Origin of the sequence: Flexithrix dorotheae DSM 6795 (genome assembly GCF_000379765.1) — a bacterium.
GTDB classification, from domain to species: Bacteria; Bacteroidota; Bacteroidia; order Cytophagales; family Flammeovirgaceae; genus Flexithrix; species Flexithrix dorotheae.
Map to the genome: position 1 here is coordinate 1 of NZ_KB903465.1, position 115,343 is coordinate 115,343.

114 protein-coding genes and 2 pseudogenes (1 of these 116 running past the window's edge) are annotated in these 115,343 nt (G+C 36.9%); 36 read left to right on the forward strand and 80 right to left on the reverse strand.

The annotated features are described in order from the left end of the window. Nucleotides 1–264 (forward strand): annotated as a pseudogene (locus A3EM_RS43790) (hypothetical protein); the annotation flags it as partial. Nucleotides 265–284: 20 nt separating this feature from the next. Here A3EM_RS43790 and A3EM_RS43795 read toward each other — a convergent pair. From A3EM_RS43795 to A3EM_RS0126780, 4 genes are all read right to left on the reverse strand, one after another. Beyond that, the gene (locus A3EM_RS43795) at nt 285–2,048 is read right to left on the reverse strand and encodes a tetratricopeptide repeat protein (protein WP_020531321.1); all 1,764 of its coding nucleotides are present in this window, start codon (nt 2,046–2,048) and stop codon (nt 285–287) included. 34 nt (nt 2,049–2,082) lie between these two features. Beyond that, nucleotides 2,083–3,087, reverse strand: a complete 1,005-nt coding sequence (locus tag A3EM_RS0126770; RefSeq protein ID WP_020531322.1) for a sugar phosphate nucleotidyltransferase — start codon at nt 3,085–3,087, stop codon at nt 2,083–2,085. A gap of 200 nt (nt 3,088–3,287) precedes the next feature. Continuing rightward, nucleotides 3,288–4,781, reverse strand: coding sequence for a lipopolysaccharide biosynthesis protein (locus A3EM_RS0126775; RefSeq protein ID WP_020531323.1), 1,494 nt, complete (start codon nt 4,779–4,781; stop codon nt 3,288–3,290). Between the two features lie 178 nt (nt 4,782–4,959). Next, a complete protein-coding gene (locus A3EM_RS0126780) occupies nt 4,960–5,736 on the reverse strand; it encodes an enoyl-CoA hydratase/isomerase family protein (protein WP_020531324.1) in 777 nt (258 codons plus the stop codon). A gap of 258 nt (nt 5,737–5,994) precedes the next feature. Between A3EM_RS0126780 and A3EM_RS0126785 the strand changes: the two genes are divergently transcribed. The 3 genes from A3EM_RS0126785 to A3EM_RS46325 all read left to right on the forward strand — a co-directional run bounded on the left by A3EM_RS0126785 (nt 5,995) and on the right by A3EM_RS46325 (nt 10,071). Then, entirely contained in the window at nt 5,995–7,101 is a 1,107-nt protein-coding gene (locus A3EM_RS0126785) for a chorismate mutase (protein WP_020531325.1), read from the forward strand. Between the two features lie 127 nt (nt 7,102–7,228). Further along, nucleotides 7,229–8,278, forward strand: coding sequence for a 3-dehydroquinate synthase (aroB, locus tag A3EM_RS0126790; RefSeq protein ID WP_044240016.1), 1,050 nt, complete (start codon nt 7,229–7,231; stop codon nt 8,276–8,278). Nucleotides 8,279–8,622: 344 nt separating this feature from the next. After that, nucleotides 8,623–10,071, forward strand: coding sequence for a leucine-rich repeat domain-containing protein (locus A3EM_RS46325; protein ID WP_020531327.1), 1,449 nt, complete (start codon nt 8,623–8,625; stop codon nt 10,069–10,071). A 78-nt stretch (nt 10,072–10,149) separates the two neighbouring features. On the opposite strand, the gene A3EM_RS0126800 is transcribed toward A3EM_RS46325, so the two are convergent. Beyond that, nucleotides 10,150–14,685, reverse strand: coding sequence for a translocation/assembly module TamB domain-containing protein (locus tag A3EM_RS0126800; protein WP_083925312.1), 4,536 nt, complete (start codon nt 14,683–14,685; stop codon nt 10,150–10,152). Between the two features lie 159 nt (nt 14,686–14,844). Between A3EM_RS0126800 and tsaD the strand changes: the two genes are divergently transcribed. The 7 genes from tsaD (at nt 14,845) to A3EM_RS0126850 (ending at nt 19,998) form a co-directional block, all read left to right on the forward strand. Next, nucleotides 14,845–15,846, forward strand: a complete 1,002-nt coding sequence (tsaD, locus tag A3EM_RS0126805) for a tRNA (adenosine(37)-N6)-threonylcarbamoyltransferase complex transferase subunit TsaD (RefSeq protein ID WP_020531329.1) — start codon at nt 14,845–14,847, stop codon at nt 15,844–15,846. A gap of 36 nt (nt 15,847–15,882) precedes the next feature. After that, nucleotides 15,883–16,674 carry an adenosylcobinamide-GDP ribazoletransferase gene (locus A3EM_RS0126810; RefSeq protein WP_020531330.1) on the forward strand — a complete coding sequence of 264 codons (792 nt, stop codon included), beginning with the start codon at nt 15,883–15,885 and terminating at the stop codon, nt 16,672–16,674. After that, nucleotides 16,656–17,234 (forward strand): alpha-ribazole phosphatase, encoded by a 579-nt coding sequence (cobC, locus tag A3EM_RS0126815; RefSeq protein WP_020531331.1) that lies wholly within the window; start codon nt 16,656–16,658, stop codon nt 17,232–17,234. Before A3EM_RS0126810 ends, cobC begins: the two co-directional genes overlap by 19 nt. 364 nt (nt 17,235–17,598) lie before the next feature. Next, nucleotides 17,599–17,841, forward strand: a complete 243-nt coding sequence (gene moaD, locus A3EM_RS0126830; protein ID WP_026210625.1) for a molybdopterin converting factor subunit 1 — start codon at nt 17,599–17,601, stop codon at nt 17,839–17,841. 68 nt (nt 17,842–17,909) lie between these two features. Then, nucleotides 17,910–18,320: a molybdenum cofactor biosynthesis protein MoaE gene (locus A3EM_RS0126835; RefSeq protein WP_020531335.1), complete on the forward strand. Its 411-nt coding sequence runs from the start codon at nt 17,910–17,912 to the stop codon at nt 18,318–18,320. A 33-nt stretch (nt 18,321–18,353) separates the two neighbouring features. Beyond that, complete coding sequence (locus A3EM_RS0126840; RefSeq protein WP_020531336.1) at nt 18,354–18,905, forward strand: cob(I)yrinic acid a,c-diamide adenosyltransferase; 552 nt, start codon at nt 18,354–18,356, stop codon at nt 18,903–18,905. Nucleotides 18,906–19,563: 658 nt separating this feature from the next. Next, nucleotides 19,564–19,998: a hypothetical protein gene (locus A3EM_RS0126850; protein WP_020531338.1), complete on the forward strand. Its 435-nt coding sequence runs from the start codon at nt 19,564–19,566 to the stop codon at nt 19,996–19,998. A gap of 50 nt (nt 19,999–20,048) precedes the next feature. On the opposite strand, the gene ahcY is transcribed toward A3EM_RS0126850, so the two are convergent. Beyond that, on the reverse strand, nt 20,049–21,356 hold the full coding sequence (ahcY, locus tag A3EM_RS0126855) for an adenosylhomocysteinase (RefSeq protein WP_020531339.1): 1,308 nt from the start codon (nt 21,354–21,356) through the stop codon (nt 20,049–20,051). A 132-nt stretch (nt 21,357–21,488) separates the two neighbouring features. Between ahcY and A3EM_RS0126860 the strand changes: the two genes are divergently transcribed. From A3EM_RS0126860 to nqrE, 7 genes are all read left to right on the forward strand, one after another. After that, complete coding sequence (locus tag A3EM_RS0126860) at nt 21,489–21,890, forward strand: hypothetical protein (protein ID WP_020531340.1); 402 nt, start codon at nt 21,489–21,491, stop codon at nt 21,888–21,890. 8 nt (nt 21,891–21,898) lie between these two features. Beyond that, nucleotides 21,899–23,035, forward strand: a complete 1,137-nt coding sequence (locus tag A3EM_RS0126865; RefSeq protein ID WP_157638108.1) for an HTTM domain-containing protein — start codon at nt 21,899–21,901, stop codon at nt 23,033–23,035. 224 nt (nt 23,036–23,259) lie between these two features. Continuing rightward, nucleotides 23,260–24,636 carry a Na(+)-translocating NADH-quinone reductase subunit A gene (locus A3EM_RS0126870; protein WP_020531342.1) on the forward strand — a complete coding sequence of 459 codons (1,377 nt, stop codon included), beginning with the start codon at nt 23,260–23,262 and terminating at the stop codon, nt 24,634–24,636. Nucleotides 24,637–24,688: 52 nt separating this feature from the next. Continuing rightward, on the forward strand, nt 24,689–25,885 hold the full coding sequence (locus A3EM_RS0126875; RefSeq protein WP_020531343.1) for an NADH:ubiquinone reductase (Na(+)-transporting) subunit B: 1,197 nt from the start codon (nt 24,689–24,691) through the stop codon (nt 25,883–25,885). Then, nucleotides 25,872–26,621, forward strand: a complete 750-nt coding sequence (gene nqrC, locus A3EM_RS0126880) for an NADH:ubiquinone reductase (Na(+)-transporting) subunit C (RefSeq protein ID WP_020531344.1) — start codon at nt 25,872–25,874, stop codon at nt 26,619–26,621. The genes A3EM_RS0126875 and nqrC overlap by 14 nt, the downstream gene beginning before the upstream one ends. Before the next feature lie 38 nt (nt 26,622–26,659). Next, entirely contained in the window at nt 26,660–27,334 is a 675-nt protein-coding gene (locus A3EM_RS0126885) for an NADH:ubiquinone reductase (Na(+)-transporting) subunit D (protein WP_020531345.1), read from the forward strand. Nucleotides 27,335–27,418: 84 nt separating this feature from the next. Next, entirely contained in the window at nt 27,419–28,033 is a 615-nt protein-coding gene (gene nqrE / locus A3EM_RS0126890) for an NADH:ubiquinone reductase (Na(+)-transporting) subunit E (RefSeq protein ID WP_020531346.1), read from the forward strand. A 71-nt stretch (nt 28,034–28,104) separates the two neighbouring features. Here nqrE and A3EM_RS43805 read toward each other — a convergent pair whose 3' ends face one another. Together A3EM_RS43805 and A3EM_RS0126900 are read right to left on the reverse strand one after the other, a co-directional pair. Beyond that, entirely contained in the window at nt 28,105–29,142 is a 1,038-nt protein-coding gene (locus tag A3EM_RS43805) for a hypothetical protein (protein WP_020531347.1), read from the reverse strand. 58 nt (nt 29,143–29,200) lie between these two features. After that, complete coding sequence (locus tag A3EM_RS0126900; RefSeq protein WP_020531348.1) at nt 29,201–29,887, reverse strand: hypothetical protein; 687 nt, start codon at nt 29,885–29,887, stop codon at nt 29,201–29,203. Between the two features lie 139 nt (nt 29,888–30,026). Between A3EM_RS0126900 and A3EM_RS0126905 the strand changes: the two genes are divergently transcribed. After that, on the forward strand, nt 30,027–30,512 hold the full coding sequence (locus tag A3EM_RS0126905; RefSeq protein WP_020531349.1) for a hypothetical protein: 486 nt from the start codon (nt 30,027–30,029) through the stop codon (nt 30,510–30,512). Nucleotides 30,513–30,574: 62 nt separating this feature from the next. On the opposite strand, the gene A3EM_RS0126910 is transcribed toward A3EM_RS0126905, so the two are convergent. Next, on the reverse strand, nt 30,575–30,829 hold the full coding sequence (locus tag A3EM_RS0126910; protein ID WP_020531350.1) for a YtxH domain-containing protein: 255 nt from the start codon (nt 30,827–30,829) through the stop codon (nt 30,575–30,577). A 198-nt stretch (nt 30,830–31,027) separates the two neighbouring features. Between A3EM_RS0126910 and A3EM_RS0126915 the strand changes: the two genes are divergently transcribed. Continuing rightward, the gene (locus A3EM_RS0126915) at nt 31,028–32,281 is read left to right on the forward strand and encodes a competence/damage-inducible protein A (protein ID WP_020531351.1); all 1,254 of its coding nucleotides are present in this window, start codon (nt 31,028–31,030) and stop codon (nt 32,279–32,281) included. A 77-nt stretch (nt 32,282–32,358) separates the two neighbouring features. After that, entirely contained in the window at nt 32,359–33,348 is a 990-nt protein-coding gene (locus tag A3EM_RS0126920; RefSeq protein WP_020531352.1) for an SDR family oxidoreductase, read from the forward strand. 190 nt (nt 33,349–33,538) lie between these two features. Here A3EM_RS0126920 and A3EM_RS0126925 read toward each other — a convergent pair whose 3' ends face one another. The 3 genes from A3EM_RS0126925 to A3EM_RS0126940 all read right to left on the reverse strand — a co-directional run bounded on the left by A3EM_RS0126925 (nt 33,539) and on the right by A3EM_RS0126940 (nt 35,385). After that, nucleotides 33,539–33,919 (reverse strand): DoxX family membrane protein, encoded by a 381-nt coding sequence (locus A3EM_RS0126925; RefSeq protein ID WP_044240024.1) that lies wholly within the window; start codon nt 33,917–33,919, stop codon nt 33,539–33,541. 181 nt (nt 33,920–34,100) lie between these two features. Beyond that, nucleotides 34,101–34,550 (reverse strand): MarR family winged helix-turn-helix transcriptional regulator, encoded by a 450-nt coding sequence (locus A3EM_RS0126930; RefSeq protein ID WP_020531354.1) that lies wholly within the window; start codon nt 34,548–34,550, stop codon nt 34,101–34,103. Nucleotides 34,551–34,686: 136 nt separating this feature from the next. Continuing rightward, the gene (locus A3EM_RS0126940; protein ID WP_169513411.1) at nt 34,687–35,385 is read right to left on the reverse strand and encodes a head GIN domain-containing protein; all 699 of its coding nucleotides are present in this window, start codon (nt 35,383–35,385) and stop codon (nt 34,687–34,689) included. A gap of 224 nt (nt 35,386–35,609) precedes the next feature. On the opposite strand from A3EM_RS0126940, the gene A3EM_RS43810 reads away from it, so the two are divergent. After that, the gene (locus A3EM_RS43810) at nt 35,610–37,505 is read left to right on the forward strand and encodes a 3-keto-disaccharide hydrolase (protein ID WP_157638109.1); all 1,896 of its coding nucleotides are present in this window, start codon (nt 35,610–35,612) and stop codon (nt 37,503–37,505) included. 69 nt (nt 37,506–37,574) lie between these two features. Beyond that, the gene (locus A3EM_RS0126950; RefSeq protein WP_245576562.1) at nt 37,575–39,557 is read left to right on the forward strand and encodes a plastocyanin/azurin family copper-binding protein; all 1,983 of its coding nucleotides are present in this window, start codon (nt 37,575–37,577) and stop codon (nt 39,555–39,557) included. Nucleotides 39,558–39,626: 69 nt separating this feature from the next. Here A3EM_RS0126950 and A3EM_RS0126955 read toward each other — a convergent pair whose 3' ends face one another. The 10 genes from A3EM_RS0126955 to A3EM_RS43815 form a co-directional block, all read right to left on the reverse strand. Further along, entirely contained in the window at nt 39,627–40,463 is an 837-nt protein-coding gene (locus A3EM_RS0126955; protein WP_020531359.1) for a hypothetical protein, read from the reverse strand. A 98-nt stretch (nt 40,464–40,561) separates the two neighbouring features. Next, nucleotides 40,562–41,302 (reverse strand): hypothetical protein, encoded by a 741-nt coding sequence (locus tag A3EM_RS0126960; RefSeq protein ID WP_020531360.1) that lies wholly within the window; start codon nt 41,300–41,302, stop codon nt 40,562–40,564. A gap of 136 nt (nt 41,303–41,438) precedes the next feature. Further along, complete coding sequence (locus A3EM_RS47165; protein ID WP_044239966.1) at nt 41,439–42,077, reverse strand: hypothetical protein; 639 nt, start codon at nt 42,075–42,077, stop codon at nt 41,439–41,441. Between the two features lie 105 nt (nt 42,078–42,182). Beyond that, nucleotides 42,183–43,103 carry a nucleoside hydrolase gene (locus A3EM_RS0126970; protein ID WP_020531362.1) on the reverse strand — a complete coding sequence of 307 codons (921 nt, stop codon included), beginning with the start codon at nt 43,101–43,103 and terminating at the stop codon, nt 42,183–42,185. Nucleotides 43,104–43,265: 162 nt separating this feature from the next. Next, nucleotides 43,266–43,622 (reverse strand): TfoX/Sxy family protein, encoded by a 357-nt coding sequence (locus A3EM_RS0126975; RefSeq protein WP_211212020.1) that lies wholly within the window; start codon nt 43,620–43,622, stop codon nt 43,266–43,268. A 184-nt stretch (nt 43,623–43,806) separates the two neighbouring features. Further along, a complete protein-coding gene (locus A3EM_RS0126980; RefSeq protein ID WP_020531364.1) occupies nt 43,807–44,334 on the reverse strand; it encodes a DinB family protein in 528 nt (175 codons plus the stop codon). 75 nt (nt 44,335–44,409) lie between these two features. Then, nucleotides 44,410–44,982 (reverse strand): Crp/Fnr family transcriptional regulator, encoded by a 573-nt coding sequence (locus A3EM_RS0126985; RefSeq protein ID WP_020531365.1) that lies wholly within the window; start codon nt 44,980–44,982, stop codon nt 44,410–44,412. 18 nt (nt 44,983–45,000) lie between these two features. Next, nucleotides 45,001–45,645: a macro domain-containing protein gene (locus A3EM_RS0126990; RefSeq protein ID WP_044240033.1), complete on the reverse strand. Its 645-nt coding sequence runs from the start codon at nt 45,643–45,645 to the stop codon at nt 45,001–45,003. A gap of 63 nt (nt 45,646–45,708) precedes the next feature. Next, the gene (locus A3EM_RS0126995) at nt 45,709–46,449 is read right to left on the reverse strand and encodes a sulfotransferase family protein (protein WP_020531367.1); all 741 of its coding nucleotides are present in this window, start codon (nt 46,447–46,449) and stop codon (nt 45,709–45,711) included. A 15-nt stretch (nt 46,450–46,464) separates the two neighbouring features. Further along, nucleotides 46,465–48,621 (reverse strand): hypothetical protein, encoded by a 2,157-nt coding sequence (locus A3EM_RS43815; protein ID WP_020531368.1) that lies wholly within the window; start codon nt 48,619–48,621, stop codon nt 46,465–46,467. A gap of 213 nt (nt 48,622–48,834) precedes the next feature. On the opposite strand from A3EM_RS43815, the gene A3EM_RS0127005 reads away from it, so the two are divergent. Then, entirely contained in the window at nt 48,835–49,356 is a 522-nt protein-coding gene (locus A3EM_RS0127005) for an OmpH/Skp family outer membrane protein (protein WP_020531369.1), read from the forward strand. 191 nt (nt 49,357–49,547) lie between these two features. Here A3EM_RS0127005 and ftsZ read toward each other — a convergent pair whose 3' ends face one another. From ftsZ to mraZ, 13 genes and pseudogenes are all read right to left on the reverse strand, one after another. Next, nucleotides 49,548–50,978, reverse strand: coding sequence for a cell division protein FtsZ (ftsZ, locus tag A3EM_RS0127010; RefSeq protein ID WP_020531370.1), 1,431 nt, complete (start codon nt 50,976–50,978; stop codon nt 49,548–49,550). Nucleotides 50,979–51,052: 74 nt separating this feature from the next. Then, the gene (ftsA, locus tag A3EM_RS0127015; RefSeq protein ID WP_020531371.1) at nt 51,053–52,351 is read right to left on the reverse strand and encodes a cell division protein FtsA; all 1,299 of its coding nucleotides are present in this window, start codon (nt 52,349–52,351) and stop codon (nt 51,053–51,055) included. Nucleotides 52,352–52,442: 91 nt separating this feature from the next. Further along, entirely contained in the window at nt 52,443–53,204 is a 762-nt protein-coding gene (locus A3EM_RS0127020; RefSeq protein WP_020531372.1) for a cell division protein FtsQ/DivIB, read from the reverse strand. Continuing rightward, entirely contained in the window at nt 53,201–54,607 is a 1,407-nt protein-coding gene (gene murC / locus A3EM_RS0127025) for a UDP-N-acetylmuramate--L-alanine ligase (RefSeq protein WP_026210630.1), read from the reverse strand. Before murC ends, A3EM_RS0127020 begins: the two co-directional genes overlap by 4 nt. Before the next feature lie 105 nt (nt 54,608–54,712). After that, the gene (murG, locus tag A3EM_RS0127030; protein ID WP_020531374.1) at nt 54,713–55,825 is read right to left on the reverse strand and encodes an undecaprenyldiphospho-muramoylpentapeptide beta-N-acetylglucosaminyltransferase; all 1,113 of its coding nucleotides are present in this window, start codon (nt 55,823–55,825) and stop codon (nt 54,713–54,715) included. Between the two features lie 21 nt (nt 55,826–55,846). Further along, the gene (locus tag A3EM_RS0127035; RefSeq protein WP_020531375.1) at nt 55,847–57,052 is read right to left on the reverse strand and encodes an FtsW/RodA/SpoVE family cell cycle protein; all 1,206 of its coding nucleotides are present in this window, start codon (nt 57,050–57,052) and stop codon (nt 55,847–55,849) included. A 5-nt stretch (nt 57,053–57,057) separates the two neighbouring features. After that, nucleotides 57,058–58,443 carry a UDP-N-acetylmuramoyl-L-alanine--D-glutamate ligase gene (gene murD, locus A3EM_RS0127040; protein ID WP_020531376.1) on the reverse strand — a complete coding sequence of 462 codons (1,386 nt, stop codon included), beginning with the start codon at nt 58,441–58,443 and terminating at the stop codon, nt 57,058–57,060. A gap of 260 nt (nt 58,444–58,703) precedes the next feature. Further along, entirely contained in the window at nt 58,704–59,915 is a 1,212-nt protein-coding gene (gene mraY, locus A3EM_RS0127050; protein ID WP_020531378.1) for a phospho-N-acetylmuramoyl-pentapeptide-transferase, read from the reverse strand. Between the two features lie 133 nt (nt 59,916–60,048). Continuing rightward, nucleotides 60,049–61,506 (reverse strand): UDP-N-acetylmuramoyl-L-alanyl-D-glutamate--2,6-diaminopimelate ligase, encoded by a 1,458-nt coding sequence (locus tag A3EM_RS0127055; RefSeq protein WP_026210631.1) that lies wholly within the window; start codon nt 61,504–61,506, stop codon nt 60,049–60,051. 178 nt (nt 61,507–61,684) lie between these two features. Continuing rightward, complete coding sequence (locus tag A3EM_RS0127060) at nt 61,685–63,784, reverse strand: penicillin-binding protein (RefSeq protein ID WP_020531380.1); 2,100 nt, start codon at nt 63,782–63,784, stop codon at nt 61,685–61,687. Nucleotides 63,785–63,795: 11 nt separating this feature from the next. Beyond that, entirely contained in the window at nt 63,796–64,152 is a 357-nt protein-coding gene (locus A3EM_RS43820; RefSeq protein WP_020531381.1) for an FtsL-like putative cell division protein, read from the reverse strand. A gap of 28 nt (nt 64,153–64,180) precedes the next feature. Beyond that, nucleotides 64,181–65,095 (reverse strand): 16S rRNA (cytosine(1402)-N(4))-methyltransferase RsmH, encoded by a 915-nt coding sequence (rsmH, locus tag A3EM_RS0127070; RefSeq protein WP_020531382.1) that lies wholly within the window; start codon nt 65,093–65,095, stop codon nt 64,181–64,183. Between the two features lie 122 nt (nt 65,096–65,217). Further along, a pseudogene (gene mraZ, locus A3EM_RS0127075) lies at nt 65,218–65,652 on the reverse strand (division/cell wall cluster transcriptional repressor MraZ); the annotation flags it as partial. A 670-nt stretch (nt 65,653–66,322) separates the two neighbouring features. Here mraZ and A3EM_RS0127090 point away from each other — a divergent pair. The 5 genes from A3EM_RS0127090 to A3EM_RS0127115 all read left to right on the forward strand — a co-directional run bounded on the left by A3EM_RS0127090 (nt 66,323) and on the right by A3EM_RS0127115 (nt 71,999). Beyond that, nucleotides 66,323–67,024, forward strand: a complete 702-nt coding sequence (locus A3EM_RS0127090; RefSeq protein WP_020531386.1) for a hypothetical protein — start codon at nt 66,323–66,325, stop codon at nt 67,022–67,024. 368 nt (nt 67,025–67,392) lie between these two features. Then, a complete protein-coding gene (locus tag A3EM_RS0127100; RefSeq protein WP_020531388.1) occupies nt 67,393–68,211 on the forward strand; it encodes a glycogen/starch synthase in 819 nt (272 codons plus the stop codon). Nucleotides 68,212–68,225: 14 nt separating this feature from the next. Next, nucleotides 68,226–69,581 carry a DUF4270 family protein gene (locus tag A3EM_RS0127105; protein WP_020531389.1) on the forward strand — a complete coding sequence of 452 codons (1,356 nt, stop codon included), beginning with the start codon at nt 68,226–68,228 and terminating at the stop codon, nt 69,579–69,581. Nucleotides 69,582–69,672: 91 nt separating this feature from the next. Further along, nucleotides 69,673–71,517: a glutamine--fructose-6-phosphate transaminase (isomerizing) gene (glmS, locus tag A3EM_RS0127110; RefSeq protein WP_020531390.1), complete on the forward strand. Its 1,845-nt coding sequence runs from the start codon at nt 69,673–69,675 to the stop codon at nt 71,515–71,517. Between the two features lie 98 nt (nt 71,518–71,615). Continuing rightward, nucleotides 71,616–71,999, forward strand: a complete 384-nt coding sequence (locus A3EM_RS0127115; RefSeq protein WP_020531391.1) for a RidA family protein — start codon at nt 71,616–71,618, stop codon at nt 71,997–71,999. A gap of 414 nt (nt 72,000–72,413) precedes the next feature. On the opposite strand, the gene A3EM_RS0127125 is transcribed toward A3EM_RS0127115, so the two are convergent. Both A3EM_RS0127125 and A3EM_RS0127130 read right to left on the reverse strand, forming a co-directional pair. After that, nucleotides 72,414–72,995, reverse strand: coding sequence for a thiamine phosphate synthase (locus A3EM_RS0127125; RefSeq protein ID WP_020531393.1), 582 nt, complete (start codon nt 72,993–72,995; stop codon nt 72,414–72,416). Between the two features lie 18 nt (nt 72,996–73,013). Next, on the reverse strand, nt 73,014–73,511 hold the full coding sequence (locus tag A3EM_RS0127130; protein ID WP_020531394.1) for a hypothetical protein: 498 nt from the start codon (nt 73,509–73,511) through the stop codon (nt 73,014–73,016). A 340-nt stretch (nt 73,512–73,851) separates the two neighbouring features. Between A3EM_RS0127130 and A3EM_RS48065 the strand changes: the two genes are divergently transcribed. Both A3EM_RS48065 and A3EM_RS0127140 read left to right on the forward strand, forming a co-directional pair. After that, nucleotides 73,852–74,010, forward strand: coding sequence for a hypothetical protein (locus tag A3EM_RS48065; RefSeq protein ID WP_020531395.1), 159 nt, complete (start codon nt 73,852–73,854; stop codon nt 74,008–74,010). Nucleotides 74,011–74,239: 229 nt separating this feature from the next. Continuing rightward, on the forward strand, nt 74,240–75,376 hold the full coding sequence (locus tag A3EM_RS0127140; RefSeq protein WP_020531396.1) for a tyrosine-type recombinase/integrase: 1,137 nt from the start codon (nt 74,240–74,242) through the stop codon (nt 75,374–75,376). A gap of 1 nt (nt 75,377) precedes the next feature. Here A3EM_RS0127140 and A3EM_RS0127145 read toward each other — a convergent pair whose 3' ends face one another. The 13 genes from A3EM_RS0127145 to A3EM_RS0127205 all read right to left on the reverse strand — a co-directional run bounded on the left by A3EM_RS0127145 (nt 75,378) and on the right by A3EM_RS0127205 (nt 89,467). Further along, on the reverse strand, nt 75,378–75,671 hold the full coding sequence (locus A3EM_RS0127145; RefSeq protein ID WP_020531397.1) for a hypothetical protein: 294 nt from the start codon (nt 75,669–75,671) through the stop codon (nt 75,378–75,380). Beyond that, on the reverse strand, nt 75,649–78,282 hold the full coding sequence (locus tag A3EM_RS0127150) for a phage tail tape measure protein (RefSeq protein ID WP_020531398.1): 2,634 nt from the start codon (nt 78,280–78,282) through the stop codon (nt 75,649–75,651). The genes A3EM_RS0127145 and A3EM_RS0127150 overlap by 23 nt, the downstream gene beginning before the upstream one ends. 117 nt (nt 78,283–78,399) lie before the next feature. Next, complete coding sequence (locus A3EM_RS0127155; protein WP_020531399.1) at nt 78,400–78,609, reverse strand: hypothetical protein; 210 nt, start codon at nt 78,607–78,609, stop codon at nt 78,400–78,402. Nucleotides 78,610–78,696: 87 nt separating this feature from the next. Next, a complete protein-coding gene (locus A3EM_RS0127160; protein WP_169513412.1) occupies nt 78,697–80,925 on the reverse strand; it encodes a cadherin repeat domain-containing protein in 2,229 nt (742 codons plus the stop codon). Between the two features lie 180 nt (nt 80,926–81,105). Then, nucleotides 81,106–82,371: a hypothetical protein gene (locus A3EM_RS0127165; RefSeq protein WP_020531401.1), complete on the reverse strand. Its 1,266-nt coding sequence runs from the start codon at nt 82,369–82,371 to the stop codon at nt 81,106–81,108. Further along, nucleotides 82,368–82,715, reverse strand: coding sequence for a hypothetical protein (locus A3EM_RS0127170; RefSeq protein WP_020531402.1), 348 nt, complete (start codon nt 82,713–82,715; stop codon nt 82,368–82,370). The genes A3EM_RS0127165 and A3EM_RS0127170 overlap by 4 nt, the downstream gene beginning before the upstream one ends. Before the next feature lie 56 nt (nt 82,716–82,771). Further along, nucleotides 82,772–83,299: a hypothetical protein gene (locus tag A3EM_RS0127175; RefSeq protein ID WP_020531403.1), complete on the reverse strand. Its 528-nt coding sequence runs from the start codon at nt 83,297–83,299 to the stop codon at nt 82,772–82,774. Beyond that, the gene (locus A3EM_RS0127180) at nt 83,299–84,624 is read right to left on the reverse strand and encodes a phage portal family protein (protein ID WP_020531404.1); all 1,326 of its coding nucleotides are present in this window, start codon (nt 84,622–84,624) and stop codon (nt 83,299–83,301) included. The genes A3EM_RS0127175 and A3EM_RS0127180 overlap by 1 nt, the downstream gene beginning before the upstream one ends. After that, a complete protein-coding gene (locus tag A3EM_RS0127185) occupies nt 84,621–85,025 on the reverse strand; it encodes a hypothetical protein (RefSeq protein ID WP_020531405.1) in 405 nt (134 codons plus the stop codon). Before A3EM_RS0127185 ends, A3EM_RS0127180 begins: the two co-directional genes overlap by 4 nt. 165 nt (nt 85,026–85,190) lie before the next feature. Beyond that, a complete protein-coding gene (locus tag A3EM_RS0127190; RefSeq protein WP_020531406.1) occupies nt 85,191–86,627 on the reverse strand; it encodes a hypothetical protein in 1,437 nt (478 codons plus the stop codon). After that, nucleotides 86,620–87,231 (reverse strand): hypothetical protein, encoded by a 612-nt coding sequence (locus tag A3EM_RS0127195; protein WP_020531407.1) that lies wholly within the window; start codon nt 87,229–87,231, stop codon nt 86,620–86,622. The genes A3EM_RS0127190 and A3EM_RS0127195 overlap by 8 nt, the downstream gene beginning before the upstream one ends. Continuing rightward, entirely contained in the window at nt 87,228–88,469 is a 1,242-nt protein-coding gene (locus A3EM_RS0127200; protein WP_020531408.1) for a hypothetical protein, read from the reverse strand. Before A3EM_RS0127200 ends, A3EM_RS0127195 begins: the two co-directional genes overlap by 4 nt. Then, complete coding sequence (locus A3EM_RS0127205; RefSeq protein ID WP_020531409.1) at nt 88,466–89,467, reverse strand: DUF6712 family protein; 1,002 nt, start codon at nt 89,465–89,467, stop codon at nt 88,466–88,468. The genes A3EM_RS0127200 and A3EM_RS0127205 overlap by 4 nt, the downstream gene beginning before the upstream one ends. Before the next feature lie 103 nt (nt 89,468–89,570). Between A3EM_RS0127205 and A3EM_RS0127210 the strand changes: the two genes are divergently transcribed. Further along, nucleotides 89,571–89,825, forward strand: a complete 255-nt coding sequence (locus A3EM_RS0127210; protein ID WP_020531410.1) for a hypothetical protein — start codon at nt 89,571–89,573, stop codon at nt 89,823–89,825. A gap of 199 nt (nt 89,826–90,024) precedes the next feature. Here the strand turns inward: A3EM_RS0127210 and A3EM_RS0127220 are convergent, their stop codons facing one another. From A3EM_RS0127220 to A3EM_RS0127360, 29 genes are all read right to left on the reverse strand, one after another. Next, nucleotides 90,025–90,204, reverse strand: coding sequence for a hypothetical protein (locus A3EM_RS0127220; protein ID WP_157638112.1), 180 nt, complete (start codon nt 90,202–90,204; stop codon nt 90,025–90,027). 56 nt (nt 90,205–90,260) lie between these two features. Then, nucleotides 90,261–90,527: a DUF6943 family protein gene (locus A3EM_RS43825; RefSeq protein ID WP_020531413.1), complete on the reverse strand. Its 267-nt coding sequence runs from the start codon at nt 90,525–90,527 to the stop codon at nt 90,261–90,263. 103 nt (nt 90,528–90,630) lie between these two features. Further along, complete coding sequence (locus A3EM_RS0127230; protein ID WP_020531414.1) at nt 90,631–91,056, reverse strand: N-acetylmuramoyl-L-alanine amidase; 426 nt, start codon at nt 91,054–91,056, stop codon at nt 90,631–90,633. After that, nucleotides 91,053–92,846, reverse strand: a complete 1,794-nt coding sequence (locus tag A3EM_RS0127235; RefSeq protein WP_020531415.1) for a hypothetical protein — start codon at nt 92,844–92,846, stop codon at nt 91,053–91,055. Before A3EM_RS0127235 ends, A3EM_RS0127230 begins: the two co-directional genes overlap by 4 nt. Beyond that, a complete protein-coding gene (locus A3EM_RS0127240; protein ID WP_020531416.1) occupies nt 92,846–94,465 on the reverse strand; it encodes a hypothetical protein in 1,620 nt (539 codons plus the stop codon). The genes A3EM_RS0127235 and A3EM_RS0127240 overlap by 1 nt, the downstream gene beginning before the upstream one ends. A gap of 28 nt (nt 94,466–94,493) precedes the next feature. Beyond that, nucleotides 94,494–95,018: a hypothetical protein gene (locus tag A3EM_RS0127245; protein WP_020531417.1), complete on the reverse strand. Its 525-nt coding sequence runs from the start codon at nt 95,016–95,018 to the stop codon at nt 94,494–94,496. Next, the gene (locus A3EM_RS0127250) at nt 95,015–95,746 is read right to left on the reverse strand and encodes a hypothetical protein (protein ID WP_020531418.1); all 732 of its coding nucleotides are present in this window, start codon (nt 95,744–95,746) and stop codon (nt 95,015–95,017) included. The genes A3EM_RS0127245 and A3EM_RS0127250 overlap by 4 nt, the downstream gene beginning before the upstream one ends. A 4-nt stretch (nt 95,747–95,750) precedes the next feature. Further along, nucleotides 95,751–96,275, reverse strand: coding sequence for a hypothetical protein (locus A3EM_RS0127255; protein WP_020531419.1), 525 nt, complete (start codon nt 96,273–96,275; stop codon nt 95,751–95,753). Between the two features lie 34 nt (nt 96,276–96,309). Then, nucleotides 96,310–96,549, reverse strand: coding sequence for a hypothetical protein (locus tag A3EM_RS0127260; RefSeq protein ID WP_020531420.1), 240 nt, complete (start codon nt 96,547–96,549; stop codon nt 96,310–96,312). A gap of 33 nt (nt 96,550–96,582) precedes the next feature. Further along, nucleotides 96,583–96,843 (reverse strand): hypothetical protein, encoded by a 261-nt coding sequence (locus A3EM_RS0127265; protein WP_020531421.1) that lies wholly within the window; start codon nt 96,841–96,843, stop codon nt 96,583–96,585. A 38-nt stretch (nt 96,844–96,881) separates the two neighbouring features. Further along, nucleotides 96,882–97,853, reverse strand: coding sequence for a hypothetical protein (locus A3EM_RS0127270; protein WP_020531422.1), 972 nt, complete (start codon nt 97,851–97,853; stop codon nt 96,882–96,884). A gap of 26 nt (nt 97,854–97,879) precedes the next feature. Further along, nucleotides 97,880–99,241 carry a S49 family peptidase gene (locus A3EM_RS0127275; protein ID WP_083925314.1) on the reverse strand — a complete coding sequence of 454 codons (1,362 nt, stop codon included), beginning with the start codon at nt 99,239–99,241 and terminating at the stop codon, nt 97,880–97,882. Nucleotides 99,242–99,289: 48 nt separating this feature from the next. After that, on the reverse strand, nt 99,290–100,819 hold the full coding sequence (locus A3EM_RS0127280; protein WP_020531424.1) for a hypothetical protein: 1,530 nt from the start codon (nt 100,817–100,819) through the stop codon (nt 99,290–99,292). Beyond that, nucleotides 100,819–102,807 (reverse strand): hypothetical protein, encoded by a 1,989-nt coding sequence (locus tag A3EM_RS0127285; RefSeq protein WP_020531425.1) that lies wholly within the window; start codon nt 102,805–102,807, stop codon nt 100,819–100,821. The genes A3EM_RS0127280 and A3EM_RS0127285 overlap by 1 nt, the downstream gene beginning before the upstream one ends. 1 nt (nt 102,808) lies before the next feature. Then, the gene (locus A3EM_RS0127290; RefSeq protein WP_020531426.1) at nt 102,809–103,357 is read right to left on the reverse strand and encodes a hypothetical protein; all 549 of its coding nucleotides are present in this window, start codon (nt 103,355–103,357) and stop codon (nt 102,809–102,811) included. 38 nt (nt 103,358–103,395) lie between these two features. Continuing rightward, entirely contained in the window at nt 103,396–103,980 is a 585-nt protein-coding gene (locus tag A3EM_RS0127295; protein WP_020531427.1) for a transposase, read from the reverse strand. Between the two features lie 606 nt (nt 103,981–104,586). Beyond that, nucleotides 104,587–104,922 (reverse strand): hypothetical protein, encoded by a 336-nt coding sequence (locus A3EM_RS0127300; protein ID WP_020531428.1) that lies wholly within the window; start codon nt 104,920–104,922, stop codon nt 104,587–104,589. Nucleotides 104,923–105,040: 118 nt separating this feature from the next. Beyond that, nucleotides 105,041–105,355: a hypothetical protein gene (locus A3EM_RS0127305; RefSeq protein WP_020531429.1), complete on the reverse strand. Its 315-nt coding sequence runs from the start codon at nt 105,353–105,355 to the stop codon at nt 105,041–105,043. Between the two features lie 37 nt (nt 105,356–105,392). Beyond that, the gene (locus A3EM_RS0127310; RefSeq protein ID WP_020531430.1) at nt 105,393–105,716 is read right to left on the reverse strand and encodes a hypothetical protein; all 324 of its coding nucleotides are present in this window, start codon (nt 105,714–105,716) and stop codon (nt 105,393–105,395) included. Nucleotides 105,717–105,742: 26 nt separating this feature from the next. Next, complete coding sequence (locus A3EM_RS0127315) at nt 105,743–106,030, reverse strand: hypothetical protein (RefSeq protein WP_157638113.1); 288 nt, start codon at nt 106,028–106,030, stop codon at nt 105,743–105,745. A gap of 70 nt (nt 106,031–106,100) precedes the next feature. Continuing rightward, nucleotides 106,101–108,464, reverse strand: coding sequence for a primase-helicase family protein (locus tag A3EM_RS0127320; RefSeq protein WP_020531432.1), 2,364 nt, complete (start codon nt 108,462–108,464; stop codon nt 106,101–106,103). An 11-nt stretch (nt 108,465–108,475) separates the two neighbouring features. Continuing rightward, nucleotides 108,476–108,910, reverse strand: a complete 435-nt coding sequence (locus tag A3EM_RS0127325; protein ID WP_020531433.1) for a hypothetical protein — start codon at nt 108,908–108,910, stop codon at nt 108,476–108,478. Then, entirely contained in the window at nt 108,894–109,553 is a 660-nt protein-coding gene (locus A3EM_RS46335; protein ID WP_020531434.1) for an HNH endonuclease signature motif containing protein, read from the reverse strand. Before A3EM_RS46335 ends, A3EM_RS0127325 begins: the two co-directional genes overlap by 17 nt. 2 nt (nt 109,554–109,555) lie before the next feature. After that, on the reverse strand, nt 109,556–109,957 hold the full coding sequence (locus A3EM_RS0127335; RefSeq protein WP_020531435.1) for a hypothetical protein: 402 nt from the start codon (nt 109,955–109,957) through the stop codon (nt 109,556–109,558). 26 nt (nt 109,958–109,983) lie between these two features. Next, a complete protein-coding gene (locus A3EM_RS0127340) occupies nt 109,984–110,304 on the reverse strand; it encodes a hypothetical protein (RefSeq protein WP_169513413.1) in 321 nt (106 codons plus the stop codon). Nucleotides 110,305–110,525: 221 nt separating this feature from the next. Continuing rightward, the gene (locus A3EM_RS0127345) at nt 110,526–111,731 is read right to left on the reverse strand and encodes a hypothetical protein (protein WP_157638114.1); all 1,206 of its coding nucleotides are present in this window, start codon (nt 111,729–111,731) and stop codon (nt 110,526–110,528) included. A 67-nt stretch (nt 111,732–111,798) separates the two neighbouring features. Next, entirely contained in the window at nt 111,799–111,945 is a 147-nt protein-coding gene (locus tag A3EM_RS47750; protein WP_020531438.1) for a hypothetical protein, read from the reverse strand. A 140-nt stretch (nt 111,946–112,085) separates the two neighbouring features. Further along, complete coding sequence (locus A3EM_RS47760; protein ID WP_020531439.1) at nt 112,086–112,262, reverse strand: hypothetical protein; 177 nt, start codon at nt 112,260–112,262, stop codon at nt 112,086–112,088. Further along, nucleotides 112,262–112,465, reverse strand: coding sequence for a hypothetical protein (locus A3EM_RS0127360; RefSeq protein WP_020531440.1), 204 nt, complete (start codon nt 112,463–112,465; stop codon nt 112,262–112,264). Before A3EM_RS0127360 ends, A3EM_RS47760 begins: the two co-directional genes overlap by 1 nt. Before the next feature lie 95 nt (nt 112,466–112,560). Between A3EM_RS0127360 and A3EM_RS0127365 the strand changes: the two genes are divergently transcribed. The 4 genes from A3EM_RS0127365 to A3EM_RS0127385 all read left to right on the forward strand — a co-directional run bounded on the left by A3EM_RS0127365 (nt 112,561) and on the right by A3EM_RS0127385 (nt 114,722). After that, complete coding sequence (locus tag A3EM_RS0127365; RefSeq protein WP_020531441.1) at nt 112,561–113,037, forward strand: V-type ATP synthase subunit I domain-containing protein; 477 nt, start codon at nt 112,561–112,563, stop codon at nt 113,035–113,037. A 38-nt stretch (nt 113,038–113,075) separates the two neighbouring features. Beyond that, nucleotides 113,076–113,933, forward strand: a complete 858-nt coding sequence (locus A3EM_RS43835) for a hypothetical protein (protein WP_020531442.1) — start codon at nt 113,076–113,078, stop codon at nt 113,931–113,933. Then, nucleotides 113,920–114,111, forward strand: a complete 192-nt coding sequence (locus A3EM_RS0127375) for a hypothetical protein (protein ID WP_020531443.1) — start codon at nt 113,920–113,922, stop codon at nt 114,109–114,111. Before A3EM_RS43835 ends, A3EM_RS0127375 begins: the two co-directional genes overlap by 14 nt. Nucleotides 114,112–114,491: 380 nt before the next feature. Beyond that, nucleotides 114,492–114,722, forward strand: a complete 231-nt coding sequence (locus tag A3EM_RS0127385; RefSeq protein WP_020531445.1) for a hypothetical protein — start codon at nt 114,492–114,494, stop codon at nt 114,720–114,722. Here A3EM_RS0127385 and A3EM_RS0127390 read toward each other — a convergent pair. Further along, a protein-coding gene (locus A3EM_RS0127390; RefSeq protein ID WP_020531446.1) for a hypothetical protein crosses the window boundary here: on the reverse strand, nt 114,709–115,343 show its 3' portion. 40 nt of this gene lie beyond the right edge of the window; the window shows 635 of its 675 coding nt (coding positions 41–675); its start codon lies beyond the right edge, outside the window; the stop codon is at nt 114,709–114,711. The two genes, A3EM_RS0127385 and A3EM_RS0127390, sit on opposite strands and share 14 nt — an antisense overlap.

A 115,343-nucleotide genomic window follows, 5' to 3' on the forward strand; every position in this document is an offset into this window, starting at 1 on the left:
CGTTTTATCAAACAAGAACTCAATGTCAGCCACCTAGTATCACTCAATAAAAATGGTATTGAAGTCATCATTTATATGACCCTAATAGTTGCCATGCTCCTGCTTATTTATAAAAAAGCTAATAATATTGGTTATAAAACTGCTAAAAGAAGGTTTAAAACCGAAATAAGAGAACTTGCTATTGCCATTATGATTTATCTAGCTGGAGGTAACCCGGAACGAATCTTTAAAATTAAAAATGGTCGGAATTTCTTCCGACCATGACTGCCATTAAGGCCATTTTTTTATTCAACTAAGTCTTTCTGATTTATTTTCTTATCTAATAATTCCTCATTTTCAGACCCACCCAGCTCTTTTGCTTTTTTCCACTGAATCAGGGCTTCATCCTTCTTGTTTATTTTAAAAAGCGCATCACCGTAGTGTTCTACAATTGTTCCGTTATCGGAAGCATTTGCCGCTTTTTCCAGAATTTTAACTGCATTTTTATAGTCCCCACTTACATATAAAATCCACCCATAAGTATCCTGATAGGTAGGGCTATTTGGAGCAAGTTTCATCAGTTGTTCTCCTAATTCTTTTGCCCGTTTTAAATTTTCCTTTCTAACAGACAAAAAATAGCCATAATTATTTAAAACATGTTCATTGTTAGGATCCTGCTTTAATACATCTTCAAAGGCATCATCAGATCTATCGTATTCTTCCAAATTGTAATAAACATCACCCAACTGGGCATTAAACTGAATTTTCAAATCAGGATCGGTAGCCAGCATTTTCCCCTGCTCCAGGCTCTCCATGGATTCTTCATATTTCTGTAGCACATAGTTTCCAGTGCCATTATACAAATATAGCTGTGCCTGATTGGGGAAAAATTCCAGGGCAGATTCAGAATGTATCACTACACTATCAAATTCCTGGAATTCCCAGTCGATATTAATCACCTTTTGCCAAATTTCATAAGAATCGCCATTTGCCTTAAGGGATTTTAAATAATATCCTCTTGCTTCTTTTTTCTTACCTTCATATAATAAAAAATCACCATAAATTCCATTCGATAAATCAGACTCTGGATGCACCTTTACTACAATTTCAGCAAGTTTTTTTCCCTTTTCCGTCTTTACCCTGTCGTCTTCTTTCTGCAAGTAATTTCTCAACACTTCCAATTTATTCTCCACTTCAAGATCATTACTCAAAAAAGCGGTTTCCATCAGTTTATCAGCCTCTTCAGTTCTTCCCTGTTTCTGATAAATTTTAGCCAGCATCAATTGCGCTTCCGGGTCATTTGGCAACTTCTCAAATAGTTTTGACAACACATTTTCTGCTTCTTCAAATTTATCATTGCTAAACAACATTTGAGCCTGGGCTACTGCATACCCAGAATTACTGGGAAAGGCGTCTACAAGTTTCTGTCCTTCAGCCAATGCAGCATCTAAATCATTTATATTTAAATAAATCCGCTGTTTTTGCCTCACCACCGCTTCATTCAAACCAAATATACCTTCTGCTTTATTGTAAGCTTCAATTGCATTTTTATAATCAGAAAGGTGAAGGTATGCAGAAGCCAGATCAAAATAATATTCCTCACTCCCATCTACTATATCCAATAAATCCTTGTAAACTTTTACTACCTGCTCATACTCTTTTCTTGCTTTATGAATATCTGCCAGCAGCAGGTAATAATAAATATTGGAATTATCAATTTGTAGGGCTTTTACTGCATATGGAAGTGCTTCATTGTACTTTTCCATATCGTAATATACCTGGGCAATTTTGAATTTGGTGGTTGGGTTATCAGGATTTAGCCGTTCGCTCTCTTCAAGTAAAACCAATGCTTTTTTATAATCCTCAAGAATTACATGTTTGATTCCTTCGGCAAAAATATACTCGGCCTGGTCTACACTTCGCTCCGGACTTATATTTTTGGGAAACTCCTGGATGATTTTATTTTCTTCCTTCTTTTTTTTCTTTTTGGATTTTTGTGCAATTCCGTAATTCACACACCCTGAAGCTATTAGCAAACCAATAACTATCGCAATTCTTTTTATATTCATCTGATTTCCATCGAGTTTGTATCAAAAAAATACCCTATTCTTTAATAATGTCTTTATCGCTAAGGATTAAATTCCTTTTCTTTCCTGTAAAATCAACATCATTGCCAATTATAGAGTTTAAAAAATTTGTCTGCCTAATGGCAGTATTGTTCAATATAAGCGAATCCTGAATAACAGCACTTTGGATATTAGCATTTTTCCCTATTGAAACATTTGGCCCAATAACCGAATTTTCTATGTTTACATTTTCTCCTATGTAAACAGGACTATTGATAATAGAGCCCGTGATCTTAGCTGATGCAGGAATCTTTTGCGAATGCCTGTTATCCATTAGATAACTTTCCATTCCTTTTAAAAGACCTTCTTTTCCATTAAAGGGTTGCCATTGTGTGAGTATTTCAGCCTCAAACTTTTCTTGTTGCATTTTGCCCTTCTTTATTAAATCGAAAAGGTGAACATCATCCTTATCATTTAACTTTTTATCCTCTAAATATTGTAATAATTCCTGCAAATATTCCCCTTCCTTAAAGTACACAGGCCCACACACAGCCAAATCGGAAATATATTCCTTAGGCTTGTTCACCAGTTTTTGAATATTATTATTTACATCCAGTTTAATAATTTCATGTTTTGATGGTTCTTCCACCTTATGCACCCAGACAGCATTATTTTTGGCTCCATCAATAATAAAATCACCTTTAAACCATGCTATGAATGGAATAACCAGTATTCTTCCTAAAAATGAAGATTGAGCCGCCTTTAAGTTTCTTAAATAGCCCCTGTCTTTATCTGTAAAGTAAAAAACAACACTATTCCCATAGTTCTCAGCCACCTTTTTTATCTCGTCACAAATTCCTTTACTCTTCTCAGGTAGAATAAATGAAATTTCCTTTAGTTCATAGCCGGAGAGTTTTACCACCTCAGTCAACATGATCTCCAGAATAGGCTTTTCTCCTATCTTCAGAAGTGGTTTGGGATTAGTTTGTGTGATGGGATCCAGGTCTTTTTCTGCAACTCCCAGGTTCACGAGCAATCTCATTTTCAGTTATTTTAACTTTTAATTTTGTTTGTTCATTTGTTAATTTAAAAAAGTAGGGTTGGTAAGTTGATTAATTACTATATCAGGAAAATAACAATTCAAAACCATAACCCACTAAATCACCACTAAGATAATAACAATTAGAGTAAGTTAGGTTGATCTGGTCTGAAATGAACCCTTACCAGAGGTTTAATCCTGAATTATTTCATCAATTTTAATAACTTAGTTTTTTCCTTTAGGGCGACTAATAGCACTAACACAATCAGAATGCCATTTTTCAGTAAAATATTAAGGTAGGTCATTTCCAAATTTATCCATGTGATGGCAAAGCCAATTATCCCAAAAACTGAAATATATGCAAAAGCCGATCTCAAATGATAGGAAACAAAAAAATGCTTTTTACCAAAAAAATAGCAAAACAAGGTCATACTAAAATAACAACACAAAGTGGATACCGCACTCCCCGTATAACCAATTATTGGAATTAATACATAATTAAAAATAATTGTGATTAAAGCCCCTATTACACTAAAATACAATCCAAAATAAGTCTTGTCCGTCACTTTAAACCAAACCGATAAATTATAATAAATTCCTAAAAACACATTGGCCAATAATAAAATGGGCACTACATTTAATCCAGCCCAGTAAACTTCATTTGGGATAAAATACTTTAACCAATCCAGATTTGCACAAACCCCAGCCATTACAATCATGCAGACAATGATGAAATATTTCATTACCGTAGCATATACCTCCCTGGAATTCTTATCTTCAGCTCTGGAGAAAAAGAAAGGTTCTGCAGCATAATTAAAGGCCTGAATCCCAAGGGTGATAAAAATGGAAAGTTTATAGTTAGCTGCATAAACTCCCATTGCCTCCATGCTGTTAAAATTGAAATAGAAGTTTTCAGGCAACCAATATTTTAAGAAAATCTTATCTGCACTTTCATTAATGGCAAAAGCCAGCCCTGAAAATAAAATGGGAAGACCATAAATTAAAAGTTCCTTTTGCTTTGCGGAATTAATTTTAAATTTAAATACGGCAAAGGTTTTCCAGAAAACCAACAGCAATAAACCATTCCCAATTAAATTGGCCAAAAACACATACCCAGAGCCTAGTTTTGGATCGTAAAATGTAGCGATAATCCCCTGAAATCCTTTTAGAAAATTCCCCTCATAAACTTCCCTGCAAAACCAAATAAAAAACACATTCAAAAAGAAAACCATTAGGATATTGAAAATTTTAGTCAGGGCAAATTGCCTGGCTTTTCCCATGATTCTAAGCTGAGCGAATGGAATGGCCAAAAGCGCATCAATAGCAAATATCAAGGCGAACCAAATTACAAACTTCTGACCAGTGGGATGCCCCATGGCCACCGCTATATCTTTTGAAAAAAAGATAAAACTGCCACTGAAAACAAAACTGGTCACCAAAAGCATAGAAAAAATCAAATTGAAATTCTCCTGTTGATCGCCACCTTTTTTGGTGGTAAACCTGAAAAATGCAGTCTGCATTCCATATGAATAAAGTGCATTGGCCGCAATAGCATAAGCATAAAACTCGGCTATTAGCCCATATCCCTCTGGCTGAAATAATCCTGTATGAAGGGGAATTAAGGCTACATTAATCAACCTTACCAATATGGTAGTTCCCCCATAAATTGCGGTTTCTGAGGCTAGTTTTCTTAGCATTACAAACTTTAAAAAGTTTTGTCTCCAGATTTATCGGCTTCGTTTATTCAAAAAAAATATTAGCCTTAATAAATGATGAGTGTTATCGAAAAAAATATTTATTGATAATAGTCTAAAAAAGTAAAAACGGAGAATGGTGATTTCCATTCTCCGTTTCTAAAAAAATTAATTGTAAAATTTATTTTCCGGTAAAATTTGGTTTTCTTTTTTCTAAAAATGCTTTAGTTCCTTCTTTAAAATCTTCTGTTTTACAACAGTTCCCAAATGAATTGGCTTCAGTCTGGTAGCCATTTTCGTCTCTATAAACTGCATTTATACAATCTATCGCCTGGCCAATGGCTAATTCGGCTTTTGCCATTATTTTATTTATTATTTCTTCCGCTTTCACAATTACCTCTTCTTTGGGTACCACATGGTTTACCAGTCCTATTTTTTTAGCATTTTTCCCTGTGATCATCTCTCCGGTTAAAATTAATTCAAAGGCTTTACCCTTTCCCACTAGCATGGTTAACCTTTGAGTTCCCCCATATCCTGGAATAATTCCCAGCCCTACTTCTGGCAATCCAAATTTAGCATCTTCGGAGGCAATCCTCATGTGGCATGCCATCGCCAGTTCACAACCACCTCCCAAGGCAAATCCGTTCACCGCAGCAATTACTGGTTTGGGGCAGTTTTCAATTGAAGCAAATACTTCCTGTCCTTCTTCGGCAAACTTTCTTCCATTCATATAATTTACATCGGCCAACTCCTTGATATCTGCTCCTGCCACAAATGCTTTATCCCCTGCTCCTGTAATAATTACACCTTTTATTTCCGGTTCATCATAAACTTTTTGGAATGCCTTTTCTATTTCCTTGATGGTGGCAATATTTAAAGCATTAAGTTTATTTTCTCTGTTTATAGTAATTGTCAGAATTCCGGATTGAAGCTCTAATTTTAAATTTTCAAATTCCATTATATATTTTTTTCAATGAAAAATTGGATTAGTCAGGATTCATGAAAAACCTACCTCCAATGTAAATTGGCGGCAAAATTATAGGGTAATAAGGAAAGTTTACTAAAAAACTGGTGTTTTTTTACTTATGAATTTCCCTTTAAATTAATAATAAGAATTACAATTCAATATAGAAAACTTACAATTTTATAGGAAAATCTTAATATCTTTGTTGCTCAATTTAATAATTCTAAATTAAAATTTAAATTCTTTACGAAAATGATGGAAGACATTCAGCCAATCGAAAGTTGGAAAGTTGTTAAGGATGTTCCTTTTGCTATTGCAGGACCTTGTAGCGCTGAAAGTGAAGAACAATTATTTACAACCTGTAAAGGAATCAAAGACTTAGACTTAGGGATAAGTATGTTAAGAGCAGGGATCTGGAAACCCAGAACCAGGCCAAATACTTTTGAAGGGGTTGGAGAAATTGGACTGAAGTGGATGAAGGATGTAAAAACAGAGCTGGGAATGCCTGCTGCAGTTGAAGTAGCTAATGCAAACCATGTTGAACTTGCGCTTAAATATGGCATGGATGTGCTATGGGTTGGAGCCAGAAGTACAGTAAATCCATTTACCGTTCAGGAAATTGCAGATGCTTTAAAAGGTGTGGATATCCCGGTAATTATTAAAAACCCAATCAATCCTGACCTGGCCCTATGGAAAGGTGGAATTGAAAGGATTTATAATGCAGGTATTAGACAAATAGCTGCCCTTCACAGAGGATTTTCATCTTTTGAAAAGACAAAATACAGAAATGTACCTATGTGGCAAATCGCCATTGCCTTAAAGAGCGAATTACCAAACATTCCTTTAATCTGTGATCCAAGCCATATTGGTGGAACAAGAGATTTAATCTTACCTGTATCACAAAAGGCAATTGACCTGGATTACGATGGATTAATGATTGAAACTCATTGCGATCCTGATAATGCCCTTAGTGATGCTAAACAGCAGGTTACACCTCAAAGATTAGCTGAAATTCTAAATGCCATCAATATAAGAAAAGAGACTTCTGACAATGAGGAATTTAACAGTATTTTAGATACCATGAGAAGGCAGATTGACAATGTGGATAGAGAGATTTTGGAAAACATGGCTGCCAGAAAAACCCTGGTGAATAAACTTGGTGAATACAAAAAAGAAAACAATGTAACTGTTTTTCAACCAGACAGATGGCTGGAGGTATTCAAAACAAGGGCAGAGTGGGGCAAGCAATTGAATGTAAATGAAGAATTTGTGGGTAAACTATTCCAGTTAATTCACGATGAATCAATCAGAATACAAACAAAGAAAGTGAACACTGAATTTCAGGAAGTGAAAAAATAATTCCTTCGGATTTTAGGTTTTCATTTACTTAAAGCCATAAATCATAAATCTTTTCCAGATTATGGTTTATGGCTATTTTTTAGATATCTATTTAGGCAAACAATCTCGGGATCAATTATATTTCAGTATGGAAAGCAGGGAAATTACTTCAGGTGTTTTTATTGTTTCAAAATTCAGCAAAGATGTATTTTCTTTTTTAGAAAATTTCACCAAAATTGCTGTAATCTTTGATGAAAATTCGAAAAAATATTGCTATCCTCTCATTAAAGAATTTATTCCTGAAAACCATTTAACCATCCAAATTCAGTCAGGAGAAGAAAATAAAAACCTGGAAACCTGCAAAAGCGTTTGGGATAAACTTACTGAAAATAGTTTTGATAGAAAATCCATTGTACTCAACCTGGGTGGAGGAGTAATTGGAGATATGGGAGGTTTTTGTGCCGCCACTTATAAAAGAGGTATTTCCTTTGTACAAATTCCCACTACCCTACTCTCGCAGGTGGATGCCAGTGTTGGAGGAAAATTAGGAATAGATTTTAATGGATTCAAAAATCATATTGGCGTTTTTCAATTACCAGAGCGGGTATTAGTTCACCCTGGGTTTATAAAAACTTTGGTAAAGGAAGAATTAAGATCCGGTTATGCAGAAGTAATCAAGCATTTCCTTATTGCGGACAAAGAAAAATGGGATTTGTTAAAACAAAAACAACTAAGTGCCCAGAACTTTGACCAACTTATTCCTGAAAATATTTTAATTAAAAATCAGGTAGTTACATCCGACCCAAAAGAAAAGGGATTAAGAAAAATACTAAATTTTGGCCATACCATTGGACATGCTATCGAAACCCACCTGCTTTTTCAAAAACCCAGGAAATTATTACATGGGGAAGCCATCGCCATTGGGATGATTTGTGAAACTTATTTATCACAAAAATTACTGGGTTTAAGCGAATCTGATTTAAAAGAAGTTTCAGATTATATTCTACAGACCTATGGAAAAGTTGAGTTAAATTTTGATGATATTGATCAAATTTTGCCATTAATGCAGCAGGACAAAAAGAATGAAGGAAATAGATTAAACTTTTCCCTGCTGGAATACAATGGAAAGGCTGTTTTTGACCAGGAAATCTCTGAGGATATGGCAAGAGAAAGCCTCCTCTTTTATAATTCACTTTAAATTTATTACCGAGGTAATCCCACCAGTATTTAGTTCCTCAAGTTTAAGAAAAGTTAATACGTTTGCCTAATGGGGGCTGTAATACAATTTTTCAGTTTTAAGTCGTAATTAAGTTAGTCTACTTTATTACATGGGAAGGTGAAAACCTTTTTATGGTAATGTTTTTAACATAAACCAAAGCTAAGGGCTAATACCCATTTAGCAGTACTAACTTCAATTGTTACTTATTTAGTAAAGATGCAATACCTAGTTGACTCCCCATTTAATTAGTCAACCTCAATCTGTTTAAGTAATAATAATCTTTACTGAAAAATTTAATTATTACCTCTAATAAAATTAGCAAAATGAATACACGATACTTAAGGGTTAGTTTTTTAATCATTGGTATTTTAATAGCTGGTCCAATCCTAAAGCCTGGTTACGCTAAAACTTCACCTAACAAAAATATTTCAATTGACTGGTGGAATGGACTGACTCCTGAATGGAAAAACATTTTCCTAAAGCAAATAAATAAAGAAGACAGTACTTTAACTGATGAAGATTTAGTCTCAATATCCAACCTGAAGTCTTTAAATTGTGTAAAAGCAAAAATCACCGACCTCTCCCCTATTACCTATCTTGATAGCCTGGAAAAATTAAATTTAATGGGGACCCCGCTTACAAAGCTTTCTCAAATAAATGGGTTAAAGAATTTGAAAAAAGTGAATTGTACATATTCCAAAATTAGCAGAGAGGAAATAGAGAAATTCAGGAATGAAAACAGCCACCTTACGGTTTATCCGGTTTTATACCCAGAATGGTGGGAAACAATAGATAAAGAATGGCAAAAAATATTCAAAAAATCTATTAAAATAGAAAGAGAGCCTAATTTAATGGATTTGAATAAGATTTATGATATGGGCATCCTGATTTGTACGGGAAACGGAATTAATGAATTTGCCTTAACCAGCCTGGAACCAATTACCTATCTGAAAAATTTAAAGATATTATTTATTACCAATTCTAATATCACCAGTCTTGAACCCATAAAAAACCATACTTCTTTGAGGGTTTTACATTGTGCCAGCACAAAAATTACCAGCCTGGAACCTATAAAGAACCTTACTAATCTGGTGGAGCTTGACTGCTCATCTACTCTGGTTGACAACCTTGAGCCTATTAAGCACATGACCAAAATAAAAAAGCTTTCTCTATTAGAAACTAAAGTGACAAGCCTGGAGCCAATAAAAGAATTTCATGACCTTGAAGAATTATATTTTTCTGATACTGAAATCGATGATATTTCTCTATTGGCAGGAATGCCTAAAATAAGCAAATTACACTGTGGAAATACTAAAATAAACACCCTTGCCCCAATTGCAGAATTAACCGAATTAAGAGATCTGAAAGCTTATAATACGGGGGTTTCGGATCTAACTCCCTTAAAAAAATTGGTTAAGCTGTTTTCATTAAGTATTTCAGGAACCAAAATCAAAAGCATTGATAATATTGCTGGATTAGAAAGAATTAAGGACCTCAATATTGCAAGTACAGAAGTAAGCAATATTGCTCCGGTAGGTAGAATGAAATTATTAGAAACTATTGATTTATCTGGCACCCAGGTTACAGATTTAAGTCCTCTTAAAGAATCGTTCAGATTAAAAACCATCTGGTTTCCCTTTACAGAAATTGAATCCTTATCTAATTTCGAAAGACTTAGAAATTTGGAATATATTGATTGCTCAGAAACAAATGTGACTGAAGATGAAATTAATAGATTCAGAAGATTAAAACCAAATTGCTCAATAAATTGAGAAAAAAAATCACTAAAACCAAAGCCCCACAGAGAATTTAAATTCTCTGTGGGGCTTTGTAATTTTAGTTAAAATACTTTATTCAACTATATTTTTGGCTTCTTCAGGTTCCAGAAATTCTCCGGATGTTTTTTTATTTTCCGCCTCCGTTTGTTTTTTCTTCTTTTTCTTTTTCTTGCCAAAAAGCGAATCAAAACTGGCCGTATGCATCACACTCATTCCAGCCTTTGAATTATTCTCAAGTCCGGTATTAAATGAGTTTTCATTACTTTTATGGTACATTTTGGCGCGAAGTCTGCCATCAGGGGTTAATAGATATTCAACAGAAATATCACCAAATACACTAGTCAGGTTGGTCTCATTCCTTTGGTTGGTAAATCCACCATCTCTTGTAACCCTTAGCCTTCCATCCAGAAAATTATAAGACAACCTTAATTGAAATGCATTCCATGCCTCCGCATCAAGTCCGTTTAAGTCAAAGTCAATTTCCAGGTTTTCATCTACTTGCGACACCCAATAACTAAGCTGATTTCCCAATAATTCACTCACACTACTCCCTGCCACATTTTCGATACCACTAAATCGGTTTTCAGCAGATAATTGCCTTAGTACAATTAAACTAAAAACCTGTCGGTTAAGCTCTTGTTCATTATTTTTAACCTTCTGCTCGAAAGAAGCAACAAAACTTTCCACGGAAACCGGTCCTGAATTAGTGGCTACCATATGTGGGTAATTATCAATATCTATATCAAAACTTACTATTGGATTTAGTAATTTTCCTTTAAGGTTTAATAGCACATGGACGGGATATCTTTTTCGCAGTTCAGGAGAATTAAGGGCACTACTATCAGCATCAATTATAGGCAATAGAGAGGCAAACTGAGTGTAGGAAGCATTGACATCCAGGTTGGCTTCATAGGGATCTCCTGTCCAAATAATTTTGGACTTAGGCATTACATTAAATTTCTTGTCAACCACATTTAGCAGTGTAAAATTATATGCTCCCTTCACAATTTCCACATCTCCATACATATTAAACTCCCCTTTTGTATCGATCTCCATTTTTAATTCCCCTTTTCCGTTTCCCCGCATTATGTCTCCTGCTTTTTTATCGAAAATAATCTCACAATAGGCATCAGGGGTAATTTCAAGGTCAAGATTAAAGAGAATTCCATTCAGGTTCACCTCTTGTTTAAAATCCAAAGCTTTATCTTCCTTCACCAAATCACTGACATAGGTGATGTAACTCTGGTCTTTTACATCCTCACTTCCTTCCAGTGGAATAAATATCTTGGTATTTTTTTCAGTTTTTGCCTGTATTGAAATTTCAATTTCGGATGGATATCCAAATATTCTGAATCGTCCCGATCCATAGCCAGTTCCATAATAAATAGCCTCTGGTGTTTCGGGAATATTAATTACCTTGTAGTTTTCCATATTACCACCAATATCAAACATTAATCTGTCCGTATTGTCCCGATAAATCAAACCGGTAATCACGCCTTCCTGATCTGCCTCATCTTTAACTACAAAATCCTTAAACATGATCGTATCCTGATGGAATTGAAATTCATCTCCAAACTTATAGGAGGTATTTAGGTAATTGACTTTAAATCCGCCATTTTTAACCGCCACACTACCCTCAAACCTAGGGGAAAATAATGACCCGTTAATATTCAAATTTCCGTTCGCTTCTCCTTCTAATTCTGAAATGACTTCAGCCATAAATGGCTCAATAATATACAAGGGAGCCTTCTCAAACGAAGCATTCAGGTTGAGCTGATCCTTATTTTTGCCAAAAGGAATATAATCACCATCCAGTTCTATAGCATAAAGATCTTTCCTGTTTATGGAAGCATCAATATTGAGTTTGTTTTTATAATCATCCCACTGCGTATAGGCTTTAATATTTCCATACAACAATTCATTAATTTTCAAACTGTCAATAAATACTTCACTTCCCACCTTAGCTCCGGAATATAAATCCGAAATAAATGCATCCACATTTGCCGTTCCTTCCAACTTTTTCCCTGTATAGGTACTGATGATTCCTACATCAAAATTTTGTAATTCAATATTCAGAACCTCAGAGGAATCTTCAGAAATATTTCCGGTGACATTCACCAGCTGGTCCCCACTGGAAAAGCTTAGGTTTTTAATCTCTATTTCTTTTCCATTTACAGTAAACCTGTTTACTCCATTCGTTTTCCAGGGCTTATCGAGAACCAGAAAATTAGTATTTACTAAACTTACCTCAAACCGATCGGAGTAAACTCCAATATCTCCATTCAGATTCATTTTATCATTGGAGTTTTTATGTTTGATGGTATTTTCAAACAAAATTCTGTTGCCTAATTTATGCGTATAAAGAATAAGATTTTCAGTTTCCAGGTTGTTCAGATTTTGTGTTTTGGATGAAACGAAACCTTCAAATTGAAATGAACTACTATCCGGAACAATAGTGGGGTAGCGACCAGAAAACAAAACCAGGCTATCCTCAAAAAACTGGTAATTTTTATAAAAAACAGAATCCGATTTGGCCCTGTACATCATTTCACTTTCCTTACCAAATTTCAAATCTCCCTTAAACCAGGAATTTTTGGCCACAAAAATACTGTCTGTAAAAAGATTAAGTACTTCTGCGATATCGGTAAGCTGTACTTCAACAGTTAGGTTATAATCTTCATTTTCAATGTTTTCCACAGATTCATTTTTCTTGACAATTTCCCCAATATCAGTGGAAACTTTATCAAGCTTCACATGATCTGCAAATTCTTCTAAATATTTAAATACATCTACATACAGCTTCACCAAATCAAAATTTCCTTCAGCATTCAGGTCAAACCAATCAGAACCTATATCCACAGTCCTGATATTGGAAATACTATCCTTATCCGTTTTAATTTTTAATTCATCAAAATCGAGTGTATTTTCAAAATGCTGGATTTTAGTATCAAAAATTTCAAGACTGCCTTTTATTTTATCCCACTCAAGACCCTCAAACTTGGCATCTACGATAGTTTTTACAAACAGGCTATCTTGTGTAAAAGACAAATGGTGTAATTGAGCCGTATCTACTTCTGCCCAAAAATTAAAATTTTCATCTTTAAAATTGATTTGCCCGTCTACCTGCAATTTTAGATTTTCATCATCTACCTGAAATTTCCCTTTGAATAATTCCTTTTCAAAATGGCCATTGGTTTTTATATTTTTATAATCATAGCCTAAAAAACCCAACCGGTCAATTCTTCCATTCAAATCAAATTTAGCAGTGGATACCGCAAAGCCTTTTCCCCTTATTGACCCCTGCATATCAACTTTTTGCACTTCGTCTTCCCGCCCCACAAGCCTCCCAATATTAAAATCCTTTGTCACTAATAGTCCTTCATAGCTATTGGAGGCAATTTGAAGGTTGATATCGGTACTTAAAAATCCCAGATCAGTGGTGAACTTTCCATCGGTTACAAAATCATTGGCAAATCCATCAAACCGACCATTAAAATCGATTTTCCCAAATTTTTTCAGTACTTCATAGTGTAATGCGGGAAGATATTGCCTCAAGTCCTCAGAATAAATTCTTGAATCATCAAAAGTGAAGCTCATCAGGGTCTCAAAAAAATCAGGTAATCCTCTGAATCCCATTTTCCCCCTGAGGTTACTTCCTTCTCCGAAAAGCAAATCCAGGTCATAAATCTTAAAATTTTTCACCTTTCCCCGAAATCTGCCACTTAATTGATACGTCTCATCCAGAACTTTCATTGAAGGAGCAAAATAGGATAAATCTTCTGCGGTAATTTTGCTGTTTTTAAGGTTGGCCAAAATTTCCACTCTTGTATTAAAATGGCTGAAATCTGCAGTCGTATCATAAACCATCACCAGGGAATCCCTCAAAATGCTATTTCCAATAATGGCATGCAGTTTCTGGAAAGTCATATTTCTTTTAGTGAACCTAAAATTAGAGTGCAACTCCTTTACCTCAAGATTGGTGTGGGTTTCAAAACCTTTAACTTCACTGGCATTTAATTCTACTGTATCTCTGGACACCCTGAAATTGCTGACATCCCCATAAATCTCCCTAAACCCAAAGTGATTATAATCAAACCTTCCTTCTTCAAATCGTTCTGTATCTGGATTATTATAGGAAAAATTCATTTTCTCTACACTTCCGTGGGCAATATGAAGGATAGGTTTACGCTTCTTCGATTTGCCTTTTCTTTTTCTTTTCACCAAATCGGAGATCGCCTTAATAAATCCGGTCATATTTAGCTTTGGATCTTTGATAAGGTCAACCGTTCCATCTCTTAAAATCACTTTATCAAGATAGATATCTCCTTTTTGCCAAATGTTGGTGATTCGGTAATCTACAATTACTTCATTCACATCTACCATCTGTCTATCGCTGGAATCTTTAATTTGCACACCGGAAAGTCGGATGACATCAAACCAATCCACATGAACCTTTTCTATATGGGTGGGGTATCCAATAACATCAGAAAGCCAGATAGTAGCCTCGTGAGCCAATTGAGTTTGAATAAATGGATATTGGAGAACCATAAGAATGGCCATGGCAAAAACCACCACAGTCATCACCATCCGGCTAATGTACATCCTCATTAGTCGGAAAAGCCTGACTCGCTTAATATTTATTTTTCTATTTTTGCCTGTATGCTCCAAATATTCAATAATTGGATAAAATTAATTCAAAAGGATTTTTCCATAAATACTTGATAATGAGAGAAAAACCCTCTATTAAAATTTGTACTGGTACTTAGTATGACTAAAATACTTGCAATCGAATCGTCTTGTGACGATACTTCTGCCTCAATTGTGATTGGCGGTAAAATCATAAACAATTATATCGCTACCCAGTCTATTCACGAAAAATATGGTGGAGTAGTTCCAGAATTAGCTTCCAGGGCTCACCAAAAAAATATAGTTCCGGTAGTTGACCAAGCCCTGCGAAATGCGAATATAACCAAAAATGAGCTCGATGCCATCGCTTTTACCAGAGGGCCAGGGTTACTGGGCTCACTCCTGGTGGGAACCTCATTCGCCAAAGGATTAGCCCTGGCATTAAATATACCGCTTATTGAGGTAAACCATATGAAAGCTCACATATTGTCCCATTTTATTGACGACCCAAAACCATCATTTCCATTCCTTTGTCTAACAGTTAGTGGTGGACATACCCAACTGGTTATTATTAAAGACCATCTTACCATGGAAGTGGTTGGAGAAACCCAGGATGATGCTGTAGGTGAGGCTTTTGATAAAACCGCTAAAATTTTAGGCTTGCCCTATCCGGGAGGCCCTTTAATCGATAAGTATGCGAAAACAGGTAATCAAAAAGCCTATGAATTCCCAAAGCTAAAAGGCAAGGACCTCAATTTTTCTTTCAGTGGAATTAAAACTGCATTTCTGTATTTTTTAAGAGATGAGGTTAAAAAAGATCCGGATTTTATAGAAAAAAACCTAAATGATATTTGTGCCAGTGTTCAGTCTACCCTGATCAATATTCTTACAGAAAAATTAAAATTAGCGGCAAAAAAATATAAAATCAAACAGGTTGGAATAGCCGGAGGAGTTTCTGCCAATTCAGGCTTGAGGTCGAGATTAGAAGAAATTGGCAAAGAAGAAGGCTGGAAAACCTTCATCCCAAAATTTGAATATTGTACTGATAATGCGGCTATGATTGCCATCACGGCTCACTTTATGTTTCAAAAGGGAGAATTTGCCGACTTAAGTGTTTCCCCAAAGCCCAGAATGAAAATTTAAATTTCCACTTTAAAATAACCCCAGACTGCATTCAAATTGCTAAAATCCGAAATCCACATTTTTTTCAATGCCCTGGTTTTTTACTCCAGAATTCCCGGACCATCCTGGGTGAAACATTCGGAAGAAAACCTCAATAAAGCCACTCGTTATTTTCCACTTATTGGCTGGATAGTAGGAGGAATTTCTATTATTATATATTTATTGGCAAACCAAATATTTCCCAAAAACATCGCTTTATTACTTTCTATGGCGGCTGGAATTTTAACTACAGGAGGTTTCCATGAAGATGGTTTTGCTGATGTATGCGATGGGTTTGGAGGCGGCTGGACGAAGAGTAAAATATTGGAAATTATGAAAGATTCCAGAGTGGGCACATATGGGGTTTTGGGACTTGTGTTGTTGCTGCTAATAAAATTTTTCAGCCTTTTGGAGATCCCGGAAAATTTGTTGTTGGTGAGCATTCTTTGCAGTCATACGGTAAGTAGACTTTTAGCATCAAGCTTTATTTTCACTCATCAATATGTAAGAGAAGATGCTTTAAGCAAAGTAAAACCTGTAGCCAAAAAATTGTCCAGTTCAAATTTTTTAATTGCTTTATTCATAGGTCTGTCACCACTATTTTTATTCCCAGAACTCATTTATTTTCTTGTGCTCATCCCGCTTTTAATTACCAAATGGTGGTTAGGCAGATACTTTACCAAATGGATAGGAGGATACACTGGAGATTGTCTTGGAGCCACCCAACAAATTGCAGAAATAGTTTTTTTGCTTTCGGTGATTGTCATAAATAATACATTAACTACAAACCCATGGAAATTTTACTTGTAAGGCATACCACTCCACTTGTCGAGAAAGGGATTGCTTATGGTCAAACCGACCTTGAAGTGGCAGATTCCTACCCAAAAGAGTTAAACAGGATAATAAAACAATTAATTGATTATCAACCAGAAGCGATTTATGCCAGCCCTCTAAAAAGGTGTAAAAGGCTTGCCCTTGATTTAAAATCTGCATTAAATTTCCAAAAAAATATTGAATTTGATGACCGACTCAAAGAATTAAACTTCGGGGATTGGGAAATGATAAGGTGGGAAGATATGGAAAAAGAACAACTGGATTATTGGATGGAGGATTTTGTGAACCGCAACAGCCTGAATGGAGAAAGTTTCCAACAACTTTCAAAAAGAGTTTTAAATTGCTTTTCTGAAATTAAAACCAAAAGACCGGGTAAAGTGTTGATAATAGCTCATGGGGGGTCCATCAGATGTATTCTAAACTCAATTTTAGGACTAGACTTAAAAAATACATTTAATCTCCATTTGGATTTTGGAGGAATTAGTAAAATCCAGATAGAAGAAAACCAGGGAAAAGTAATGTATATTAACCGATAAAAAACTGAGCTTCCGGGAATTGATCCGGAAAACTAAATTTATAAAAAATAATTGATAGCGTTTATGGTATTTACCAATACAATAAAAACCAATGCTCCAATCAATATTTTATTAGTTAATTTTGATTTTTTTCTTTCAGTTTCAATTTTTTTGTTGTCAATAAACATAGCTAGTTTCAGTAAAGTCATTTAAAAATATCTTCTATTTGATTCCTGTTTGTCAGGTAAGGTTTAGAACAAATGTAAACTTTTTTATTTATCAAATAGGCGCTCTGATAAAAATAAGACTGAAAATTTGATTTTATTAACCAAACAAAAGGAGTAATAAAAGAAAGGCTGGAAAACAAAAACAGCCACCTAAACTTATGGAGGTAAATATTTTGGCCTTTGGCATCGCCAGAGAAATTATGGGAAAACAAAATCTGGTTTTAGAAATTCCCAATCAAAGCACTGTAAAAGAATTATTGGAGATTATTGAGATGCAATTTCCCAAATTAAAAGATCTTGCCTCTATGACCATCGCAATAAATGAAGAATATGTAAAAGAGGAAAGGGAAATTAAAGCAATGGATGAAATCGCCATTATTCCACCAGTAAGTGGTGGTTAATTTTACTTTTCATTTTCAATTATAAAAGCAATTGTAAATCCCTGAATAACTAATTCTCTGTACTAAAAATGATAAAAATTACAGATCAACCCATAAACATAACTGAGGTAATTGAGCTGGTAAATGCAAGCGGGGCCGGAGCAATTGATGTATTCATTGGGACTGTCAGAAACAAAACTCAGGAAAAACAGGTTACACGTCTAGAGTTTGAAGCCTATGATGGCATGGCTGTGAAGGAAATGCAAAAAATTGCAGAATCCGCAAAATCAAAATGGCCGGTTCAAAAAATCGCCATTTACCACCGAAAGGGAGTTTTAGAGATTGGAGAAGTAGCGGTAGTAATAGCGGTTTCAACTCCCCACAGAAAGGATGCTTTTGAAGCCTGCCAGTTCGCCATTGATACCTTAAAACAGACTGTTCCCATATGGAAAAAAGAAGTTTTTGAGGGAGGAGAAGAATGGGTTTCAGCTCATCCGTAAATCAGCTAAGAAATATAATTTAGAACAAGTACCATGAAAATCTATACAAAGACTGGAGACAAGGGACAAACATCCTTGCTGGGAGGTAACAGGGTTTCAAAAACACATGCAAGAATTGAAGCCTATGGAACGATAGATGAACTCAATGTTCAGGTAGGACATTTAAGAGACTTTGAAGTCAATAAACAAAGGCAGGAAAATATTATACAAATTCAAAATACTCTTTTTACCACCGGTTCGATTTTGGCTGCTGGAGCTGAGGCTTCCAAATTTAAATTGCCAGAATTATCAGAATCAGATATCATCTTTTTAGAAAAGGAAATGGACCATATGGATGATCTGCTACCGCCTATGAAAAATTTTGTACTTCCCGGTGGGCATTTGGCTGTTTCAGCGGCTCACCAGGCAAGAGTAGTTTGCCGAAGGGCTGAAAGACTTTGCATACATCTATCTGAAAAAGAGGAAGTTCCAGAATTAATTATTAAGTATTTAAACCGCCTTTCAGATTACTTTTTCGTATTGTCCAGAATGATTACCAAAGAGCTTAAAGTGGAGGAAATTCCCTGGAAACCTGATAAAAAATAGTGAAATTAAATCTCTTTAATTAAGGAAAACTAGAATTAATCCAAATAAAAATATTATCAAAATTGTAAAAATTTACATTTATTTTGAATTTTCAATTAGGAATTACCATTTCACCTCGCTATAATTGCAATAAATAAAATGAGGCACAAATGACAAAAGTAAGATTAAATAGCGCAGAACATTCCGCCAGTCACTGGCTTGGGAAAGCACATATTTAGTCCGAAATTTCATCAAAATATTTGTAACCCGAGCCTCAAATCTCGGGTTTTTTTATATCCAAAAATTAAGGACAGATAATTTAAAAACCGATTTGAAAAGTTTTAAAACATATGAAATTAAAAATGGATCAAGAGAGTCACTTTGTGATCGCGAAAACTTTTGTCCGGGCAGGTTACGTACCTGAAATATCCCCTGAATTTATTTCAGGAGAAAAAAGCCCGGTCAAACTATTGTCCGGGCTTTTTTCTTTTAAAGCAAACACTAAACCCCACTTTTAGACTTCATCAGGGTTTGGCAAAAATCTAAGAGGAACCCCGGACAGTGCCACCAGGTATTGCTAAGGGTACTTCCACTTAGGAAGGTTTACTCCACATTTACATTTTTTGAAGGACATTTTTCTTCAAAAAGAATTTCGGTAAACTTTAAAACAGCCAAAACCATGAAACTGCTGAATATACTTTTCTTGGTGACCCTGACGGGACAAACGGTTTTTGCTGAAGCACAAACTGCGGCTAAGGAGTCTGGATTGCTTTCTCCTTTCCAAACAGTGCTGACGCTTATGGCCCTGTTTGTAATCACCAGGCTGTTTGGAGTAAAACCGAAGAAAAAGGTTCAACCCGAAAAGCCACAAAAAACGGTTGATCAACTGGTGTTGGAAAATGTAGGGGAACTTCAATTGCTGGACAACAAAACTCTGGTAGGAAGCAAACTTTTCAAAACTGAAAAAGATGTGGAAACGCTGGTTTTTGTAGCAAAAGTTGATAAAAGAGCTGAAGTAGCTGAACTTAAAAAGAAAAACAAAAAGACCAAGGTTCAATTCCTTACAGTTATTTTCGTGCTTTTAGTAACCCTTGTTTGGACCATCATAAACTAAAAAAGCCCTGAAAATTCAGGGCTTTTATTATTTCCAAAAAATGGTCTTTTTTAGTATCTGTAATGCTCAGGCTTGAATGGACCAGCAACCTCTACTCCAATATAATCTGCCTGATCTTTAGTTAATTCTTCCAATTCTACACCAATTTTCTCAAGGTGTAAAGCAGCCACTTTTTCATCCAAATGCTTTGGTAAAGTATACACTTTATTCTCATAGCTATCGCCATTGGTCCAAAGTTCTATCTGGGCAAGTGTCTGGTTGGTAAAACTGTTTGACATCACAAAAGAAGGGTGACCTGTGGCACAACCTAAGTTCACTAATCTTCCTTCTGCCAAAACAATGATTTCATTACCATCCACATCGTAAACATCTACCTGTGGTTTCACATTATATTTTTTGTCACCATAGGTTTTGTTTAACCAGGCCATGTCTATTTCATTATCAAAATGGCCGATATTACAAACTATAGTTTTATCTTTCATGGCTTTAAAATGCTTGTCAGTGATAATATCTTTATTACCAGTAGCAGTAATAATAATATTAGCTTCTTTCACCGCATTTTCCATTTTCTTCACTTCATAACCATCCATCGCAGCCTGAAGCGCACAAATTGGGTCAATCTCAGTAACAATTACCCTTGCTCCTGCTCCACTTAAAGATTGCGCACTACCTTTTCCAACATCACCATAACCAGCCACAACCGCAACTTTTCCGGCCATCATTACATCTGTAGCTCTTCTTATTGCATCTACTGCCGATTCTCTACATCCGTATTTATTATCGAATTTTGATTTGGTTACAGAATCATTGATATTGATCGCTGGTAATGGAAGCGTGCCTTTTTTCACCCTGTCGTATAATCTCAAAACACCAGTGGTAGTTTCTTCAGAAATTCCACCAATTCCTTTGACCAACTCAGGATATTGATCTAAAACCATATTAGTCAGATCACCACCATCATCAAGAATCATGTTTAAAGGCTTTCTATCCTCTCCAAAAAAGAGCGTTTGCTCAATACACCAGTTAAATTCCTCCTCATTCATTCCTTTCCATGCATAAACCGGTATACCAGCAGCAGCAATAGCCGCAGCCGCATGATCCTGTGTAGAAAAGATGTTACAAGAAGACCAGGTCACCTCAGCCCCAAGTTCTACAAGGGTTTCAATTAAAACTGCTGTTTGAATGGTCATGTGCAGGCAACCAGCAATTCTGGCACCTTTCAAAGGCTTGGAAGCACCAAATTCAGTTCTTAGAGACATCAATCCTGGCATCTCTGCTTCTGCCAATTTAATTTCTTTTCTTCCCCAGTCAGCAAGGGAAATGTCTTTAACTTTGTATTTCAATTGTTCTTCAACCATTGTGAGATATTTAAAAAAATTTACGCAATAATATTAAATTGGTAAGGGACTACCAATTAAGTTTAAAAAGTAGTAACTGGTTAACAGTATATTTGGCAAATATTGTTCGAATATTACAATTTTCTCCTAATAATGTTAAAAAAATTACATTCTGTTTCAATTCGGGAAATTACAATTTTTCTGGTAATTAGTGGCTTCTTGCTCCCTTTTATTTTCCTGAGGGATTTTTATCCCTTCTACAGATTTGGAATGTTTGCAGAACCAGTACAATACAAGGCGCAAAAAGAACTCTTTATTATACAATTTAAGGATAAAAATAACCAAACCAGAACATTTAATGCTGAAAATTATGGATGGAATAAGGATACTTTTACCTACCTCACCAGAAACTATTTTTATCGAAAAGAATCAAAAAAATTACTTGGGATAATAAAAGAAAAAATTGGCAGAAAAAACACAAAAAACTGGCAATTGCTCCAGCTTCAACCGAATATTAACGGGAATATCGATACCCTGAAAATTATTGATCTATAATGGATAAAATGCGAAGAATTTTATTTTTTTTATGCATTTCCCTGGTAATTATAATAATAGCCAACCTGTTCTTTTTTTTAGTGCTAAAACCAGAAATTCAACTTTTATTCAAAAATCAGTCCTCCCCCTGGTTTGCTCAATTTATTGACTGGTTTTACCCCAGATTTAAAACAGAAAGTCATCGTTTTCATCCGGAGTTCTTTTTCGAAAAAGCATTTCAGGTAATCCTGAGATTTGATATGGTCTCCTTGTCGGCATTAGCCTCTATATACATTTTTTCAAAATCAAAAAAACTTGAAAGTAGGAGGAAAGTTTTCTGGAATGGACAAATGAGTCCTGATTCTACCGGTATCCTCACCCGTATTTTCTATTTGGGGATGATTGGCTACACACTCGATTGGTTCCAATACCTCAATGATTATTACCAGTTAAAAGAATTCTATAACCCTGTTTTTTTATATCAAATATTTAATATTCCCTTCCCAAATCCAATAGCCATAACTTTTATGATTATCCTATTTTGGGGATCATGCATTTTTGCAATTTTGCAAATCAAACCCTTTGTCAGTTCTGCCGTGGCAAGCCTGTTGTTTATTCTAATCTTAGGCTTTCTGCAAAGCTTCGAAAAAATTAACCATGGCTATGCCACATTTGGATTTGCAAGCTTAATAATGCCATTTCTGGTGCTGGAAAAAGAAAGAGTCAGAATAATAGGGGAAAAACTTCAAAAAAACTGGCCGTTAAAACTGATCCAGATGACTATTGGTTTGGCTTATTTATTCAGCGGTCTGGAAAAAATACTGATATCAGGATTTAGCTGGACTTCAGGAGATACATTTTCCGGTTACCTATCCATTGGCACAGAAGGAATTTTAAGACAATTCCTTCTAAATCATCCTTTATTGGTCATCATATTTGCAAATGGTGTCCTGATTTTTCAATTAACCTTCTGGATAATCATATTCAATAGCCGACTGAGGTGGTTTTATTTGTTACTGGGGATCATTTTTCACTGGGGAACAATCCTGGCTCTGGAGGTAGGTACATGGAACTCTCCTTGGATTTTTGTTTACATTTTCTTCCTGCCGTTTGATGAAATGATCAATAAAGACTGGGTAATATTCAAAAAACTCAAAAGAATTTGACCATTTACTTTTCTATTTAAAAATAAGAAGGCATTTTTACCGCGCAAAATTGAGTTTACGCTGATTTTTCTAAAAATCGATAATAGTTTCCTTTACAAGTGAAGTGGGGAAACTCGTGGTTATTTAGAATAAATCTAAACAAATATAATAAGTTTTGCAGTATCGCTTAATTTAATATTTTCGCACTTAAATTTAGAAAACTGAATAAGCTTTAGGTTTAAAAGATGTCGCAAACCATAAAATTAAAAAAAGGGTTTAACATAAACCTTGCAGGAAAGGCGGAAAAGAAAATTGGACAGGTCGAAACTCCGGAGACCTTTGCCATTAAGCCGTCAGATTTCCCCGGAATGATAAGACCAAAAGTTACTGTTAAAGTTGGTGACAAGGTGAATGCCGGGGATACAATCATGTTCGATAAAAAACTTGATGCTGTTTTATATACGGCTCCCGTTAGTGGTGAAGTAATTGAGATAAACAGAGGAGAGAAAAGAAAACTTATCAACATAAAAATTCTTGCCGATAAGGAGATTTCCTATAAAGAATTTAAAAAACATACCGTTTCTGAGATTAGTACTCTGAGTAGAGAAGAGGCTCAGCAACAATTGCTGGAAAGTGGTGTTTGGCCAAACCTGGTCCAAAGGCCATATGCTGTTGTAGCCAATCCTGAGGATACTCCAAAAGCAATATTTATTTCGGCTTTTGATTCTAATCCATTAGCGCCAAGTTACGATTTTCTTTTAAAGGATCAGGACAAATATTTTCAGGCCGGAGTGGACGTTTTGAAAAAGTTCACTAAAGGAAGCATACATGTGAATATTGACGGAAATGCAGAAGTTTCCCAATTGTTTACACATACTAAAAATGTTCAGATTAATAAATTTTTAGGCAAACATCCTTATGGAAATGTTGGCGTTCAAATACATCATTTGGACCCGATAAATAAAGGAGATATCGTATGGACATCCAACCCATATGGTGTGGTGCAAATTGGAAAATTATTCCTTGAAGGTAAATATGATGCTTCCAAAGTAATCGCAGTGGCAGGTTCTGAAATTAAGAATCCGCAATACTATTCCACCTACATGGGAGCATGTGTAGACAAATTCCTTCATAATAATATTACAGGAGAAAATGTAAGGGTGATTTCCGGGAATGTGTTGACAGGAGCTAAAATTGAACAAAATGGCTATCTTGGTTTTTATGATCATCTGGTAACAGTTATTCCTGAAGGCAATAGATCAAGATTTGTGCTTACAGAAGGCTGGCTTGCCCCAACTTTCAACAGATTAAGTTTCCACAGAGCATTCAACCTTTTCTCTTTCCTTAATCCTCCAACCAAAGAATATGTGCTCGATACCAGTACAAATGGGGAAGACAGACCATTTGTAGTGAGTGGAGCATTTGAAAAGGTACTTCCTATGGATATTTATCCAACCTACTTATTAAAAGCCATAATGGCTGAGGATTATGATGAAATGGAAGCCTTGGGAATTTATGAAATTGCTGAGGAAGATTTGGCAATTTGTGAATTTATTGATGTATCCAAACATGATATTCAGGATTTGGTAAGAACAGGATTAAACCTCATGAGAGAAGGGTAGTTTACAGTTTGTTCTTAAAATTATTATCGCAGATCAAGTTAAATTAACATAAATGAAATTTCTTCACGATCTTTTTGAAAAACAAAGACCACTTTTTGAAAAAGGTGGAAAATTTGAAAAGTACTACTATCTGTTTGAAGCACAGGAAACATTTGTTTTCACTCCCCCATCGGTTACAAAACCGAAAGGGGCTCAAATTAAAGATGCTGTTGACCTTAAAAGGTTAATGATCACAGTACTTATTGCCATGATTCCATGTTTGATATTTGGATTATGGAATGCCGGACATCAACATTTTTTGGCCATTGGAGAAGCCGAGGCTTCCTTTATGGACAAAATGCTTTTAGGATTAAGATATGGCTTACCAATTATTATTGTCTCTTATTTGTCTGGAGGTTTGGTTGAAATGCTTTTTACAGTACTTAGAAAGCACCCATTAACGGAAGGGTTTCTGGTAACAGGAATGTTGATTCCTTTGGTGTTACCTATTACCATTCCATTATGGCAGGTCGCTTTTGCAACCATTTTCGCAGTAGTAATTGCTAAGGAGGTATTTGGTGGTGTAGGAATGAATATCTTAAATGTAGCCTTAACAGCCAGAGCATTTTTATATTTCGCATATCCAGCTGAAATTTCAGGAGATACCGTTTGGACTTTCATAGGAGAAGGACAACAAATGGTAGATGGTTTCACAGGAGCCACATTTTTAGGTCTTGCTGCCGGAGCTTCCACAGAAGGCGTAAATGTACTTGATGCTGTAGCATCCTGGAACGGTGGAATGTACGAATTTAACAGCTTGTTTTTAGGTACTATTCCAGGTTCAATTGGAGAAACATCAGCTTTGATGTGCCTTATTGGAGCATTAGTACTTATTTTAACCAGAGTAGGTAGCTGGAAAATTATTTTTAGTGTTTTTGTTGGCGCATATGTTGGAGGGTTAATTTTCAATGCTTTTGGTGCTAATACTTTTATGCAGCTTCCTGCACATTACCATCTGGTAATTGGAGGGCTGGCATTTGGAGCCGTATTTATGGCTACCGATCCGGTAACTGCCTCTCAAACAGAAAAAGGAAAATGGATTTATGGTTTCCTAATAGGAATTCTTACAGTTATAATTAGGGTGTTTAACCCGGCATATCCTGAAGGAATTATGCTGGCCATTCTTTTAATGAATGTATTCGCACCTTTGATTGATTTTTATGTAATTAAAGCAAACAAAACAAGGAGGTTACAACGTGCAACAGTCTAACGGATATATAATTGGCTTCGCAGCTGCCATGACGATAATTCTCGGAGGATTATTATCAGTAACCGCTGTAGGATTGAAAGAAAGACAAAAGGAACAAATAGTGCTTGAAACAAAAAAACAAATTTTAAGCGCTGTAATGTCTACAGAGGGAATTCCAAAACCAAAATTGTCTGATATCTACGGAGAGAGAATAAAATCAACAGTAGTAGATTTTGACGGTAATGAAATTGAAGGAGTAGTACCTGAAAATGTAAAAGTAGATAAGGAATACAAAAAAAGTCCTGAAAACAGACAGTATCCTGTTTTTAAATATATGAGTGAATCAAATCCTGATCAGGTAGAAGCTTATATTCTTCCCCTGTATGGATTTGGATTATGGAATTATATCTGGGGTTATGCTGCTATTTCATCTGATTTAAATACTATTTACGGTATCTCATTTGACCACGTAGGGGAAACTCCTGGTCTGGGAGCCAGAATCACTGAAAAAGGAGTTCAGGACCGATATAAAGGCAAGAAAATTAAAGATGAAAGTGGTGAAATTGTTTCTGTAGACATGATTAAGGGTGAAGGCAATCCTAATATGGATTCTAAACCTCATCAGGTGGATGGAATGTCAGGAGCTACCATTACCGGAAAAGGTGTGAATAGTATGCTAAAAAGTTATTTAGAAAACTATGAGGCCTATTTAAGTAAAGTAGCTAAGAGTGGTGGAACAATAAGTGCCAGTTTATAATTACCTAACCTTTTTTTTGATTCTAATTTACTAATAATATGAGTACAGAAACAGCAGAACAACCAGTAGCAAAAGTTGCCAAAGCTGAAGGATTATTCTCCAAAAGAAGAAGGAAAATTGTTTCCGATCCTTTAAGTGATGATAACCCCATTACCGTACAGGTACTTGGTATTTGTTCGGCACTTGCGGTTACTGCAAAGTTAGAGCCTACACTTGTAATGTCTATCGCAGTAATGTTTGTGGTGGTATTCTCCAACCTGATTGTATCAGTAATCAGAAATTTAATTCCTTCCCGAATCAGGATTATCGTTCAGCTGGGTATTGTGGCCTCTCTGGTGGTAATTGTGGATTTAGTACTTAGAGCTTATCTATACGAAGTTTCTAAGGTTGTTGGGGTTTATGTGGGGTTAATTATTACTAACTGTATCATCATGGGACGACTTGAGGCCTTTGCCATGGGCAATAAACCTTACGATTCTATCCTGGATGGTTTTGGAAGTGCTTTTGGATATGCCTGGGTTATTCTGGTTGTAGCATTTTTCAGAGAATTACTGGGTTCAGGTTCATTATTCAACTTCAAAGTTTTCGAAGCTATTGGCATCGATAACTTCCCAACTGTTGGTTTAATGACTTCTCCTGTAGGTGCATTTATCCTGATCGGTATTGTGATCTGGGTACAAAGATGGAGAAACGGATATGTTGAACACCAATAGAACCTTCTGATTTAGCAAAAACATTATTAATGAGATTAGTCCCTTTAATTTTTATAAGGGCTTAAATATTGAGAAAAAAATAAAATGGAACATTTAATTAATCTCGGAATAAAATCAATTTTTATAGAAAATATGGTATTTGCCTATTTTCTTGGAATGTGTTCTTATCTGGCTGTTTCTAAAAAAGTTTCAACTGCCACAGGTTTAGGGGCAGCGGTAATTTTCGTTTTAGGGATTACAGTACCAGCCAACTGGTTAATCTATGAGCTTATTTTAAAAGAGGGTGCTTTAACCTGGATCAGCGATGATTTTGCAACAATTGATCTAAGCTTTTTACAATACATCATGTTTATTGCAATAATTGCTTCAATTGTTCAACTTGTTGAAATGTTAATTGAGAAATTTTTTCCAGCTCTTTACGGATCACTGGGAATATTTCTACCTCTTATCGCTGTAAACTGTGCTATTTTAGGTTCTGCCCTTTTCATGGTACCAAGGGGTTATTCACTAGGTGAAGCTACTGTATTTGGGATAACTTCAGGAATTGGGTGGTTCTTAGCAATTATTGCCCTTGCAGCCATCAGAGAAAAATTAAAATATTCAAATGTACCTGCACCTTTACGAGGGCTGGGAATTACATTTATCATTACTGGATTAATGGGATTGGCATTTATGTCATTCATGGGAATTTCAATCTAATCTCCCCGTTAAACCACAAAAAAAGGCGTTTGGAAATCCAAACGCCTTTTTTTATTCCCTATTCCCTCCTTCTATTTCGTCCCTATGCAGGAATTATCAAAATTCTCAATGAGTCTATTCGGATTATTGGCCACTTCAATGAAAAACTCATCCAGATAATTCACCATTTCAGTTTTATCGCCCTCATTCAAATATTCAAATTCATGAATTAACGCATAGATTTCTTCCTTTTTATCCTCCAACATTTTCAAAGCTTCCATAAACTCGGCATTTTCTCTACAGATTCCTCTAAAAACACGCTCTCGTACAGAGGAAATTCCCAGCACAGGATCAGGTTCAGCATAACTGGCATTGACTATCCCTGAATAATCGAAGTCATAAGGAACTGCTACAGGATAAATTGCTCCTGGCTTTGTAGGCGTTAAAAGTTTAATGTTGTGTAATTCAGGTACGTACCAGTCGGTATTGCCAACCATATAATGAAATACTGACATAAAAGTCATCTCTTTTCGGGAAGTCTGGGCAGTGGCAATATTTTCCCTTTCAAAAATAGTCGTACCATTCCTTTGCGCCATGGCATCTGCATGTTCTATGATAAAACTTAATTTTGTGGTGGGTTTATGTTTCCCGCTGGTATCCTTATAGGTTACCTCTATAAGCCTTACGCGAAAGCTTTGTTCTGTGAATAAATTAAATATCTTATACACGAGATATTCCTTGAGGATATAATTTTGGTAAGCATCCTGGTTTTGGCAATGTGTAACCAGCTTTAAAGTTTTCAATTGTTGTAGTCCCGGATCTTCAAACTCAGTGTGTTTAAAATTGAGCTTAATTGGAGGGAACTTACAATGTTTTTTCCGAAATGCCCCTCTGGCTTTTAGCCGGATTTCCTTTTCCCGTATTACTCCATCATTATTGGCAATGATTTTTGCCGGTTGATATTCGTCTTTAAACTTATTTTTGATTAAAGCTTTTATATCTGTTTCGATAGTTAATTTCACCAATCCTTCCTTTTGAAAGACTGTGCTTTCCTCCTGGGAAAAAGCAAGTGAATGAGTAATGAGAAAGGCAATAAACAACAGCCCTGTTTTTGAGGGAAATAAGCTCATAATTTTCAGGTAGTTTAGGTTTATAAGAATAAAAAAATTACTACCTAAAAATAAGCATTCATTTTATTTTGTAAGCCAGACTAAATAAAATTTGAGAAATTCTGGAATTTATATCGAAAGATTCCCCATCCATTGAAAATTCATCATCAAGTCCTCCAATGTTTTCATATTTTAAATCAAATTGGACTTTTTCCTTGTCTACCCCAATCCCAATCTGAAAACCTACACTGCCATTTTTGAAAGTACGGGTAAAATTGTCATAATTATCCCAATCTGACTCGCTACTCAGAATGGAAGAAAAAACCGGCCCGGCTCCTACTCTTATGCCTATTATTTTATACCCTAACAAAATGGGAATATCCAACCGGTTAAACTTTTCCTGAATATTAATTTTTTGTTCTTGTTGGTTTTCATCCTGGGTTAATAATCGCATAGTCCCACCAGCATTGAGGGTAAAATAAACTTCAGGCCGGACAAATAAATAATCCAATCCACCCAATTCGTGGGTCCAATTGCCAAAGCCTCCTATGTGTGTACTAATTTGGGCAAAATTGGTATTTCTGGTTAATGAAACTAATTCGGTCTCATCATTTAATTTTTGATCATCTATTAAAATGCTGGAACTTCCCAGGCCTCCTTTCAATCCAAAGGAAAAAGTAGTCTGGCAAACTCCATTGGACGAGTAAACTGTTAAAAAAAGTATATTTAGTCCAAGCAACAAAAGTGTATTTTTAACTTTTTGCATTATTTTCAATTAAATTCTCTCAAAAATAAACCTGTGTAATTATCTTTTTTATTCTGGTTTTTATCAAATTTACACCAATAAATTTTAATAGAACAAATATTAAAATAATCATATTTTTCAACTGAAACTTTAAATTTTTATGAAAAAATTAATTCTATTGGTATTCTCTGCCTTTTTTGCTCTACAGGGCTTTTCCCAGGCTGAGGAAGAAATTGAACTATTAAAATATTTGCTCAACCAGGAAAGAAAAATTGTGCTTGCAGAAAATATGTACCTTTCTGAAGCGGAAGAACAGGTATTCTGGCCAATTTATGAGCAGTATGCCAGTGAAAGAGAGGGATTAAGTCAAAAAAGATTTGATCTGCTTAAAAATTACGCAGAAAAATTTGATACGATGACTGATGAGGATGCCAACAATATAATGAAAGAAATTTTCACACTACAGGGTGTTGATCTTAAATTGAGGAAAAAATACTATAAGCAAATGAATAAGCAACTACCTGCCAAGGTTGCTGCGCGTTTTTTACAAATTGACGATTATTTGAACTCAGTGGTAAAACTATCGGTAATAGACGAATTGCCTATGATTGGCGATGATAAAGTGCCTATTATTAAACTGCAGTAATGTTGTGTTTATAAAATTGATAAAAAAAGAGAGCAGTGATTTTTAAGCACTGCCCTCTTTTTTTATTTTCCAATTATCCGTTTACCTTTTCTGGCCAGGTCATTTACGTTGGATTCTACATCTTCAGCTATATGTTGGAAGGAATCTTTTCCTTTTTCCACCAGATCGTCTACAGTATGATTTAAATCCTGAATTTTTCTATTCAATTTCTTTCTGGTTCTTTTTCCCTTATCCGGGGCCATAAGTAATGCGGTTACAGCTCCTACCGCAGCACCCAAAATTACTCCTGCAAAAAATGATTCTGCTTTGTTGCTCATGATTAATTAGTTTAGATTTGATTTGAAAATGATTTAATTATTAAACCTAAAGCTTTTTGTACTTGTTAATATGAATTACTGTATTTAGAGGCAAAAGGTTTCTTTTCAACTTAGTGTTTTTTATTACAATAACAAATTTCCAATAATAATTTTCAGAAAATACTGCCTGGAAGTTTATAATAAACCTTAATTACAACTATGAAGCTTGTTTTAGCTGAGATTATAACCATTGGTGATGAAATACTTTATGGACAGATTACTGATACCAATTCCCAGTGGATAAGTGCCGAACTGGATAAGGCAGGAATTAAAACGATTAGAAAAGTATCTATTGGTGACCAGAAATCAGAAATTTTATCCGCAATTGAAGAGGCACAAACCAGAGCAGATATCATTTTAATTACCGGAGGACTGGGGCCTACCAAGGATGATATCACCAAAAAAACCTTTGCAGAATACTTTGGCGTAGAAATGTTTCAGGATAAAAGTGTGCTTGAAAATATAGAAGGCCTGTTTAAAGCAAGAGGAAGAGAAATTAATGAATTGAACCAGCAACAAGCCTTTGTTCCCAAAAATGCCAGGGTAATTATGAACCTGGTGGGAACTGCCCCGGGAATGTGGTTTGAGCAAAATGGAAAAGTGATGGTTTCCATGCCGGGAGTTCCCAGTGAGATGAAAAAGATGATGAGTGAACAAATCATTCCCTCCTTACAGGAAAAGTTTGAGACTCCATTCATCCTTCATAAAATGATCAAAACAATTGGAATTGGAGAATCGAAGCTGGCTCCAATGATTGAGCACTGGGAGGATAATTTACCTGACCACATCAAACTGGCCTATTTGCCGAGAATGGGTCAGGTAAGGCTGAGATTGACTGCTTTTGGAACTGACAAACAAAAGTTAGATATTGAAATAGGTGAGCAGATAAAAAAGGTTGTTCCTATTATCGGCAAATACATTTATGGATTCGATGAGGAGGAAGTGGAACATACCATTGGCAGACTTTTGCTTCAAAAAAAACAGACCTTAGCCACTGCAGAAAGTTGTACAGGAGGATTACTTGCTGATAAAATTACTGATATACCAGGTTGTTCCGCTTATTTTAAGGGCGGAATTGTGGCTTATAGCAATGAGGTAAAAATGTCTCAACTGGGCGTTTTGGAGGAGACTTTAAAAGCCCATGGTGCGGTGAGTGAACAAACGGCTATGGAAATGGCTAAAAATGTTAGGGAAAAATACAATGCCGATTATGGCATTTCTACCACCGGAATTGCGGGCCCTGATGGCGGAGTACCCGGAAAGCCTGTGGGAACAATTTACATTGGTTATTCCGATCAAAAGGAAACCTTTGCCAAATTACTCAATCTTACCCAGGATAGGCATATCAACATTAATTTCACTTATAATGCTATCTTAAATCTGCTAAGAAAAAAACTGATGGAAATTGATTAGATGGAAGAACGTAAATTTTCCTACCTGTAGAATATCATTAACTTTGAATTATTAAGACAACTAATCAATTTATCCAAATGAAAATATTATTTATAGGAGGAACAGGAAATATTTCGGCATCCTGTACCCGCCTTGCCATTGCCAAAGGACATGAAGTTTATTTGCTTATCAGAGGTTCTGGAAACAGGGAAATTCCCGAAGGAGCCAAAGTAATAAAAGGGGATATCAAAGACATTCCCGGGACAAAAGCAGCGATTAAAGACCATCATTTTGATGCTGTGGCTAATTTTATCGCTTTTACCCCTGAGGATATTGAAAATGATATTGAAATTTTTAATGGGAAAACCGACCAGTATATATTTATCAGTTCGGCATCCTGTTATCAGAAGCCGCTCTCCCATCCCATCGTTACAGAATCTACCCCATTGAAAAACCCTTTCTGGCAGTATTCCAGAGATAAAATTTCCTGCGAAGATTTGCTGAATAAAGTTTATAGAGAAGACGATTTCCCAATGACTATCGTCCGTCCTTCGCTTACTTATGGCACCGTAATTCCCGTGGCCATAGGCAGTTGGGAAGATTATACCATCATAGACAGAATGAAAAAGGGCAAGAAAGTAATTGTACACGGGGATGGCACTTCACTTTGGACAATTACTCATGCCGATGACTTTGCCATAGGGTTTACCGGACTTTTAGGACATCAGCAGGCCATAGGTCAGGCATTTCACATTACTTCAGATGAAATTCTCACCTGGAATCAAATTTATGAAGCTGTAGCTGCAGCTGCCGGGGTGAAACCAAATTTTGTCCATATCCCTTCTACCTTTATTGCCAAATTTGATGAATTTCAGGTAGGAAATCTTATAGGTGATAAAGCCGTGAGTGTGGTGTTTGACAATACTAAAATTAAGACCTTTGTTCCTGAATTTAATGCTACAATTACTTTTAAAAAAGGGATAAAAAGAACCGTTGACTGGTTTGAAGCCAAAGCGGAGCGAATGAAAATCGTGGAGGAAAATAATGTATTAATGGATAAAATAATTGCAGCATACGAAGCCTTGTAATACAAAAAAGAGCCTGAAGTACATTTCAGGCTCTTTTTTAATTCGGAATTAAGTAGTAATTCAAAATTAATCTTCTATTATTTTGCAATAAAAGACTAATAGAGAGATTACTATTTCTCGAAAACAATAGTTCCCAGTGTGGAGCCCCGGTGTGGAGCACCCGGAGAGGACCACTAATGCTTATCTGAAATTATTTAGCGGCAATAACTCCCTGAAATTTTTCCTTGTGGAAAAGGAATAAGAAACCAGTTGCCACTAATAAGAAAATCCCCATTGGAAGTCCTTCTGGCCCCAGAAAGGCATGGAATAAAACGATATTCACTACAATAGGAGCTATAATTACCAAACCAAGCGCCACATACCTGTTAATAATAAACAGCAACCCGGCTACTATTTCTACCAATCCAATTAATGGCATGAGATATTTACTTGCCATAAATCCCTGGAAAACAGCCAACTCTGCTGGAGGAGGCTCTGGCATGGGAATAAAATTTAAAAATTTGTTTGCACCAAAAACCAGAAAAATTACTCCAGTTAACCACCTTGCCCCGATTTCAATTTTTGATTTCATGATTTTAATATAATTTGATTGTAAATGTTTGATTTTGATTTCCATGGTATTATATCCCATGGAATATTTTTGAGTAAAATTTTTTAAACTTATATAATTCTTTTTAAGAAGCCATTGCCCTGCTTATTTAACAAATTATTTCCACAACATGGTAAGTACATATTTTTATCAAAGTAATTCATTACCCTCTTAATTTATTCAAAATACGATTTAATTCTTCCGCTTCCTTTTCTGTGATATTATCCACCATCTGGTTGGATTGAGGAAAAATCTCATCTAATTTGCTCAATAACTTTAATCCTTCGGGCATAATTTCGATAAACACTACCCTCCTGTCATGTTCACATCTCACTCTGCCAATCAGCTCCTTCTCCAGCAATTTGTCCATCAGCCTGGTAATATTTGGAGCACGCTCAACCATCCTTTCTTTTATGGTCTGCACACTTAAAGGCGTTCCTTTCGAGCCTCTTAATATCCTAAGGATATTGAATTGCTGGATTGAAATTCCAAATGGCCTCAAAATATTATTGCTTTCCGAATTGATCCAGTTGGCAGTAAATACGACATTGATTACAGCTTTATGCTTGATACTAATGAACTTACTTTTGATTTCTTCCTCAATATTAGCCATTCCTGAAGTTAATTGATGAGACAAAATTATATTCCATGGAATATAATTCCAAGGAAAATTTTATTTATTTTTTAAATTTACACAAAAAAAGCCCTGAAAGTGCTTTCAGGGCCATAATAATAAAATCTAAAATTTTTTAATTTACATTTTCAATTTTACCTGAGCCGGAAATATTACTATCTACAGTAGGATTCCCTTTGTAAAAAACATCTCCACTTCCTGCAATGCTCACATCCAGGGTTTCGGAAACTGTAACCCTTGCACTTCCCGAACCGGAAATAGAAATATCAGCTTTGGAAGAAGATAAATCAAAAGCATCCACATCACCAGAGCCTGATATTACAATCCTTTGTTTTTCAATTTCCCCTGCTACTTTGATATCGCCTGAGCCGGAAATTGAGCTTAATAATTCATTCCCGGAAACTTTGGCATCCATATTTCCAGAACCTGAAATAATCAGATCGAAATTATCACCTGAAAATTCATCCTGAAAAAACACATCCCCTGAACCACTGATGGCAGCCTTTTCCAAATCGGGAATAGTGATATAAATATCCAGATCTTCATAACTTTTCATGCAATTCCTAAACTCGATTTGCCACTCTCCATTTTTGACTTCATCCTCAATCTGATTAATCACATTTTCCTGACCTTCAATTTCTACCAATTGGGTTTCCCCTTTTTTAAGAAAAACTCGTCCGGATACCTGAAGGTTAAAACTATGGAAATCATTCAATTCTATAGTTTTAGTTATGATACTGCCACTACCTTTATCACAGTCATTTAATTCATCACAACTGGAAAATAAAAAGGGCACAGCTAATAAAAATGACACTAGTTGAAATTTCAGAACTTTTCTCATTAATATAATTATTTGATTAACAAACACTATAGTCGGAAAACAAGCCTGAAAGGTTGCATTTTGGCTTTTTTTTATCTGGCTTTAGCTAATTTTTTTTAGTCAGAGGTGGCAATTGGCTGTAATATTAAATGGAGGAATACTATATTTAAAGATTCAAAAATTATAAACCAATTACCATATTTTTAATGATGTTGAAAATGAACCGAATTTCGTGTTTTTTAATAACCGGACTTGTCAGTATAATAATGGCTTGTTCCAACAATCCACCACAAACAGCTTCAAAAGAAGTTAAGAAGGAAATTATTCCTGATTTTTTACCATTTAAAAAGATGCCTTTAAATGATTTGTCAGAATTTAAAGCGGTAGCGGGAAACTGGCAAATTGCAGGGGATGTTTATGCCGACAGGAATACTGAAAAAGCATTGGAAGTTTCCGAAGGTATAGGTGTATTAGCCAATATTCCTACCGATGAAGCCAAAGACAATATTTTCACAAATTTTGAGCATGGCGATATTGAATTGGAACTGGATGTAATGATGCCTAAAGGTTCTAATTCCGGGATTTATCTTCAAAGCAGATATGAAGTCCAGTTATTTGATAGCTGGGGGCAAAAAGAACCTCATCACAGTGATATAGGGGGAATCTATCAGCGATGGGATGACAGCAGAGGAAAAGGAAATGAAGGTTATGAAGGTCATGCCCCAAGGGTAAATGCATCCAAAACTCCCGGACTCTGGCAACATTTTAAAATCATTTTCATCGCTCCAAAATTTGATGGAAACGGAAACAAAACTGAAAATGCCAAATTTGAAAAAGTTTGGTTAAATGGAGTTTTAATTCAGGAAAATGTGGAAGTACTGGGTACTACAAGAGCAGCAGCCTTCACTGATGAAGTGGCCAAAGCTCCCTTAATGCTTCAGGGCGACCATGGACCAGTAGCTTTCCGAAATATACAATATAAATTGTACGAGGGAAAACAGGTAACCTTCAGTGAATTGGATCTTAAAGAATATGAAAGCTCAGACGACTCTATTGCTGATTTTGCTCAGCTAAAACCAATAAAAGAACTTAAGGTAGATTCGATTACCTATGCACATGGTTCTTCAGATGCCAAATATGCACTAGTTTATAAGGGTGAATTAAATATCCCTAATGATGGAGAATATTTATTCAAAATCCATTTTGGGGCTGCAGGAGGCCAGTTAATCATTGGAGATAAAATGGTTTTGGACATGCAGGGAGGTTTCTATTTCGATCAGCCCGGAATTGGGAAAACGACTTTATCAAAAGGGAGTATTCCTTTCACCCTGATCTATAACAAACCAAGCAGACAATGGAGAAAAGGCTTTGCTCTTTATGTGGAAGGACCTGGCGTAAAACAACATGCTTTACATGCCCCAAGTTCTACTAATCCCAATAAAGAGCCCGATCCCATAATGGTAGCAACAACAGAGGAACCCATAATGCAAAGGTGCTTTATGATGATAGGGGATGAAAAAAGAACCCATGTTATTGCAGTGGCCACTCCGGAGGGTATCCATTATGCATACGATCTGCAAATAGGTGCCTTATTACAAATTTGGGATGGTGAATTTTTGGATGTAACCCAAATGTGGCATGCCAGGGGTGAACCTCAATTGGGCGTACCGGCTGGAGCCAGTGTGCCCATGCACGGTGACCCTGATTTTGCTTTTCTGGAAGGAGATGCAGGGGTATGGCCGGATTCCACCCAGAATAATATAACATTCAAACAAAAAGGGTATGAATTAAATAATATTGGATTGCCTGTTTTTTCTTACCAGATTGGTGAACTTCAGGTCACCAATGAATTTATTCCCTGGGACTCAGAAAAAAGACTTACCCGAAAAATGATTCTCTCTGGTAATGCAGATGCATTTTTTAAGGTAGCAGAGGGGAAACTGATTAGTAAATTACCCGATGGGGCTTATGCCATTGATGACAAAAGTTTTTACATTGATTTCCCAACCGGAAACGGGCTGGAGCCTCAAATCAGAAAATCTGAGGGAAAAGATGAGTTGATTGTAAAAATTCCATCAGGAACAAAAGAAATCTCCTACGATATCATCTGGTAAGTCATCATATTTTAGTCCATAATGAAATTACCCACATTTTTCAATCGTAATTTCACAACTTTTAGAGAAATGAAAAAAAATAATTTTATATATAAAATCTTATTGATGGAAATAGCTCTTGCGTTTTCCTGTCAGCTCACCCAGGCTTCTTCCAGCAGCTTTTTCGCTTTTGGAGATACTACTGAAGAGGCCAAATATTACCAAATCATTACCGTACCCATTCCTAAAAATGTAGTCCTGGAAGTCGGTGGATTAGCTTTTACAGATAAAGATCAGTTGGGTGTCTCTACCAGACGTGGAGAAGTATGGCTTTTGGATAACCCCTACAGCCGAAAACCCTCCTATAAAAGATATGCACACGGCTTACACGAAGCTTTGGGGTTGGCCTGGAAAGACAAGGGGTTTTACCTGACTCAAAGAGGAGAATTAACCAGACTGGAAGATAAAAACGGAGATGGCAAAGCTGATGTGTATAAAACCATTTATTCCTGGCCGCTTTCCGGAAATTATCACGATTATTCCTACGGACCAAAATTCACTAAGGATGGTGACATGTTGGTAACCCTGAATCTATCCTGGATTGGATATGGAGAAAGCCTTTCCAAATGGAGAGGATGGTTATTAAAAATCACACCTGAAGGGGAAATGACTCCGATTGCCACCGGATTAAGATCTCCTTCCGGATTTAACCTGAATGCTGATGGAGATGTTTTTTACACAGAAAACCAGGGGGACTGGGTTGGTTCTGGAAGGATGACTCACCTGGAGGCCGGTGATTTTGCAGGTAACCCGGGTGGACTAAGATGGTCGGGAGATCCGGAATCGCCATTAAAGTTAAAACACAGTGAAGTGGCCAGAGAGTCGGGCATGACCATGTATGAATATGCCAAAATAGTTCCTGAATTAAAACCTCCGGCAGTCTGGTTTCCCCATACTATTTTAGGAATTTCCACATCTGATATCTTAATTGATGACAGAGGGGGAAAATTCGGTCCTTTTGAAGGACAAATGCTGGTAGGAGATCAGGGACATAGCAAGATTATGCGGGTGTATATGGAAAAAGTGAACGGAGTATACCAGGGTGCTGCTTTTCCATTTAGAGAAGGTTTTTCTTCAGGTATTTTGAGAATGATCTGGGGAAGTGATAACAGCATGTTTGTAGGCATGACCAGTAGAGGCTGGGCATCTACAGGAGGAGGAATGTACGGTTTACAGCGGTTGAAATGGACCGGAAAAATGCCATTCGAGATGAAAACCATTAAAGCTGAAGATGACGGATTTATAGTAGAGTTTACCAAACCTGTAGATAAAGTTACCGCTGCTAATCCTGCTTCTTATAAAATGACCTCCTTTACTTACAAATATCATTACCGGTATGGCAGCCCCATAATTGATAATCAAAAGTGTATGATTCATAAAATTGATGTGGCTGAAGATGGCCTGTCTGCCAAACTTACTGTTCACGGCATGAGATTGGGCTTTATCCACCAGCTGGAAGCACCAGGTGTTAAAGCTAAAGATGGCAGTTCATTATTGCATGACACAGGCTATTACACCCTGAATCAGGTGCCTGGAGGAGAGCTTAAATCACCGCAAATGGCAGGACAAATGAAATCTTCAGGAAAGGAAATTGTACAAGCCAAAAGAGTGAATAAAATACCTGAATCCTGGGTAGATGGACCCGAAACTACCCTGACTGTTGGAACACTTCCAGGTTTAAAGTTTGATATAGCAGAATTGGAAGTTAAAGCAGGTAGTAAAGTACAGTTGGTTTTCGAAAACAATGATGACATGCTGCACAACTTCGTGATCACCAAGCCAGGAGATGCCATTGACAAGGTTTCGAAAATGGCAGAAGGTTTAGGCCTTGATGGAGCAGATTTAAATTATGTTCCCGATACAGATTTGGTTTTATTCCACACAGGAATTATCCAACCAGAATCCACAGAAAGTATTTTCTTCGAGGCTCCAACTGAGCCGGGTGAATACCGATTCGTTTGTACTTTCCCGGGACACTCTTATGTGATGAGAGGTAAGTTTATCGTGAAATAAACCTCACTTTTAAGTATAAAAAAACTCCCAATCAAAATTTTTGGTGGGGAGTTTTTTTGTTTTGAATTATTATTCTAATTCTTTCATCAATTCTAAAATTGCCTTTTGCTCGATCATAAGAATTTGAACTTCAATTTGGCTCAAAACAGATAAACCAGCTACAACTGACCTACCTTCAAAATTTAGATGAACAAAGTCTTTTTTATTATAGCTAGGATCATTTTTAAAAATGGCATTTTCATTACCATCTAAGGTGAATTTTTCCAGTTTAGCTGAAGGAAACATTTTATTTAATTCCTCTAAATACTTTTCGATCATAAATTGAAGAATATAGCCCTTTCCATCCTTCATCCCTTTTTCTCCAATCATAAAATATGTTTGTCTTTGGATATTATTCTCATTCATTATGCTACCATCTTCCTTAAGTCCTCCTGCATCAAATATCAATTCTTCTCTAACAGTATTCACGTAACCCAAAGTACTTTCAGTAAGGGTCTTTATATTTCTAAATTTCTCGAAGAAGGCGCTATTATTTTCCTCTGCATTTTCCTCTAAACTTTTATACAATTGTACATTTGATACTTCTAGATTTGTTGAAATCGAACGGTTATTAATATCATTTATAATAAAATTATCCGAAAAATCATAAGGTTTCATACTGAAAACAATTGGGCCGGCAATAGCCAAAAGAAAAGGCATAAATAAAAACAGCATCCCAAATGTAAATCCTTTATTTCTCTCCTTATACACATAAATACCCACAAATAGCAAATAAAGTGTACAGAATAAAAGTGTACCCATTACAATCATTTCCCCACTACCCGGCCATCTGAAAAATTTAAAGAGCAGGCCTATGCCCAACATATTACTTACCAAAATGGCAAAAATAAAAGCAACAACTCTCATATAATATTAAGATGATTTTCTAAAAAAACTATTGAATTCCAAAGAACGCCACACCTACATGAAAGTTGTTTAATCTTTTATTTTGATTGATTTCTAATTCACCCACCTTTCTTAATTTCCCCATACAACCGGACAATATCTCTGTTAACCGCTCTATTTTGCCTTTTCTCCCTGGCTTCCATATGGTCATATTCGTCCATCAATTCTTCCAGTTTGCTTAAGGCTTCTTCCCTTTTTCCGGCTTCATTTAGGAACTTGGCAAACTCCATTCTATGGGGATAATTGGTAAAAGTAGAGTCCATTTCTGAAAAGACTTTTTCCGCCTTTTCCTCTTCATTTTCATAAAACAAAGACCAGGCATAAGCTATTTTTTCCTTCGATTTCGAGAATGTTTTATTCCCATTTACCTGATGGCCATAAGCCACCGATTTGCCATAATTTTCCAGCAGGTAATGTACTTTTACCAGGCGCCTCAATAAATCAGCGTTATCCGCATTAAATCCTTCCAGGCAGGACTCATAAAGGTCAGCCGCCTCCTGATACCGCCCCAATTCCAGGTATTTATCAGCCAGATTGGTTTTATTGGTGATTGTATCCGAAAACTTCACTTCTTTCTCCAGCTTCTGAACGGAATAATTGGTATTCACCACTTCCTTAAATCCTTCGGAAACTTTGGTGATATTGTGTCGATTGTAAAAATGATGATACAAATACAATCCACTTCCAATGAGAGGGAGAAAAATGATGATAAAAAACCATTTCTGGTCTGCTTTATTGGTATAGGCATGGTAAATACAAAACGCCTGGAGTATTATTGAAAGAGGGAAAAAGCCAAACATACTGCGAATTCTTTTTTAATTTCAACAATCAAATAGAAGATACCGTAAAGGTAAACCGCTGTTATTAAATAAAAAAAAACGTTTTTTTGATGGTTGGCTTTATTAATCAGGCAGAATGTATTTGAAACCAGGTTCCCTACATACTCAATTCCGTATAATAATAGATTTCCAAAAACTTTTGTGGGGAATCATTATCTTTTTTCTCTTTGTCCTGCTGAAGTTCCTTAATCACCCCGCCAAACCGCATGGTCTTTTCGGGAAATTTAAATGAGGATCTGTCATGTGCAATAAAAAACTCCTCATCGGTGGCCTTGTCCCTAAGTTTGTAAATATTGTACTGATCCATTATCGGCACCATGATAAAGGACATTGACTTTCCAGTGCTGATCGGCACCATCACAAAACCAGCAAAATCAGTTTTAGATTCAACAAATTCCGGAATACCAGTAATCACTGCATTTGAACCGGTTAAGGCTTTTTCCTTAGCCTCGGAAGGCACGAAATGCTGAGGAATATATTTTTCAAGTGATGATTTTAATTGATCAGAGAGCCTGGCGTAAACTTCTTGTCTTGCCTTTTCCTCTAAATTAATGATAGACATTTCCAGATATAAAATCATCTTTTGCCTGTCACCCAATACTCCGGCTACTTTGGCCAGTTCGGCAGCGGAAATATTTCCATCATTAGCTTTGGTAAAAATATTATAAAACCTTCCTCCATTATCCAATGCTAATAAAGCATTGCGGCTGGTTTTATAAGGCATAATCTTTCTCATTTTTTGGTTTTTAGTTCAGGTTATTGGTAGGACCTCAGTTAAAATTCTTACATAAAAGCTCAAAAATTTTATCCCGAATAATTCCCATTTATCAAAAATAAAAGGTTAATTCTTCTCAAAAAAAGCCAATAACTTCTCAAAAAAATCAGTCCTCATTTTATCTGCCTGTACGGATTTATAATAAAAAACCTTTCTGTTTCCATTATCCTTTGAAGTAGTGATTTCCACTTCCTCTACCCACTCCGGATTTAACACCGCACCAATAATACCCAAATCCCAGATAGTCCTCTCCTTTCTGGAACCATCGAGATGTTGCTCCCATCTTTCCACTAAATAATTTCCTAAAGGATGCTTATCCATTAATTTCGATTTGGTCTCCTCAAAATTGAATGTCATGGCACTGGCTACATTCACGGGAATCACATGCATTTCTACCTTAGACATCAGCATAATTTCCAAAGCCTGTACATCCATCACACAATTGAAATCATTTTTCTTTAAAATACCCTTTTCAAAATCATAGCTTGAACCCAACCAGTACAAAGCAATTTTTGACTCTATTTCAGGATCAATATATATGGCAGAAGCTACATTGGTTAATGCGCCAAGCGCAATTACAGTCAATTTTTCTCCTTCTGGGGTATTTTTTGCTTGCTTGATGATTTCATATGCCGCAGCAGAGTGGCGGGCCATATCTCCCCAGTCGAACATCCGGGCAGCTCCGCCCCTGCATCTTTTCACCTGCATCCCTAAATGTCCCAGAATCACACCATTTAACCGGTGGCTATTTTCCATGGACTCAGGAACTGTCCAGTGACTGGTTTGCCACTGGGTAGCATTGAGGGCAAGAATATCCCATGATGGCTCAATCAGTGCCCGGGAAATCGCATATAAATCATCCACCTCATTCCCGGTATCTGCATCGAGAATTATTCTTTTTTTCTGCTGGGCTGTAGCCTTATTAGTGTTAAAAGCTACTGTGAATAGGCAAATTATGGTAATAAGTAAGGCATTAAGGGTTTGCATAAGTTTAAGTATTCAAAATTTTAATATTACACCAAAGCCCCTCATAGATTGAAAAGCAAATTGGATATTTCCCAAATCTAAAAATATCTCTGTCAAATCACTTCAGACCCGGCAATTAAATCTTTGAATACTTCAATTCTCAGCTATTCCAGAAATTTTGGCTTACTTTTTCTTTTTCCCTGCCCTCTCCGCCACCTCAAAAGATTTGGCCACCCATTTCGCCAACTCCTCTTTATTTTCAATCACATCAGCAGGCACTTCCCAATAAGGCATTCCTTTCTTTTTTGTTTCAGAATAAAAGGGTTTCATTCCTCTTGCTTCATAATCAGCCTGATTGGTTTCATCCACTTTTAGTCTAAATACATCGTCACCGATTTTGCCGAACATTAATCCTCCATGGAATAGTCCGACTCCACCAAACATTCTTTTGATCTCCACCTCCCCAACTCCCTCCAACTGATCTTTGATATAATTTAAATAATCTTCACTTACAGGCATAGCACTTTTCTTTTGTTCCAAAATCAAATTACAAATTTTTGATTCAAAAACTAAAAAGGGGAAATGGTAATTTTAAGTAGTAACTTAAAATTAATCGTGTATTATTTTGCCCTAAAATACTGACAGAAAGATTACTTTGTCTCAGAAATAATAGTACCCGGTGTGGAGTACCCGGTATGGAGTACCCGGTGTGGAGCACTGGTGCTTAGTTATCCGCTTTTTTCAAACCAAAATCATATCTGCCATTGATCATTCGCTTTAATATTCCGATTTGCCCACAATGCCACATGGTGTGTTTGATGTTCCAGTCTAGTGCTTCAAATTTGGTATTGGCAATGGGATGAGGCACTTCTGTGTGATGTAAGCTGGATTTCAAATCAGTTTCTGAAAGGCTATTTATTTCCTCTAATGATCTTTTTTGCATGAACAAAAACTGGCTTTTTAAGACATCAGGTTTTACCTTTCCCACAATATTTTGGGGATATCCTCTGGTAAAATACAGATCGTACTCTTTTAAAGGAATCTGTTTGATAATATCCATTTGATGTCCGGAAATCACCATAATAGCATGAAAATAAAAGCTCATTAATAAATGTCCCGTTTGCCAGGTCAGGTTTGTTTCCAGGCCTTCTGGTGTAAAATTCCATTTCTCTTCGGGAATAGTTTCAATTAATTTATTGGCCCACTGATATGCATCTTCTGTTTGACTGGCTAAAAGTTTTACCGTATTCATAGTTTTGGATTTTAGTTGAACAAAATTCAAAACTAGAATTTCCTCAAGCCAAATTTCTTGACCTAAATCAATAAACTAATCCCGGCTGATTTTCTTTCTGATCCGGCTGATGGTTTCTGGTTTTACCCGAAGATAGGAAGCGGCACAATACTGGGGAATTCGTTGCATTAAATCTTTCCTTTCCCCAATCAATTTCAGATACCTTTCCTGAGCATTGTCCAACAGAAATGATTTAACTCTTTCATGTCCATTTAAAAACAAATTTTCGTTAATGAGTCGGGCCATACTTTCTACAAAAGGATATTCCATTCCGATTTTTTCCAATCCTTCCCGGTGCGCCACATAAACAACAGTATCTTCAATACATCTGATTTCTTTTTCTGAGGGAGATTGGGTAAGAAAGCTAAAATAATTAGTGACAAATCCGGGCTCATAGGCAAATTCATCAATAATATCCTCCCCATCTTTTTGATAGGCACAAATCATCAAACCCTGCTCAATCAGACCAACCTTATTGCAAACCTTCCCCAATGACACAAAAACTTCATTCTTTTTCAGCTCCATCCGGGTAAAAACAGACAGGAAAATATCAGCTTCTTTTTCCTCCAGCAGAAATGTGGAAATGAGGTAATTTTTAATTTTATTCAATTTTTGGGAGTAATTTTTTTAATCAATAATGCTTTGTTTCCTTAAAGCATAAGGAGCCATTGCAGGATGTTTAATTTCCATCCATCCACTAAGCATAATATTTTTATATGCAGTTAGCATTTGTTCTGCAGCTTCCTTATACGGTACTCTTCCCACACCGGTACATAGACTGGGAACTACGATATTTCTAATATTTTCATTTCCCTTTTTATTTAACCGGATCAATTCAACCAAAATAGCCCGCATAGCTAAATAAGCATTGAGTGTACCCTTTACATTTCCGGGAATTCTCATTGTTGGAGCAACAATAATATTTGGAAATTGGAGACTATCCATTTTTAAGGTAATAGCCTGACCAACTGGAAGTTCTCCTAGATAGTCTTCGTTGATCTTAGTTTGTAATTGCTTTTGAGCTTTGCCTTTATAAAAATCATCAATTATTTTATCTAACCCTCCACTCATATCACCAAAACTATTTGCCGGACTAACAATTGCATCAGCCCATATATTCAATATATTACCCTGCATCACTTCAACTTCTTCAATTTCAGAAAAAGCTTCAGCCAATGTTTCCGCAATTTCTAAATTTTGATCACACAAAGTAATTCTAAAGTCATTTGCCCTTAGAGAATCGCCAAAGGCTTTAAGCTTTTTATTCTTCATTTTAGATATTTTACCAATAAAGCGAGTAAACATCTCTAATTAATATTTTTTAATAATCCTCTACTAAAATGAAATACCATACCCAAAAATCCCTGCCCCTTCGGCTATTATTGGCTTAATTTGCTGCACTTCCTGGGTGGTCAGATTTTCTTTCCAGCGCGAAATTCTTACGTTATGGTCCTTTCTGGAATATGCTCTGGAAGTTTTAGCTTCAATAAATTTTTCATTATTGGTGTTCTGGACACGATTCGCCCAATCAGCTAAGGCCTTCTCATTTGCCTTCGAATCCAAACCTATATCCCTGGCGATGGATTGAGCAAACTTTAAGGGTTCATTTAGCATATCCTCAAAATGGACCACTTTAACCATATCTTTTACCTGACTATAACCTACTGTGTTGAGGTAATTCCAATGATGAGCACATTGCTCCAGTACAGGTCGGGAAAGCCAGTTTTGCCAGTCCGCAGGCCTTGGGTGGTGTCCCCAGTTTTTGGATATACCAATTCTCAAAGAGCAAATCGCATCTAACGGATGCCTGACAATCCAATACAACTGTCTCGGTGCTGGAAAGGCATTCTTAAAATCATCTAGTGGAAAAGACAGGCCAGGAGTGGAAATAAATCCGGGACTTTCATTGGGTACCTTTATGGCAATGGGCTGGCTGTAATCAAAGTTTTTTAAATCCTGGTAAGGTGGTTCACTGTAGTAAGTAAATTGGGGGATATGTTCAAACAGTTCTCCAAATATTGAGGTACCACTTCTTCCGCATCCCAGTACCATTACATTGCTTATCTTTTCTAACATAACATTTTTATTGGTCTAAAATCTTCTTCTTCCTCCACCGGAAGGCCTGCTTCTCGGTACTGTACGCTGACGCTGGTAGTTATTATAATTATTAGTGCCTCTGTATCTATTATTATAATCCCTATTCATATTGGAAGGAGGATTTGAAGGCCTGGTGGAAGGGCTGGTCTGAGGTTTTGTTCTATTTTGATTTCCCTGATTGGGTCGGGTGGATGGCTGGGTACTTTTTCGATTATAATTTGATTTCGGTTGCCAGTTTCCCTTATTATCCCTTTGGTAAACATTTCCATTCCTATCGGAATATACATTATTCGGCCTTTGAGAAGGACGGGCCTTTAAAGCATTTCCTGAGGCGGTATGATTTACTCTTCCGGTCGATTTCACACCATTATTTCTGTTTCTGTAAACATTACGGTAAGCCTGTCTCTGCCCTGCCCTATATCCTGCTCTGTATCCATGATGATACCCATGCCTGTATCCGTGGTGATAGCCATGATAATAACCATGTCGGTAACCATATCTATAACCGCATGGTCCCCACCATCCGTAATAAGGTCGGTGCCATCCTGCGCTAAACCACCCATAGCTGAATCCAAAAGAAAATCCCCAGCCAGTCCAGGGGTTATAGTGTACACTAAAACCATAAGTAACTGGTCTTGGGTAATAATAGGTACTGTACCATGGCGGATAATAATAACCCGTTCCGTATACCACCACTCCCCCATACATATAAGACCAGGTATATCCGGGTAAATAGCCCACATAAACCACACTTGGGGTATAATCATATACATAAACATACTTCACATTATAAGCAGGGGAGCTTGGCGGGATATCATCCACTTCATCTGGCCGGATAACACTTACTTCCCAGGGGCCAGTAGCCTTGTCGGATACAAACCAAATTCCATCATCCACTACATAGTATTTCTTTTCAATTAACAACACCGTTTTATCTGCATTTACTGCAGAGGAAACTTTTGTGCCATCTATTTTCTTAAACTCAGGGTTCCCATCATACTGCACTTCTACTGTGGCTGTTTTCCGGTCAACTGTTGCGGTTTGTGGAATACTTTGGCCCAGCATGGCATCTTTAGCTTCTTCTGTTCCTGGCACACTGGTACGGACATCGGCAATATCGGACTCAACCGGAATTTTTTGAAATTCCTCCGGCAAATCGGTGGGTTCTTTAAACTTCCAATCACCATCCTGCAACGTTTTGGAGCTGTACCACCTCCCGGCTAACAAAATGTAATGTTCCTGGGAATCGATATGCATAATAATATCACTCTCAGAATTGGTAACATATAGTAGAGACGTTCCCTGAATGGGTGCATAGGAGGGGTCTCCATCTGAAAGGATTAATTCTGCAGGAACTGTTGAAACAATAATTTCCGGAGCTTCTTTCAGTTCCAGCATGGCCGAGTCCACCACATTATCATCTTCGGGAATGGCATCTTTCGCCAATTTTTCCAAATCCCTGGAAACTTGGCCTGTTTCCTTCCAGCCTTTCGTAATTTCCTTTGATGTCCACCAGAATTTACCTCCTTTTAGGTAGTAATCATCTTTTTTGTCCTTTACCAGAAAAAATGGGGTATTTACCACATAATCAAATTCCGAATTTTCTACATTTTTTAATATAGGTTCACCATCAATATAAATCAAAACAGTTGCATTTGTCCGGAAATAAATTTCTGGCGGGTCATTCTGGAAACTATCGGCAAACTGTTTATCCTGGGCCACACTTTCCAGACTTGCCGTAATTCTATCAAGTGACATTTCAAGTTCTGCACTTTCAAACTTTTTTTTCAGGAATTCACTTAATCGCTGCACTTCCTCTTCATCAAGATCAGCAAACTTGGTTTGGTCCACTGTAAATTCCTCCAATCGGGCTGTTCTGGTTTCGATATCGGTGGCTAACCTGGCTTTAAACCAAAAAGCGCCAAACATCATCTCTTCTTCGGGAGGCTTTATGGATAAGGCCATTCTGCCACTCAGAATATTCTTTTCAAATGTCTCCAGCTGAGGCTGATATAGTGTTATGGTGCCCACTTTGGTAGATATCTCCCGGGGCCAGGTTAGTTCTTTTTCATTTTCCTGCCCGGAAGCAAAATGGCCAAACAAAACCAAAGCGGGTAAAATGATATAATAATAAAAAATATATTTTTTCATCTAATTAAATTCAGATTATTAATCTTCTGGTTTTGAAATTAAACCAAGATATATTGTTTACAAAAGAATCTGTGAAGTTTCATTCATATTTATAAATATTCCCTTTCACGCCCATAAAATTCCCTTCTACTTCTTTGCATTATTTTCCTGGTACCTATCCCATCATCTTTGGATCATACAAAAACAAAAAACAAAACCTAAATTATAAAAATCATGAAAGCATTGAAATTATCCATATTATTTGCACTTCTTTTAGGATTCACCGACATTTTCGCACAAGAGCAAAAAATAGCGTATGTGGATATAGATCAGGTTTTACAAGCAATGCCTGATTTGGAGGCACAAAAAGCCAGACTTGAAACATTCTCTAAACAATACGAAAGCATTTTAAAGGAAAAAGAGCAGGAACTTGAAGTGATGGTTCAGGAATTTGAACAAAATGCAGAAAACTGGACAAGTGCCCAGATTGATAAAAAAAGACAAGAAATTATAGATTATGGCACTCTGCTTCAGGAATATGAGCAAAAGGCAAAAATGGATCTTATAGTGAAGCTGGAGGAATTGGAGCAGGCCTATTTAATAAAAATTCAACAGGCTGTAAATGAAATATCAATAGCCGAAGGATATTCCATGGTGATTCCAAAAGGTGCTGTACTGTACAGCAATGGGGAAAATGACATTACACCTATGGTAATTGGCAGAATTCAACAACAGAATGGCTTGTCCATGCAGTAAAATATTTTTCAGGCGTACATGTTAACTAATATCAGTTTAACAAAAAATAGCCCGTAACTAATAGCTACGGGCTAAATCACTTGGTTCAAAAATAAATCAAATCTTAAGTGGGAGGGGAATTTGTAAGGAAAATCCCTCACCCATGAAATGCAGATACAAATGGGGGGTTGGTTCTAGCCAACTCTTCCCGCTTAATCTACATTATCGTGTAAAAATTTGTTATCTCCCAGAATCTCATTGTTTTCATCCAATCTGAATCTGGAAACATTCGATTCCGAAGAATGAGGTAAAATATTCAGTTGAACACCTTTTCTCATATAAGCCGGAGTTTCCTGTTTGTTTTTCAATTCATCGTTTGACATTTCACCAACCGACTTCAATTTTTCCAGTCTCTCTCTTCTAGCTTGATATTGAGCTTCTAACCTTTTTTTTTTCTCCTCTTCGGTCTCTTCATGCACTATTTCATAATTTCCTTCCAGCTCAAAAACAATTTTATCCTGCTGAGCTTTTTTCTTGAGTAACATTTCTAAATCATCATCCTCCTCTTCGTCCTGCTTATCAAAAAAATCCTCTTTACTGTTTCTCACCTGCATCTTTAGTTTATTAGATTCCAGGTCAAAAACTTTTTTGGTATCTTTTTGCTCATCTTCATCAAAACCCGTAGCAATTATGGTCACGTTAATCGATTTTCCAAGTGACTCATCATTTGCCTGACCGAAAATGATTTCAGCATCTTCCCCAGCCTGCTCCTGCACATATTCTGTGATTTCTTCCAATTCATCCATTTGGAAATCGTCCTCATCCCCTACTACAATACTTAGCAGGATATACTTCGCTCCATAAATATTGGTGTTATTCAACAATGGACTGGTAATGGCTCCTTCAGCAGCTCTTCTGGCCCTGTTTTCTCCTTCAGTAGTAGCTGATCCCATTACGGCTGCACCAGAATCTTTCATTACTGTTCTTACGTCCTCAAAATCCACGTTAATATTACCGGCAACAGTGATGATTTCGGCAATAGATTTAGAACCTCTGCTCAATACATTATCTGCCTGAGAGAAAGCTTCTTTCATGGTTGATTTTCCATAAACTTCCCTCAGTTTATCATTCAGAATTACCAATACAGTATCACAATGCTGTTTCAATTCCTCAATTCCGGTATCTGCCCTTCTGGCTTTAGGTTTTCCTTCAAAACCAAATGGCCGGGTAACGATGGCTACCGTTAGGATTCCAAGATCTTTTGCCACTTCGGCAATTACGGGAGCAGCACCAGTACCGGTTCCACCACCCATACCAGCAGTAATGAACACCATTTTGGTACCATCCTCCAACATTTTCCTGATTTCCTCTTTGCTTTCCACAGCAGCATTCTTCCCTACGTCCGGATTGGCTCCTGCACCAAGTCCTTCAGTAAGTTTAGAACCGATCTGCATTTTATTATTTACAGGGCTGCACTCCAGTGCCTGCTTATCGGTGTTGCATACATAAAAATCAACACCTTGAATCCCCTGCTTGTACATATGGTTTACGGCATTGCTTCCGCCACCACCTACTCCAATTACTTTTATAATATTGCCTTCTGCTGAAGGACTGATCGAAAATTCGTAACTTGTATCTGACATTTTTAAATATTTTATTGATTAATAATAAGATCTCTTTTAATAGTTGGTCATTTATTTAGTGTTAGGGGAAATCATTAATAAGCTGATTTATCATCAAAATCATCTATTAACAATTCCTTGGTCTTTTTGAGAATGTTTCCAAAGAAGTCACCTCCACCACCTGATGAAGCTTTAGCACTGTGTTTCAACCCACCTACTAATCCTCTGTCTTTCTCTGTTTCGTCATTTCTTAAACCAGCCAGCACTAAACCAATAGCTGTAGAATATAGTGGATTTTTAATTTCCTCAATAAAGCTCTTTCCAAGGTGCTCATTCGGATAACCCACTCTGGCATCCAGGCCAGTTTTGTATTCAAACAGCTGTTTCAAATTCTTGAGCATGGAACCACCACCAGTGATTACAATTCCACCTGCCAGTTTATTCTGGTATCCCGATCGCTCAATTTCCAACATGATCAGATCAATAATCTCTTCCATTCTGGCTTCGATTATATAAGCCAGGTTTTTAATGGAAATCTCTTTTGGAGGCCGGTTTCTTAAGCCGGGAATGGATACAACCTCATTCTCATTGGCTTCTTCAGCCAGTGCCTTTCCAAATTTTACTTTAAGCTGTTCTGCCTGATTTTGCATTACCGAACATCCTTGTTTGATGTCGCTTGTAATAATATTTCCTCCGAAAGGAATGACAGCAGTATGTCTTATGGTTCCGTCATAGAAAATGGCCACATCTGTTGTACCACCTCCAATATCCACCAGAACAATTCCTGCTTCTTTTTCTTCTTCACTCAAGACTGAAATACTCGATGCCAACGGTTCAAGTATCATATTGTCAATATCAAGTGATGCTTTTTCCACACACTTTTTGATATTTCGGATCGCATTGGTGTGGGCGGTAATGATATGAAAATCTGCTTCCAGTTTCACACCCGACATCCCAACAGGATCTTTTATATTTTCTTCAAAATCTACAGTGTACTGTTGAGGCATTACATGGATAATTTCTGCACCGGGTTCTGTTACAATTCGGTACATATCATTGGTTAGCCTGTTTACATCGTCCTGGGTAATTTCATCATCATTCGACTTTCTGGTAATGCTGCCATGGTGTTCAGTGCTTTTGATATGCTTTCCGGCAATACCCACATTCACTACATTGATATTAATTTTGGAAGATTCAGCAGCATCTTTAATGGCCTGGTTGATCCCTGCAACTGTCTTCCCGATATTCCTGACAGTTCCCTCTTTCACCCCGTCCGAGATCGCTTTGCCCAAACCTAAAATTTCCAATTTGCCGAATTCATTCAGCCTGCCTACAATGGCACAAATTTTCGTTGTTCCGATATCAACCCCAACAACTATTTTTTCTTCTTGCATGACATTAACTATTAAAAATGATTTGTTTTTGTAACCAAGCCGTACACTTGATTTGTTAATTAGTTGATTGTTTGTTTACAGTCATATCACCTTACCGACAGACTATTTGCCCGTTATATTGTAACTTAACCAATTTATATTCTCCCCAACCTTTTTTGGGAACAATTTCATTGTAAAATATTTCCATCTTATTCAGTTTGGCTTCATAATTTTCAGCCGATCCAAACTCAAAAACCTGTATTCCTACCTGAGGATAAAGTTTAATTTCCAGCTCCTCATCAAAATCCAACTGCGCCACCTGAGCCTTCCAGAATTCATCGTAATTCAGATGTTTGATAAATTTGCAAATCTTCTTCCCGTAATAGGAATTCAAAAATTCATTACTCATCAAACTATCCGCTCCACTTCCCGTCACCAACATCACTCTTGCCGCATAATTATCTGAAAGGTCAAGCAATTGATTCGATTCATTGATATAAGCGCCTTCCCCATTATCGGTCATAATCCGGGCAATCGGTTTATGCTGTTCTATATCAATAATGATGTTTCCTTTCAAATCTCTGGAAACCTGAGCATCCAATACAAAATCAATTGACTTTAATGCATTTTCAATGGTTTTCAGGTCAATACTTTTCAATCTGTTGGAGGTGGGATGTTTTACTTTCAAGTCTTCAATAATCTTTTCCACATCCTCCGTACTCACAAAATAATTCCCATTTTTATCGTCAATATTGATGACGATATTTTCATTGGAAAAAGAATAGAATTTCACCCCAATGAAACTTACCAATACCAGCAGTAATACTACTCCCAGCATTATATTTAAGGTTGAGTTAAGTTTGAATTTCTTCATTCCAATATCTTTTTAAAAGGTCCAACAAACCTGTCAATATCTCCTGCACCGATGGTCAGTAAAACCTCCGGATTAAGGGCTTTAATTTTATCCTCTAAATCCTCCTCTTTCACAAGCCACTTATCTTTTACTTTTATTTTATCCAAAATAATCTGAGAAGTTACTCCTTCAATAGGCAGCTCTCTGGCCGGGTATATATCCATCAACACTACCTGATCTGCCAGAGAAAGTTTTTCACCAAAATCTGTGGCAAAATCCCGGGTTCTGGAAAAAAGATGCGGTTGAAAAACAGCTGTAATTTTTCTTTTTGGATACAGTGATTTCACCGATCTCAGCAAAGCCTCCACCTCAGTTGGATGGTGGGCATAATCATCTATAAATATTTTATTCTTTTCATTAATGATGTACTCAAACCTTCTTTTTACTCCGGAATAAGTGGCCACTGCTGCTTTAATCTCATCTGGCTTTAGGCCAACACTTAAACAAGTAGAAATTGCGGCAGCCATATTTTCCACATTATGATATCCCGGAATATTCAGTTTGATATCATAAATAGTATCCATAGAATCGCTTTCCGAAGTAGAACTAAGGTCAAAAACAAAACTGGAACCCTCTATCCTGATATTTTCTGCACAATAATCACCTGTTTCTATGCCATAAGTTTTAATACTTATCTTATCTTCCAGCCCTTTCAATAGTTTTTTACCCACTCCCATATTGATGAACAATTGCCCCTCTTCCTTCAATTGCCCAAGAAACTGCACGAAAGATTCTTTTAGATTCTCCTCATCGCCATAAATATCCAAATGGTCTGGTTCTATGGCAGTCACGATAGCAATATCCGGATTTAAAGTCAGGAATGACCTGTCGTATTCATCCGCCTCCACCACCAGAATATTATTTTCTTCATCCGACTCATTCAGTAATAAATTGGAATCAAAATTTTTGGCAATTCCTCCTAAAAATGCAGAACAAGTCTGCCCGGTTTCCTTAAGAATATGTGCCAGCATGGAAGAAGTTGTTGTTTTCCCATGTGTTCCGGCTACAGCAATGCAAAAATTCTCTTTGGAAATTAATCCTAACACTGCTGACCTTTTCATCACCCAATACCCATTATCCATAAAGTAATTCAGTTCTTTATGATCCTTGGGAACTGCTGGAGTATATATGACTAAAGTTTCATCTTTTGCACTTTTTATATCATCCGTAATCAGATCAGGATCATCTTTGTAATGAATCTGAATTCCTTCTGTCCCTAAAGTATTTGTTAGAGGGGTTTCAGTTTTATCATAACCACTTACCAGCTTACCATGAGCAGCAAACCAGCGGGCAAGAGCACTCATCCCGATGCCACCGACACCGACAAGAAATACATGTGTTATGTTGTGAAGTTCTTTTTCCATCGCCAAATGGATTTTCTGTTTAATTTTTACAATTCCTCTTTTTATGTTAGTTAGGGTATTTTACAGTCTATCGACAATCGGATAAAACCAATTTCCCATCTCCTGCTATCCTGCCAGTTTTATCACTTCTTCTGCAATTTTTTTTGCAGCTTCCGGTTTACCCAAAAGCTTAATATTTTTGGCCAGTTCCTCCTGCTTTTCACCATTTCCCAACAACAGAATGGCTTCATCAATTAACTTTTCCCTGGCTTCATTATCCTTTATCATGATGGCTGCATCCTCCTTTACCAATGCCATGGCATTTTTAGTCTGATGATCCTCAGCCACATTTGGAGAAGGAACTAATATCACAGGTTTTCCTACCAGGCAAATTTCAGAAATACTCAGTGCTCCAGCCCTTGAAATCACCACATCCGCACAGGCATACGCCAGATCCATTCTATTGATAAAAGCATTAAACCAAAGGCCTTCCCTTTTCTCTTCCCCTAATCGCGATTTCATACTTTCATAATAATATTTCCCTGTTTGCCAGATAATCTGAAAACCTTCTTCCAGCAGTTTATCTATCCCTCCAATTACACTTTCATTGAGGGTTAAAGCCCCAAGACTTCCTCCTACAACCAAAAGTGTTTTTTTCCCCGCATCCAAACCGAAATGGAGGTAAGCTTCTGCCTTCACATCTTCCAGTTTGGAAATATCTTTTCTCACCGGATTTCCGGTAAAGATGATTTTATCCTTGGGGAAATATTTCTCCATCCCGTTATAAGCCACACAAATCTTATCCGCCTTTCCTGCCAGCCATTTGTTTGTCAATCCGGCATAGCCATTTTGCTCCTGAATTAAGGCAGGTACTTTTTTCCTTTCTGCACTTTTCAGTAAAGGACCACTGGCATAACCACCTACTCCCACCACTACATCAGGCTGAAATTCTTTTATAATTTTCGAAGCCTTAGCTAAACTTTTTAAAAGTTTTATAGGAAACATCAGGTTACTCAAAGTAAGCCTTCTTTGGATGCCCGTAATCCCCAAGCCAATAATTTCATATCCAGCCTGTGGTACTTTTTCCATCTCCATTTTCCCTTCGGCCCCCACAAATAGGATTTCTGTTTTGTCATCTATTTCCTTTAAGGCATCTGCTATGGCAATAGCTGGGTAGATATGGCCTCCAGTGCCTCCACCACTAATAATTACCCTGATATGATCCTTTTTAGATGACATTTATTTTCTTTACTTTATTTTTTATCCTACAGCATTAGAAGCAAACACAGGCTTCTTTTCTCTTTTCCTTGAATTTCCTCTTTTTACCAAATCTCCTCCTTCCTCATCCATCTCCACCGCCCGGCTCACACTTAATATCATTCCCATGGTTACTCCGGTAAATACCAGAGAAGTTCCCCCCATACTTAAAAGTGGAAGGGGTAAACCTGTGATGGGGAAAACTCCAACCACCACACCCATGTGCACAAAAGCCTGAACAATAAGACTAAAAGTAAGTCCTGCAACCAGCAAGCCTCCAAACGCCCGACTGGACTTCCCTACCACCAACATGCCCCGATAGAGCAAGGTCAGGTAGGCTCCGATAATTGCGAGTGCCCCTAAAAGGCCATATTCCTCCACAATAATTGCAAAAATAAAATCAGAATAAGGGTGTGGTAAAAAATTCCTTTGTGTACTTTTCCCCGGTCCTTTTCCGGCAATTCCTCCTGAGTTAATGGCAATTATTGACTGCTCAGCCTGAAAAGATTTTGCTCCGTCATTCATATAGGAGGTCAACCTGCTAGCTCCTGTACTTCCCCTTTGTCCGAAAGTAAAAGCAAAAGCGCCTGCCATCGCCCCAACAATCATCATCATTCCCAAATATTTCACAGGTACTCTTCCTATGAAAAGTAGAAGAGAACAGGTCATAAAAAGTAAGGCAGCACTCGATAAATCTGACAAACCGATTAGCCCACAAACAATCCCTACCCAGATTAATAATGGACTAATTGCTTTTTGATATTCTTTAATACTCAATTGCCTTTTGGAAAGCATACTGGCCACATTGGAAATTAAGGCCAGCTTGGCAAAATCCGAAGGCTGAAAAGAATAATCGATAAAGGGAATAGTTACCCATCTGGTAGCTCCATTGATGGTATCACCAAACTGCCATGCAAAAATTAATAAAGGCACAGAAGCCAATAGTGCATATCTGGAAAGCCTTGAATAATACCGGTAATCGATCCGGTGGCAGATGAACATTGCGCCAAAAGCCAAAAGAATGAGTACAGTATGCTTCATTAAAAAATGCTCTGTATTTCCATCAGCAAGTCTGTAGGCCAGATTCCCAGTGGCACTGTACACCACCAAAATACTCACCAGAGACAAAATAATGGTTACCATCCATATGATTTTGTCTCCCTCCAAATGTTGCAGTATGTATCCGCTTTGAGTTTGATTATTCTCCATTATTTTTAACTTTTTCCGAATGCTACATTCATTCGTAATCCACTAATATTTTTCCTGACAGCTTCCTTAAACTGGTTTCCCCTGTCTTCGTAATTTTTAAACAAATCGAAACTTGCACAGGCAGGAGAAAGCAAAACTAAATCTCCTTTCTCCGCAAAATGATAGGCTTTCATGACCGCATCATTCACATCCTGGGTTTCATAAAAGAAGCTGGTTGTTTCTCCAAATTCCCTGTTCAGTTTTTCATTATCCACCCCAAGGCAGATAATTCCTTTTACCTTCTGCTCAACCAGCTCCTTAATTGGTCCGTAGTCGTTTCCCTTATCGGTTCCTCCGACTATCCAAATAATTGGGTTTTCATAGGCATCGAGTGCATAAATTGTAGAATCAACATTTGTCGCTTTAGAATCATTTATAAAAATTACATTATTAATTACAGCTACTTCCTCCAACCTGTGTGGAGCATTTTTAAAGGTTTTTAATCCTTCTTTAATTTTATCCTGTTCCAGCCCTACCCGCATGGCGGCAATTATCGCAGCAGACATATTCAGGGCATTGTGCTTTCCTTTCAAGGGCAATTCACGATAAATCACCTGCTTTTCCCTGGCTTCTGGTTCATCAAATAATGGTGAAAAGAAAGCCGGAATATTCAGTTCTCCATTCACCAGAAAGGCTCCGGAAAAAGTCTCAGTCCAGAAACTTCCAGTGTCCCTCCTGTTTATTTCCCTGGCGATATTCTCATCATCCGCATTGTAGATAAAAGTATCCCCTTCTGCCATGTTTTCAATTATCCTGAATTTGGCAGCTGCATAGTTTTCTATTTTGTCCTCATATCGGTCCAGATGATCCGGAGTGATATTCAACAGCATGGCGATATTTGGCCTGAAACCATGGATATCATCCAGTTGAAAACTACTTATTTCCAACACAAAATAATCGTAATCCTTTTCTGCCAGCTTTCTGGCAAAACTCTCCCCTATATTACCACCAATAGCCACATCCAAACCCGCATTTTTTAATAAATGATAAGTTAATAATGTGGTAGTAGTTTTTCCATTAGTCCCGGTAATGGCAATCACTTTCCCTTTGGTAAAGCGACTTGCAAAGTCAATCTCAGAACTTATTTTAATGCCCTTTTTCCTAAGCTTTTGAATAATTTCCGCTTTTTCAGGAATTCCAGGACTTTTTATCACTTCATCCGCACTGAGAATTATCTCCTCACTATGTTTTCCTTCTTCAAACTTAATCTTGTTGTCCACCAATTCCTGCTGAAATTTTGAGGCAATCTTCCCACCATCAGACACGAATACTTCGTAGCCTTTTTTGAGGGCAAGTATGGCTGCTCCAACCCCACTTTCTCCTGCACCCAATATGATTACCTTTTCTTTCATTGCAGAAATGAATCAGTTTAATGGACTAATTGTGTTTTTTAATAAATTGGTTCAATCATTAAAGCCTGAATTTGGTAGTTTAAAAAGAAGTCATCCAACTTGTTTGAATTGAGCATTATTTCACCTGCAAACAAGAAGTTGTGACAAACAATTTTTAGTTATTTCTGATTAAAATTTTTATTTGGTCAATTGTTAAAGCAAATCGGTCTAATTGTAAAGCTTGAGGGAAACTCCCTCGGAAAATATTTTGGTTTAAATTTTTATCTTACCTTTAATGTAGCCAGTGTGGCAATGGCGAGTAACAAACCCATTATCCAAAACCTGGTTACAATTTTTGCTTCGTGTATATTTTTCTTTTGGTAATGGTGATGAAGCGGAGACATTAAAAATATCCTTCTTCCTTCACCATACTTTTTCCTGGTATATTTGAAATACCCCACCTGCAACATTACAGAAAGGTTTTCCACTAAAAACACTCCGCATAGCAACGGAATTAATAATTCTTTTCTAATGACAAGGGCCAAAACTGCAATTACTGCCCCAAGCACCAGACTTCCGGTATCTCCCATAAAAACCTGGGCCGGGTAAGAATTGTACCACATAAACCCGATGCAGGCTCCGACAAATGCCATACAAAAAATCACCACCTCTCCCATGTTTGGGATGAACATAATATTGAGGTAATTGGCAAAAATGGCATTACCAGAAACATAAGCCAACACCGCCAAAGTTGCCCCAATAATGGCTGAAATTCCAGCTGCCAGCCCATCAATTCCATCAGTAATATTCGCTCCATTCGACACTGCAGTGATAATAAAAATCACAATCAGAATGTAAAGCACTGGCGTTAAAAAATCGAAAGGAACAAAATTGGCATAATCCAACTCATTGTTCTTTACAAAAGGAATGGTGGTTTGTGTAGATTTTACATCTTCATAATTGGAAGGCTCCAAAGCCTGCTCAATAGTTTGTCTATTTACATCCACTTTAAAATCCCGGACCACAACTTCACTGTGGTAGTATAAAGTGACACCCACAATGATTCCCAATCCAATCTGACCGGCAATTTTAAACCTGCCTTTCAGTCCCTCTTTATTCTTTTTAAAGATTTTTATATAATCATCAATAAACCCGATCAGTCCCATCCAGACTGTGGCAATAATTAGCAGCACGATATACACATTCAGTAAATCGGCAAACAGGAATACTGGGATCAGAATAGTGGCTATAATGATCAATCCACCCATTGTTGGCGTTCCCCTTTTCTCCATTTGCCCTTCCAGACCCAAATCTCTTATAGTCTCTCCAACTTGTTTCTTTTGCAGAAATCTGATAATTCTTTTACCGAAAATGGCTGCAAAAAGCAGGGAAAATCCGGCTGTCATCAATGCCCTGAAGGATATGTATTGGAACAATCCTGATCCGGCAAAGTCGAAGTGTTCGTCTAAAAATTCAAAAAGGTAATAAAGCACTTTGTCTTAAATAATTAAGTTAAAAAACCTGTTTTTGTCAGTCAGTAAAAAATTGTTAGTTTCATTCATTTCAAAAAATCAAGAAAACAGGTTTATTAAACACTACTTTCTCCTTCCATCCACTATTTATTATTTAAGCTCCAATTAATATTTCTTCCAATATTTTTTTATCGTCAAAAGGATGTCTTACTCCTTTAATTTCCTGGTAATCCTCATGACCTTTTCCAGCGACCAAAACAATATCACCCGGCCCGGCCAGCATACAGGCCGTTCTTATAGCCTCTCTTCGGTCCGTAATACTCAGGCATTTCCTTGCATTGCTGATATCGATTCCCTTCTTCATATCCTCAATAATTTTTTCAGGATCTTCACTTCTCGGATTATCCGATGTCAACACCACTTTATCACTCAGTTTGGCAGCTATAGCCGCCATTTTTGGCCTTTTTTCCGCATCTCTGTCCCCGCCACAGCCTACCAGGGTAATGATATTTTCCCCGGGAACCCTGATCTCACGAATGGTTTCCAGTACGTTTTTCAAAGCATCGGGCGTATGCGCATAATCCACAATTGCTCTGATATTATCTTTTGAAACAATTTGTTCGAAGCGGCCCTTAGCCGGCTGAATCATCGACAAATATTTTAGTACCTCTTCTTCATTTTCCCCAAGTAACACCGATGTGGCATAAATAGCCAAAAGATTATAGGCATTAAAAGCTCCGGTTAGCCTAAACCAAACTTCCTTATTATCAATCTCCAAAAGCAATCCTTCAAAAGAATTATCCACCAGCCTGGCCCTGAAATCTGCCATGGTATTTAAGGCATATGTGTTCTTATTTGCCAAACAGTTTTGCAACATCACCATACCCCGCTTGTCATCCTTATTGGTAAGGGCAAAAGAGGTCTTGGGCAAATTGTCGAACAACTTCTTTTTTGCCCTGATGTAATTATCAAAAGTCTTGTGATAATCCAGATGATCATGAGTGATATTGGAAAAAACAGCCCCTTCAAAATGCAACCCTGAAACTCTTCCCTGCTCAATGGCGTGAGAACTCACTTCCATGAAACAGAAATCGCATCCCTCTTCTACCATTTCATCCAAAAGACGGTTAATTGTTAAAGCATCTGGTGTAGTAAATTTGGTATCTAATATTTTGTGGTTGATCTTATTTTCTATGGTAGATAAAAGCCCTACCTGGTAACCTAAATGCTGAAAAAGCTCATGCAAAATAGTTGCAGTGGTGGTTTTCCCATTTGTGCCGGTGATCCCTACCAGTTTTAATTTTTTGGAAGGTTCATCGAAAAAGTTATTGGCATAAACCCCCAAAGCCTCTGCAGAATTATCAACAATCAGATAAGTAATTTCATCGGAGACCACTTCCGGAAGAACTTCACAAACAATCACTTTTGCCCCGCTGGCAATAGCCTGATCAATAAACCTGTGTCCATCTACGGTAACCCCGACCACCGCTACAAACATATCTCCATGCTCAACCGCCCTGGAATCAAACTGAATTTGGTTGATTTCCATGTCCAGCTGTCCCTTTGTGGATATACTTGGGTAAGTCCCTAATATGGATTTTAGTCTTTTAATGATCTTGATTTATTTTTGAAATTCCAGTACTAATTCATGAGAATTTTCATCTCATTTACAGTCAGTTGTGGCAAAAATCAAAACTTTTCATTTTGCCTTTTTTTATCAACCTTAAAGTAATACTTTAAGTGATTTCACTATTCTCCCCTCCTACCCTATTGTTGTAAATTAAAAAATTCTAACCTAAACTAATATAAATCACCCCACCTTTCCTGGCTTTTCCTCCGGGTTTAAGAGATTGCCTCTGCACCCTGCCAGTTCCCCTCGATTTTACTTTCAATCCCTGGTTTTCCAACAAATACAAAGCATCTTTCAAAGTCATGCCTACTACATTGGGCACCTGTCCCTGATCTACCGGATTACTATGCCACTGTATGGTATCGCCAGAAGTTCCTGATTTTACCCAGCTGGTGGTATTATAAGAAACACTTTTTAAGTTAAACTGCTCCGTTAACAGCTCCAAATCCTCATATTTACCAGCCCTGATTAATGGGAAAACGCCATCTGCAATTAAGGTATCTGGCAATGTTTGCTCCACTCCCTGAATAAAAAGCAAATCTGCAATTTCCCTAAATATCGGAGCAGCTACTTCACCTCCATAATGAGCTCCATTTTTAGGATCATCAATGGCTACCAAAATGCTGTACTTCGGATTATCAGCCGGGAAATAACCAGCAAATGAAGTATAATAACTATCTACATACTGCCCATTTTTCAACTTATGGGTAGTCCCTGTTTTCCCAGCAATAGTATATTCCGGAGTCTTTATTTCTTTGGCTGTTCCTCTTTTTACCACACCTTCCAAAAGCTCCCTTACAATCTTTAAAGTATTATCAGAGCAAATTTTTTCATTTAAAACTTCCGACTGATATTCTTCAATAACTTTATTCCCACTATATACCTTCCTGACAATAATAGGAGAAATCAGTTTACCATTATTGGCCACTGCATTGTAAAAACTCAACAATTGAAGTGGAGATAATTTCACCTCATATCCAATGGATAACCAAGGCAAAGAACAACCACTCCATCCCTGTTCCCCTGGCTTATTCACATAGGGCACTCCTTCTCCCACCATCTGGAAATTCATGTTACTGGTCAGTCCAAATTTATCCAGATAATTCAGATACTTGTTTGGTTTATCATTAAAATGCAGAAAAACCAATCTGGAAGTACCTATATTGGATGATTTCTCAAATACAGTTCTAATCGGAATTTTGCCATATCCATAATAAACAGCATCTTTCATCACACAATCCTCATAAAACTCAAACTTTCCATCGTGAGCGTTTACCGTATCATCAATGGAAATATTGGTTTCTTCCAAAAGCGCCATAAAGGAAGCCAGTTTAAAGGTGGAACCCGGCTCGGTAGTTCCCTGAGGTCCAATGGCATAATTATAATCTTCAATATAATTTCTTCCATGTTTACTCAGGTTTACCATGGCTTTAATTTCCCCCGTCTCTACTTCCATCACAATGGCTGATCCATATTTTGCATTGTGCCGCTTTAAAGCCTTTTCCATAATCCTGGTGGTATGTTCCTGAAAACCAATATTTAAGGTAGTTTCAATATCAAGACCATTCTCCGTTTTCACTTCCCAGTCATTATTTACAGGCTTCCAGTCCCCACCGGGTATTTTCTGGTATAAAGCTTCTCCGCTAATTCCGGCCAGTTTACTATTGAAACTTTTTTCCAGACCAACACCTTTCACTTCATTAGCCGAATCCAGTCGGATGTGGCCTATCGTTCTTCTTCCAAGAGAACCAAATGGCAAAAATCTTTTATCTACTTTTTCGAAGATCACCCCACCATACCATTTTCCCTCTCTGAATAAAGGCCATTCTTCCATCATTTTTTTATGATGGTATTTCACATGTTTTTTACTTAATAATTTATACCTTTTTCCACTTTCCCTGGCCGATTTCAATTCTTCTGCATATTCTTCAGCAGTTTTGTCTTCAAAATATTCTGCCAGTAAAAATGAAAGTGTATCTACTGTGCTGTTAAATAGTTCATCAGTGGGAATAGATGGATCAAGTGCCACCCTGAAAAATGGCAATGAAGTAGCAAGCAGACTACCATCATCGGAAACAATATTTCCCCTGGAAGCCTCTACTTTCATGAACTTCAAACCATATTCAGTTGCTGCTTTTTGCCATTTCTCATCTTCCACTACTTGGATATCAAATATTTTTACCAGAATAATGGCCGCAAGAAGCACAACCGATAAAAAGGCCAGCCTGACTCTTACTAATATGGATTTCCTGATTCCCATTGGTCTTCTTCCTATTCTTTTATTTCAATTTTAATTACAGGTTTATCATTTTCAATTAAACCAAGTCCTTTTACTTGGTTTACAATTTCATCTCTTTTACTCATATTAATATACTCATACTTTCTGGAGCCATAATTTACCCTGAGTTTTTCAACATCTTTTTCCAGTAAATTTATTTCTCTCACCACTCTATCTGCATAATAAGTATTCGCAATATAGATCACTCCGAGAAATGTAAGGAAAAAGAAATACGGTACATACTTGATGGCAGTTTTGTCATCAAAAGCGAACTCGAATTTGTACCCGGACAAATTCCCCAACACTCCTTTTTTTTCTTCTTCCGGCTTAGCGTAAGTATTAGTACTCATAATCTAAATCTTTATGCTATTGTGTTATTTATTTTAAATCATTTTTAGTGGCAATCCTCAACCTCACACTTCTTGCCCTGTTATTTCTGGCAATCTCCTCATCCGATGCCTTTATTGGTTTATTGCTCACCGGAGTAAATGGCCTTATTAAATTACCATAAAAATCTTTTTCCACTTTCCCCTCAAGATTCCCGGTTTTCAAATAATTTTTCACCAGTCTGTCCTCCAATGAATGGTAGGACATGACTACCAATCTGCCTCCTGACTCCAGCACCTCCTCCGTTTGGAGCAGCATTTCTTTCAAAGCACCCATCTCATCATTCACCTCAATTCTTAGCGCTTGAAAAACCTGGGCAAAATATTTAAACTCTTTCCCCTTCTGGGAATATTTTTCGACTATATCTAATAAGTCTTTTGTAGTTTCAATAGACTTTCCTGCCCTGCTGTTCACAATTCCTGAGGCCAGTTTCCTGAAATTCTTCACCTCCCCATAGCTACTAAATACAACCACCAACTCATCCTCACTGTATTCATTTACAATTTCCTTGGCTGTAATCCCTTTGGTCTGATCCATTCGCATATCCAGCTCTCCTACTCCCCTAATGGAGAATCCTCTTTCCCCTTTATCAAACTGATGGGATGAAACACCTAAATCAGCCAAAATCCCGGAAACTTTGGGAAAACCTAAAATTTTCAAATACCGTTTCAGGTGTCTGAAATTTGACTCCACCAACGTAAATTTATTTTTATCTAAACCTTCCGCATTTTTCACCGCTTCCAGATCCTGATCAAATGCAATTAATTTCCCTTTATTAAGCTTAGTTAAAATTGCTTTGGAATGTCCTCCCCCACCAAAAGTCAGGTCCACATACACACCATCCGGATTAATTTCCAATCCCTCAATACACTCATCCAACAACACCGGAACATGATAGGTGGCCATATATTCAAAAAATTTATAATTTATTCCTCAATGTTTTCTTCCTGGTTATCCACTTCAACCTTTTCCTCTTCGGTTACTTCTTCCTCTTTTACTTCTTGCTCATCATCATCTTCCCAATTACCCAAATATTTTTGAGCCAGCAATGAATATTCATTCTGGTCACCAAAAAGGAATTCATCATAAACTTCAGGGTTCCAGATTTCCACCCTTTTACCCAAACCAATCAACAACACATCTTTTTCCAGCTTGGCATACCTGAGCATCGACTTTGGAATCACAAACCTCCCGGTTTTATCCAATTCTATTTCAGTGTTTCCCCTCAAAAAAATTCGCTGGAATTTTCTATCCTCTGGATTAAATTCATTCAGTTTTGCCACCTTATTAAAAATCTTCATCCATTCTGCATAAGGATAAATCGTAAGACAAGGCTCAAAACCTCTTTTAATCACTATCTTATTTTCGGAATCTTCTGGTAAATCAGACTTTACCCGGGATGGCAAAACCAACCTACCCTTGGCATCTAATTTACATTCGAATTCACTTGAGAAATAAGACATTAGGCGAAATTTTTCACTTTATATGGTACACCATAATACAAATCTAACAATATAAATTAATTAATCAACCACTTTCAGGCACTTTTTACCACTTTTCCCCCTCATTTTTATAAACTACCCAAACTACTCTTTTATTATACCCCCACTCAAAAAGGTGATTTCGAAAAAAAAGGAAAGTATTTAAAGAAAGAAAAACAAGATATAAAATATTGATATTCAATAAATTATACAAAATTTTGAATTCCAGTCTAAATCCAAATAAAAACAGCTTTTTTTTCACCTAAACACTTTACAAGCATTAACAAATTAAGTGGATTAATTTCCCATACTGCCTGAATCAAGCCCTAAAAACCATATGTTTTTAGAGGGTGTTTTTGATATAGTGGAAGAAAGTGGGAAAAATCAGCAAAATTTACCCAAAAATTGGGGACTTGTGGTTTTTTGAGGAAAAAATGGAAAAATTCACCAAAAACATCCTTTTTTTCAAACCCGATAAATCATTGGAAATGAGTGGAAATAAATACGCATTGAAGCCAATAAGGAAAATAAACCAAGCGTTGGAAAGGTGTATTTTTTAGCACCATGGCAGTTTTTTAGCGCCATTGCAATTCAAGTTTAATGACAGCTTTCAATTAAATTAATCAGATTTTTTGTTGATCAATTGAAAATAATGATGAAGCATTTCCTGAGATTTATTTCCCTTTCATTAATCCTTTTTTCCTGCCAGACCGGAAATATTGATCCTGAATTAATTTCCCTTGGTGAAAGCTTTTACCCCATAGCACCCGGAAGGTTTATTACCTATCAGGTAAAAAGCATCCAATTTGACGAACTCAAAAAAAGTGATACCCTCGAATATCAAATGAAGGAAATCATTAAAGCCCCCTTTGCTGATCTTTCAGGCGATTCGATCTATAGAATTGAACAATTCACCAGAATTGACTCCTCTTACCAATGGAAAATAGATTCGGTTTGGACCTTAAAAACAACGCCATCAAGGATAGTTAAAACAGAGAATAATATTCCGTTTGTAAAGATTGTTTTTCCAATAGAGCACAAAACTACCTGGGATGGCAACAGGTTCAATTCCTTTGGGGAAAATATATACAGTATTCGGGACCTCTATTCTTCCTTTTCCCTCAATAACTTTTCTTTCGATAATACGGTAAAGATAATGCACAGCGAGGACTCAAGTCTCGTAGCCAAAGATGTACGCTGGGAAATCTATGCAGACAGTATAGGTATGATTTACAAACACCATGAAGTACTTCAATACCTCAGCGATTTTAATGACCCTAATTATGGAAGAGACTCTATTATTGGAGGCATTTTTATCTCAAAAAAAATAATTGATTTTGGAATTGAAAATTAATACTTTTTAACCTTGATAAGTAAGCAGAACCCACAAAGCAAAACTATTCCTGATTTTTCTTCAAGTTTAATTCCGGTTACTCTGGAAAACACCCCTTTATATCTTACTCAACCTTAAGGCATTAACAAATCAATTCTATTGAGTAATTTCCATATAATTCTACAAATGGGAACCCAATTTTTACTATATTTTTATCTTCAGGAAACCATTAGGCAATTTCCTGCATTTAATGAAAAAGGGCGGCTAAAAAAGTTGCTTATTATTTAATTAACAAGGGCTATCAACATGTTTAAAACATTAAAATTATATTGAAAAACCTTTATTTTTTTGTACTTTTGCGGTTAAATTAATGTAAATCAAAAAAGGACATGTCGAAGCAGAATCTTAAAATTCTTTATGTTTCAAGTGAAATTAATCCCTTCCTAAAAACCACCGAAGTTGCTGATTATGTGAGGAAATTACCTCAATCTATGCAGGAACGAGGTATGGAAATCAGAATTCTGGTTCCAAGGTTTGGATTAATTAATGAACGAAAAAATCGTCTTCATGAAGTAGTCAGATTATCGGGAATTAACATTGTCGTGGGAGATGAAGAAAAACCCTTAACCATTAAAGTTGCTTCAATTCCAAGTGCAAAACTTCAGGTTTATTTCATCGATAATGAAGATTATTTCCACAGAAAGTCTGTATTTAAAGATAAGCAGGAACGATTTTACAGTGATAATGATGAAAGAGCAATTTTCTTTTGCAAAGGGGTAATTGAAACGGTGAAAAAATTAGGTTGGGCTCCCGATATTGTGCATTGCAACGATTGGATGACAAGTTTGATTCCAATGTACCTGAAAACAACATATAAAAACGATCCTATGTTCAAGGATGCTAAAACTATTTTCACGGTATACAATACACAATTCGATCATAAATTTGAAGGAGACTTAATCTCAAAAGTAAAAATGGTAGATATTGAGGATGGGATGCTAACCAATCTTCAGTCGGCCGATTATGATGGATTTATTAAAATAGGTGCTGAGTATTCCGACATTGTAACCAAATCCAGCAATGAAGTAGAAAATACCATAAATGGACTTCTTAACGAATTTCAGGATAAGAAGAAAATTGATGTGATTGAGGCTGGTGAGGAATATCTGGACTCCTATTATGATCTTTATAACGAATTGTTTGAATAGGCGATAATATTTTTATGAAGAAAAATATTTATTCAAAAGGATTACTCTTAGCAGTAATCCTTTTATACTTTACATCCTGCAACAACCTGGAGGAGATAGGATTAGAACTACAGGGAGATAACCTAATAGTGAGTACACACTTTACTGACACTATTACGGTAAAAACTTCAGTCACACTGGTAGATTCTCTCATTACCAACAACAAAATATTAATTGGAAATCTAAATGATGACAAATTTGGGAAAACTTCCACCAGTAGCTACCTGCATCTTAGGTTAGATACTTTGGATTTTCTTGAAAGTGCTGATGCAATTTTCGACTCAGCCAAAGTGTTTTTTGCTTATACACTGGTTTCCGGAGAGGAAAACAATAGCCAGACTTTTGATCTGTATGAATTAACTCAGGGCTTTGATGATTCCATTTATTATCAAACAAGTAACCTGGAATTCGATCCAAACCTACTGGGCTCTACTGAGGTAAATCCGTCCACCGATACGGTTGATATATTTACCATCAGGGCAGATGGCTACGGTCAGAAAATTTTTGAATATATTAAAAACTTTGATGACCTTAATAACCCCGATAAAGTGGACGAAACCTTTAAAGGGATAAAAGTGGCTCCCGCTCCGGAGGATGACGGATTTGCACTAAAAATTTCACTTCCTACTTCGCAAAGTCCTTCTATCCCCACTTATGTAAGGATTTATTACAGGACAACTGATTCGGAAACGGTAAAAACAAAAACCTTATATTTTAACCGGTCATTCTATAATGCCACACTTGATCTGAGTAGTAATCCGGCTTTGGCAGGGTTACAATTTGGAGAATCTATTCCCACATCGCAATTGCAAAATGAAGGATATTTTATAGGTGGTACTGGCCTGACGCTTAAAATTGAATTTCCTTATCTTGATCAGTTTAAAGGGAATAATGTAGAGTTTTTTGGGGTAAACAGAGCCCAGTTAAGTTTTGACCCGGTAGAGGGAAGTATTTCCAATTATGGAACTCCTTCTGGAAACCTCTCTTTTATTGTATTGAGTGAAGACGGGGAATTAAATTTTTCAAGAAGACTATTGGATGAAGCTTCTCTTCCTCTGGGACAAGATGGACGAAGAATAACTGTAAGTGAGGTTTTTGGAAGTACAACTCCAATAAAAAACATGGTTTATAATTCAAGTGCAGGTACTTATCCTATGGCTGAAATGACTTCATATATGCAGGAGATTATTGAAGGAACCAGGAAAAACACCGGGTTTTACCTGGACCTTAACCCCCTTAGGAATGAAAACATAAACCGTTTATTAATTTCCGATCCAGATCACCCGGGAGAGTCCAAACTCCGCTTGAGAATATTCTATTCAATACTATAATTTTTTATATGTAAGGCAATTATTTTGCATTTTTCAGTTTAATAATTGTCTTACAAATAAATTTTTTCAACTCATTTTTTAACCAAATACTATGTGTGGCATTGTTGCATACCTGGGTAACAGAGAAGCCAGTCCCGTCCTAATAAAAGGGCTTCAAAGATTAGAATATAGAGGATACGATAGTGCTGGAATAGCAGTAATTGAAGACTCACTTGAAGTTTACAAGAAAAAAGGTAAAGTAAAAGAGCTTGAAGATCTTATTCAGAAAGAAAATCTGACAGGAACTATCGGCATAGGCCACACCAGATGGGCCACTCACGGAGAACCGAATGATGTCAATGCTCACCCCCATTATTCTTCCAATAAAAAACTTGCCCTGATTCACAATGGGATAATCGAAAATTATGCTGCCATTAAAAAGGATTTAATTTCCAAAGGGCATGAATTTCAAAGTGAAACAGACTCTGAAGTTTTCATTCATTTTGTAGAAGATATCCAAAAACATAATGAATGCACTCTTGAAGAGGCAGTGAGAATAGCCTTAACCAAAGTAGTGGGGGCTTATGCCATTGTAATAATTTCACAGGATAATCCCAACCAGCTTATTGCAGCCAGAAAAGGAAGTCCTCTTGTGATAGGTATTGGGGCTAATAATGAAGAGTTTTTCCTTGCCTCTGATGCTACTCCCATTATTGAATATACCAAGGATGTGGTTTATCTTAATGATGAGGAAATTGCCATCATCAACAGAAACGGCAATATTTCAATCAAAAACATTGAAGATATAGCTCAAAATCCTTATATACAAACCCTGGACATGGAGCTGGAAGCCATAGAAAAAGGTGGTTATGATTATTTCATGTTGAAGGAAATTTTTGAGCAACCAAGATCTGTTGCGGATTGTATGCGGGGTAGATTGGTTTCTAATAAAGACCATGCAGCTTTAGGAGGAATCAGGAAACATGTAGATGATCTTGTAAATGCAAACAGGATAATAATTGTAGCATGTGGGACCTCCTGGCATGCCGGCCTGGTGGCAGAATATGTTATTGAGGAACTTACAAGGACCCCAGTAGAAGTGGAATATGCTTCTGAGTTTCGTTACAGGAATCCTATTATAAATAAAGGGGACGTTTTGTTGGCCATTTCCCAATCCGGTGAAACTGCAGATACCCTTGCTGCTATTGAGATGGCAAAAGCCAAGGGAGCTGTAATATTGGGCATTTGTAATGTGGTGGGTTCTTCTATTGCCAGAGCCTCGGATGAAGGTGCCTACACTCACGCTGGTCCTGAAATTGGCGTAGCAAGTACCAAAGCATTTACCGCCCAGTTAACTGTACTGAATATTCTGGCATTGATGCTTGCCCGTCATAAAAAGACATTATCAGATAATCAGTTTAAGGAACTTACCGAGGAAATGGAAAGCATTCCCGGGAAAATTCAGGAAGTTCTGGATTTGAACGGCCAGATCGAAGAAATTTCCAAACTTTATAAGGATGCTAAAAACTTCCTCTATTTGGGGCGAGGCTATAACTTCCCTGTAGCATTGGAAGGAGCATTAAAACTTAAGGAAATATCCTATATCCATGCTGAAGGTTATCCTGCAGCTGAAATGAAGCATGGCCCCATTGCCTTAATTGACAAAGAAATGCCGGTGGTGGTTATTGCCACAAGGGATAGTTCTTATGATAAAATTGTTTCTAATATTCAGGAAGTAAAAGCAAGAAAAGGGAAAGTAATTGCCATTGTCACTAAAGGCGATGCTTTAATTCCCAAGATGGTGGATCATGTTATTGAAGTGCCTTCCTGCCATGAAACCATTATGCCATTGATTTCCGTGATTCCGCTTCAATTACTGTCATTCCATATTGCAGTGATGAGAGGCTGTAACGTTGACCAGCCAAGAAACCTTGCCAAGTCCGTTACGGTGGAATAATATCAAATAACTAAAAAAACAAAAGGCAAAGTTGCTTTAATGCAGCTTTGCCTTTTTCTTTGGCCAAAATATCCATTTTCTCTTTCAATTAAATAACCATGAAAAAAACCATTTATAATCCCCAAGCCGGCCAACCTATTGGGCCCTATAGTCAAGCCGTTCTGGCTGGCAATAACCTATTCGTTTCAGGCCAGATTGCCCTTGATTCAGGAACCGGAAACCTAATTAACGACACGATAGAAGAAGAGACCCATCAGGTAATGAAAAACCTGGGATTTATATTAGAAGAAGCCAAACTTTCTTTTAATGATGTAGTGAAGTGCTCAATTTTTTTGAAGGATTTAGGGAATTTTCAGCAGGTGAATGAGGTGTATGGCTCTTATTTTTCGGAGGGTAATTTCCCAGCCAGGGAGACAGTGGAAGTAAGTAAATTACCCAAAGATGTAAATGTAGAAATATCTCTGATAGCCTATAAGGGGTAAATGCTATTAATGCTTTCTTCCCTTAGAATTATACTTTTTCATGCTTTTTTTAGATGCTTTATGCTTGGGCAGCCAGGTCTGACCTTTTGGTTTTTGTCTGTCATAATATGATTTACAGCCTGTCTGTATTCCCAGAAAAAATATTGCCATCAAAAAATAGAAAAATATTTTTCTCAATTCATTCATATTATTTCAATCAAATTTGCCGGAAAAAGAACCTGTTGTACTATGTCACAATTTTAACCAAATCTTGTAGGAACTTGTTCATAAATACAAAAAATTCTGATTCTGCCTAAAAAATGAGTATTGTATATATTTAAGTTTGTTAACGCAAAAATAAGGCCTGTTAGTACTTTCCCCTCTCCCAGGTATTTTGCCGAATGAGCGTTTTTGCAAGGAAAGCATCTGGGGAAATTAAGTATTTGTAAGCGCGCAAATCTCCTGAAAAGTTTCAACAGGTGATATTCTATTCCAAATGCCACCAAGCAATGCCATTCCACTAAACCCCAATTGTTTTACCCGACCGATACTCTGTTTGTTCATACCTCCCAATGCTATAACTGTCGTGTTAGAACCCGCCAGAGCTTGCTTTAAATCCTCAATTTTAAAAGCTGCACTATACCCGGGTTTGGAAATACTATTAAAAATCGGGCTTAAAAACACATATTCAAATATGGGATTATCCTCCGTTAACTGAGCCAAACTATGAAAAGACGTAGATTTAAGGTGTGGATTATTCAATTGCCATGACTCTTTGGTCTTCTCACTATAATGAAGCCCCCTCAGGTCATACTTATCAATTAAATCATGATGAGAATGCAACATTATTCTTGGATGAAACTTTACCGGAACTTTTTGAATATATTGTTCCAGCTCTCTCAAACTAAACTTCGGTTTTCTTAAATGAAATATTTCTAAACCGTGGTTAAAGAAACCTTTTAAATATTCTAGTTCATTCGGAATGGTTTCGGGTGGAGAAAGCACGAGTATTTTCATGGCAAGGGAAAAATTTGATTAAGGAATTGTCATATTTTGTTTCATAATTTCCTTCTCGGTTTTACTTAGCCTTAAATCACCCACAACGCTAAAATAATTAGGATTATTCATGGCGAAAAGTATAAGCATAGCAATATATAAACCGGCAAAAACTATATTTCCAGATAAAAAATAAATCAATACGTTTACCACAGAAGCCACTTCCAGCCAAATGAATTTATTAAGGCTGATAGTATAATAATGAGTCAGTTTTTCCCTCAAATCGGAAATGGTTCTGGATACTTTTAATTTTCTAAAAAAAGCAATGTAGGCAAAGGCCGCCATTCCAAAACAAACCACAGGGATTGACACTAAAAGATAATCAGGTATGGCTTTTAAAACCGGAGAATAATTATTTTCTCTTGAGGCAAAATAAACATACAAAAACACAGGAAGGGGAAACCCCACCATAATATAAAAAGTGGATCTTAATTTTGATAAATACTCTGATGCGTTTTTAAAATTAAGTTCTTTCATCAATATCAATTTATTTAAATTTTCGGCAAAAACTTCTTTTGATTTTCAAAATTAAATAGAGTCATAAGGAAAATCAGCATTCAAATCTAATCTGTAATTTTCCAAAAGTTAAAAATTCCCTTCTTTTCCTTCTTCAAATAATGCATATACTGAGGTTGAGAAATGAAATAATAGGACTTTTAGAAAAAACAGGTTACCATTCCAATTTTGGTTTATTCATAGGTAGAGAGGGAAAATAAAAATGTTATTTTTTTTAACATTATTTATTTAATTTTTAAACAAAAGTTGTTTATTTTAGCATAAATCATTTTTTAAAATTATTTAACCCAATTCTCCCAGTATGAAAACCGCCACTCATAAAACCGAAAGATTACTCAAGGACCTTAAAAATGAAATCTTCTTTATGAATAATCATTTAGAGAAAGTAAGAAAGAATCAAAATATTTGGGAAGACAGAAGAAGCTATGTCAATAGCCTAAAAGAAAAATATAAGAAATAATTTTTCTCTAATTTGAAAAATTCATTTTAAGGAGGATTGCAATTCTCCTTTTAAAAGTAAAAGTTACAATTCCTATCGCAATTAATCAATCGGACTCCATCACAACACAAAACCCAAACTTTCCGTTTGGGTTTTTATTTGCCCTTAAATTTTTATAAATATCTGATAATCAGTATCTTGCAGTTTAATAACGAGTTATTTTGTCAAATTTGCAACACGACTTTGCAACATGATTTATAAAAAAGGGTTTATGCCCGACTTTAGAAAGGCTGTGCTGAAAACGTATGGGGAGGATCTTTCGAAAAGGTGGGTGGTTGAATATTGGCCGTATTCTGTAGAAGCTAATAAGCTTGTTAGAAAACAAATTTTTATCTCTTCAAAAAAATATCCTACTGCTGCGGAAAGGCTTGCATGGGCGGACAGAACTATTGCTGAAATCAATAATAATCTTCAAAATGGTGGATATATTGGTCGTAAGGAAGAAGAGATGGAGCTTTATGATGCCATTTTCAAGTTTATTGAGCATAAGAAAAAAAGTGTGGAGCATGTGGATGTTTATGAACAATTGCTTTACAAAGTATTTCTCCCGTTTTTTTCTAAAAAAAACAATTCCTTAAAGGTTACTGATTTTACCCGATCTGACATCGTTTTTTTTATGGATGAATGTCAGAAAAAATACAATTGGGGTAATAGCACTAGAAATTATAAGAAGAAAATATTATCGATTTTTTTTGAGTTTTTTGTGGATCGGGAAATTATAGAAAAAAATCCTGTAAATGGTATAAAAAGAATAAAAACCCCACAGCCAATTAAGAATTTCCCCTATCTGGATAATGAGGTAGGTGATATTTTCGACTATCTGAAAGTGCATGATTATGAAGTGTTCCTGACTGCATGTTTTGTATATTATTGTTTTTTACGTCCTAAGGAAGTTCGTTTCCTGAAAATAGCTGATGTGGATATTTCAAGTGGTAAAATTCGGGTAGGTTCAAATGTTTCCAAAGTTTCCAAAACTAATTTTGTATTGATCCCGAAGGCATTTATTGCCATTTTGAAGGAATCTGGCTTTTTGGATCATCCAGGGTATCATTACATTTTCCGAAATAAAGGAAAGAAAGGTCAACCGCCTTATGGAAAATCCAACATTCAGAAAAGATTTAGGGCAATCCTAGATGAATTGGGATATGACCATAATTACAGTATGTACAGTTTTAAACATACAGGTTGCTGTAAGTTATACCGGCTTACCAAAGATATAAAACTGGTATCCAGGCAGTGCCGACATAGTAGTATTTCCACAACAGATGTTTATCTCAGGGAATTAGGTTTATACACTGAGGCCACTGACCTGGATGGATTCACCTAACCTACTTTTTACTATCTCTAAGCAATTGTTTGATTTCGGCAATGTCTCTTTTCATATAGCTCAAATCCACCTGCATAGGTTTAAATTCCTGCTCTGCATCTTTGAAGGTAAATTGGTTTTCTTCCAGCTTCTTTATTTTTGATTCTGCATTAGAAAGTCGTGCAAGGGTTGTGAAATAGAACCCAGTCATAATAAAAAGACCTCCCAAAAATGAAGGCACTGCCCAGGTGTAAATTTTATTTATCAAATCAATATTTACTTGTGGTTTCATTTCAATAGTTTCTGATTTTTGCATTTTTCGTGAGCTGATCCTCCAACTTTAAAGTGTTTAAATAAATTTCTTTTTCTCTTTCAAAATCATTGATATCTTTTCTTAAGCCTGCCAGTTCTTTTATCATCATCCTGGACATTTCCAGAGTTTCCTGATTATTGTGTTGACTGACCGCTGTGATGGCCTCATTGCTAGGAGTGGTATTGGCTACTGGCAATGGCCCTCCAGTTGCCATTTTCACTAACCCAAACCTGGAGTATTTCCCAGCCTGATTAATGGTTTTAATGATATCCTGATTATTGGCATAGGCATGTTTATTCACCATAAATTCACCTCCTTCAGCTTCAATATGACCAAAGCCTCCCCAGCCTTGGATGCCTCCCTGGGAATGAGCTGGTCCTTTCAATTCTCCTCCTTTGGCCAGTTTCTGGCTGTTCACTTTTTTAATGGCATTATTGGCTCTGGCCAATGCTGCAGCTGTTTCCAAACCTGCAATCACTGCTCCTGATCCTGGAAGGATCGCATTTATAGGATTGGTGTTGGCATTTTTCCAGATCCCGGCTATTTCTGAAGCCACCTCAGCATTGATGCCTACAATATGAGCTGCCTTTATTTTCTCAAAATGTTTTTTCCTCAGCTCCTCATCTGCTGTCAAATATTCCAGGGTAGCATTGATCGCTGTTTCGGTTCCTTTTATGGCTAACTGGGCTGCTGCTTCCTCTTTTTCCTGGGTTAAATTCTGATGGGCCACCAGGGCATCATACTCCATTTTCTTTTTCTCCTCCTCTGTTTTCTTTCTAATCTCCAGGACTTTTTTCCCAAAATCCTCTTCCAGTTTCAGCAGCTCTGCCTGGCTTTCTTTCACTTTCAGGATTTCATCTTTTTTATACCCAGATACAATTCCACCTCCAGCTGGAGTTTTCTTATCTTGATTGATATCAGTTTTATTTGTGCTCACTGATGAATTAGCTCCAAAATCTTCTCCAGCTCCTAGCAAATCAATCTGATTTCCAGCTCCAAATTGATAGCCTGATTGAAAAGCTGCAGCTGCATTTTTGCCCAGGTTAGTATAATTTTCCACCAGAGATCCGGATAGTTTTTCATAGCCTGATTTGATTTTGGCCTGATCCAAAGTAAAGATCCCTTCAATCACTTCTGAAATCCCATCTTTAGCTTCCAGCAGTGTTTTTTTAATATCAGAAAAAACACTTTTAAAAGTACTGGCCAGGGCATGCAAACCTCCTCTTACAATTTCTACATTATTATAAATGGTAATGAAGCCATTTATCAACCCTCTAAATACTTTCAGGATAGCTGATATGGTGAAGGTCAACACCTTAAATGTTCCGGTTAAGACCTTTACAATCACATCCACTGCACTGGTATTTTCCCCAAATATTTCCAGCTGATCCACCAGGTTGGAAAGTTCCTGGTATAACTGGTAAACCTGTTTTCCCAGGGCTTTGAATATCTGGATAACCGGCTCAGATTTTACATACAATTCCGATAAAAAATTGACAATTTTATCTGATACTTTGGTGATGATCAGGTTGAATTGTTCCTGATCTTTTTGCATTTTGATTTGCGCCTGGGTGTAATAATCTGCTGAGGCAATCAGGTCCTCAAAACCACCTTCAATATTCTCCAGGTTCTTTAAGAAATTAATGGTGAGTTCTTCTCCCTGGGAGCCAAACACATCTGAAATGATCTTTTGTGTAGCTGTAGCCCCAATATTTAGCTCATTCATTCTTTTTGTGATCCTGACCATAGCATCTCCAGTTTTTAGAGATCCCTTGTCAATTTCATCAAAAAGTTTTTCCTTAAAATCTTTTCCCAAAGATGTAATTGCTTCTTTAGTTGCATCTGTTGGATCCCTTAACCTTTGCCCGGCTTCCTGGTACAAATCTGCCACTACATCCAGGTTCCTGGCTCCAGCTCTTTCAGCTCTGATCAGAGTGCCCATGAAATCTTCAAAACTTCCTCCAGCCTCAGCTATTTTGGGTGAAAATTCCTGGACCACATCCAAAAATTCCCCTTGCGAATCTACCAGTAAATTGGAGGTGAGCAGGAGTTCATCCAGGATTTTTCCGGCTGAGCCTCCAAAAGCTTCATAGGCTACTTTAGCAGCTCCTGCAGCGGTTTTAGTGTCTTCACCCATAGCATTCGCCAGGGTGATACTTTTGGCAGTTAATGCATCAATATCTTCTCCACTTTCTGAGAATAACAGCCTGACATCCCGCCTGGCTTTTACTGATTCTATTCCAATCAAACCTAGTCCCTGGACTACTTCCAAAATCTTATCTACCAACAGGATAATTCCGGTGGCCTTGAAAGCCGTTTTCATAAAACCTCCCACTTTATTCACTGCAGTACCAAACTTTCCCATGGATTGGTTGGCATGATCAATCTTCTTTTTGATCAGACCGGTTTCTTCTCCAACTTTCTGAGTGGCTGCTTTTACCTGGTCAAGTTTATTTTTATATTCTTGGATTTTGTTTTTATCATCAGGATTGATATTGGCCAATACCGCTTTTAACTTCCTGGCATCTGCATGAAGTTCTTTGAGGGTGGTAGCAGAGCCTTTACCATCAATATTTAATTTGATTACCTTTTTATCTCCTTTTCCTCTGGCCATAATGGTTTGATTTTATAATGCCAAATTGGAAATTTTCCATGCCCTTTTTAAGGACAAAAAAAAGCATGACCAAACTCGGCCATGCTTTTTACTATAAACAAAATGGAAGTTTAAACCTTATCCCTGTCCATCACCATCATCATCTATTTCATCAAAACCCAGCTCAGTTTCTGCTTTGAAATAAGCTTCATTGAAGGCAATGACTACCTTTTTTACTCTATCCTTAAAAAGGAACTGCACTACTTTACTATCTTTTTTCTTACTCACAGCCTCCACCAATGCAGTAGTGGCAGTTTGAAGAATTAACGGAAAAAATGCTTTTAACATGATTTTCAATTTTTAATGAATGATTAATTAATCAATTATTTAGAGTTACTAATGTGGGGTTTATTCAGCTGGGGTTTAAGGACAAGACTATTGCTTAGTAATATCAATAATCCCCACATATGCGAACTGGCTACCAGCCCGCACTGAGACGGAAAAGGTAACTTCTGTTACTCCTGTTATTGTATATAAAACTCCATTATCGTCTGTATTATAATCTACATCGTCAGTACCTGCATCAAAATAATTATTCGAGTTAGCACCCTTTGCCGGGTTTGTATGATTTGTTAGCCCGTTTTCATTACCAACATTTGCAGATCTCGAAGTTCCTCCAGCCCGAGCTCCTGTTAGAAAAATGGTGTATGTTTCACCTATATCAAAACCAGAAAATTTCAATCTCATAGGAAGGTTTCCATTACCACTCCATAGAAACCAGCTATCAACCCATGCAGTATTTGGGTACTTGGTTGTGGATGAATTTGCGCCCGTGTCATTACTCCCTTTGCCATCGGCATATCCATTGTCACCTTCTTGCAAAAGTTCCATACTTATTCCACTTGCATTGTTGCTAGTTGTGATTAATTCTCCATAATCTTGTGGAATTTGATCTTCGAAGTTATTCCAGTGGTTCCCGTTTACGTCCGGAGTTCCACTTACTACACTATTTCCACCATCACGGCCTAAATCTACAAGGATCCTCTCCGTTTCATCTACATCATTTACAGAGACAGAAAACGATTCTGAATAAGTACCGAAAGCGGTTGAAACCTGAATCCTACATGAATAACTTGATTTCGTCTCAAAATCAAATACCTCATTTGCTCTAAGATTAGAGCCAGAGATATTAAAAGACGCATTATCAGTATCACCTGAACCTGATATCAAAGAATAAGTAGGGCTGCCATCGCCTGTAAAAGTTAAAGATCCTATTATGTCGTTGATACTATTGTTTTCATTTATAGAATTTGAACTTAATGCTATATCTGAAGGTGGTGTATCAGCAAGGTTATTTATATTTATTGTAAAAGACTTTTCAAAACTTCCACCAAAATTTGAAGATCTAACCCTGATTGAATATGATGTTTTGGATTCATAATCAAAAACCTGTGAAGCTCTTAAACTTTGACCTGAAATATTGAAACTAGCGTTGTCATTGTCTCCCGTACCACTTACAAGTGAATAAGTATTTGGTTCGGAAACATCGCTTGTTAATACTCCTACTACATCATTTATATTATTGCCTTCATTAATCGATGAACTTGATAATAAAATATCTGTTGGCGCATCCTGATCTACGGTTGCAATTGCGTAAACCGTATGTCGTACAATGTATTTTTTTGGATCATAAGGACTTGCAGAGCCATCATTAAACATGAACACCTCGCTTGATGAATCGTAAAGTTCACCCGTACCACCTTGTTTCACTCGAATTTCATAATTCTTAGTCCCGGACAAATGAGGACTTGAAAGGGTTAACTCTAAATTAGAGCCGTTAATCACTCCCGTAAAACTTTCATTTTGTGAATCGGTATCATTCCACAATTGAATCCCAAAATTCCCACTACCTTGAACAGCTCCAGAGGCTCCCAGAACTGGAATAGTAAATTTTGAAACCCCGTCAAAACTAGGAGTTCCAAGCCTTAATTCTTCCCAACCAGAACTAAACAATTCACTATAAATTGACCTGGCAAACATTACCCCCTCATACCTCTCTCCATGAGAGGTAATATGTATATTGTCTCCCTGATAATCTGCTCGGTATCTTGAATGTGAGATATGTACATTACTATATTTTGAAGCCTTCTCATGAAGCTGAATAGAGTAGTCTGGACTACCAACTAACCTTTGTTGATCTGCAAATACATGCACTTGGCTTGTATCCTGTTCACTATGCAAATGAGGTATTACATCTGTTCTAAAGTCATTTATTAAATCAACAAATTGATCACCGTACGGAGTTGGACTGTTATTTCCAGTTCCTCCATGCATCCAAATTAGGTGCACTTTATATTTCCATCCGTTTGAATCGCATATTGTTTTTACCCTTGAAACACTTGAAATTGCTTCCTCAAAAAGTCCGGTTGAACCTCCTTTGCTTAGCTGGGTAATTGTTTTTCCTCCTGATGCATGAATTGTTACTACATACCGGAAATGTTTATTATTTACAAAATCATCTAATTGCTGCCCAAGTGAGGTTGCAATAGTTTCCACATTTGAAGTTGGAGCTGGTCCACCTGTAGAGTTGAACGTGTCACCTTCGGTTAGCTGTACCAAATTACCGGAATTATTGACCTCTAAAGGACCATCTTGCAATGTCAAAACATTACTTACTCCACTTGTTGTTAATGCTGGACTAGAATTATAACCACCAGCTTGACTTTGCCCTAAAACAACAAAGTGGTGTACAGTTATAGCCTTTTTAACTATAACAAACTGAGCCATAACACCAAGACTTAAACTGAGTGCTAAGATTAAAAAAAATAGTCTTTTCATAGCTAGTTAGTTTGTTCGGGGTATAGTGATTGAAACATATCCTGATACACCTGTTGCGATCACCTCCAAAACATCAGTAGCAGCAAAGGAAGTAGAACCAGTTTCACTTGAATTGTTTTTTTCAAATGTTACCGTGCCTGTTCCAGTTTTATAAGTGGTAACTAGGTTGTAAGTAATATTCTCATGAATGGGTATGTAAACGGTTCCATCAGCTTCAAACTGGATGACTAAAGGTTGGTATACATAATTTGAAATCTGAGACCTTGTAATTGTTAAGGCAGAGGCATGCTGGGTTACATTAGACTCAGCAATCCTAGCATCAGCAAAAACACCAGTTGTGATTTTGGTCGTTCCCAAATTAGGTATTTCCGTACTGGTTAAATTGGTTGAAAAAACTCCAGCTGTTAAATCTAAACCTGCACCTGCAGTATATGTGGTATTTTGATCCACATAATTGCTAGAGTGAATTGTGCCTTGTCCGGATTGCGTCCAATCCACACCTCCTCCACCTTCAGAAATTGTTACCCATCCACCATCTTGCCTTCCATACTTATTTCCATCGCTGGGGGCATCTTGGAGATAAATAGAAAGATTTGGTGTATTGGTGAAGTTCGAATAATTTAAATAGAATGCAGGAGCCTGGCCATTTAAAGCCTCAGCATTATCAGCAATCTGATCATTATCCGTATCATAATCAGATTTAAGCATATCTCCAGTACCTCCGCCAACGGAAAGAGCTGTAATTTGAGCCTGCAGTTTTCCAAAGGCTTCCAGGAAATTATCTGAAGATACAATATTGGATGAACTCCCCAGGCTTAAACCTGTTAAAAGTGTCTCCCTTGATCTTTCTGGAGTAAAGTAAAGGTTCCCGTTTTCTGTAATTTGTCCCGTGTTAGTAGGGATGGTTGGACGATTGGTCAGTGTACCATAATCATGTGTATGTCCTACGTCACTTTTTCCTGAAAACAGATTCATTAGATCTATTTGGTTGGAAATATCTCCTGTCACACTTCCCCATGGAACGTCTGCCATTACGTTTGTTCCAATGATCAAGGCTTTACTCACATCTTCAAGCGCATCACCTGAATTGGTTAAAGCAAGTATCTTCCAGAGGGTATTGTTTTGCTCGTTGAGAATTAAAGTGTTTTTTGAGAATGACCTACCTAGTGCGGTTGTAGAATCTGAAACCACTCTTATAGAGATGGGTTTTGTTTGAGCATATCCACTAAGGGATATTACCATTATTAGCAATAGAATTATTCTTTTCATCATGAAGTTATTTGTATAAGTGCAATAAAAATTACTTTCTCTTCCGGGTCCAGATTTGCAGAAAAAACTACTCGGTTATTTTGAATGTCAATGGCATAATCCTCATCCTTAACCAATACAGCCCCATTCCTTACAATTGATAAATCTCCATACTTTGCAAAAGGAATATTGATAAACGATTCTCCTCCAGCTGCTACAAAAATTTGAGTGGATAATCCATAATTAAATACAGCCTCAATTATTTTTAATAGTGCATCACCTACCATCACCTTTGTTATACTTTCTGGTAATTGAGCATCTTTTATTGCTTGTGCCCTTGCATTAAGTTGAGCTTTTGTCTCTGCCATTCTGAACTTTTTTTTGTAAAATTGGTAGGATACCAGGAGAGGTTTAAGGACAAGACCTAAACCTCAAAAATAAAATCAGGAGCAAAATCAGCATGTTTGGTAATGATTTCTGAAGTGACTTTGGCCATCCTAGAATAGACTAATTTGGAAAACCATTTTTTTCTTTTGTGCTTATAACTGCCATCAGTCCTGGAGAAGGCAATGGCCCAGGCTATTCTTTGAAGCTGTGATTCTTTTGGCAATCTGGCCGGTTTTTTCTGATAACCAGGTACATATTTAAAAGCAGATAATCCTTTCTTTTCCACCCACTTTTTAAAGATCTCTCCGGATTGGTTTTGGGTAAAATCCAGTGTTCTTAATTCTCGAAATGAACCATGAGCTTTAAATTCAATTATTGCCTCATGGTACTCCTTTTCTCCCCTCGAAACCAAATCTGTACTAATGGATTTTAATAATTCCCCGGTAATATCCAGCTTATTTTTCTTTACTGCCTGGGCCAATAAAATGGCTGTTTCCTGGAGCCAGTTTTCCAGGGTTAAATCTACATCCTTGTACAGCTCTGGAAGATTCACCTTTTTGGCCATTATTCAGCAGAGACCTCCTGTCCCCCTTTATGATTATCATCCAGTTTGGTGAGTTCGTAATCAATAATGCCAAATTGAATTTCCCTGTCCCAGCCATTTACTTTTTTCACCTGGTAAAGTGGTTCCATTACCTTTTTTCGGTAGGATGGCACTTTGAGTTTTAAAAACATATCATAGGAGATCCTTTTGTCTGATCCTGATGAAAGTTTCCCCTGGGTTTGGATGCCTGCAATACTGGGATCAATGCCATGGGCACTGGCAATGGCCACATTACTTTGCTCATAGAGTTTGACAAAAGCATCATCAAATAGCTCTGGTTTGACCGGCTCTATGTGGATGCCTCCAATTTCTTTTCCCGTATTCTGATCGATCACATATTTAGATACAAAGGCTTTCCCTGCATTTTTAGCTCCGGCCAGAAAACTATTCATTTCATCTCTTAGGTCTGTTTCCGCCTTTTTCATCTTTTCCTCATCATCTGCAAACTGTTTGAAATAGTCCCTGGGGATTTTCACGATCCACCTGATCTGATACATATTATCCATGCCCTTATCATGAAAAACAGGGATTTTATTGGCCATTTTCATCCAGTTCTGACTGCCTATGTAATCAGGTAATCCATAATAATGGCAGCCTGGAAAATACCTTTTTGAATGGCTGATGGTATTGGAATGGGCCAGCGGTTTTTTCGGATCAAAAACCATTATTCTTTTAGCCTCAGCCTCTGTGAAATTCATCCAGTCATTGAGCAAATAATGGCTGACTTTTCGGTTTTTATCCGGCCTTCCAGCTCTGGCCAGACTGGCATCTACATGCTTAATCCTGGCTATTTTCTTTTTTGATTTGGACCTGATTTTTTCATCCCAGATATTGCCTAACCAGCTTAAATCTGTTGCCCTTTTGGTAATAAATTCTTCAATATTATTCTCCTCCAGCCAGTCTTCTATTTCTGGATTTTTTACCCTGATTGGTTTAAATACACCCTCCTCCACTTCTATTTCTTTATAAAGAATCACCTTTTTACCTGAGATAAAATCAATCTTGGTATTGATAATACCAGGAGCAATATTATTTTGTAAGCCCAGCCTGAGCAAATCGGTTGGAAACAAATTATTCTCTCCCCAGGGGACATACCTTAAATGGTGGGTCCTGGTATTTTGAACTTCCAGGAAGTTATGCACCAAATTATCAGGATCCTTTTGGGGATGGTTTCTATCCTTAGTCTCTGAAGTGATCACCATCATGGCCTTGGCCTCTGGTAGGTAGTGCATATTATCTACCTCTTTGATATTCATCAGGCCATATAAACTTTCTTCATTTCTCATTTGTCATGATTTATTTTTATACCATTGATTGCCACCCACAAGTCTGTGGATACTGAAAAGTTTTGCCTGGTTGCCAGGTCAAAGAAACGTACCGTTCGCTGTTGTACATAGTCATAGCGCAGGCGTTTGGCTTGTCTGGTTTCCCTGGTCACTTCTTCTATTTTGTCACTGCCTTCAGGATCTTTTTTGCATACATTTTCTTTCTCTTTAAACTCTCCATCCTGTTTGTAGTAGGCTATGCTGAAGGTATGCAGCCTGCCATTGATGAGTTCGGTATCAGCCAGTCTGATGGCTGCTTTCAATCCTATTTCTTTCATGAGGTAAAGATGAAAAGGATGGGCAATTTCTTTAAGGACAAGCCATGTTGCCATGGCAATATTAAATTGCCATTGCCCTCTCATATTTCATCAAAATGGATTTTGATTGTTGCCTTTTTGTTAATGGGCGGCCTGCTCTCCCCCTTTGTTTTTGTACAATATTGCCTGTTTTGAAAAAAACTAACTTTTTGATCTTCAAAAGTTTAAGCTGATTTTGGGGTTAAAAAAAGTACAAAAGCCCTGTTTTTTTTACCAGAACTCCGGCTTTTCTATTTGGTGATAGCCTGGTTCCACATAATTATGAAGGCAGACATACACCAAATAATCAAAACAATCCGATAAATGGGTGGCTTGTTCCTGGGGTAAATTCTCGTCTTTTTCTGATCTTTTATCTTTTTGGAAGTCGGGAAAAATCGGAGTTTTTTTCAGGTTAGTGGCCAGGTAGGGACATTCCCTGGTATTGATCCTGATCCTGGGGTGGTTTTCATTTTCCTGCAGTAATTTATTAATCACCCTATGCCTGGTAATATGCTCCGGATTATAATTCCAGGCTTTCAGTTCCGGTTGCCAGCCTTTTTGCCTGAGTAACCTTAAAATCAAATCATAGAAGGTTTCTGTGCTATTCGGATTTCTTTTATAGCCATTAGAATCTCCAAAAATCTGCACCCTGGGATTCTCCCAATCTGCAAATTCTCTGTCAAATTGTTCAATTAAATGATCAATAATTTTAGTCCCCTTCACAAAGGATTCTGAAACAATATTCAATCTTTGAGGCAGCAATTGCCCCACAATCATGGAGTTAAACCCGGCATTAAAATCAAAGGAAAGCAGCAAGGGTTTGCTCGCTTCCAGGTCATAAAATTTGGTATATAGTGGATTGGTATAGCCATGTTTCTCTTCATCATAATCCAGGTAATAGGAATTGGGTACTGAATCAGCTTCCTCACACATAATTTCCACATCATACTCCAGCTGGTTCATTTCCCTTTGCCATCTTTCCAATGTGTTCAATCCCAATACTGCCTGATTATCCCAGGAGGTACATTTGGTAAAATACACATCTTTGGGGTATTTGGCCATCAATTGCTCATAGGCCAACAGCCATTTTCCAGAAGACAACCAGGGCATGGAGGTATAAAAACCAATCTGGCCATGAAAGGGATTGCCCGCATAAATATGGTTATTTCCCCTTACTGTGGGCATAATCGCACTGTCATAAATTTCTTTATCCATGCCCATGGCTGCCTCATCTATGTCCAGTCCATCAAAGTTTTTTCCCCTAATGATATCGGCATTATGGCCTTTGGCTGTGCTCACTAAATCAATGGTATAGCCATTATTAAAAGTGATGATATCAGAATAGTCATCTGGTTTTTCCCAGGGTTCCGGCCAATGGGCTGGAGGTCTTTTAAACCTTACAAAATGCCCTTTTTCCCCTTCCTGGTAACCCATACTTTTAATGGCTCTCATCATGGAGGGCACCACATTATTTTTTAAGTGCTGCATGGTCACACTGACCAGGCCATACTTGGCTTTGGGCATGTAGGGAATTCTTACCCCACTATTCCCTCCAATGGTATATGACTTTCCAGAACCCCTGCCCCCAATAAAAACCTTGGACTTTTGTGGAGCCTTGATAAAATCAACCTGTTTAACATTGAAATAAACTGATTTGGTATTAATCATTAGATGGGGGGATTTCTACGGTGGGCACTTCTTCAAATTCATTGCCGGCTGCACTCGGATCTGAAGTGATATTAATCACTGGCATATTGATAATTTTAGCCCCTTCACTATTATTCAGTCCTTTAATGTTGGCAGCTTCCTTTAAGGCAGCTACAGCGGTTTTCATCAGAGCCACATTTTGTTTCTGGCTCATCACTTCATTGTCATTGATCTGGAAGGTATCTGGCAGCAATACTTCTCCATCTTCATTTCCTCTGGCAGTTCGAATACAGATCTCTGCAATTTCTTCCAGTCTGGAAGCATAAAAACTTCTTTCTGCATCCTTATCGGTTACGGTAATTTTGCCATAGATCACATCGGCCTCTCGCATGATCCGGTAGGCCATGGAATAATTTACTCCGGTTTTATCCTCTAAAAGTCTGGCCACTTTTTCTTTATTATAGCCCCTATTTCTCAAATCAATGGCCAGTTTATACCTGCTCCAGGATTCCTGCTGTTTAGCAGTCAGTTCCTTTCCCTTAGAGATTTTTTCAATCAATTTGTCCAGCTTGCTTACCTTTCGAGTAGCTGGATTTTGATTCATAAATGCAATTACATCCTTCATGCACTATTTTTTTCATTCAGGTATTTTTTGAGCAGCAATTCTTCTTTGTCCAGGTCATTTCCATACTTGATTATAAGTCCTGCTTTGCCACTGGCTTTTGCCCTCAAAATTTTGCCTTTTAGTTTGCTGATCCGGCTCCTGGTGTTTCGAATACTTAAATCCAGTTTTTCTGCATCTTTAGGCACTACTTCCAATTGCCTTTCGAATTTTTTAGGCAGTTTGTCATTTCTTTCAAAGTGTTTTTGCAGCCTTTCAATGCCATCTATTTCTGCTTTGAGTTTTAAAATTTCCGCCACTGCTGCTTTGGCTTCTGCTGGTTTTTCTTTTAGGGAAAATAGGGAATTGGAGAGTTTTTTCTTTCCGGCAATCATTCCTGATTTTTTGATGATTAGCTCCTGGAGTTCTTTGGGATATTGGTAAATTTTCCTGGGAGATTTCCCTGGAGTATCCTCTGCAATTTGAGTGTAATTGACAACTGGTTTAAGCTCCGATTTTTCGATCAATACAAAAGGATTGGACAGCAGGGCCTGTAGTTCTCTTTTTAAAATCCTTTCATTTTTCTTGTTTTGTGATCTTTCCAGTTTGGTAATCACATATTTTTTATTTGGCTGATGTTTTTTGAACAAAGCCAAAGCTACATCATAGCTAAAACAAGAAATGCAATCCCTAATTTCAGTAATAGCTTTAATTTTTGTTTCGTTTTTTTTCGGTCTTTTTTCTGCAGTAATTGACTCTGTTTTTTCCTTAACTTTTGCCAGAATTTCCTGGGCAATTTGGCTGGGAGATTTTTCATGAGTGTTAAAGGTCAGGTGATGAGTTTTTTTAGTAAGTTTTTCATCAATATTCCTGATGGCTTCCTCTTTAGTGATTTTATAAGGAAAAGGAATTTCAGGGTAATCAGCTTTTTCTCTTTCCATTAATCTTTCCAATAGCACTTCCCTGGGGCAGTCTAATTTTACAATGAGCAAGGACCCTCCTTTTTTCTCCCATTCCCCATATAAAAAATCAATTTTATCTGAAGTACCAGAGGTTTCCAGGATTACAGGATAATACCTTAATGTATCTTCATGAAGATTCTTATAAGCCAGTTGTTCTCCATCCACTCTCCCATTACCATATATCAGCCTATAGCCATCAATTTCCATGTGAGTATAAACTGGATCCAATTCCTTTATAGCCTGGCAAACCTGACTTTTCCCGGTGCAGATATTGCCAATAATTGAAATCAACTGCTTCATACTATCCAAAATCCGCTTTTGTCTTGATCATTATAAGAGGGCAATTTGTTACTTTCTGGATTGTGGTAACTGCCATTTTCCTTAAATCCTGGGTAATCATCAGCATTGTCCTGCAAAAATTGCTTTAATTGTTCGGTGTAAATTTCTGCTGTTTCCCTGGTGGATTTCCTTAAGTTTTCAATCCTTTTGCCATCGGCTAGAGACCTGTTTCCAGATTGGAATTCCCGGATATATAAACCATCTCCAATAATTTCCACCTGGATAAAGTTTAAGCCTTCCGATATTCCCCAGTAAGCCAGGGCTGGCTGGATTTTCTCCAATAGTTGCCTTTGCATGGCTGATAAGGGAGCAGAAAGTTTAATTTCATCCTGCAAAGCCTGTTTTAAGCTATCAAACTCAGTACTTCCCAAAACTGGTCTGATTTTAAAGTTTTCAGCATTTTTTAAATAGGGCCTGAAGGCCTGGTAAGTTTTAAGGGAGGAAAGTGAGGTGTTAAACCTGGAAAACTCGGTTTTATTCCTAATAAACAAATCCCTTGTTTGGGTAAAGGCCTCTGAGGCCACCCAAATAGGAAAATCATCTGCATTTTTCTCCAGGTATTTTAAGGCCAGATCGGCATATCTATAGCCTTGTTTTTGGTAGGATAATTCTATTTTATTTACTGCCTGGTTGGTGGCCGGTCTGGAGGTATCTGCATCATCAGCATAGCTCTGCTGGATGCCCATTTCACTCACATGCACATTGATATGTGGAGCAGCTTCAAACAAGGTGTAATTTGATAAAGCAGCCTGGAGCAATTTCAATAATTTTAAATCCTTTCCAGCAGTAGTTTCCGCTTCATATTTGGCCAGAGTATCCTCATATTGCTCCTCTCCAATTAATGGAATGATATATTCGGCTGTGGCAACATTTACAAACCGTTTTAAAGAATCAAAATTGTAATTCTTATTAATGGAGGCATGCTCCCTGATCTCTGAAGTTGTTTTTATAATTCCCATAAGGCAATATTGCCTTTTTGTTTGCCGGGATTTAAGGACAAGATATTACGGTTTTAACCTAAAGCTGTTTAAATTTGAAATGCATTCCAATATAGGTTATTAGATGGGAAAACAACAAAAATTTGAAATCATTCTCCAGGAAGGAAAAAGCTTTATTATAAGAAACACCAAACCCAGGTTTAAAGCTGAAATTAAACCCGGATCTGGTGTACATGAATTTTCTTTTGATGGTGAAAAATACCACCTAGAGTTAATTGAATTATTAGATCAGGTCACAAATATTGATTATAGATTGCAAAATGCAGCCAAAAAAGTAAAGAACCTATGGATACAGGAAAAAATTAAATCAGGAAAGTAAATTGCATAAATCTTCTACTTCCTTGCTTTCCAATTTTAAAGTCTTTGATCTAATCTTTTTTGATAGGTTTGACCTATACCGGTTAGCAAATAACTCAATGTCATTTTCATTGTTTTTTTCTGCCAATTGCCTTGCAAACTCTCTTAAATTTATCAAGCTACTATTCAATAATTTTAACCCATCTTTTTTAGTCATCACCTTAAAAACTTTTTTTCTTTAATTCTTTAATTTCCTGATCTGTTTTTTCCAATTCTTCTCCGATTTTGATCACTTCTTTTTGTTGTTCCATGGTTGCACTTAAACCATATTTTTTAGTCAATTCATCAAGTTTTTCAGCAAGTAATATTTTTTTTTCTAATAGCTTTTTTAAGGTTTCCATTTTGAATTTTTTTATGTTAAAAATATAATATACCCCCCTTTTCAGGGGGGATTTGATTAGTTTGAAATTGCCTGGCAAAAATCCTCTATAGTTATATAAGGGATAACAGACCCTTTAATAAAGGGCTTAAAAGCACCTCTATTATAAGCAGCTAATACCAGGTAATAAAAATATTTAGGTAAAAGAATTTCAGGATCAGTAATTATCCCAAAACAATTTGCGGAAGGATCCCACATTGGCTTTCCTGCATTCTCACCTTTTGACTGAATATAGAAGTCAGCTGACCAGGTTTGAGAATTGTTGTGTGATTTGATTATAAACATTTTGTGGTTCGTTTTTCGGCTGGTGATCCCCAGTGTTTTAGTGAATTATTATAGTACAAATATAGTTGCCATTTGGCAACTATACAAATTTATTTTCACTTTTTTATGCAATAAGTTGATATTCTTTTCTGGCATCAAAGGATGGGCAGGCTTTGGCCACATTTGGAAAATCCCTGTGCCCCAAAATTTCTGCTTTGGGGTATTTGTCTTTTAGCCATTTCACCAGGAATAAAAGGGTTTCTTTTTGGGCTTCAGTCCTGTTATCCATCGGCCTTCCTTTTTCGTCTATCCCGCCTATATAGCAGATATGAATGCTGTTTTGGTTATAGCCATACACCCCATTTGTCGGCTGATGTTCATAGGCTAATCTGCTAAACTTTCCATCTGTTTTCACCAGGTAATGATAACCTGGCCACACCCATTTTTTAATGTTTTGCCAATAGGATAAAATCGCCTCTTTAGTTGCAGTCTGGGCAGTGGCCGTACAATGCAGCACGATGTATAAAATCTCTCTTTGCGCTTCTATCATATTTTCAATAATTCACATTCCACCGCAAAAGGCAATCTTTCATCATGCCTGGCTGCAATGACTGTTCTAAGCTGTTTGACTAAAAAATTAATTCCGGCTAACCGTATGGGTTTTTCAAAATCAAAGGCTTTGAGTTGGGTGGCTGTCATGTAAATGGTCCGGTTCACCACTTTAGCCTGGGAAAGAAATTCTATCCAGTTTTTCCAAAATTTATCATAAATGCCTTTGGTGGTTAAATCCCAACCATCAGCATTCCTGGAAGCAGTGGGTTTGCCTTCTACTTTGCCATGGTAGAATAAAAAAATGGGATCTGTAATGTCAGGAGTTTTATTTAAGTATGGTTGCTGGACTCCATTGATAAATACTTTAATATCATGCAACCAGTCCACATGCCTGATATCCAAATCAAAGTAAGGAATATTATCCTCATTTGGAAGGAAAGTAAAACCAATATCAATGTCATTTTCTCCATTTAAATAACTTTGGTATTCTGGTTCATGAACTGCTCCTGCATATTTGGTCCCATCCAGCATATTGATTTGATAACCATCTTCTTCATAGGCTGCCACGGCATAAGCCTCACTAATTTCATAACCTTCCTGGGAGTTGTTTTTTAAGGTTTCATCTGTTTGTTTAATGGAGATGATTTGCGCCTCAAAATCAAGGTTAACCACCAGGTTAAAACCTTCCAGAATTTCCAGCAACTTAAAAAAAGTAAGCCCAGCTGGGCATAGTTCTACATAATCATAATAAGAACCATAAAATAACCTGCCATAAGAAAGGTTAGGATTTTTATCTCCAGAAAAATTATTATTGACCAGGATGAGTTTTTCCAAATCCGGATCAATATCCAGGTTTATTTGCCAGCCATAGGTTTCAGCAATTTGTTCCAGGATAAACTTTAAAAAGGGCTGGGGAATCATGATCCTGGATGTCACATGTAATTGCCCATTGTGGTGATTGATGATTTTAAAAGCCTCATTTGGAGTATTATCTGCATTGGTCCCCACATTGGGCATTAAGATTTGAGGGAAACAAACTTTTGTTGCGTTTTCATGATTGCCATTGGTGATGCCATTGATGGTATTGGTCGCTTCAGAGCTATATTGATTCACATCCTCAAAGGCTGGTGCCCAAGTGACATTTGGAGTATAAATGGGTTTAACTTCAAATTGGTCTATATTGTTTACAGCTTCAAACATGAGCAGAGAAACTGTATTCCTTTCGGTAAAAGTGACCTGGCAATTGAGGCCTGGATGGTTATTAATACTGTTCGCCAGATTCTGACTTAATGCGCTGCTGGATATGGCTCCTGAAACACTAAATTCAATGCCATTCACCTTTACTGCTAAAGTTTTATTGGTCGTAGCAAACACAAAAGGAAAGGCAATGTGAAAGCCAATTTTTCTGGGGTTGTTTCTTAAGAAAAAACCTCCTACCCCTTCCAGCTCCCTGATCGGTTTTCTCATCCAGTCTATTTTTCTATTCACCTGCAGGTTAACTTCATAGGCTTCATGGGTAGCATCACTGATCACTAAATCACCAGAAACGATTTCCAGCCCATTAAAATACACTTCTGCAATAATAGTAGCCTGGTTTTGATCGCTGTCAATTTCATCCGGGAAGCCCAGGGCAATTTGGTTGACATCGGTTTTGGGCAGTGAGAAGGAATAGGAGAAAGATTTGGCCAGCTCTCCTACACTGGAAAATACAGGACTGTTCAATTCCAGGGGAATACTGGTATTGGGGAATAAATCAAGATTGGTGTGGTTTACTTTCAGTTCTAGCATTATAACCTGGTTAAGGATACGGATTCAATTCTTCCTTTAAACCCGCCATGATCAGGGGTATCTCTTTTGGAAGCCGATAAGAAAAATGGATCGGGTTGGGTATTTCCAGGGCCGGTATTAAATGTCCTGGTCACAATGCCCGGACCAGTGATGGCCACTCCTGACAGGTTGCCAAAAAGCATCAAGGCCCCACTTTCATATTCAGATAAATAAGCCTGGAATTTATAAAAGGTATCTGCCTGAATGGTTTCTGCCATATTAAACTCTGCCCTTAAAATCTCGGTAAAAGCACTGCCCGCTTCATCAGTAAAATCCACTGAAATACCACTTGGCCACAGGACTACTTTGTCATTGGTATCAATCAGTCTCCAGTTGCCAATGCCTTCAAATTCAGAGACCACATCCAAATCAAGATCCTGTAATAATTCAATGGGATTACTGCCTGGGCTTCCCGGATCATCAATGTTTATTCTGTTGATTATCCTTCCAAAAGATTTCCTTTTATAGCCTTCCTGGTAGGAAAAAGAAAGGCCGATTAAATCATTATCTTTTTCATGATAAACAAACTCACTGTTTTCAATTTCTATTGGGGTGAATTCATTTTTGGAAATGACATAAACTTCATCTGAATGGATAAAATCCTGCAGGTAATCCCTTTCCCCTTCAGCCAGCCAGCTGGTGTTTGCATTGCCTGCTAAGCGTGTTTCGATACTAGCTGCTTTACTCACTTCAAAGCCTCCTTCTTTCCTAAAAGCATAGGATTTGGCTGAGCTCACCAGTTTGGCAAATTCACCAGCACAAACCAGTGTATCATAACCACCAAGGGAGTTTTTAAACAAAAAGGCCATTTTAGTAAAATAGTGATTTTTGAGTCTGTAATTAAAAGTTTCAGATATCACTGCATTGTCACTATCGGTTAAATACACACTCCAGCCAGTGATGGGTTTGGTGGCATTGGCTTTGATATTTAAAGCTTCATAACCCACCGGTATTCTAATCATTCCCCTGGTAGTGGTCAAATCATGGGCGCTATAGTTTAAAGTGGTATTATCATTATAAAGGAGTCTTACATTCACCTGAATGGTGGCATTGCCCTCTACATCTAAAAAGTAATACAAATATTCTGGCACATCATGGGAGGTGAATTTGGGATCTGGGGCCGGGGTAAAAAATTTCCTTGCGGTATTGATAAAATGATCCTGCAGGGAAAGATCAAAAGCAGCTCTTTCCAAACCCGCTGGAATGGCTTTGAAGTTGATGGTAGAATGGAGACTTTCCTGCCCATCTTTGACTTCATAAACCTGAACGGTGTAGAAAATATGGGTGGCACAAAGCTCCATATTGTTGGCCCCAAATTGCGGTTTTTCTGCTTTGCAAACTGTTTTTAATTGGTCCTGGATTTCAAAGGTGGTTTTGCCATTTTCATCCACTCCCCTCAGCCTGGAAATTACCAGCTCCTGGGGGGCAAAGTTGCTCGCTGCTTTAAAAAGTTTAATCCTGATTTTATAGGTATTGTAATTACCAAAATCACTGCTTTGGAAGGTGAAATAAACCGGGTTATTCACCCAGGCAATTCCTCCTGAATCATCTGTACTGTTATAAGTTATTGCTCCAGCCATTATTAAATGATTTTACTTAAACTTCTGTTTACTTGAACTCTTGGGAAAACTCAGGAGCAAAATAATTTACCGTTTCTTCCTGGTCCCAAAAGGATTCATCCTTGCAGATTTTCGAATCTTCCACCAGTTCGAATTCCACCCTCCAGCCATAGCAATTGTCATGAAGTAGTCCATACAATGGGTCCAGACTAAACTGGCCAATGTCTTCCTCCATATCAAAATCAATTGCAATCTTTCTAATGAGCTGCTCGATATAATTTTCAAGGGCATTAAACACCAGCTCATCCTGTTTGTCATAGTCATCTTTGGGCACACTCGATATCAGGGCAAAGGCAATTTTATATTCTTTTTGCAGGCCTGTTGAAAGCCCACCATCAAAACTTTTTTCCGGCAATTCCAGGAATAAACAGGGGTAGTCTATTTCACTTTTTAAGGATTCAATAATCCGGTTAAAACCTCCAAACTTGAAACTTTTAATTTTGGAAGTCATCCCAACTAAAGCCTCAAAATATGCCTTTATATCATTGAAGTTGTGGATCTCTATTTCGCTCATGATTCGGTTTCAATTTTATCATAGTGTTTTTTGACCAGGATCAAACAGATCTCTGTAATGGGGGTTTCCTTCACTTTTTCCAAATCTCCAATAATTCCGGTTTCGGCAATGGCAATGAAAGTACCTGCCCAGCCCAATGGATCCTTTCCTCCTGATCCTCCCTGGAAAATGGGCTTGTACTTTTTAGCCAATAGATTTTTATTGGCCGTCATATAAAGCAGGGCTGAAAGTTTTTGCCTGGGATCAAGGTTTTTAAAAAGCTCCTTTCTTTTTTCAATGCCTTCCTCCTCCAGTTTGCATCTTTTTTCCCCATCCAATTCCCGGAAATACACCGCACATAAATCATCAAGTTTTTCAGGCTTTTCCTGCAGTTGATTGTAGTACATATCCAGCATGGAATACTCTATGCCACTCATCAGCTTCATACTGGATTTGGGAGAATGATAAATTTGGTTATTGACCTTAATGGATTTTACCAGGGGAAGTGCGGGTAAATTGTCCACCCTCATCCAGTCCAAAAGCGTAATAATTTGAGCCAGCTGCACCTCATTCAAGCGGTTCAATAAATAAACCCTCTTCCCGACTGTTTTAATCAGGAAAAGGGTTTTAATATCTTCATCTCTTGTTTCTGCATGGCATTCAATTAAATGCAGGCACATCTGATCGGTCAGGTCTTCATAGCTACCTGGTAATTGAAATTGAAAGTGACCAATTTTGATGTTATGCATTTCATTAAGCTGCTGGAGTTAATGGAATTTCTCCTTCATACTCATAAGGAGGATCCAGGCTGGAAACCACTTTTAAGGAAATGGACATCTGGTTTCTGTCATTCCCGCCTTTGCCTCCGGTGGAGCCTTCATTCGGATCAACAGCTTCAAGGGCATCAAAAAGATCACCCAATATCCATTTTTTTCCATTGGTATCTACAGCAATCCCGATCATATCGGTATTGTTAATTTTATCCATGGCTACCAATAATTCTGCCCTTAATTTGGGGTGCATAAACTCTACTCCCGATGTCCAGGACTTTCCTTTACTTGGTCCCTGAGTGCTAATATTCATCCTGGCTGCTTCATCTTTTACAAATTCCAATTTCTTGAAATTTGTCCCGCTTTCCATGGTGATGTCAGTGGTAACTTTTCCATCCACTGCTGCAGGAATGGAAAGTACATCCTTTTGTACTGCATAATAAAATGCGCTTAACCCAGCAGCATTTTTCTCGCAGTTGATATTCAATAATTCATCTAAAGTGCACATGTTTGTTTGCCGTTTAGCTTAATTAAAATCAATATTATTTCTTCACCTCTTTAGCAGGTGAAGCAGTCACCTTTTTAAGGTAAGCCGGGCAGGTTTCCAGGATAAATTTTAAAATATTCTGCCTGCCTGCTGCATTTTGGGCCAGCTCATTCAGCTTCTTTTCATCAAAATGATAAGGAGCTTTATTGTACCTGATCTGGAAGCCTTTCACCGCCCACTCATACTTTTCTGAGTCAATGGAAAATACCACTGGCTCTGCTGTTTTTTCTGCCATTTTACTTTATTGTTTAGCTTTTGAAAGTGGGGATTATTTAGAAGTATCTGCTTCAGTTTCTGCAGCTTCCACCTCAACTTCTTCCAGGATGTTTTGCCCTTCTACCTCAATCAAGGCATTGAGTAACCTTTCATGGGATTTTACATCTTCCATGATCTTTTCTGTGATATGCTTTTTACCATTGACCGAGTAAAAAGCAGCCACTTTAAATTTGAATGACCTATCCCCAATTTTGATTACATCTTTGGGGATAGTCAATTTATTTTCTGTTTTTTTGACTTGTTTTTTAGCCATTTCTATAAGGTTAAAAAATGATTGGATTCAATTAAAAATTAAGCCTGGTCGTTGGTGATGATATAATCCTCTCCGGCCAAAGTGAAAGTGGAAATACCACATCCAATTTTGCCATCCATCAGGATATTGATCACCCTTTTCTCCTGCTCTATCTTAATCCTGTTCATATCTGATAACAAATCAGTTCCCATCTGCAGAATTCCTTCAGGTACAATGATTACCCTGCCCGATCCACTCAGTCCTGGCAATGGCACAAAGGAGGCATTCCCCTCTGATTTTTCCAGGGTCATTTGCTTAAAGGAATTATAGGTCAAGTGATCTCCATAACTATCCTTATAGTTTTTGTAGTAATTCGAAGATATATTTCTACCACAGAAGATTTTCACTTTTTCATACTTCAACACCTCTGGAAGGGCATCCCACATTTGCTCTATTTTAGCCACTGCATTCTGATCGGTAATGGCTCCGGTCGCTACTGGGGCAATGGTGGTGGCGGTAATGGCATCGGCTATTTGCTTTAAAAAGCCATCACAAACTTCCAGGGGATTCACCACTCCGGCTCCTGCTGCAGTCCCGGCATTATACACCGCTTTCCACACGATATTCTCCATAGAGGCCTGAACTTTCCTTAAAATCTGACCCATTAAAAACCCTTCAAAATGGTATTCGTAAGGTTTTAATTTCCCAGATTGCAATCTACCTTTCCATGTTTTGTAAAGGGTTAAGGGCACAATCTTCAAATCCACCTGCCAGTCCCTTACTTTCAGAATCCTGGCTTTAAATCCAAAGGCATCATTTGTTGGGTTCCAGCCATCTTCTTTGCCCACTTGAACAATCTCTCCAATCTCAGGCACAACCATTGGTTCCTCGTCCTGAATATCGGTATTCAATTGGATATGATTAGCCGAGGCAAAGGTGTTCATCGCCTGGATAAACAAATCTATTCCTGGTCCTCTGCTGTACGCCCCAAGCGTAGCTACCAGGTTAGTTAAATCTATTGAGTTTGGCATTTGTCTTTTAGTTTAGCTTAATAAAATTATAATTCGACTTTAGAATTTTTTGCTGCAGCTTTTGCAGCTGCTGCCTCTGCTGCCCATTCGGTTTGTTCCCATACTGGCTTTTCCTGGCTTTTGGCAGTTACATCCTCTTCTCCTTTTTCTACCGATTCTACCACAGAAACTGTCTCTGGATCTGCATCAAGTTTTGCCTTTAAATTGGCCTTTTCAGCTTTTAAAGAAGTAACCTCTGCTTCCAGATCACCAACCTTCTTGTTAGAAGCTGTCACTTCATCACTTTTGGTTTTCAATTGAGCTGTAAGCTCATCTACCTTAGCATTTTTAGCTTCAAGTTGCTCTTTGAATTCATCCCTTTCCTTCAGGGCATCTTCTAAGTTTCCCAAAACTTTTTCCTCATCTTCCTCACTTACATTTTTAGAAAAAAAAGAAGATAAAATGGAGAATTTTCCTTTTGACATGGTATTTGAATTTTTGTTATTATAATCTTTACTTAATTCCACAACCCTTTCTATAGCCAGTTGCATATTGCCTTTTTTATCAGCCAACCCGGAAGTAATTGTTTCATCTCCCATGAATGTTGCCCCTTTAAAAATTCGATCTTCGTATTTAGAATTGATTTTTGATCCTCGGTCAGATTTTACCGAGTCGATAATATTTTGTGCAAGAGGATTAATCAACTCCTCTAAAACAGCAGATTTTGAACCTTCTCCTCCCTCTCTAAGCCTCCTATACCAACTATTCTTCAATGGACTTAAATCCGAATAAATATCTTCGAATTTCACACCTAACTTTTTATAATATTCAGTGTCATCCACAAAAGGAAACATGGTTCCGATTGAACCTAGAATATCAGAATCCTGGGAAATGATAATTTCTTTTGTTGAGGCTGCAATTCTATATGCTGCAGAGCCACAAACACCATTTACAAAGGTTACAACTGGCTTCACATTTTCTCTTATTACGGAGCATAATATCTCTGAAGCAGTTGATACTCCTCCACCAGAATCCATATCCAACACTACTCCAACTACTTCAGGATCAGCATAAGCTTCTCGAATAAACCTGGCTAAAGTTTTTGTACCAAATCCACCATAGTAATAAAGGTTGTATTTTGTTATCGTACCCTGAACAGGTATGATCATTACCTTTTTCACTTCCTCATTTTGCTCACCTTCGGAACTTGTAAAAAGTCTTGAAAAAAGCTCTGAGGATAACTCAATAGAATAGGGATTATGTGCTTTTTGAGCTTGTTCCAGGTCAATACTCATTGTTGAGTTTTCTCCATTTAGCAAGCTGAAAAATAAAGGCACATTGCTGTAAAAATAATCTGGCATCATTGACCAGACTCCATTTAAAATATCGTATCGAAGTTGTTCTATCATTACAACCGCAATTTGGTCGTAATTTGCAAGGCTTTTAAGGACAAAAATTTATGGCAGATCCCAGTACTGTAATGGCACATTAGGTTCGTTTCCATATACCCCCTGCATTGGGTATTGGTAGCCAGATCTATTGATTTTACTCTTTGGCAAAAATCCTGTATAACCGGCTGAGGTTTTCATCATGTAGAAATCTTTAAAATCCTGACGTTTATAATACTCATTTGCAACGGATACAGAAATCATGTGATGCCACGTTGTTGTGCCTCCAGAGTAACTTCCATCCAGTGGTTTGCCACCAAAAGTACGTTTGGGATTAAAACCATGATTAATTGTTCTATAATATTTTGAGTGGGTTTCAAGCATTTTTTCCAGTGACTTTGGGCCTCCTGTGGTGGAGGTGGCCCCATTCTTCCCTGTAATGCCTTCTGAGGTTTGATAGTTGAACCAGGAGGCATCTCCTTTGGCTTTCCAAACCGCATGAGCCATAAACGACATATTATTAAGAATAGCTCCTGAATATGTTAGCCCGGTTGGCCATCCTCTTTTAATATCTCCAACAGTTCCATCAGCAAAAACTCCAAACTGGATCATTTCCCTAAACATGTTGAATCCATGCTGTAACAATTGTTCATCATTTAGAATAGCACCAATTACAGCACTACTTAACCCAGAAAGGGCTAATGGTCTATTGTTATAATCTCCTGTAAGCCTTGTTAATTTGTAACCTGCATAATTTGCTACTGGGTTATCATCATGCGTTTTTTCTCCATTCGGATCAGCGTATTTTTTTAGTTTTTCTGTATTGAAATTACCATTATTTCGATCATTTTCACTATCAAATACCTTATAAAGAAATGCCTGATCAGTATATTCTTTAAACTTTAATGCGCCATTTCTCAGCCAGGTTTCCACTTTTGTTTTTTCGGTTGCTGTAGCCCAAACCCTTACAAAATCCCAGGATTTTGCTCTCCCTGTTAACCATTCTGATATTAAAAAAAATGGATTTTTATGCCACTTTAAAGCATCTGCATCATTAGGATCTTTATCCCATCGAGGAGATCTTTTAAAATCTATATAAGGATTTTCAGCTTGTTCAACCAAGCGATTAATTACCATTCTGCCTAAATTTTCATCATTAAAAACCCTGGCATAAAATGCAGCAGCAATTAAATATTCCATGGAGTAAGCTCCCCCTCCATTGTGCAAAGTAGATCCATAGTCTAAATGTGCATCGTTTGCAAAAGGGATGATATTACTGTAATTATCTCCATTCCAATTGGGATTTCCCTCACCTCCATTTTTGTCAGATTTAAGTGGACCTGGATAAACATCCGGCTTTTGACTTATAAAAAGATTCGCATTATTAACAATAGTCTGCTGACCTTCTCCTGGAGAATTTGCCCCCTGATCTCCCCAGTTCATATAAATCCCATTCTCCATCCTGTACTTCCACTTTTCTAAATCTTCAACTGAGAAAAGGTTACCATTTGCCGTGCCTGGAGGAGGTGGAGGTGGGTTTCCAGTATTCTGGTTTTTAGTTCTATAATTTATAAGAGCTGAAATATATCTTCTATTCATTATTGTGGGGTGATTTCAAGCTTATCGAACATTGCATAAGTGACCTTTCCTTCAATTTCAAAAGTGTGGTTTCCTGCTGATAAATTTACCAATGAGGTGATTTCTAACCAGCCAAAATATGAACTACCTAAATCATTACTATTGATGATTCCCTTTTGCAGGTTAAGGGTGTGAGCTCTAACCACTCCATCAATTTTGAGTATGTAATTATTTTCATATTGTGCTTCTGAAGTATTCCCTGACCTGACACGTGCAAAAATCTTGAAATTGCCTAAAGCAGCTATATTGAAATCAAAAGCAATTTTATCCCCATTATCCCCAAACCTGACCATGGTGTCACCTGTTTGCAGTCCAAAACTTAATATAACTGCATTGCTACCCACTTCCGTGACTGTATAATCTCCTGGATCGGGTTTAATGATTTGAGAGGCAGCTGTAATAACACTCGACCATGGTCCCCTCACCCATTCCCCAGGGGTTGCACCTGTCGCTGCATTCATTCTGACTTCTGGAGCGATTACCATACCTAAATACGCTCCATCAATAGTATAATTTTGTCCCGATTCACCAGGAATAATTGCCTCATTTGTTCCATTATCATCATCTGCCACAACGAACCTGTAATCACGTGAACTTTCCACATCTCCATCAGGATCAAAATAACTGGCATTTATGGTTATGGTTTTTCCTACCTGTGCATCTCCTGTTAATCCTACATTTTGAGCCTGTGGAGGAGCATTTAATGCTTCTGGTATTAAAGTGAGTCTGTTTTTACCAGATAACTTTCTGAACCAATAATGTATTTCATAAACTGCTCCAGCTGCAAATGTAAATGGTTTTATTACCACTTTCGTACTATCATTTATAGTAATTTCTGGCCAGTCATTACCCTGCCAGTAAAATACTCCAGTGATTCCGTTTTTAGCTCCAACTGTTGAAAAAGATAAGGCCACAGCTGTATTGGGATCATCCGGATCATTGTATATTGCATTTGCATCTAAAACTACAGCTGCTCCTGTCCTGTTTACATCTTCAGCAAATCCTCCACCACTTCCAGAGCTACTCTCTCCTGCTTTTACCCAGAAAATATCATCATTTTGTTTAGCCCGTATTGCTTCGAAATAAAACACCTCATCCTCTGCAATATCATGTGTTTCTTCTATTCCTTTTGCTCTTAGTCCGGTTAAGGTTACTGTGATCCCTCCAGCTTCATTACCCCTCACAATAGCTCTTCCTATTGCTCCAGTCCAAACCAGGCCGGCATTACTCAGGGAAAAACTATTATTTGCAACGATTTCATATAACCGATCAAATCCCATTTGATAATTATCGAAATCTGCTCCAAAATCCTTTGTGATATCACTGTTTACCGTTGTTACTATAGCCCCACCTTTTTTTCCATCTGTAATAACCGGGTAAAACTTATCTAGTGATCCAAAACTCCCATTCCAAATTCCGGATTTTTTAGTGATTAGCAATATACCATCCTCAGTCTTTTTAATATACAAAAAATGAGTTCCAGGTAATGCTATATTTTTTACGTATTTAAAACTAGAATACAATCCACTAAATCCATAACTACTGCCTCCTACAGTAATTATATTATCATCTCCATTCTTTCGCAATACTCCGAACTCAAATCCAATTGGGACGGTTCCTGGAACAGACACTGTTAAATCATCATTCCCACCACTATAAAAGATTTTACCATGATCTTCGTTTGTTATGTCATAACTTGACCCAGTTTTGGCCACCAGTTTGCCCATGTTTTTCTGAAGTTCTAAAAAGGAGATTTTATTGGCATCTCCAATGGCCAATTCATCGGTGGCCTCCAGGTTATTTTTCACTGTCCTGAACTGGAAAATGGGAAGGTAACTGTCTAATAACCCTGAAAAGTAATTCCTTAAATCCAGTGCCTTAATTGGCTTTAGATCAGGGAAAAATTGTAGGAGTTGAGAATGGAGCTTGCTTACTGAAAATTTTGCCATATTAAGCGGTATAAAAGTCTTGGAAATAAAAATCTGCAGGGTCAAAATCTGCCTTGTTCACAGGGATCACATTATCAATCCCATTGGGTAACTGAAATGCAAAACTGGAGGACCTTTTTATCAGGTTGAAATCAAATGAATTCCTTCCACCTTTTTGATCTGTTTTTTGAGCAGGGAGGCATTTAACCTTGGGCATAAACCTGTATTGGCCGTTTCTGTTCAGGTACACCACTGATACCTGCCTCCCTAATATTTTATTGCTAAATCGTCTTTTGAAATCGGAGTCTTTTGAAAGAGAAAATTTGAGACTAAAATCAATTATATCTCCATGTGGGCTTTCTTGTGAGTTTTCATTTGCAAAACAATTACCTTTTACAATTGGGATATGCTTATAATTACCATCCTCATTAATTCTTAGATCAGTAACTACCCCTTTATTATCAGTATAGCCTTGCAAATACTCATTTTCCATGAGCCAGAGATCCTGCACTCCGGAAAGGTTCTTCACACATTCCTCTGGAAATTCCTCTATAAAACCATAATCGATCATACTTCAAAGGAAATATGAAGCTGGGCAAAATTTCAGGACTATTTAATTGGGAATTTTTTAATCCATCTTCTAATGGTATGATCTGAATTAATTTTATATTTCAATTTTGCTCTACGGTATGTAAGCCTTCCTGATTGCACCTCAAATGCAATCTTCTTTTTAAATCCTGTGGTATATCTCCTCCTTTGTTTACCTGGAAACCTTTTCCTTTTCAGTCTTATAAAAGACTTATGCATGCTTTCATAGGCATACATTTCTTCTGGGATATTGTATTTATCAATAACCATCCTCATTGCTGCAAGCTCGGAAATACCTAAACATGCGCTGGTCACTTCGATCTCTCTCATTAGGGCAACATGCATACTTTTATTTATAGCATGCCCTATGGCATATTCAACCGAGCCAGTTTCAGTGTCTGTACACCCCTGGAGATTCACATTTATCATCTCTATAGGGTTGGAAAATGGTGAGGAATTGAGCTTACCGTAAGCATGTAAGCAGGGATAAAAAAGATCATCTGTTCTTTTAAGGTTTAACAGATAAGAACCTGCCTCATGAACTAAATCATAGTATGAAGCTAATATTCCTAAAATGTAGGAATAAACAGGAACTCTGATAGTCATAATTTTGCTGCTGTTTGCTGCTGTTTTGAAAGAATATTATAAAATTAAGCAGGTCAATTATGTTCACAAAGAAAAAAAATGTCCTATAGTGGATTTTTTTAGTATAATTGTACTTATCTAATTCAGTGCCCCACCCTGAAAGCTGAATATTTGCACTAATGTTTCAGCTCAAAAATTCAGACCTACTTTTTCCAGAGCAATTTTTAAAAAAAGGTTACAATGGTTACACCTATAAAAATCCGTTATAAGTTGCTGATTTATATACGGTTGTGGACCTGAAATTTTGTAACCGTTTTTGTAACCATTTTTGAAAAAAGTTACAACTATTTTTTTTTGCCTTCATTTTGTAACCGTTGTAACCATTTTATTTTAAAAAGTTACAAATAAGTTACACTGTAACTATTTTATTATCAGTTAGATATAAATTGTTGTAACCGTTGTAACCGTTGTAACCGTTTTTTTATTGAGGATATAAATTAGGAAAAATAGATATCAAAGATCAGGCATTAAACTGGTTTTGCAGTTATTGTATTTTTCTAATAAAAAAAACCCTGGCAAATGCCAAGGCTTCTAAATTTAGTGTTTAATGTAGTTATTAGGAGAGCTTTATATGATGCACTTAATAATATTTAGATCCATTTTTAGAAAATCATTTTCATCTAGTGTTTCTGAAATAATGATAATATTTGGAGTCTTAATTAATTCAGCATCCTTACCTCTCCTTTCAATTCTTATTTTTTCAGAACTTAAAAGCATCAGAACAGCCTCTTTATTTTTCAAGTCATCAATTACAATGAATTCCGTTTTGGAATTAATCATATAATAGGAAAATGGACTTATAAGTAAATCTTCAGAAAGCCAGACCGTTTCTTTCTCTTTAGTTAATTCTTTAGCTTTCCTGGTTTTTCCACTAGATCGTTTTCCTGTAATTAAAGTAATCATGATATTTCATTTTTTTGCTATTTCTTTTAAATCTGAATTTTTAGTCGATAAGCATTGACAAAAGCCCTGGCAAATGCCAAGGCTTTTAAATTTGGTGTTTAAGTTTCGATTAATCTAGTTAATGGACTTCACTTACTGATTTCCATGAACTTTCATTTCCCTCAATAAATCTTTGAGTTTGATAAATATGTCCTTCAATCAAGGCTTTTATATCAAAAATATTCGGTTGTATCCTTACTTTTAATCCAGCTATTAATACTTCACAAACAATATCCTCATTTTTAATTAGTTCCTTTGCAGCTTTGTATTTAGCCAAATCATTTTTGGCCTCAGTATTCCTAAATTCATCTTTTATCGATGAAATTTTATTAAGTAATCCTTCAAAAGGATTTTCATTTAGGCTTTCACCCATGCAACCTGGTTGTTCAAACATTTTATTTATAGTTAAAGTTAAAAATATAATTAAGTCTTTACTGAATTTGAAGATTAAGAGTACTTAGCTTTTCCTTAATGATTTGTTGAATGACTTCATTATGCTTATAATCATTTATAGGTTGGGCATTTATCTTATTTGCCATTTTAGTGGCATATTCTTCATTTACCGGAGTTATTCCGTAAATGGCACTAGGGAGATGATATTTAGTAAACTCCGGACAGCTTTCAGTTTTGGGTACATCAATCCGGATGAATTCCTGTCCGGCAATTGTTTCAGTGGTAACTTTTCCAGCTAACTGGTTATGTCCAAATAGCTCTACTAAGGCCCAGCTCTCAAACTTGATTTGATTTTCTTCCATGGTAAATTAAAGTTTATAGTAAAAAATTAAAATTTTCTTGGTATGTGTAAAATTTCAGGTATTAGATTTTTGGTTTCTGAATTAAATTTTACTTTAACCAAAAATTCTTTTTCGGGATTGCACTTTGCGTGAAAAATATTAATTGCTGTTTTTGTATCTGTTATTAATTGATCATCTATAGGTAAAACATCAGTATAGATAGTTTCTGGTCCATGATTTTTATCTTCTCCAACAATTACAATGTAAAAGTTGAAATACCCATTAGGCTTTAATAACCTTTCCTTTACATACTTTATGGCTGCATTTCTAGCCATTTTATAATTGAAATTGTTCATTGTTAAACAAGGGTTTTATTATTTATCATATTTTTCAACTCTTAAAAAATTAAAAAGGCATTCCATCCTTACCAGTATCCTTATCATCTTCCAGCAAATATTCAATCATCTCTTCATCATTCAGCCAGTCTTCTGGTTTTAATCGATAAGGTTTACAGGTTTTTCTGTAGTATTCAACTTCGAAAGTGTCTTCCTTAAAGCCAATTGGAATCTGGCTCCTCATGCTCTTTTTCTCAGGAGTAAGTTTTTTCTTATCCTTCAGATATTCTTTCAGTTCGAAAGCATCTATCTTATATTTTGCTGATTCATTTAATTTGTTAATCAGGTAGTCTCTGGGCATAAGAATCTCTTTCATTTTGTAGGTAAGGAAAAGCTCTTTGATATAATCCTCAATTACCTTCTCAAATCTGTTTTTGGTTTTCTCCAGAATCAATCTGAATTGATCGGTTATGAATCTTTCTTTATAGAACCACAATCTATCTTCATCTGGATGGAAAATTTCCCTGGTCTTTAAAAAATGGATCCAGGCTGGAATTTCATCATTCAGTTTTTTCTCCAGGTGAGGATCTTTATCCTTATCCTCAATTTTACTCACCTTCACCACAAACCACCTGGAATCTTCTTCCTCAATTTTCATTACCTTATCAGCATCATTGGAACCAATCATCAGCTTCCCATAGTAAGGGAATTTTTTCAGGTTTACCCCCTTGTTTTCCAGGTATTGGGTATCAGCCGTGGCCAATTGTTTCAACCTTTCTTTTTCTGTTTTTTTATCCAGGTCCAAAAAGCCTTCATCTATGGCAATGATAAACTTGGTAATGTAGTGGGCATTGAACTTCATTTTAAAAAGCTCATTATTGAGAATGGCCACATTTTCTCCTCCAAACATTTGTTGTACCCACTTGAAAAAAGTGGACTTTCCAGTTCCCTGTTCTTTGGAAACTAAAATGGGTACTGGCAACATTCTTTTTGGTTTTTGTAAAAGGATGGACATATAATCAAGGGCCACTGTAAACTGATCTCCCAGTATTGGGTTATCAAAATCTGATTTTCCACCAAAAATGTGTTTGAAAAATTTCTTCGAATTTTCTATTGTTCCTTCCATAGGTATGTGGGGTAAAGGGTTGGTTAAATTGTAACAATTATTGTGTACTCTTCTATACTCTCCATTCCAGTTGGGCACATTGCAAAAGGCATCATACTTTGGAATCTGGTCAATGAAATCTGGAAACCTTTTATAGTCTCTCTGAATTTCCCCTATTTTCCATGGCTCAATTGATTCTTCCAGTTCATCATTTTTATTGGGTGCAGCGATTGTTTTATACCAGTCTGATGCAATTCTCATATACTTATCAGCATCTTCATGCTTTACATATTTCACACTTTCACCATTCCACTCATATCTCCTGCTCTTAAAAAGGAATTCCCGATTTCCAATGAATTCTCTATACAGATTGTAAAATTCTGTTTCATTGCTCAGGCCAAAATAGCCATATAGTTTATTCCTGGGATCTGTGATATTTTGCCCACTGAAATACTTTTTGGCAAACTGGAATTGGTTAAGATCTTCCAGGATATCCTTTACATATTCAGGGAAGGCCAGTAAAAGATCGTCCAGGCCTTTTGCCGAATCCTTGTATTTGGTTTTGATGTGGGAGAAATAGATCTGCTCCAGACAGGTACTGTTATCATCCAACAGGAGCTGCAGACTTTCTCTCCAGTTTTTGATGGCGGTATAAAAAGCAAATTGCCGTTTATAGAGATCCTTCTTTTTATCATATGTGATGGTTAGGGTATCTGCATCAGTAATAAAAAGTACTTTTTTAACCCTACATTTTATAATTACTTCCTGGATATCCTCATGAAGCATTCCCCTGGTTTCAGCTCCATAGAACCCATGAATGGAAGGCAGGCCAATAATATGCAAACCTGCCATGTCTCCTTTAAAAGCTTTGAATTCTCCTTCAGTAAAAAAAAGGGTATCGATTTCTTTTTCTTCCCGGAAAGCCTCAATGATCCTGGGAGTAAAAAATGGTTGCTGGCCAGATCCTTTTGGCTGGTAGTATTTTTGGGTATCAGTTTTATCTCCCTTCTTAATCACATTGGGTTTCTCCAGTCTTATCCTGGTGAATGACTTATGCCATTTCGCTCCTGGAGGGAGCCAGGTATATGGATAGCCCAATGGCTGAAAATAGTTAATTTGAATACCGCTTTCACAGGGTTGAAAGAAATTGTAATTGTGGTAATTGGCAATTTCACTTTTTCCGTACTTTCCACGATAACTGGGAGTGCATAAAAAATTATGTTTTTCCTCCTTAATCTTCAGCTCCTTTATCCTTTTTTGATAGTAGGCGTTTGGTTCAATTTTGTTGGTTTGCCAGGTGTGATCAGTAGTATCAATTTTCTTGTTCATCGTTCAGTCACTTATAAGTTTTTCACCTCTTTTGCATATTCTAATTCCACTTTCAATGCATTGATTATGGTATTCACATTATTGGTTACTGCTTTGGCTTGTGGTATGTAGTTACTGTCCTCCCTAACTTTTTTTATGTCTTCCAGGAGAATCGTTTTAAGGTCTCCCATAATTGAATTGGGTTGTTGGATGGTTACCCTTACCGGTTTAATTTCTTCTTTAATTTCTGCAAGTTTTTCCTGTTTATCTTCCCCACCAACAGGCAACAAACTGTCTAAAAAAGTATCAATTTTATCTGCAGGTATTTCGAAGGTTTTATGGTTGGTTACTATGAAAACCATTTCATCATCATCAGAAATTCTAAAACGGTCAAAAACATAGTTTTTCGCTCCATAGAGCCATTCTTTATTCATATATGACAATAGGGTGTTAGCTATTTTTTCCATGATTTTTTTGTGATTTAATTTCTCTTTCTAATAATATTTTTGTCCTGGCCAGGTCTAAAATGTCAGGGTTATCCAGGAGTTTTTGTTTAAGTCCTTTGCTTTTCCTTGAAAGGAGGTGAGCAACAAATGAATCAGGTAAATTGAGTGTTCCGGAATTCCTTTTTATATTATCTTCCAGGGAAATCAATTCCAGGTTTTCAATCCTGCAATCCATCTGATCCCCATTTTTGAAAGTGAGAATCATATTCTCTGGTATAGGACCGTGTTCCCTCTCCCACAAATACCTGTGATATAGTTCCCATTTTCCCAGGGAAACCCGGATATACTTATAATGTATATCTGTACCAGATTCCTTCCTCACAGAAATATCACCATCAGTTTTTGTATTATGTGGTAAGTGTCCTTTTTTAAAGCTTCCTGAATTAGCTTTCATTATTCCTTTCGTTCCAGTATTCCATGGTTTGTCTCCCTTCTGAAATCTTGAAATTTTACCCTTAATCCCCAATTCTCTCCTTCTCCTGGAGATAGTTTCCCTGGTACACCCAATCATTTCAGCAATTTCTCTATCCAATAGCTTTCCACCATGTTTTTTGATGATAGCAAGGTGAGCCTTGGTAATTACAAATGGTTTTTTGCGTGACATAATTATCCTACTTTATGATATGGAATTGCCTTTTGGAGGGTATCCTGGTGGTCGATAAATTGATTTCTTTCTTTCTCCTGCATCATGATAAAATAAAGCATCTGAGTCTCCCAATTGATCTCTTTATTCTTGTACATGTTCATGATTAGGGTTTTGGAATCAAGTGGATCATAGCCGGTGTCCAGGGAAAAAACATCTTTCCAGTCTTTTAAGAAAAATGGAAAAATTCGCTCAATCTCTGCAGTCATAATTTTCTCCAGGTGGCTGCCTTGGCTGTAGTTGATATCATACACCCTGCCTATCTGGTATTTTTCTGATTTCAATCTTACCGTAGTAAAATATTTGCAGTTTAATTTTCTATTCCAGTTATAGCTAAAATTGATTTGTCCAAATATTGCTTTCATAATTTTTAAATTTTTAGTGGGACCTTTTAATACTTTCCAGCCTCTAATTGCTGTATGAAGTCAGGGGGAACTAATTCAAAAAGGATCGTTTCGTAGGCTTCTATTTCCTCATTCAAGGGTTGAATCCTGTCATAAGGAACTCCCTTCTTTTCCATAATCGATCTTTGTGCACATAGTTTATCGTGTAACTGAAGTACAGCCTCCAGGTAGTCCGGGTCTTTATCCGGATCTATTCTAGTTTTTCGAAGTATTTGAACAATTCCCTTTGCCCGCTTTCTCTCTTGAATTCCTGGTATTTCCTTTTGCTCAAAAACTCTCCCAAATGCATTGCAGCAAGTACATACCATATTAAAAAACTTGGCACAAATAGAAAGAAATAAAGCCCATGAACTTTGAATCCAGCGTAGGCAAATAATGCTGTACAGAAAGAAAAAAGGATTAACCATATCGTTTGTTTTTTCATGATTAAAAAATGTGTAATGTTTAATTTCTGAGGTAGGTAAGAAAGCTGCCTGGCAAGTCCAGGCAGTTTAATCTAGCGTTCACTAACCAAAAAATTACCACCTACCTATAAAGTCTTTTTCCAGGTAATTGACCGTTCATCATCTTCCAGCCTATTGGAAGTAATCTTCCATTTTTCCCTAATTTTATTTTCCTGATTTCTTATTCTTTTCATCTTTTCAGCACACTTGGTACTGCAGTATTTTTTTGGATTGGCAGACACTTCTTTTCTGATGTTTACCTGGAAGGTTTTGCCACATCCATCAGCTTTGCAAATTCTATTCTCAAACTCTGTTAATTTCTCGGATTCTGTTACACCACTCGCTGTGGGGCTGCATTCCTCATTTTGAGGAAACTGGAAAATTGGGGTGGGTAAAGCCCCAATTTCCGGTGTTTCGCTGGTTGTTTCCTGATCATCTGGCTGGTCTTCCGAATCATCTTCAGGGTCTGGTAAATTGCCGTTTGGTTTATCTGTTTCATTGAAATATTCATTGGCTGATTTGTACCCAAAATAAAACCCGAACACCATGCAGATTAAGTACAAGCTCTCTGAAAAAATAACATTGTATCTGTTAGTCTTTACCTTGCTTGCCAATGTGGTTTTGTACTGGCTGATGTTTTCATCATGCTCCTGAATATTCAAATTCCTTTGTGAGGCATATTCCTCATGCAGTTTGTTTTTCTGGCTCTCCAGCTGCTCCAGTTTTTTTGTATCCATGGAAACCTCAGCTGAGGTATGATATTTATTTCCAGTGGGAGGGAGATAATAATTTCCTTCCCAGGTGTATTTCTTTTTTATAACTGAAATCTGTTTTTCTTTTTCGGCTAATAAGGATGTAAATACCCGATCAGTTTCAGCTGTTTTGGTATCTTCTGGGATGACAATTGCCTCTCTGGCTCTATCGGTTACACCATTGTAGCTGAAGTAAACAGAACCAGCCATAAGGGCTAATCCAAGTGAAAGAAAGAATACATTAAAACTGGTGGCCGGTCCTAAGAATTCAGTCATGAATTTGCTTATTACAGCCGTTTTAAGCACTTCAAATACTATGTTAAGTATTAGTGCCAGGGCAGGAGCATAAACATGCTTATTCCCCACTATTTGATTTAAAAAGTACGCATATTCACTCCATCCTGAATAAGCCTGGCAAACCAGACTTACCATCATAAGCACTATAAAAACAGAAAAAAACCTGTCGAAATAGTCTTTTGGGATGATATATGACCTGTAGAATTTGCGCATGAAGAATTCTTTGACTTTATTTGTCTCCATAACATTTTGAATTGAGATGATTTAAATTGTTATTCTTTGGAAGGGAGCTGTTGCTGCAGCTCCCTTTTTATTTCCTGTCCTGGTATTTCCTTTTCAAACTTGAAATGTAATTCCTTCTAAATCCCCAGCGCCTTTTGCCTGCAGGAGTTTGTCGTTCTTTTTCCCTCTCCACCATTTTTTCTAATAAGGCAGGGTGGTCATTCGTGTTTTTCATAACCCATCTTTTTTATATTGTGAATGATATTTTCAAATTTCTTTTGGTCTTTGCGCTGATGCCTGATCACTAAAAATCCTGCTATAAAAGCGCATGTGATATAGTAAATCCAGATGAATATTTCGTATGATGTCATTATTTTATAGCTTGTTATATACCTGATGAACTGGGGTATTTTTCATACCGGTTCTCATTATTTCTCTTAGCTGTTTTATTTCCTTAGCAATTTTTAATTTGGTGGCTTCTGATAATCCAACTCTTTTTTTCATGTCGTTCAGTCGCCAGATTTCTTTTTGGATATCGTCTAATGTCCTCATTATGGGTTTGGTTTATTTTGATATAGAAATTCTTTGAGTGCTAGCCGGATGGCATCAGAAATGGTTCGGTCTTCATTATCACAAAATTCTAATAAATCATCATGCAGGTCTTTAGAAATCCTGCCACCAATATGCACTCCTAAAAGTTGCTTGTCTTTTTTTTTCTCCGTGGAAATTGCTTCACTGGTCAATTGACTATACATTTGTTTAACATTGTTTTACATTGTTTTACAATTATACAATATATCGAACACAACAACAAAATATTGTACAGTTAATTTCAAATATTGAGCTATTGATGTTAAATCTGGAAAACTTACTTAAAAATCAGGGGGATAAAGTTGGATGGAACTTGAAAAAAATTGCACTTAAAAGTGGGATTCCATATACAACATTATTACATAATGTAAAGCAAAATGATATTTCTATTCAAAAATTAGAGAAAATAGCAACAGCACTAAATGTTACTCTTGAAGAACTAATTTTTCAAAAGGAAAAATCAGAAATAGAAAAATCTAAAGAATCAGAATATAATGATTTAATAAAAAAATATGTCAAGTCTCTCGAGCGAGAAAAGGAATTAGAATCAGAATTAAAAAAATATAAGAAGGAGTACCAGGTAGAACAAGGCTCTCCGGAGGATACTATAAATATCTTAAAAAAAGCCAGTGATATGCAGGAGAAAGAGTTGCTGATATTGAGAAAAGAAATTCAGCTACAAAGAGAAGAATTAATTTCCCTCAGAGCAAAAGTGAAAGCTTATGAGGGGAGGTAGGAAAATCAAATTAAACTTTTATCCTAAACCTTAATAAAATGACAATTGCGATTAATGCAAAAATCCATGAGGGTGTTGTATTGGCAAGTGATAGTGCTACTACTATGATAGATCCCTCTGGTAGAGTTTTTAATGTTTATGAACATGCAAACAAAATTTTTAATTTATACAAAGGTCTACCGATTGGTGCAATCACATATGGATTAGGTAATATTGGTCATGCTTCCATTGCAACTTTAGCAAAGGACTTTAGACAAGAGTTAAAAACCAAAATGGATCCTGAGAATTATAAATTAATAGATATTGCAAACCAGTTCTCAGATTTTATTAATGGCAAATATGAATCAATATTTAAGAATGTGGAGGTACATAAAAGACCTGCCCTTGGATTTGTAATTGGAGGGTATTCTACAAATTCAGATTTACCAGAAGAATATCAAATAATTTTTCCTTTTAACGTTAAACCAATGGCTGTAAGGCCTCCACAAGAGACAGGTTTAACATGGAATGGAGAGGTCGAACCTTTAACTAGATTAATATTAGGCCATGGAAGTCAATTAGATACGTTTGTTAGTAAAACTATTAGTTTGTTTAAAGGTCAGAAAGAGGCTAATCAATTTGTTGCTTTCTTAAAAAAAAGTTCCCAGGTATCAATGATTACACCAGGTATGCCCCTCCAGGATGTCATTTATTTAGCTGAATATTTAGTGGAAACGGCTATAAAATTTGCTAAATTTAGACCAGGAGCCCAAACTGTTGGTGGACCAATAGAAATTGCCGTGATATCTAAACATGAAGGATTTAAATGGGTTAAACGCAAACACTATTTTAGTACCGAATTAAATAATTTTTCTGCAACTGAAACACAAAACTTATCAAATAATGGAAAAAGCTAAATCAGATAAAAAGTCAAATTTGATCCATGATGATCAGGTGAAAAATACAGAAATGCCAGTCATGTTTTTAGAGTTAAAAATTAACCATGGTTCATGGAATTACTCTGAATACCAAGGTAAAAATGAAAATGAAGTTAGCAAAATAACTCATGAAACTGCAAATTTCAGCTACAATTAAATAGATAAAAAGCAACCGAAATTAATTCGGTTGCTTTTTACTCAACATTTCAATTATATTTCTCTCTTCCTCAAATGTTTCTTGCAAAGCCTTAACAACATCCAAGAAATCCGCCCTTAATGACTCCTCTGGAGTTCTGTTTTTAATTCTTTCGAAAGTTTTGGAATATATTATTCGCTGCCCAGTCCAAAAACTGCAAGTATTCCATTAAATACCTGATTTTGAGATAATCCATACTTTTTACGAATTTGCAGTTCTCTATATCTCATATTAAAGGTTAACAATTATTAAATTTCAATTAAATTTATTGTGAATATATTCACGCCCTCAAACATTGCTTATGATACTAACATTTTTTGGACTTTTTAAAATACAGCACAATGTTAGACTTTTTTAAACCAGATCAAACAGATTTTGATTTGGATCATGTTATTAAAACCAGCCTTGGAGCCTTAGACAAAATACGTTTCCTAAAGAAAGAAAATACTGCTCTTGTGCAAAAAGTTGAGAGGCTTGAAGTAATAATAGAGCAACAAAAGAGGATTCTTGAAATACTTGAAACAAAAAGAAAAAGAGAGTTAATAGAACATGCTGAAGTCAATCAGAATTAACAATTTCCTCCCTATCCATATAATTAAATATGACATATATTATCCATATGGTTATTCCTCCAACTTTATAAGGCATTCCTGTCTGACCATTATAAAGAATAAAATCAAGTAATTTAAGTAAAACCAGCACTATGAAAGCCATCACAATCATAGCTGCTGGTTTTGATATTTGTTTTTTTACAACCCAATATAATCCTACTGTTAGCATAAGGTCTATAATATGTAGCATAAGGAAAACCAGATACCATCCTAATGGCCATTGATAATTATAGAAAGGGAACAAATAAAAACTTTCCTTCATTAATGGTTTATCGATAAATGCAAAAACATCCCAACACAAAATTTTCCCAAACATTAAATAAGCTACAAGAAAGTGAGAAAAGAAAAGGAATAGGCTGACTAAAGATAACCTATTCAGCCTGGATTGTCTTGTGGTAAGGTTATATATCAATCCTACTTTAATAATGAATACCAAATGTAGTGTAATAAAATACACATAGTTTTTATAGGTGGTGTATTTTGTGGGAGCAAAGGGATATATATAATGTTTTTCACCATCATACCCCCCTGGAAAGATTAGAAATAGATAATAAAAAAGAAGGATAACCACTAACCAGGTGA

What these genes read in the sequence shown, in the direction of transcription:
- A3EM_RS43795 (WP_020531321.1), bottom strand. Translation starts at nt 2,048, where the DNA reads ATGAATATAAAAAGAATTGCGATAGTTATTGGTTTGCTAATAGCTTCA.
- A3EM_RS0126770 (WP_020531322.1), bottom strand. Translation starts at nt 3,087, where the DNA reads ATGAGATTGCTCGTGAACCTGGGAGTTGCAGAAAAAGACCTGGATCCC.
- A3EM_RS0126775 (WP_020531323.1), bottom strand. Translation starts at nt 4,781, where the DNA reads ATGCTAAGAAAACTAGCCTCAGAAACCGCAATTTATGGGGGAACTACC.
- A3EM_RS0126780 (WP_020531324.1), bottom strand. Translation starts at nt 5,736, where the DNA reads ATGGAATTTGAAAATTTAAAATTAGAGCTTCAATCCGGAATTCTGACA.
- A3EM_RS0126785 (WP_020531325.1), top strand. Translation starts at nt 5,995, where the DNA reads ATGATGGAAGACATTCAGCCAATCGAAAGTTGGAAAGTTGTTAAGGAT.
- aroB (WP_044240016.1), top strand. Translation starts at nt 7,229, where the DNA reads ATGGAAAGCAGGGAAATTACTTCAGGTGTTTTTATTGTTTCAAAATTC.
- A3EM_RS46325 (WP_020531327.1), top strand. Translation starts at nt 8,623, where the DNA reads ATGAATACACGATACTTAAGGGTTAGTTTTTTAATCATTGGTATTTTA.
- A3EM_RS0126800 (WP_083925312.1), bottom strand. Translation starts at nt 14,685, where the DNA reads ATGAGGATGTACATTAGCCGGATGGTGATGACTGTGGTGGTTTTTGCC.
- tsaD (WP_020531329.1), top strand. Translation starts at nt 14,845, where the DNA reads ATGACTAAAATACTTGCAATCGAATCGTCTTGTGACGATACTTCTGCC.
- cobC (WP_020531331.1), top strand. Translation starts at nt 16,656, where the DNA reads ATGGAAATTTTACTTGTAAGGCATACCACTCCACTTGTCGAGAAAGGG.
- moaD (WP_026210625.1), top strand. Translation starts at nt 17,599, where the DNA reads ATGGAGGTAAATATTTTGGCCTTTGGCATCGCCAGAGAAATTATGGGA.
- A3EM_RS0126835 (WP_020531335.1), top strand. Translation starts at nt 17,910, where the DNA reads ATGATAAAAATTACAGATCAACCCATAAACATAACTGAGGTAATTGAG.
- A3EM_RS0126840 (WP_020531336.1), top strand. Translation starts at nt 18,354, where the DNA reads ATGAAAATCTATACAAAGACTGGAGACAAGGGACAAACATCCTTGCTG.
- A3EM_RS0126850 (WP_020531338.1), top strand. Translation starts at nt 19,564, where the DNA reads ATGAAACTGCTGAATATACTTTTCTTGGTGACCCTGACGGGACAAACG.
- ahcY (WP_020531339.1), bottom strand. Translation starts at nt 21,356, where the DNA reads ATGGTTGAAGAACAATTGAAATACAAAGTTAAAGACATTTCCCTTGCT.
- A3EM_RS0126860 (WP_020531340.1), top strand. Translation starts at nt 21,489, where the DNA reads ATGTTAAAAAAATTACATTCTGTTTCAATTCGGGAAATTACAATTTTT.
- A3EM_RS0126865 (WP_157638108.1), top strand. Translation starts at nt 21,899, where the DNA reads ATGCGAAGAATTTTATTTTTTTTATGCATTTCCCTGGTAATTATAATA.
- A3EM_RS0126870 (WP_020531342.1), top strand. Translation starts at nt 23,260, where the DNA reads ATGTCGCAAACCATAAAATTAAAAAAAGGGTTTAACATAAACCTTGCA.
- A3EM_RS0126875 (WP_020531343.1), top strand. Translation starts at nt 24,689, where the DNA reads ATGAAATTTCTTCACGATCTTTTTGAAAAACAAAGACCACTTTTTGAA.
- A3EM_RS0126885 (WP_020531345.1), top strand. Translation starts at nt 26,660, where the DNA reads ATGAGTACAGAAACAGCAGAACAACCAGTAGCAAAAGTTGCCAAAGCT.
- nqrE (WP_020531346.1), top strand. Translation starts at nt 27,419, where the DNA reads ATGGAACATTTAATTAATCTCGGAATAAAATCAATTTTTATAGAAAAT.
- A3EM_RS43805 (WP_020531347.1), bottom strand. Translation starts at nt 29,142, where the DNA reads ATGAGCTTATTTCCCTCAAAAACAGGGCTGTTGTTTATTGCCTTTCTC.
- A3EM_RS0126900 (WP_020531348.1), bottom strand. Translation starts at nt 29,887, where the DNA reads ATGCAAAAAGTTAAAAATACACTTTTGTTGCTTGGACTAAATATACTT.
- A3EM_RS0126905 (WP_020531349.1), top strand. Translation starts at nt 30,027, where the DNA reads ATGAAAAAATTAATTCTATTGGTATTCTCTGCCTTTTTTGCTCTACAG.
- A3EM_RS0126910 (WP_020531350.1), bottom strand. Translation starts at nt 30,829, where the DNA reads ATGAGCAACAAAGCAGAATCATTTTTTGCAGGAGTAATTTTGGGTGCT.
- A3EM_RS0126915 (WP_020531351.1), top strand. Translation starts at nt 31,028, where the DNA reads ATGAAGCTTGTTTTAGCTGAGATTATAACCATTGGTGATGAAATACTT.
- A3EM_RS0126920 (WP_020531352.1), top strand. Translation starts at nt 32,359, where the DNA reads ATGAAAATATTATTTATAGGAGGAACAGGAAATATTTCGGCATCCTGT.
- A3EM_RS0126925 (WP_044240024.1), bottom strand. Translation starts at nt 33,919, where the DNA reads ATGAAATCAAAAATTGAAATCGGGGCAAGGTGGTTAACTGGAGTAATT.
- A3EM_RS0126930 (WP_020531354.1), bottom strand. Translation starts at nt 34,550, where the DNA reads ATGGCTAATATTGAGGAAGAAATCAAAAGTAAGTTCATTAGTATCAAG.
- A3EM_RS43810 (WP_157638109.1), top strand. Translation starts at nt 35,610, where the DNA reads ATGAACCGAATTTCGTGTTTTTTAATAACCGGACTTGTCAGTATAATA.
- A3EM_RS0126950 (WP_245576562.1), top strand. Translation starts at nt 37,575, where the DNA reads ATGAAAAAAAATAATTTTATATATAAAATCTTATTGATGGAAATAGCT.
- A3EM_RS0126955 (WP_020531359.1), bottom strand. Translation starts at nt 40,463, where the DNA reads ATGAGAGTTGTTGCTTTTATTTTTGCCATTTTGGTAAGTAATATGTTG.
- A3EM_RS0126960 (WP_020531360.1), bottom strand. Translation starts at nt 41,302, where the DNA reads ATGTTTGGCTTTTTCCCTCTTTCAATAATACTCCAGGCGTTTTGTATT.
- A3EM_RS47165 (WP_044239966.1), bottom strand. Translation starts at nt 42,077, where the DNA reads ATGAGAAAGATTATGCCTTATAAAACCAGCCGCAATGCTTTATTAGCA.
- A3EM_RS0126970 (WP_020531362.1), bottom strand. Translation starts at nt 43,103, where the DNA reads ATGCAAACCCTTAATGCCTTACTTATTACCATAATTTGCCTATTCACA.
- A3EM_RS0126980 (WP_020531364.1), bottom strand. Translation starts at nt 44,334, where the DNA reads ATGAATACGGTAAAACTTTTAGCCAGTCAAACAGAAGATGCATATCAG.
- A3EM_RS0126990 (WP_044240033.1), bottom strand. Translation starts at nt 45,645, where the DNA reads ATGAAGAATAAAAAGCTTAAAGCCTTTGGCGATTCTCTAAGGGCAAAT.
- A3EM_RS0126995 (WP_020531367.1), bottom strand. Translation starts at nt 46,449, where the DNA reads ATGTTAGAAAAGATAAGCAATGTAATGGTACTGGGATGCGGAAGAAGT.
- A3EM_RS43815 (WP_020531368.1), bottom strand. Translation starts at nt 48,621, where the DNA reads ATGAAAAAATATATTTTTTATTATTATATCATTTTACCCGCTTTGGTT.
- A3EM_RS0127005 (WP_020531369.1), top strand. Translation starts at nt 48,835, where the DNA reads ATGAAAGCATTGAAATTATCCATATTATTTGCACTTCTTTTAGGATTC.
- ftsZ (WP_020531370.1), bottom strand. Translation starts at nt 50,978, where the DNA reads ATGTCAGATACAAGTTACGAATTTTCGATCAGTCCTTCAGCAGAAGGC.
- ftsA (WP_020531371.1), bottom strand. Translation starts at nt 52,351, where the DNA reads ATGCAAGAAGAAAAAATAGTTGTTGGGGTTGATATCGGAACAACGAAA.
- A3EM_RS0127020 (WP_020531372.1), bottom strand. Translation starts at nt 53,204, where the DNA reads ATGAAGAAATTCAAACTTAACTCAACCTTAAATATAATGCTGGGAGTA.
- murC (WP_026210630.1), bottom strand. Translation starts at nt 54,607, where the DNA reads ATGGAAAAAGAACTTCACAACATAACACATGTATTTCTTGTCGGTGTC.
- murG (WP_020531374.1), bottom strand. Translation starts at nt 55,825, where the DNA reads ATGTCATCTAAAAAGGATCATATCAGGGTAATTATTAGTGGTGGAGGC.
- A3EM_RS0127035 (WP_020531375.1), bottom strand. Translation starts at nt 57,052, where the DNA reads ATGGAGAATAATCAAACTCAAAGCGGATACATACTGCAACATTTGGAG.
- murD (WP_020531376.1), bottom strand. Translation starts at nt 58,443, where the DNA reads ATGAAAGAAAAGGTAATCATATTGGGTGCAGGAGAAAGTGGGGTTGGA.
- A3EM_RS0127060 (WP_020531380.1), bottom strand. Translation starts at nt 63,784, where the DNA reads ATGGGAATCAGGAAATCCATATTAGTAAGAGTCAGGCTGGCCTTTTTA.
- A3EM_RS43820 (WP_020531381.1), bottom strand. Translation starts at nt 64,152, where the DNA reads ATGAGTACTAATACTTACGCTAAGCCGGAAGAAGAAAAAAAAGGAGTG.
- rsmH (WP_020531382.1), bottom strand. Translation starts at nt 65,095, where the DNA reads ATGGCCACCTATCATGTTCCGGTGTTGTTGGATGAGTGTATTGAGGGA.
- A3EM_RS0127090 (WP_020531386.1), top strand. Translation starts at nt 66,323, where the DNA reads ATGATGAAGCATTTCCTGAGATTTATTTCCCTTTCATTAATCCTTTTT.
- A3EM_RS0127100 (WP_020531388.1), top strand. Translation starts at nt 67,393, where the DNA reads ATGTCGAAGCAGAATCTTAAAATTCTTTATGTTTCAAGTGAAATTAAT.
- A3EM_RS0127105 (WP_020531389.1), top strand. Translation starts at nt 68,226, where the DNA reads ATGAAGAAAAATATTTATTCAAAAGGATTACTCTTAGCAGTAATCCTT.
- glmS (WP_020531390.1), top strand. Translation starts at nt 69,673, where the DNA reads ATGTGTGGCATTGTTGCATACCTGGGTAACAGAGAAGCCAGTCCCGTC.
- A3EM_RS0127115 (WP_020531391.1), top strand. Translation starts at nt 71,616, where the DNA reads ATGAAAAAAACCATTTATAATCCCCAAGCCGGCCAACCTATTGGGCCC.
- A3EM_RS0127125 (WP_020531393.1), bottom strand. Translation starts at nt 72,995, where the DNA reads ATGAAAATACTCGTGCTTTCTCCACCCGAAACCATTCCGAATGAACTA.
- A3EM_RS0127130 (WP_020531394.1), bottom strand. Translation starts at nt 73,511, where the DNA reads ATGAAAGAACTTAATTTTAAAAACGCATCAGAGTATTTATCAAAATTA.
- A3EM_RS48065 (WP_020531395.1), top strand. Translation starts at nt 73,852, where the DNA reads ATGAAAACCGCCACTCATAAAACCGAAAGATTACTCAAGGACCTTAAA.
- A3EM_RS0127140 (WP_020531396.1), top strand. Translation starts at nt 74,240, where the DNA reads ATGATTTATAAAAAAGGGTTTATGCCCGACTTTAGAAAGGCTGTGCTG.
- A3EM_RS0127145 (WP_020531397.1), bottom strand. Translation starts at nt 75,671, where the DNA reads ATGCAAAAATCAGAAACTATTGAAATGAAACCACAAGTAAATATTGAT.
- A3EM_RS0127150 (WP_020531398.1), bottom strand. Translation starts at nt 78,282, where the DNA reads ATGGCCAGAGGAAAAGGAGATAAAAAGGTAATCAAATTAAATATTGAT.
- A3EM_RS0127155 (WP_020531399.1), bottom strand. Translation starts at nt 78,609, where the DNA reads ATGTTAAAAGCATTTTTTCCGTTAATTCTTCAAACTGCCACTACTGCA.
- A3EM_RS0127165 (WP_020531401.1), bottom strand. Translation starts at nt 82,371, where the DNA reads ATGATGAAAAGAATAATTCTATTGCTAATAATGGTAATATCCCTTAGT.
- A3EM_RS0127170 (WP_020531402.1), bottom strand. Translation starts at nt 82,715, where the DNA reads ATGGCAGAGACAAAAGCTCAACTTAATGCAAGGGCACAAGCAATAAAA.
- A3EM_RS0127175 (WP_020531403.1), bottom strand. Translation starts at nt 83,299, where the DNA reads ATGGCCAAAAAGGTGAATCTTCCAGAGCTGTACAAGGATGTAGATTTA.
- A3EM_RS0127180 (WP_020531404.1), bottom strand. Translation starts at nt 84,624, where the DNA reads ATGAGAAATGAAGAAAGTTTATATGGCCTGATGAATATCAAAGAGGTA.
- A3EM_RS0127185 (WP_020531405.1), bottom strand. Translation starts at nt 85,025, where the DNA reads ATGAGAGGGCAATGGCAATTTAATATTGCCATGGCAACATGGCTTGTC.
- A3EM_RS0127190 (WP_020531406.1), bottom strand. Translation starts at nt 86,627, where the DNA reads ATGATTAATACCAAATCAGTTTATTTCAATGTTAAACAGGTTGATTTT.
- A3EM_RS0127195 (WP_020531407.1), bottom strand. Translation starts at nt 87,231, where the DNA reads ATGAAGGATGTAATTGCATTTATGAATCAAAATCCAGCTACTCGAAAG.
- A3EM_RS0127200 (WP_020531408.1), bottom strand. Translation starts at nt 88,469, where the DNA reads ATGAAGCAGTTGATTTCAATTATTGGCAATATCTGCACCGGGAAAAGT.
- A3EM_RS0127205 (WP_020531409.1), bottom strand. Translation starts at nt 89,467, where the DNA reads ATGGGAATTATAAAAACAACTTCAGAGATCAGGGAGCATGCCTCCATT.
- A3EM_RS0127210 (WP_020531410.1), top strand. Translation starts at nt 89,571, where the DNA reads ATGGGAAAACAACAAAAATTTGAAATCATTCTCCAGGAAGGAAAAAGC.
- A3EM_RS0127220 (WP_157638112.1), bottom strand. Translation starts at nt 90,204, where the DNA reads ATGGAAACCTTAAAAAAGCTATTAGAAAAAAAAATATTACTTGCTGAA.
- A3EM_RS43825 (WP_020531413.1), bottom strand. Translation starts at nt 90,527, where the DNA reads ATGTTTATAATCAAATCACACAACAATTCTCAAACCTGGTCAGCTGAC.
- A3EM_RS0127230 (WP_020531414.1), bottom strand. Translation starts at nt 91,056, where the DNA reads ATGATAGAAGCGCAAAGAGAGATTTTATACATCGTGCTGCATTGTACG.
- A3EM_RS0127235 (WP_020531415.1), bottom strand. Translation starts at nt 92,846, where the DNA reads ATGCTAGAACTGAAAGTAAACCACACCAATCTTGATTTATTCCCCAAT.
- A3EM_RS0127240 (WP_020531416.1), bottom strand. Translation starts at nt 94,465, where the DNA reads ATGGCTGGAGCAATAACTTATAACAGTACAGATGATTCAGGAGGAATT.
- A3EM_RS0127245 (WP_020531417.1), bottom strand. Translation starts at nt 95,018, where the DNA reads ATGAGCGAAATAGAGATCCACAACTTCAATGATATAAAGGCATATTTT.
- A3EM_RS0127250 (WP_020531418.1), bottom strand. Translation starts at nt 95,746, where the DNA reads ATGCATAACATCAAAATTGGTCACTTTCAATTTCAATTACCAGGTAGC.
- A3EM_RS0127255 (WP_020531419.1), bottom strand. Translation starts at nt 96,275, where the DNA reads ATGTGCACTTTAGATGAATTATTGAATATCAACTGCGAGAAAAATGCT.
- A3EM_RS0127260 (WP_020531420.1), bottom strand. Translation starts at nt 96,549, where the DNA reads ATGGCAGAAAAAACAGCAGAGCCAGTGGTATTTTCCATTGACTCAGAA.
- A3EM_RS0127265 (WP_020531421.1), bottom strand. Translation starts at nt 96,843, where the DNA reads ATGGCTAAAAAACAAGTCAAAAAAACAGAAAATAAATTGACTATCCCC.
- A3EM_RS0127270 (WP_020531422.1), bottom strand. Translation starts at nt 97,853, where the DNA reads ATGCCAAACTCAATAGATTTAACTAACCTGGTAGCTACGCTTGGGGCG.
- A3EM_RS0127275 (WP_083925314.1), bottom strand. Translation starts at nt 99,241, where the DNA reads ATGATAGAACAACTTCGATACGATATTTTAAATGGAGTCTGGTCAATG.
- A3EM_RS0127280 (WP_020531424.1), bottom strand. Translation starts at nt 100,819, where the DNA reads ATGAATAGAAGATATATTTCAGCTCTTATAAATTATAGAACTAAAAAC.
- A3EM_RS0127285 (WP_020531425.1), bottom strand. Translation starts at nt 102,807, where the DNA reads ATGGCAAAATTTTCAGTAAGCAAGCTCCATTCTCAACTCCTACAATTT.
- A3EM_RS0127290 (WP_020531426.1), bottom strand. Translation starts at nt 103,357, where the DNA reads ATGATCGATTATGGTTTTATAGAGGAATTTCCAGAGGAATGTGTGAAG.
- A3EM_RS0127295 (WP_020531427.1), bottom strand. Translation starts at nt 103,980, where the DNA reads ATGACTATCAGAGTTCCTGTTTATTCCTACATTTTAGGAATATTAGCT.
- A3EM_RS0127300 (WP_020531428.1), bottom strand. Translation starts at nt 104,922, where the DNA reads ATGATTACTTTAATTACAGGAAAACGATCTAGTGGAAAAACCAGGAAA.
- A3EM_RS0127305 (WP_020531429.1), bottom strand. Translation starts at nt 105,355, where the DNA reads ATGTTTGAACAACCAGGTTGCATGGGTGAAAGCCTAAATGAAAATCCT.
- A3EM_RS0127310 (WP_020531430.1), bottom strand. Translation starts at nt 105,716, where the DNA reads ATGGAAGAAAATCAAATCAAGTTTGAGAGCTGGGCCTTAGTAGAGCTA.
- A3EM_RS0127315 (WP_157638113.1), bottom strand. Translation starts at nt 106,030, where the DNA reads ATGGCTAGAAATGCAGCCATAAAGTATGTAAAGGAAAGGTTATTAAAG.
- A3EM_RS0127320 (WP_020531432.1), bottom strand. Translation starts at nt 108,464, where the DNA reads ATGAACAAGAAAATTGATACTACTGATCACACCTGGCAAACCAACAAA.
- A3EM_RS0127325 (WP_020531433.1), bottom strand. Translation starts at nt 108,910, where the DNA reads ATGGAAAAAATAGCTAACACCCTATTGTCATATATGAATAAAGAATGG.
- A3EM_RS46335 (WP_020531434.1), bottom strand. Translation starts at nt 109,553, where the DNA reads ATGTCACGCAAAAAACCATTTGTAATTACCAAGGCTCACCTTGCTATC.
- A3EM_RS0127335 (WP_020531435.1), bottom strand. Translation starts at nt 109,957, where the DNA reads ATGAAAGCAATATTTGGACAAATCAATTTTAGCTATAACTGGAATAGA.
- A3EM_RS0127340 (WP_169513413.1), bottom strand. Translation starts at nt 110,304, where the DNA reads ATGGTATGTACTTGCTGCAATGCATTTGGGAGAGTTTTTGAGCAAAAG.
- A3EM_RS0127345 (WP_157638114.1), bottom strand. Translation starts at nt 111,731, where the DNA reads ATGGAGACAAATAAAGTCAAAGAATTCTTCATGCGCAAATTCTACAGG.
- A3EM_RS47750 (WP_020531438.1), bottom strand. Translation starts at nt 111,945, where the DNA reads ATGAAAAACACGAATGACCACCCTGCCTTATTAGAAAAAATGGTGGAG.
- A3EM_RS47760 (WP_020531439.1), bottom strand. Translation starts at nt 112,262, where the DNA reads ATGAGGACATTAGACGATATCCAAAAAGAAATCTGGCGACTGAACGAC.
- A3EM_RS0127360 (WP_020531440.1), bottom strand. Translation starts at nt 112,465, where the DNA reads ATGTATAGTCAATTGACCAGTGAAGCAATTTCCACGGAGAAAAAAAAA.
- A3EM_RS0127365 (WP_020531441.1), top strand. Translation starts at nt 112,561, where the DNA reads ATGTTAAATCTGGAAAACTTACTTAAAAATCAGGGGGATAAAGTTGGA.
- A3EM_RS43835 (WP_020531442.1), top strand. Translation starts at nt 113,076, where the DNA reads ATGACAATTGCGATTAATGCAAAAATCCATGAGGGTGTTGTATTGGCA.
- A3EM_RS0127375 (WP_020531443.1), top strand. Translation starts at nt 113,920, where the DNA reads ATGGAAAAAGCTAAATCAGATAAAAAGTCAAATTTGATCCATGATGAT.
- A3EM_RS0127385 (WP_020531445.1), top strand. Translation starts at nt 114,492, where the DNA reads ATGTTAGACTTTTTTAAACCAGATCAAACAGATTTTGATTTGGATCAT.